The sequence below is a fragment of the Bacillus cereus group sp. BfR-BA-01331 genome (assembly GCF_022663915.1).
GTDB classification, from domain to species: Bacteria; Bacillota; Bacilli; order Bacillales; family Bacillaceae_G; genus Bacillus_A; species Bacillus_A mycoides.
In genome coordinates, this window is the sequence record NZ_JAKUGJ010000009.1 from 57,672 (window position 1) to 173,014 (window position 115,343).

Sequence of the window (115,343 nt, forward strand, 5' to 3'; positions counted from 1 at the left end):
ATTAAAGTCGATCCTTTAAATCGGTTTATTTTAGCTGGATTTGATAATGATGGTGATGAAAATTATCATATTTATGCATTAAAACCAGAGGGTGGAGAATTGCTTGAATTAATTCCAGCAGGAGAGAAAGAAAAGGATTATTATGTACATTTAACAGAGGATGGAGAACGATTATATTATGTTACAAGTAAAGATAATCCAAGATTCTTTAATTCTCGTTGTTATAATTTGCGTACAAAAGAAGATATTCTCCTCTGTACGGGCGTAGAGACACCTACATATTTGAGTGCAGTGAGTCCAAATGAATCAAGCTTTATTGTCTTAAAGTCGTATGGAAATACATATAATGTAGGATATGTGAAAAAGGGGGAGGAACTTATTTGTATGGTACCTTCCAGCGAAAAAGAACATATTATAACTTCTATTTGCTATATCGATGAAAATACGGTGATTTTTGTTACAAATTATGAAGAAGAGTTTTCTTATGTGGCTTCTTTTGATTTGGATAAAAAGGAATTCAAACCAATATGTAAAATAGAGAATGAGGAAGTATCCACTATAAAATGGCATGCAGAAACGAAAACTAGTTACATCGTTACATCGAAAGGTGTTGGAGATAGGTTATACAAATTTGTATGGGATACAAAGGAATTAATTCTATTAGATACTCCAGTAGATACGATAAAACAAATCGATATTTCCAAATCTAAAAAATTATATTTATTAGGTGAAAGTGCAACGAAAACAGCAAATATTTATTGTAAGGAAAATGAAAGTACAGAGTGGGAGATGTTGACAAAAAATTATGTTATTGGTCTATCTGAATCTTCTTTTGTTGAACCAGATATTATAACATATTCTTCATTTGATGGATTAAAGATAGAGGCATTATTATTTCGAGCAAATGAAGAGGTACAAAACGGATATACAATATTTTGGCCCCATGGTGGTCCACAATGGGCTGAGGTAAAGGACTTTACTGCATTGTTTCAATATTTATTAAGACAAGGATATAATATTTTCGCACCAAACTTTAGAGGAAGTACGAGATATGGTTCAACATTTACAAAAATGATCGAGGGTGATTGGGGAGAGGCTCCACGCTTAGATTGTGTGGCAGGAATAGAGTGGTTGTTTGAACAAGGTATTTCAACTGCAGATAAATTATTTGTTATGGGTGGAAGTTATGGTGGGTATATGACTCTATTACTTTATGGGCGCCATTCAGAATGTTTTCGGGCAGCTATTGATCTTTTTGGACCTAGTAGTTTATTTAGCTTTATTGATTCTATGCCAGAAGAATGGAAGCCAATTGCTGTTAGTTTTATTGGTGATGTTGAGAAAGATAAGGATAAGCTTATGAAAGGTTCACCAATCACATATTTGAATCAAATGAAAAAGCCACTTCTTATCGTTCAGGGGGCAAATGACCCTCGAGTTGTAAAGACAGAATCGGATCAAATTTTTCGAGCATTGCAAGAAAAAGAAGTCGATGTAGAATACATTGTACTTGAAGATGAAGGGCATGGATTTTCAAAGAAAGAAAATGAGATATATGTATATCGTCGTATAACAGAATTTTTAGCAAAGCATAAGTGAAATAAATGGCACCCTTAAGGGTGCCATTTATTTGTTTAAGATTCCTTTAAATCATCAACTAATTTTTCCGCTAAACGTCTATACATATTACTCATAGTCACGAAGGATGTTAGTAATAAAAACTTTTCTAGCTTTGGATCTTCTAAGGAAGAAACCTCGTTTACTTCATTAACACGGTTATTCACGTCTTGCTTAAAGCTTTCCACATTGGTATCAGTAAGAGAAAGGTAATCTTTATATAGAGTGTTTAATTCGAATGTATCATCGTTTATTAACGGTGCATTTATATTTTCTAAGGAGCTTTTTATATCATTAATGGAAAGAGCTCCTTTTAATTGATAAATTAAGCTGATTAAAATCATATGTTCTTTTGAATACTTTTTATTTTTGATAGGGATGAATAATTTCCCTTTTGCGTAATTGTTAATCATTGTTTTTGTTAATACTTTTTCATCATTAGTTCTCGTTGTATCCGCATAAGTATTCTCAAATAGTTGGACAACTTGGTCTACATATAAGTCGACATTTGGGATATCCTCAAGTTTAATACTTTTTTCTAAATGTAATGATTCAAGTAATTTATTTATATTTTCCACGTAGAACCCCTCACTTTTATAACTTAGTGGAACTTAATGTTTAGTATATCTTTAAATATGGTATTACGAAACAAATGAATTGTAAATGTTGACCCGCACGGAAAATGTGTATATAATTACATGTAGTTATGAAAACTACATGTAATTATATGAGGGGTGTTTATATGAATGTTTATGTAAGAGAACCAGTTAATGCATTTACTCACTTAGGAGGAGCTGTATTATCATTTATTGCATTATTAGCTATGCTTGTGAAAGTTTCTGTTAAGATGCCATCTGTTGCTGCAATTACAGCTGTTATTTTATTCGGTATCGGGATGATGGTCCTTTATATGGCATCAGCTGTGTATCATAGTGTCGTAGCTAGTGAACGTGTTATTTATTTCTTTAGGAAGCTAGATCATTCTATGATTTTCATATTAATTGCAGGTACATATGCACCCTTTTGTTTAATTACATTAAATTCGGCAAATGGTTTACTATTATTCTGTTTAGTTTATGCAACGGCAATTTGTGGTATTGTTTTTAAAATGTTTTGGTTTAATTGTCCAAGATGGTTATCGACAGCAATTTATCTTCTGATGGGTTGGCTAATTGTTCTATTCTTTGCACCGCTAGCTGATAATCTAAGTACGGGAGGTATTATTTTCTTAGTACTTGGAGGCATTTTTTATACAATTGGTGGGTTTATTTACGGTGCGAAGCCAAAATGGTTGGAGTTTAAATATATGGGACACCATGAAATTTTTCATGTTTTTGTATTGTTAGGTAGTCTTGCACATTTTCTAAGTGTATATTGTTACGTAATTTAATAAAAAAACGCCACGCGATGTCTGTTATGTGGCGTTTTTTTATTACCTGATTTGAATCGTGTATTGTACAAAAAATCATGGGATAAAATGTAAGTTTCTGTGTTCGCATAATAAACATATGATAAGAAATATGTGATATACTTTGAGAAGTTTATAATGAATGAAATATGGAGGACTATAATTATGGCAATACTTGTAACAGGTGGAGCAGGATATATTGGTAGTCATACATGCGTAGAATTACTAAAAAACGGTTACGAAATTATAGTAGTAGATAATCTTTCGAATAGCTCAGTAGAGTCTATAAATCGAGTGACAGAGATAACAGGAAAACAGTTTAAATTTTATAAAGAAGATATTTTAAATCGAGAAGCACTTGATACGATTTTTGAAGAAAATACAATTGAAGCTGTTATTCACTTTGCAGGCTTTAAGGCTGTAGGGGAATCAGTAGAAATTCCGTTAACGTATTATCATAACAACATTACAAGCACATTAGTGCTATGTGAAGTGATGCAGAAGCATGATGTGAAGAAGATGATCTTCAGTTCATCTGCAACAGTGTATGGTATCCCAGAAACATCACCAATTACGGAGGAGTTTCCATTAAGTGCAACGAATCCATATGGTCAAACGAAATTAATGATTGAACAAATTATGCGTGACGTAGCATTTGCGGATGCAGGATGGAGTATTGCATTACTTCGTTACTTCAACCCATTTGGTGCACATGAAAGTGGACGTATTGGAGAAGATCCAAACGGAATTCCAAATAACTTAATGCCATATGTAACACAAGTAGCAGTAGGGAAGTTAAAGGAATTAAGTGTATTTGGAAATGACTATCCAACAAAAGATGGCACGGGTGTCCGTGATTATATTCATGTTGTAGACTTAGCAAATGGCCATGTAAAGGCGCTTGAAAAGGTACTTGGCACTACTGGGATAGATGCATACAATCTCGGTACAGGTACTGGTTATAGTGTATTAGAAATGGTTGAAGCATTTGAAAAAGTTTCAGGCAAGGAAGTTCCTTATAAAATTACGGAACGTCGTCCTGGTGATGTGGCAGTATGTTTTGCAGATGCATCGAAAGCGAAGCGTGAATTAGGATGGGAAGCAAAACGCGGATTAGAAGAGATGTGTGCAGACTCTTGGAGATGGCAATCAAATAACAAAAATGGCTATCTAGAAGTTTAATAAACAGATAAAAAAATGACCTTTTGCGGGAGCAAAAGGTCATTTTTATTCATTTATTTCCATTAAGTTTATTAGCAAATTTAGTAAAGAAAGTTCGCCTTTTTATAGGAGTATTTGACTGACAAAACGTATAGTAATCAATATCTTTAATGTAAGTAAAGAGTCTAGAAATAGCATATAAGAATGTAATAGAAGATCCGAGTGCAAAACTAATACCGTAACCATTAAATCCAAATGGAAGTAGAAGAAGACTTAATAACAGGTTTGCAAAAAAGAACAGGGCTGATGTTCGAAATGCTCCTTTACGATCTTCAAAATATAAGAGTAGTAATGTGATAACAAGGACCATCCCGTTTGCATAAGCACCAATTATAGTCAGCTGCAAAATAGAGTATTCAAGTGTTACGTTCCCAGATTGTGAACTAAACATCCATATTATAAAAATAATAAGTAAAGAAAAAATACCTTGATTACGAAGTATTCGTTCCATTTCTTGCTTTAGGACAAAGTTCATTGATTCTTTTAATTGTAAAATTGTATTTAATGTCGCCCCATTGTTAACTGAACCGAAGAACTTCTTATACCGTTCATAAAACCTTGTTTCAATGGATACTACGAAGAAAATATAAGTTGGGATAATGCTTAAATAGGCCCAGAAAACAGATGTATCATAAATTTGATGATAAATAAACGTGTTTTCAATATTTCCTCGCCCTTCTCCGAACCAAATAACAAAGTTACATACCCAAATGCCAATATTGTAAAGTAAGCTTGACCAAAATAGTTCTGGATATTTATCTAAATAAGAAAGAAAGGTAAATTGTTCAGTAGCATCACTATTTGGAAACATTCGTACAATAACTATACTTAACCACACTAATGTAATGAAAGTCCCGATTGTAAAAGAAATTAAAAGTAATAGGGCCAATCCGTGTTCTATTCCAAGTGTTGGATGCCAGTAAGCAATAAGCGCAATTCCAGATAAGGAGAAAATGGAACCAATTAAAAATGCAAGAGCGATGGATTGATAATCTTTAGCTGCTGTTAAATAAATGGATTGAATCCAAATGATGTTTAAAGCTAAAAATAAAAATAGCATCACGATTTTATAATACAAGGCTAATGGTGTAAAAATTGCAAACAAAATCCATAAGATAATAGCTAAAAAAAGTGTGATTTTCGTCATTCCTAAAAAGGAAGAAAATACTTTATCAGCTTTTTGCTCGTATAAAAGGTCGGCCACATATCTAGTTACGATGAGCTGTAAGGCACCATATATGATTTGAGAAAAAATGAAGCAGTATGAAATTGAAATTGTAAAAAGGCGCTGTTCCTCAATTGAAATAGAATGGAACAAACTTAAAATGTATCGAATAGCTGTTACTGCTAAAATAACGACTAACCAAGGACCAGCTGTAACAAATAATGAAAATCCGTACGCTTTTATTCTGGAAGAATAGTAGTCTTCTTGGAATAATTTTTGTAAACGAAATCCTATCCCTGCCATGTTTTTTTACCTCTTTCTAAGTAAAGCTTACGATAACTATCAACGACACCTGATAATTGATAGTGCGCTTCAATACGATTGCGCCCGTTATCCCCAAATTTTTGAATGGATTCAGGGTGACGATAATACCACTCTAAATGAATGGCAACTTGTTCAGGAGATACAGGTGGTACAACAAATCCACATTGTCCGTAAGGATCTTCATCTTGTCCGTAAATTAATTCCTTACAAGAGCCGACATCTGTAACAACCCATGGTAATCCTGCTGCCATTCCTTCTAACATAGCTAATGGTTGTCCTTCAGATATACTTGTTAATACGAGAATATCTGTTTGTTTTAAGTAATCTTTAATATTTACTTTGCCGGTCATTATTACATGCTCTTCTAATCCTAATTGTTGAATTAAATCACGACATTCCTGAGCATATTCTGCTTCTTCTGTATCAGGACCTAGTAAGTAAAATATAAATGGAATATCTTTTTCTAATAATAATTTAGCTGCATAAATCATTGTTTTTACATCTTTAATTGGCACAACTCGTATAATAGCGGAAATGATGAGTTTATCCGAATTGTATTTTGGCTTACGTAACCCTTTATAGTCAGATAAAGTAACGCCATTTGGAACGATTTTTAGTTTATGGGCCGGAGCATCTAATTCTTTTTGATATGCACTATTTCGGCCGAACAACGTAATTACATCAGCGGCTTGTTCATATGCTTGATGAGACAAGTGATGAAAGAAAGAAACCCATCTTTTTTTATATTCAATTGGTATCCAAGTAGATTGTAGTATTTCTTCTTCACGCTCCCGAGAATAAATACCGTGTTCAGTTAGAATAAATGGTATATCGGACTTGGCACTAATTGCAGCACCAAGCAATCCACCATACCCTGTCGATACAGAATGAATAAGATCTAATTCAGGAAAATCAATTTGTAAAATTTGAATGATTGGTGTGAACATAGATCTCCACATCCAAAAGTAATTTAAGAAGGATCCACTACTTTCTTCATATAAATAGCTTTCTTTAACAATTGCATAAAACTCACGGCTTTCGAAGAAGGAATGGAGTGTTCCTAGCTTTTGTTTATTCCCTAATATTTGTAATGCTGTTGTATCGTTGGCTTGAAATGTAAACCATTTTTGAAGTGTCTGTACTTCTTGTTTAGTTAAATTAGTTTTTATATGTTTTGCTTCATTTTCTGATTGCAAAGGAATCAGAATGATGTTTTTTACATTGCTTGGAATTTCATATTGATATTCATCTTCTGTTTTTACTTGAGGGACTATCGCGAAAATCGTAAATTCATGTTCTTTAAACTGCTGGATAATCATTTGAACCCAGCTTGCTACCCCTCCGCTTACAAAGGGATAGCTGCCTTCAACGACCAAACCTATTCTCATCTGTTATGCTCCTTTAATTGGAATCGTAGCGCTGGCTTTCGTTAACGTAACGCTATAAATTTGGGAATCAAGCTTTTTAACTGTACCGTAAGAGAATGAGCCAGGTTGTATCTTCTTACCTTCTTCTACACGTATAATTGTTGAAGTATGGTTTGGTAACCCTTTATATGCAATGTGAACAGCATCATCTTCATAAGAAACATCTAGGTCACCAGTTTGATAAATTTTCATAGAAGCAGTTGCTTCACTTTGGGTCATACTTTTTATATAAGGATATCTTTCTCGTATTTCTTTAATTGTCTTTTTATAAGCTTTAAATAATTCTTCCCATGTTAAATTACCTGAGCGTTTTTCATCAAGGATATCATCTGGATGGACGAAATGTGAGATAACCCCTAAATTTGCGGTAACATCAGTTAAGATAAATTGCTCTTCATCTGTGATAGCATAGCCGCTTGTAATGCGCGGGAAGTGATAAATGTTTTTATTATGTTCATCTGGTCCAAATTCTTGAATTAAACTACCGTTACTTTTACTTCCCACATATAGAGAAGCAACTGTTTCCATAGTTGGAACTGCGTTGTTTAATGCACTTAATCCAGCTGTATTTATAATATTGGATGGTGGTACATAGGTTTTTAATTTTTCGTTTGGAAAGAAGTTATACACGAGTTTTTGCAGAGCATCTAAGGAGCTCTCCATATCCTCTTTTGAATTCCATGGAACATATTCAAGTGCTTTATCTACTGGATCTGGTGGTAATAATAAAGGTTGATGGTTATAGCCATGAATGCCTATTTCCCCGCCGTGACTTAGTAATTCTCTCCCAAATAATAAATAGGTATTTCTATTTTTACCTGTGAAATCTTCAAAGGGTGGCGTTACTTTATTTTGGTACGTCCCAATGGCAACACCCGTATATTTAATATCAAGATCTTCAGAGATATCCTTCATATTTTTCCACCAATGTTTTTTATAAAATTCTTCAACAGAAATTTTTTCTTTCGTTAAGTTTTTTAGTTCTCCACTTGGAATCGGAGATGGGAAGTCATCGATATACATAATCTCCGCTCCAAGTTGTGCTGAAGCGAAAGTCGGGAAAATAGTACCCAGTGATTGAACGAACATACCTCTACCTAATTTATCGTTCAATGCTGTTGTATTCCAATATAAGACTTTTCCTTCACCGTAGTCATTGGTCCAAAGGATGGGAGTATCTTCCGCTGTAATCCAAGTATTAGTTGTATTCTCATCTAGCGTAATATTCATTGAGCTATGAGTAAACAATGGAGAAGAACTTGAGAGATCTGGATAACCAGGGAATAAAACTTCTTCAAAGGTTAATCCTTTCGCATCTTTGAAACCTTCTTTTTGGGTAATACCAAATAATGTGTTCCAGGAAGGATCTGAATCAAGTCGGTTTGCGATAATAATTCTTCCGCCCATTTGTACAAAATTTTGAATATCAGCTTGTGGAAGTTGCTCCATTATTTCACCTGTAATAATAATCCCTGTATAGGGAGAGGGTGTAAGTCCCTTAATTTCATTAGCTGTAATATCTTTATAGTGTAGGTGTGCGTAATCCATTGCCTTCTTCGTATTAAATTCGACTTGTTGCCCTAATGTATTATCCGTTTTTAAAACGTATAATTGCATTTTTTGTCCATTTTGAGCTACATCTTTTGCTTTGAGTGTTTTAACAGTATCTGTTTCCTTAGTTTTAGGAACAGAAAACTTTTGATAAAAATTTTCTGTTCGATATATAAGGATGGATAAAATTAAGAGAAATAAAATGATACTAATAATCCCGATATATATATTAATCCCCTTTTTCAATGTGTGCGCCTCCAAACTGCCTTACAAATAATTGATATTTACGCGGTAGTATATGAACTCTTTTTGCATCCGTTAGATTATTGATTAAGTTATAGAGCTCGTCCCATAACTGTTGCTCATAATATATTTCAAGTAAACCAACGTAACCGTAATATGATTCAGGATAGAAATGAATAAGCTTTAAAAATTGCTCTTCAGACTTTGCATATTGTTTTGTGTGTAGAAACAGATTTCCAAGATGGAAAGGGTAAAGAGGTTCGTTAGGGAATAGTTCTACACCTTGTGTAATAAAATCCATAAATTTATCGATTATTTTTTCTTTTTGCTGATTAGAAAGAAGACCACTGTTTATATATCTTAAATAGTTAGAAACCAATTCTTTTGCAATTTCATTTTGTGGATTTTGTAGAAATTGCTTATTTAAGTATTCGATTTGTTTTTCGTACCGTTCATTTAGTAAATTAATAGTAGTTGCTGCGTAATGCACAGTTTCAGGATCTTTATGGTGAATGGCTTCTTTCAATAAGCCTCCTTCATTAGCAATAGAGGAGGAGCTTAACTGTACAATGAGTTGTTTATGTAATTCAGGCTTATCTAGTTCTAATCCAGAAGAAAATGAAATTAAGTCCATATCTTGTTTTGCTGATTCCAAAATATCTTCGTAATTATCAACGTGAAAGGCAACATAATCAGAGTATTGTTGTAACCACTCGGTTTTGGAGCGTCTTATATTAAGTAATAACATGATTGCTGATACAATAAGTCCGATAAGTGGGAAAAGAAGAGATAGAATCAAGCAAAATTCAATAATTCCTTTTTTATCTTTAGTAATCAAACTTTTCGTAAATCGAAATAAAAGAAAAACCGAAATAACATAAATAAAATAAAGAAGGAGTAAAATCATTAGACTATCACTCCTTTAGAAGAAAGAGCGTTTTGTATACGAGTTTGAACTTGTATATAAAACTGTTCTTCAGTGCCAGGTAATAAAATCATGATTTTCTGCTCGGTCGTACTATAACCGAATATATCGATATCTCGCAAGTGGTCTTTTAAAATAGAATTTATCATTCCTAAAGAATCTTGTGGAGCATTGAACTCAAAATAGGAATATGGATAAGATAATGTTTCGTACCGTTTCTTTTCTATTTTTAGTAAATGTTCAAATTCATCTTCATAATAAATGCTTGTTTTAGGGAATGTGCGATCCTCTTGACTGGATAGCCAAAGATTAGAAGCGTTTTGTAAACGATCACCCATCCAGCGTAAATACCATGTGAAAAGTTCGAATTGCTCAGAAGTTACTTTTGAAAACTCGATTTCGTCTAATATAATGACGTATTGTACATCATCTTGGAATAGGACGGGACCAACTAAAAGTGGAGCGTCTTGAAAATCCTCATCTGTACGGAAAAAAGGTCGATTATGCGCTAGCGCATTTTTGATGACTAAGGAAGCGTTTTTAACGAAAATAGATTGGGATAATGTATTTTTACCAGTTTCAGCTCTTAATTTAATACGAAGCGATTGTTTATTGTTATCAACGTGATAGATACCAATTTTTTTTGCTCCAAAATACATTTTTAATACATTCATTCCTTCATCGAGTACAATTTCAGGATGTGTATGATTTAAAGCTTTAAACATATGATACATTTTAGATAAGTGGTTATTTGATTCAAGTACACGAGAACGTAGTGTAATACGTGTTTCATCCAATTGTTTCACGACATATTTTAATTCTTTATTTTCAGCTTTCAACTCATTATTTATCATATGTACATCTTCATAACGTTCTTTTTGTGCAGTGCTCATCAGTCCACAGCATAAACTAATAACAAGTAAGAAAATCCAACTTATCCAGTAATCTGATGAATAAAAGTACAGTAATACATCATTTTCTTTATATATACCGCTTATAAAAATATAAATCATTGCTTCCAGAAAGGCGAAAAGGGCAATAGATATGCCATACCGGCTAGAAATAATTAATGTAATAAATAAGAGTAAGAAGTATTCATACGTTGGTGTAAGAAAATCAGTTAGTATTGATAGAAAAAATAGTGCAATAAAGAGAATCGTAGGTTCAATCATCTTTTGGAATATATTAGATTGTCTATAGTGCATAAAAAAATCCCTTCTTTCGTTTGCAAATTTAATTTTGAGGAATAGTACACTGAAATAAAATACATAATTTAAAAGAATTATTTTAAGATATATAATATATAAAGCCCAAATCATTTTATCAACAGAGATGTAGTAAATTCAAGTGAAATAAATTCTAATTTTTGTTAATGTATTGCATTTATTGGAATTTTTATAAAAAATCGAGTTTGAAAAAATGTAGAATGTTATGGTATTACTATATTTGTATTAACATTTAAAACAATAGAAAATTACAGTTGTATAGGGGGTAATATTATTATGGAGTGGAAACGTTCCGTATGTTTTTTAGCTATATTTTCTTTTATTTTTTCCTCAAGTACATCCGCACAAGCAAATGTTGTGGAACCAGTTTTAAAAAATGTACGAAGTTATAAAATTTATTATGGTGAAGCAAATGAGCAAGTAATTGAGAGACTTTCAAAGTATGACATGGTTATTATAGAGCCATATGCATTTACGAAAGAACAGGTTCAGCAATTAAAAAAATCAGGAACGGTAGTTCTTGGCTATGTTAGTGTTTTAGAATTAGAATCGTGGCATAAATCGCAAGTAGTTGAATCAGACTATTATTATAGAGATGGTAAGAAAATGAAGATTGAGCAGTGGGATACATATATTATGAATTTAGCTGATGAGCACTACCGTGGGATTGTTGTGAATAAGGTGAAACAGCAAGTCATTGGAAAAGGAATAGATGGGGTGTTTTTAGATACAGCTGGTGATATTGATGACTATTTTTATGATCAGCCGTCTACACAAGGGAAATTTCGAGAAGCATATGTAAATTTATTAAAAGAAATTAAAAGTGTTGATTCCAACCTGCTTCTTATACAGAATTGGGGATTTGACACAATCAAAAATACATCCTTGAATTTTATACATGGTGTATTGTGGGAAGACTTCAATAAACAAGTTATTGCGAAAGATGAATGGAGTCAAAATTGGATGCGTTATTTTAAACAACAAAGCAATAAAATTGTAACGTTTACCGTGACCCCAGATAATGTATCTAAAAAATATAGTTCTACAAATGGATTTGTTCCTACAATAAATCCGAATGATATTTATGATAAATAGCAAGTGTTCAAAATGAGAAACTATCAAGATTGACTATCACGCTTTAGGTCAGTAATACGATTATCTTATAAAGATAAATGTATTACTGACCAGCCCCTTTCACATAATAGGGGCGATTTAATGAATTCGAACGAGTTGTTTATGGTATACTGTATTACCTTCTTGGCTTGTATATGGCGGGATACTTCGCCCAAAACAATTTGCAACAATATTGGAGTGGCCAGGATAAGAAATACGGATTTCATACAAATCAATAGAGTCATCTAAATCAGCATAAAAAACTGCTAAGTGGTTGCCTTGTAAAATATATGGGAATGCTACTTCCGTATTTTCACCAAGTAGTACAGGTAATTTTACAGGATTAGAATAGTTAGACCAATCCCAAACCTCTATAGTTACATGGTGTGTGTAATATGCATCTAAATTTACAATGTTTACTACTGCTGAAACAGTTGCGGGCTCTCTTGTTAATACACCTGTGGAGTGAAAAACAAAATGATTTGGATAATGAAGAGGCATAAATATCAAACCTTTCTAAATTAATATGAGTGTACGATATTCTATGCAAAAAATTAATAGAATGAGATAGGGAAAATGTATCATTCTACTAATTTTTTATAGAAATTCAAAACGTAGTATTGAAAAGTATTCCAACACTTGTATCATTGTTAGAGTACGTTTATAATCAAGGAATCCTATTTCATGTTTTGATAGGGTTATTTATTATTGAAAGCGTTTTAAATTTGTTGTTTTTTAAGGTAGGAAGTCTAACTTATTCAGATTAAAAATTATGTATGTAGTTTTAAATAGGAAGAAAAATAATAAAGTGAAACTTTAATCAGTGGGTGGGGGTTGTTCATCCCCACTGATTATTAGCTTTCACCAATCGGGCTTTTACGGGCAGCCCGACTCCCGCCTAACTTCTTTGCTCCAGCTGAATTTTGAGGTGGGAGTTTTACTGCTCGTTAATGCGGGATAAAGTATCACTTTATATTGTGGGGAGGTTAAAAGTGTGAAAGGGAAAGATTTTCACACGAATATATATGGGTTACGTAGGATTATTACTTTCAGGTGCAGCTTTATTTTTAAATAGTCTTGTCATATTAGGCAAAGTAGAGATGAAAAGTGCAGGTGTTTTTAATTTATTTGTAGGAGCGTTACAAATTATTATACCGTTTTATTTAATTATGATTTCTGATCAAAGTAATTGGACGGTATATTCATATGCAGCTACTTTTTTATTTGGTTTAACTTATTTATATGTAGGCGTTACTTTTATTAAAGGAATGGATAGTAGTGGACTAGGCTGGTTCTGTATTTGGGTAGCAATTATTGCTTTATTCTATATGGTTGTTTCATTTGTTCAATTCCACGATGTTGTTAATGCGTTAACATGGTTTATGTGGGCATTACTTTGGTATTTATTCTTTGTATTAAATGCACAAAAAAAGAATATCAATCAATATCTTGGCAGAATTGCTTTTGTACAATCGTGGGTAACATTGACGTTGCCTTCACTCTTTTATTTTATGGGAGTATGGGGCGAGGGATTCATATATGAACTATGGGTTTATGTATCAGTAATTTCTATTTTATATTGCTGCTATTGTATTTTTAAATATCGAGTACGTTAATGTATCGTGTGTAGAAAAAACATGGAATCGTTAAACTGATTCCATGTTTTTTTATTTTAGCATTTATAATAATAGAGGGAGTATTTTACAATTTGTAAAAACGGGGATGATGAAGGTGAAAAAAGTATTGGTGCTAGGGGGAACAAGATTTTTTGGTAAACATTTAGTAGAAGTACTGTTGCAAGCTGGACATGATGTAACGATTGCGACGAGGGGAGTTACTGAAGATCCCTTTGGAAGTGCAGTAAAAAGACTGATTGTAGATAGAGCAGATGAGAGGCTACTAGAAGAGCGTTTTGAAGGTAAAAGTTATGATATCGTATACGATAATTTATGCTATAGCTCGAATGCAGCGAAGATAATATGTGAAGTGCTAAAAGGAAAAACGAAGAAATACATTATGACATCTTCAATGGCTGTCTATGAGCCTGCGCTAGGCCTGTTAGAAGAAAACTTCAATCCGTACGAGTATACCATTACGTATGGAGGTAGGAATGATTTCAATTATAGTGAAGGTAAGCGATTAGCTGAAGCAGTTTTATTTCAACATGCAACATTCCCAGTCGTTGCGGTAAGATTTCCCGTCGTTATTGGAGAAAACGATTATACGAAAAGATTACAATTTTACGTTGAACATGTTGTGAAACAAGAGTCTATCGTTGTGGATCATGTAGATGGAGAGTTGTCATTTATACATGAAAAAGAAGCAGGAGAATTTTTAGCTTGGTGCGGGATGAAGGACATAGAAGGGCCAATTAATGCTTGTAGTAACGGGGTGGTTTCTACCAGAGAAGTTATTCGTTTCATAGAAGAGAATACCGGGATAAAAGCGCTCATTCAAGAAGTAGGAGATAATATAGCTCCTTATAATGGAGTGATTAATTGTACGTTACATAATGGAAAGGCTCGTGAATTAGGATTCCCGTTCCGAGAGTTGAAATTAGAGACGGAAAAAGTTTTACTTTATTACATAAATACAATGAAATAATCATAAATCCCCCGGTGGCAATCCGGGGGATTCTGGAGGATTTCGACAATACTAATTTTACATTACCAAATTTACCTTATACGCACGACTAATGTGTTTGTGATTGAATTGCTTGTAAATACTTTTCATTTACCCGGTCCCAGTTCACCGTATGCCACCAGTTGGTAACAAATTCTGGACGCCGATTTTGATACTTTAAATAATAGGCGTGTTCCCATACATCGATGACGAGTAATGGAATTTTACCTTCTTGCAAAGGTGTATCTTGATTGGGTGTACTCATAACGGAAAGTTCCTCACCGTCCAGAACAAGCCATCCATAGCCACTTCCAAAACGACTAATAGCTGCTTTGGAAAGTTGATCTTTTAAGTTGTCAAAGGTATTGAAATAATAATCAATTACTTTTGCAACGTCTCCATTAGGCTCACCGCCACCTCGCGGGCTCATTAATTCCCAAAAAAGACTATGACAATAATGTCCACCACCGTTATTTCTGACAGCTGTAACAATTTCTTTTGGTAAAGTTTTCAAATTACATAGTAACTCTTCTAAAGATTTATTATGTAATTCCGTATAGTTTTCTAAAGCGGCATTCAAGTTATTTACGTATGTCGCATGGTGCTTTCCATGATGAATAGAAAGCGTGTTGCTATCGATATATGGCTCTAGTTCATCATAGTCATATGGAAGCTTTGGCAATTGAAATGAAGACATAACATTCCCTCCTTTCTTATTAAAAAAAGTTGGTCTAGGTAAAAAAAATTTACCTGAGTCAAAAATACACCTATTTTTTATACAAGTCAATAGTAATCTCTTTAATTTTCTGAAAAATATTACAATAAAAGTAACACTTCGACTTTCATTTGTGACTCTTATTCTTTTTGCTTATACTGTAAAGTAGTAACGTTTTGTTGAAATAGAAGGAGATCGTTTATGAGTAAAACGAAACAATTAATAGAGGAAGCGAGTCATTTTATTACGGTTTGCTATAAAGAGCTTAATAAAGAACAATTCATAGAAGAGAGAATAAAAGAAATTCAAATTGAAATAGAGAAGACGGGGACGTATGAGCATACATTTGAAGAACTTGTTCATGGATCACGAATGGCATGGCGCAATAGTAATCGATGTATCGGAAGACTATTTTGGAGTAAGATGCACATATTAGATGCACGTGAAGTAAATGATGAGGAAGGTGTATACAATGCATTAATTCATCATATTAAATATGCAACGAACGATGGGAAAGTTAAACCGACAATTACAATTTTTAAGCAATATCAAGGTGAAGAAAATAATATACGAATTTATAATCACCAATTGATTCGGTATGCAGGATATAAAACAGAAATGGGAGTGATTGGTGACTCTCATTCCACTGAGTTTACGGATTTTTGTCAGGAACTTGGCTGGCAAGGAGAAGGTACGAATTTCGATGTATTGCCACTTGTGTTTTCTATAAACGGGAAGGCACCTATATATAAAGAAATTCCGAGAGAAGAAGTAAAAGAAGTGCCAATTGAACACCCAGAATACCCGATTTCGTCACTTGGAGCAAAATGGTATGGGGTTCCAATGATTTCAGATATGCGCTTAGAAATTGGCGGTATTTCTTATACGGCAGCCCCGTTCAATGGATGGTATATGGGAACGGAGATTGGGGCTCGTAACTTAGCGGATCATGATCGCTATAATTTACTTCCGGCTGTTGCGGAGATGATGAAGCTCGATACATCGAGAAACGGTACGTTATGGAAAGACAAGGCGCTAATTGAATTAAACGTGGCTGTTTTACATTCTTTTAAAAAACAAGGAGTTAGTATTGTGGATCACCATACAGCTGCACAACAATTTCAACAATTTGAGAAGCAGGAAGCGGCATGTGGACGGGTTGTAACAGGTAATTGGGTGTGGCTCATTCCACCGTTGTCGCCAGCTACCACTCATATTTATCATAAACCGTATCCAAATGAAATTTTGAAGCCGAATTTCTTTCATAAATAATAGCTAGTATAGTTTTTTTTTCTGCAAAATATAATTTTTTTTAATTACTGTTACGTAGCAAATGGAAGCCTTTACTATCGGTTATTTTTGGAAAGGGCTTTTTGAACCAAGGAGTTCCTTATGTTATAATCAAATTTCTGTTTCGAAGACCTTATAGAAATATAAGGTCTTTTGTTTTGCTTTTTTATGTAATAGGAATAGAAATTTTCTTTTAAATAAGGGATTTAGCATATTTTTAGGGACAACATAAGCGTGTAGGAAATTGATGAATTATTATTCTTATATAATCATTGTGTTTTGGGTGTAAACAAGAAAACATAATAAAGTTGTTTTTTTAGATTGCTGAGGAAGGAGGAAGTGTAAATGAGGATGAAGAGTCGAAAAACGGATTGGCCTGTATTTCTTATTAGTGGTGGCTCACTTTTATTATTTGTAATTGCAGTTATTTTAAATAAAAGTTACGTAGAGGGAGCCATTAATAGCAGTTTTGCAGCTTCAATTAAATATTTTGGTGCCTTTTGGCAGGTTTTATTAATTGGTACATTTGTTGTTGCAATGTGTATGGCGTTTTCAAAATATGGGAGAGTTAAACTTGGGGGGCTAGAAAAACCTGAGATTAGTACGACAAAATGGCTCGCTATTATTATGTCTACATTACTTGCTGGAGGTGGCGTTTTTTGGGCAGCCGCAGAGCCGATGTACCATTTGATGACGGTGCCACCAATACATGAAGGTATAACTGCTGGAACGCAAGAAGCAGTCATGCCTGCTTTAGCACAAAGTTATATGCACTGGGGTTTCCTGGCTTGGACGATTTTAGGTACAATTAGTGCGGTAGTTATGATGTACGGGCATTATCATAAAGGTATGCCGTTAAAGCCTCGAACGCTTTTATATCCTATTTTTGGAGAGAAATTGCGAAAGAGTTGGCTTGGAACGATGATTGATGTATTTGCCATTATTGCAGTAGCTGCAGGGACGATTGGTCCAATCGGATTTTTAGGCTTGCAAGCAAGTTATGGGTTACAAGCATTGTTTAACATTCCTGATGTGTTTACTACTCAATTAGCCATTATTGTTTGTGTAGTAGCTGTTTCTACTATATCTGCGGTAACAGGAATTGATAAAGGGATTCAAATTATAAGTAATTTAAATGTTAGGTTAGCAGTTCTATTAATGGTATTTGTATTACTATTTGGACCAGGTGGATTTATTATCGATTCATTTGTTTCTTCGTTTGGATTTTATATAAATGAATTTATTCCAATGAGCACATATCGTGGTGATACAGCTTGGTTAGGATCGTGGACAATCTTTTTCTGGGGATGGTTTATTGGATATGGACCGATGATGGCAATTTTAGTGAGCCGAATTTCAAGAGGAAGAACAATCCGAGAAATCATCGTTGCAATTGGAATTATTGCACCTATTATTACAACGTTTTGGTTTACTATACTAGGGGGATCAGGTGTGTTTTATGAGTTAATGAATCCTGGTTCTATCTCGACCGCATTAAGTGAATCTGGTATGCCAGCGGCTATGATTGCAATTACGCAGCAGTTGCCACTATCTAATATTATTGGACCTGCATTTCTTTTATTAACAATTTTATTTGTAGTGACAACAGGAGATTCAATGGCTTATTCGATTTCAATGGCAGTGACTGGAGATGGAGATCCTAGAATTAGTTTGCGAGTTTTTTGGTCGCTTATTATGGGCGCAGTTGCGGCGATTCTTTTATATATGGGTGAGGGAAGTATTAACGCCTTACAATCCTTCATTGTAGTGACGGCTGTTCCGGTATCTATTCTGTTATTCCCAATGCTATGGCTAGCGCCTAAAGTCGCAGGGGAATTAGCGTTAAAACAAGGTATTGTAAAAGAAGAAGATAAAACTAGCTTCTTGTTCCAAAAAGCTAGTAAATCAAAATAAATAATTGTATTTATATAAGAAGAGGAAGCATTTCATTTGAGATGCTTCCTCTTTGCCATTTATCCAAATACTTTTCCTGAGGGGACAGTATTTGGATAAACATTTCGTACAGTTTCAATCTATTCTAATACTTTATCTTTCGTCTCTGGGACACATAATAGCATTGTAACTAAACCGATTGGATAGATAATGAAGATGAGAGATAATGCTCCCATTAAATTACCACCTGCAGCAAGTAAGCCGATAATAACAGGTCCAAATCCAGCTAACCCACGTCCTGTACCGAAAATAAAGTTCTCTGCTGTCGAGCGAGCTTCAGCGGGATAGTTTTCAGCTAAAATTGCTCCGAATCCCCCCATCATGCCATTGGCAAAGAATCCAAGCAATGCACTTCCCCATAACAACGATGTTGAGTCTGTGAATAAGAAGAAGTAAATGAGACAGTATATAGTACCACCGACATAATAGATTGTAAAAGTTTTACGGCGACCAATTTTATCGGCTAGAATACCAAAAGTCGCAATTCCAATTAGCATGCCGATCGTAGAGATGAACATCCAGCCGCTTGCTTTTGCTAATGTGTAGTTATATTTATTCGCTAAAATAGTTGGCATCCATGTGAAAATTCCATAATATCCGAAGTTCTGGATGAATGACATAATAATAAGACCAATTGTTGTTATCGTTACTTTTTTATTGGCAAATAACTTTCGAAGTGGGAACTTTTTCATTTGCTTTAGTTGTTCTGCCTCAGTAGTTGTTAAATTACCTTTAGCTTCTTTTTGTAACAATTCTTTTTTGTATCGTTGTTTTTGTTCCCATATTTTCGGTTCACTTAAACTTTTGCGGACGTAAACAGCTAGTAGAGCGGGAATGAGTCCAAATAAGAAAACAGCTCTCCATCCGAAATGCGGGACGATAAATGCCGGAAGGAGTGAAGCGACTAGTACGCCAAATTGCCATCCAAGTGCAACAACGGATGTCGCCTTAGCGCGCATTTCTTTAGACCATGTTTCAGTTACGATGGCCATCCCAATCCCGAATTCACCACCAACTCCCATTCCAACTAAAAAGCGAAGAATTAATAATTGCCAATAATCTGTTGCGAAATAAATAAGTGCTGTTGCTAGTGAGAATAGTAAGATTGTGAAGGCCATCGTACGGATACGCCCAAATAAATCAGCAATAAATCCAAATAAATAAGACCCGATTAGCATTCCTATTGTGGTAGCTAATGTTAAGTTTCCACCTTCAATAGGGCTTAAATGAAATTCTTTTAAAATGTAGACGAGTACGAAAGATAAGAGCAACATGTCTAAACCTTCTGCTGCATATCCTAGCGCAGAACCAAACAATGTTTTATATCTTTTCTCTTTCGTCTCCTCTGTTGTTGATTGTACATTAGTAGTGACGTTCATCATTACTCCTCCTTATTTTCTTCTACAGTCACTATGGAAGAATAACAAAAGGCCTTCTCACCTGATATGATGAGAAGGCCAAAAAAGCATACGTATCCCTAAAAAAGACCATACGTATAGTATATTCCGACTTCCTTCTCAACCTCACGGGGTTGGGTTAAAGGACTGTATTATATTACTTTATTTTTAGCACTCTTCTGTTAGATTGTCAAATAAAGAGGGGATAGTTATGTGTAAAATATTTCAAAAAACATTTCATTCTCCTTGACGCACGCTTCATTATTTTCCCATAATAAAACTAACTAATATAAAAAGGAATGAATCACAGATGCTAAATTTAGTACTTATGATGATTGAACGCGTCGGACTTATTGTTATTTTAGGATTTTTACTCTCTCATATTAAAACGTTCCGGCGTCTTCTTCATAAGCAAGACGGATATGTAGATAAGTTTAAGCTTATTTGTATTTTTTCAGTGTTTACAATTGTAAGCAATTACACAGGGATTGAAATAGCAGGAAATACTATTATGAATGAAAATTGGTTACAAGGTGTTTCATCATCCAGCACAATTGCGAATACACGAATCATGGGTGTTGGAATTAGTGGATTGCTTGGCGGTCCTATCGTCGGAATTGGAGTAGGTTCTATTGCGGGTATTCATCGTTATATGCTTGGCGGGACGACGGCAGTAAGTTGTGCAATTTCATCAATTTTGGCTGGGATTATAACAGGTTATATTGGATACATTTTCAAAAAATATAACCGTACTATTACTCCTAAATTTTCTGCGATTTTAAGTGTTTTTATCGTTACTTTAGAAATGCTTATGATTCTATTAATTATAGAAGATGGACTTAGTGTTGTGAAAACAATTGCGCTACCGATGATTCTTGTAAATAGTTTTGGCAGTTTCATTTTACTTTCGATGATACTAGCTATTTTACGACAAGAAGAAAACGCAAAAGCTTTGCAAACGCATAAAGTATTACGAATTGCTGATAAGACGTTACCATATTTCCGCCAAGGGTTAACAGAAGAGTCTTGTAAACATGTGGCACAAATTATTCACCGCTTTACGGGAACAGATGCGGTATCCTTAACAGATACAGAGGAAATCTTAGCTCACGTTGGGTTAGCATCAGATCATCATATTCCTTCACACAGTTTAATAACAGGTTTATCAAAAGAAGTATTAAAAACAGGGAAAATAATGAAGGCAAAATCACGTGAGATTATTAATTGTCAACATGAAGGGTGTCCATTACAAGCGGCAGTTGTTATTCCATTAACTTCACATGGAAATACGATAGGAACATTAAAACTTTATTTTAAAAACCCTAATCAATTAAGTCGTGTTGAAGAAGAGTTAGCGGAAGGGCTAGCGAAAATATTCTCCACACAGCTTGAGTTAGGTGAAGCTGAGTTACAAAGTAAGTTATTGCAAGATGCCGAAATAAAAGCGTTGCAAGCACAAATCAATCCGCATTTTTTATTTAATGCAATTAATACAGTATCAGCTTTATGCCGAACAGATGTAGAGAAAGCGAGAAAATTATTATTGCAGCTTAGCGTTTATTTTCGTTGTAATTTGCAAGGGGCACGACAATTACTTATTCCATTAGAACAAGAGTTGAATCATGTACATGCATATTTATCGTTAGAGCAAGCGAGATTTCCGAATAAGTATGAAGTGAAGATGTACATTGAAGAGGCACTAAAGGTGACTTTAGTTCCACCATTTGTGCTTCAGCTATTAGTTGAAAATGCATTGCGCCATGCTTTTCCGAAAAAGCAGCCAGTGTGCCAAGTCGAGGTACATGTGTTTGAAAAAGAAGGGATGGTTCACTTTGAAGTAAAGGATAATGGACAAGGGATTGAGAGTGAACGTCTAGAGCAATTAGGAAAAATGGTAGTTCCATCAAAGAAAGGGACGGGAACAGCCTTATATAATATTAATGAACGACTTATCGGGTTATTTGGGAAAGAGACAATGCTTCAAATTGAAAGTGAATTAGAGCAAGGGACAAAGATCCTCTTTGTGATTCCGAAAAAAGTAGAGGAGGAAAAACGGAGTGTTAAAAGTATTAGTAGTTGATGATGAAATGTTAGCACGGGATGAATTGAAATATTTATTAGAGAAAACAAAAGAAGTAGAGATAATTGGTGAGGCGGATTGTGTAGAGGATGCATTAGAAGAATTAATGAAAAACAAACCAGATATTGTTTTTCTAGATATTCAGTTATCTGATGATAATGGATTTGAAATCGCAAATATATTAAAGAAAATGAAAAACCCACCTTCAATTGTGTTTGCTACTGCCTATGATCAATATGCATTGCAAGCATTTGAAGTAGATGCGTTAGATTACATTTTAAAGCCATTTGATGAAGAACGTATCGTACAGACATTAAAGAAATATAAAAAACAAAAGCAAATAAAGTTAGAAACAAAGCAAGATGTAAAGAGTGTAGATGTAACGGCCGAGATGCATAAATTAGCATTACCAATTGAGGAATCAATTGTACTTGTTAACATTGAAGATATTATTTATGTAGGGCTTGTAGATGGGAAAGTAACTGTAAAAACAATGAAAGAAACATATGTAACACATGATACGCTTGTCATTTTGGAAAAGAAATTACCACACACAATTTTTATGCGTGTTCATCGTAGTTTCGTTGCTAATATTAATCATATTTCTGAGATACAGCCGTGGTTTAATTCGACTTATAACTTAATTATGAAAGAGGGATCCCAAGTCCCGGTTAGCCGTACATATGCAAAAGAACTTAAAAAGCTGCTTCGTATTTAAGAAGCAGCTTTTTGTATTTCGTCTGCCCATTTTTGTAACTAATTTTGTATATTTGACGTTCTGTTATGTAAACGCTTACAGTTTTGTTTTTATCTTATACAATAAAGGTACCAAATCGAAAGAGGTGGCCAAAATGAGTACGAAAAAAGTATATAGTTTCTTATCACAAGCATTCATATTTTCAGCTATTATGTTAGTTTCTAATATTATTGCAACGCATTTACCAATTCCGATGCCTTCATCGGTGATCGGATTAGTTATTTTATTTAGCCTATTATGTTTAAAAGTTATTAAATTGGAACAAGTTGAATCACTCGGAACGGCTTTAACAGGTATTATCGGATTCCTTTTCGTTCCATCAGGTATTTCGGTTATTAATTCTCTCGGTGTAATGGGACAATATTTTGTACAAATTTTAACTGTAATTGTTGTCGCAACGATTATTTTACTCGCTGTAACAGGATTATTTGCACAATTTATTTTAGGAAAAGACGATAAAGAAATAGAAGATACGAAAGAATTGAAAGTAGTAAATAAAGGACGCAAGCACGGAAAAGTTGCGTAACCAATTTAGTATATATTGTTAGGAGGGAATGAACATGGCAAGCACAATGACTCCATATTTCGGGATCGTCGTTTCATTAATCGCATACGGAATCGGAACATTATTATTTAAGCATTCAAAAGGATTCTTCTTATTCACACCATTATTCGTAGCGATGGTATTAGGGATTGTCTTTCTAAAAGTAGGTAACTTTACTTTTGAAGAATATAATACTGGCGGAAAAATGATTAGCTTCTTCTTAGAACCAGCAACAATCGCGTTTGCAATTCCATTATATAAACAAGTTGATAAGTTAAAAAAATATTGGTGGCAAATTTTATCGGCTATCGTGGTTGGATCTATTTGTTCAGTGGTTGTTGTGTTCATTGTCGCAAAAGCAATTGGTCTAGATACAGCTGTAATGAACTCAATGTTACCGCAGGCAGCAACAACAGCAATTGCATTACCAATCTCTGAAAGTATCGGTGGTATTCCAGCAATTACATCATTTGCAGTTATCTTTAATGCAGTTATCGTATACGCATTAGGAGCTTTATTCTTAAAAACATTTAGAGTTAAACATCCGATTGCTAAAGGTTTAGCGCTTGGAACAGCAGGACATGCGTTAGGGGTTGCAGTAGGTATCGAAATGGGTGAAGTAGAAGCAGCTATGGCCAGTATCGCTGTGACAGTGGTTGGTGTCGTAACAGTGGTGGTTATTCCAATGTTCATGCCGTTTATTGGATGATAAAACTTACTAAAAAAATATAAAAGCAAGTTATTTGTAGGACGGATTTCTACTGATAGCTTGCTTTTTATGTTACAGTAGTGGTAAGACCTATTGAAGGATAAAAGTTTCCTTAAATCTTCATTAATACTACGTATAATGCGTTCTGAAATAGGTCATTGTATTGTAAAATAAGAAATAACATAATATATAGCACAATTAACGGGTGGTTAGGGTTGAATATAAATTGCTCGCAATGGCTTTAATATTAAAGGATAATTATAAGTAGAAAATAGAGAGAGATCTACTTGTTAACGTTTTACTTTATAGGACAGGAGAGAGTACTCGTCGATTATGCAAATAAAAAACCTGTTTCAAAGCAAAGGATTTCAGAGGTTAATCGTATTAGTATTACTTGCTCTCATATTGTATGGGATGCAAAGTATGTTAAATTTAATTTTAATTACGTTTATGTTGACGTATTTAATGGATCGATTCCAAAAGTTTATTTCTCGTAAATTAGATCATTTCATGCCAATTAATCGAAAAATTATTATAGCGCTTTTATATGTAATGTTAGTGGCGGGAATTGCCATTACGCTATTTAAATATTTACCGGTATTAACAATACAAATTTCACAATTGATTTATCAATTTAATGTATTTTTAAGAAATCCACCTGATAGTGAATTAATTAAGTATGCAGTTAATGCTGTTAATCATATGGAGCTTTCTAAATATGTGGGGCAAGGCGTAGACATTTTGTATAAATCTATTACGAATGTTGGGAAATTTGGCCTTCAAGTTTTACTTTCTGTAATTTTAAGTTTATTTTTCTTACTTGAAAAAGCACGTATCGTTGCTTTTACTTCGAAATTTAAAGAAAGCCGACTTGCAATTTTCTATAACGAAATAGAGTATTTCGGAAAGAAATTTGCACGTTCATTTGGAAAAGTAATCGAAGCACAATTTTTAATTGCAATTGTTAACTGTGTTTTATCTGTTATTGCATTATGGATATTAGGATTCCCGCAATTACTAGGTTTAGCGTTAATGATTTTCTTGCTTGGTTTAATTCCAGTGGCGGGTGTTATTATCTCGTTATTCCCACTCTGTATGATTGCTTACAATATTGGCGGTATTATGTATGTCGTTTATATTGTAGTTATCGTAACAGTAATTCATGCACTTGAGAGCTATGTATTAAATCCGAAGTTTATGTCTCAAAAAACAAACTTACCAATCTTCTACACATTTATGGTATTAATTTTCTCTGAGCATTTCTTAGGTGTGTGGGGACTTATTATCGGTATTCCAATCTTCATTTTCTTATTAGATGTCTTAGATGTGACAAGTGATGAAATGGAGAAGGACGTTGAAAAAAATAAATTGAAGTAAAGAAAAAGCATCGATGTTCGATGCTTTTTCTTTTATAACATGACGTTCCTTATGCCATACTGTAAGGAGAAGATAGAATAGGGGTGAAATAATGGCTGTAAATGAAAAGATAGAGTTAGCTACGTTTGCCGGAGGGTGTTTCTGGTGTATGGTTTCGCCATTTGAAGAGATGGAAGGGATTATACAGGTTGTTTCAGGCTATACAGGTGGCCATAAAGAGGATCCAACGTATAAAGAAGTGTGCTCGGAAACAACTGGGCATTATGAAGCAGTACAAATTACATTTGATGCAAATAAAATGCCATATGAAGAGTTGTTAAATATATATTGGAGACAAATTGACCCGACTGATATAGGGGGACAATTCCACGACCGCGGGCAGTCTTATGAAACGGTAATTTTTTATCATAATGAAGAACAACATAAAAAAGCAGAGGCTTCAAAAGAAATGCTTGCAAAGAGTGGGCGCTTTTCAAAGCCAATTGCGACAAAACTATTACCAGCTTCTACATTTTATTCAGCTGAAGAATATCATCAAGGGTATCATAAGAAAAATACATTCCGCTACGAGTTATACCGTAAGGGCTCAGGACGAGATGCGTTTATTAAACAACATTGGCCAAAAGATAATACTCATTTAAAAGAAAAACTCAATGAGATGCAGTTTTATGTAACACAGGAAAATGGTACAGAACCACCATTTCGAAATGAGTATTGGAATCATAATGAAGAAGGTCTTTATGTAGATATCGTTTCAGGAGAACCGTTATTTACTTCTTTAGATAAGTTTGATAGTGGGTGTGGATGGCCGAGTTTTACGAAACCAGTTATGTCAGCTAGTGTGAAAGAAAAAATGGATGTTAGCCATAATATGACGCGTACGGAAGTGAGAAGTAAAGAAGGAGATTCACATCTTGGGCATGTATTTCCAGACGGCCCAGGACAAAACGGCCTTCGTTATTGTATTAATTCGGCAGCGCTACGCTTTATTCAAAAAGAAGATTTAGAAAAAGAAGGATATGGTGATTTCCTAATCTTGTTTGGGAATAAAAAATAACCTCGCAGTCAGCGAGGTTATTTTTTATTTTACTTTTTTCTTTTTAAATTTGCTTAATGCTTCATAAACGATTGGAACAATAAGAAGTGTTAATAACGTTGAACTTGTTAATCCACCAATTACTGTTACGCCAAGTCCTTTAGAAATTAAGCCGCTACCTTCAAATCCTAATGCAAGCGGGATAAGAGCCCCGATTGTTGCAATTGCAGTCATTAAGATAGGACGTAAGCGAGTTGCACCAGCTTCTAATAATGCGTCACGTGTTGATAGGCCGTCGTTTTCTTTATGAATAACGCGGTCAATAAGCACGATTGCATTCGTTACAACGATACCAATTAACATAAGCGCACCAATCATTGCAGATACACTTAATGTTTCGTCAGAGATTAATAAGGCAACGAGTGCACCAATGATTGTGAATGGTAGCGAGAATAAAATTGCGAATGGTGCAAGGGCACCGCCAAATGTAACGACAAGAACGAAGTATACAATGGCAATTGCAGCTAGCATCGCTAAGCCAAGTTGCTTAAATGATTCTTGAATATCTTTTGTAACACCGCCCATAGAAACATCTACACCAGAAGGGAGATCCATTTTATCTACTTCTTTTTGAACAGCGGCAGATGCTTTTGAAACGTCATCAGATGCTAATTTTGCACTAACTTCCGCATAAACGCGGCCATCTCGGTGCGTTACTGTATTAGAAGTTTCACCTTCTTTTACAGTCATAACATCTTTTACAGCAACCTCATTACCAAGTGGTGTTGTAATTTTACGATTTGTTAAATCATCGATTGTTTCATAATTTTGTTTTTCAGCTTCGACATATACATTGATATCTTTACCGTCTTTTTTAATTGTTGTTAGAACAGGGCGATCATGTTGATTAGAAAGGCCCATTCCAATTTGAGCAGCAGTTAGCCCCATTTTACTTAACTTTTCTTGATCTGCGACTAAAGTATATTCTGCATATGTTTTTGCAACACTAGAGTCTATATCTTTTAAATCTTTATTTTTCTTCATGATATTTTGAATATCTTTCACGACAGGCTTAATTTCTTCAGAGCTATCTCCGTAAACGTATAGCTTAATTTCATTACTACCGCCACTTGCTCCGAAATCTTGGTTTTTCCATTCGCCTTTTCCAGACATTTTTTGTAAATCTTTAACGACTTGTTCTTTCTCTTTTTCAAAGTTTTTCGTATCGTTATCATATTGAACGAAGAACATCGCTTGATTTGTTTGACCAGGGCTCATTGGGTTTTCGCCGCCTAATGAGAATTGGATCGTTTTGACGTCTTTTTTATCTTGGAAATGCTTTTCAGCCTTCGTTGCAATTTTTTCAACGTCTTCTAACGTTTGACCTGGCTCAGGTTTGTACGTTGCAATGATCATTTTTTCTTCTTCAGATGGTAAGAAGCTTACACCGATAATTGGCACAAGTGCAAGACTACCAACTAATAGAAGGACAGCGATACTTGATGTAATAATTTTATGATTTAAAGCCCATTCAAGTATACGTTTATAGCCGTTTGCTAATTTACTTGGCTTTTCTTCATGATGTACCTCTTTTTCTCTCATGCTCTCTTTCTTGAATAAGGAGTGAGCTAGCATTGGTACGATTGTAACAGCCACTAGTAACGATGCTAATAAAGCAAAGACGATAGTTAAGGCGAATGGTAAGAACATTTCACCAATCATACCTTTTACAAGTCCAAGCGGTAAGAATACAGCAATTGTTACAATGGTAGAAGACATGATCGGGATAAACATTTCTTTCGTAGCTTCACGAATTAAATCTTTCCCGCGTAGTTTTTCTTCTGATAACGACATACGTCGGTAAATATTTTCAATAACAACAATGGAGTCATCGACGACACGTCCGATAGCGACTGTCATTGCTCCAAGTGTCATAATGTTAAGCGTAATATCCATTTGTTTTATGACTAAAACTGCAATTAATAGAGAAAGTGGTATAGAAACGACAGAGATTAGCGTTGTTCGAATGTTTCGCAGGAACAACATAATAATAACAATCGCAAAGATAGCACCGAAAATAGCTTTGCTAAGCATTGTCTCAACTGATTTCTCAATCGGTGCACCTTGGTCGAATGTTGAGATGATCTCTAAGTCTTTATATTTTTTCTCAAGGTCTTTTACTTTATCTTTAACTGCATTTACAACATCAACTGTGTTTGCATCAGCAGCCTTCACAACTTGAATTCCGATTGCTTCTTTTCCATTTGTTCGAGAAATAGATTCTGCTTTTCCGACTTCTTTAATATCGGCAATTTCTTCTAATGCAACCGTTGGTATGCCGTTCATAGCGGCTGAATTCATTGGTGGTGTTTGTGTTCCAGCGCCAGCATTTTGATTACCTTGACCATTCGGTGATGAAGGGATAGCTGGAATTTTTAATTCTTTTAATGCTTTAATTGTTGTAATGTTACCATCTACAACCACTGATTTTTCCGTATCTTTAAATGTATATAAACCAAGAGGTAACGATACGTCCGAACCTTTAATCATATTTTTTACAGTATCTTCACTTAAACCTAATTCTTTCATCTTGTCTTTTTTGAAGACGAGCTGTACTTCGTCTACTTGTTGACCTGCGATTTGAACAGATGCGACACCATCAAGTCCTTTTAATCCAGGAACAACATTTTTTTCTACATTTTCTGTTAAGGCAGCTAAAGATTCATTTTTACTCGCTACGCTTAATGAAATAACAGGAAAGGCATTAAAGTTTACCCGTGAGACTTTCGGGTCTTTCACACCTTCGGGCAGTTTCACGTTTGCGAGGGCTTCTTTAATTTCCGTTTCGGCTTTTTCCATATTTTTATCAAAATTATATTCTACTTGAATAGAAGATGCATTTTGAAAAGATGATGAACTAACAACGTTTACACCGCTTAAATTTTGCAGTTGCTCTTCCATCGGTTTTGAAATTTTGTCAGCTACTTCTTCTGGCGTAGCACCAGGATAAACCGTCGTTACCGTTACAATAGGCGTTGTAATATCAGGAATTGTTTCTAATTTCATATTCATCCCAGAATAAATGCCTGCAATGGTAACAATAATCGTTAGTAGCCAAACCGCGAACTTATTTTTTAACGAGAAATTGATGAGTTTGTTCATGTTTGCGCTCCCTTTTTATTGTATTGACCAACTGGTCAGTCTAATACATAATATAACTGACTGGTCGGTCAGTCGTCAATGAAAAGAGATGGTATAATAAATTGAAACTGTAAGGGGAGAGATTTTTTACTCTTCCTTACTGAATCATTAGCTTTTATTAATTGAGCTTCTATATAGATAATAGGCTTACCCAAAAATTTTTTGTCCCGTTAAATTTTGGGATAAGGGTCTTGCTACTTGCTAATATAAGATTAAATTGAATTGAATTTAAATTTACATAAGATGCGAAATTAAGTTTAGGAGAGAAGATATGAAAGAAAAAGAGCGCTTAATTATAGAGATGGCTATGAAGTTATTTGCGACTAAGGGTGTAAATGCAACGTCAGTACAAGAAATTGTCACAGCTTGTGGTATATCAAAAGGGGCTTTTTATTTATATTTTAAATCGAAAGATGAGCTTTTATTAGCGACACTTCGATATTATTATGACAAGATCCAAAAGAAAATGCTGGATATTGAAAAAGAGTCTTTATTACCACGTGAAAAATTTGAAAAACAATTATATTTTCAGTTTACTGATGTACAAAAACATAAAGAATTTATTATTATGCATGCAAGAGAAAATGCCATTCCATTTAATAAAGAAGTAGAAGAGTTTATGATGCGGATGAAGTTAGAATCTCATGCATTTTATCGGAATAGCCTACGGTCTATTTATGGTGAAAAGATTAGTCCATATTTATTAGATTTGGTAATTATGGTGGAAGGGATATGCCACGGTTATTTACAATTAATTATTTTAAATGCGCCAGAAATTGATTTGTCCTATGTTTCAGCTTTTATTTTAAAAAGGATAGACAATTTAGTAGAGGGGCTTCTAGAATCTTCGGAGGAACCTGTTCTACATGAAGAGAGACTTGGAAAATTTCTTTGCAGTTCCGAGCTTATTAAGGAACAGGTGAAGGAACATTTTTTAAGTGAAATTATTGTATTTAAACGAACATTAGCCGATCAACTGGAAAATGATGAGGTTTTAGTCACTTTAGATGTTTTAGAATCTGAAATGAGAGTTCAAAATCCGAGGATTCCAGTTATTCGAGGGATGTTAGCGAATTTGGAAGCGTATAATGATTTGAATGATTTTAGATTGAGGTTAGCCCGATATTACTATATAAATTGAGACTGTAATCAGTGGGATTCTAATCCCACTGATTACAGTTGAAAATAAGTTTTTATTTTACGTTTTGAAATTTATACATGTCACCATAAACGTTGGTGTCATTGTATATAAACAATACAATATCTGCATTTTGTTCTTCTAGTTGCTGTTTCACATTTTTTCCTTGCGTGTAACGAGGATCAATAAAAGTTGTTTTAGCAAAATTACGTGCAAATAAAGGATATGTAGCATCAGCATACGAATCCTTTAAGATAACAAGGTGTAAATCGTTGTCTGCCTTTTCATTAATGATGTTTATTTCAGGGAAATCCGTTTGATAAACACTAGCATATCCAGGGGCCGGAATATCTTTTTCTTTTCCGTAAAACTGAGCCATAGATTCCTTAGCAGTATCCTCTTTAATAGCACCATAGTAAACTGTGTAGTCGTCCCAAGATTCACCCGAATTATAATGGAAATATGGAATTTGTACAGATGAAGTATCAATTAAGCGGTACAATTGATTATTCCAGCTGCCAACAAACTTTCCTTTCGGTTTTTCCCAGTTAATGGTGTAGTCATCTTTCTTTATTGGTTGTCCTTTATATTTGTTTGAATGAGAATTAATAAAATTCATCGTATCCTCATATGCATAAAAGGCACCTTCCATATTCCAATGATGGTCTGTAGTTAAATACATTCGTTCTAGTTCTTTGTTGGTAAATCTTTCTTTAAACATTGATAATACATCAATAATAGGGAATTTAGTTTCTGCCAATCTCTCAGCAAGGTGATCCCTAAGTATTTGTTCGTACCCAAGATTTAGGTAAGAGGGAAGCTTATATTGTAACGCTGTTTGCTTACTAGGAACTAAAGAAAAATAAAATTCTGTTTGTGGAAAATCTTTTTTCAAAGTATTTAATTCATGAACCCCAGCATCAACATCATTTAAATGATTTTCCATATTAGGTCTATTAAAAATAAATTGATCGTTTGTAACATGAATGTTGTTTACGAATGTTCGATTCATAGACAGTTGGAACTTTATATAACTTTCAAGAAAGAAATCTCTAGGTCCAATATGATCTGTAAAATGTGTTTCGATACCTTTAAATAATTCTCCAGTTTTTATAGTGGAAGCACTTACAGCAGGTCTAATTGCTAAGTTTCTGTTCTCAAATTCAGAAAATGTCTTTTTATCTATAAGGATAACTTTTGCTGTCCAAATACCCACTCCAAAAATAACTGTAAGAAACCCCATTATTAAAGTGAGGTTTTGAAATTTCTTCATAGTGAACCTCCTTTAAAAACGGAAATAAATAAATGGATTATAAGTTGCATTTGTTAGGAATACTAAAACAATGACTAAAATACTTAAATAATAAATTGGCGATAAAACAGCAAATCTTTTTGTTGATAACACTTTTTGTAACCATGGAAATACGGGCGCTGCAGTAATAATAGCTAATAGGAAAATGCCCCAATAATTCATTATATAGAAATAACTATTAATGTCTGTTAACGGACCGTTAAATCCGAACATGGATTTTAAAAATTCAAGGCAATAACTGAAATTATCTGCGCGGAAAAATACCCATCCAATAATAACTAAAAACATAACGTAAATATGTTGGAGAGGACTCCATAATTTTTGAAGTAGGTTTTCAAGTCCTGCTTTTTCAAGTGCAATTAGAACGCCATAATAAATACCCCAAATCATAAAGGTCCAACTGGCACCATGCCAAAAACCGGTTAATCCCCATACGATGAAGAGGTTACGATAAACTTTCCAAGTTGTAACGCGATTTCCTCCAAGAGGAATATAGACATAATCGCGGAACCAAGAACCGAGCGAAATATGCCAACGACGCCAAAATTCAGAAATGGATTTTGAGATATATGGATAATTAAAGTTTTCTAGAAAATCAAATCCAAACATCTTTCCTAATCCAATTGCCATGTCGCTATACCCAGAAAAATCAAAGTAAATTTGTAGTGTATAGGCAATGGCTCCCATCCAAGCTAATGATACACTCATATCAGAAGGATTCATTGCGAAAATCTCATCGGCTATAGCACCTAATTGGTTAGCAATTAAAACTTTTTTCCCCAAGCCAATAATAAAACGGCGAACTCCTTCAGAGAATTTTTCGGCATCAACAGTTCGCTGGTGTAATTGGTGAGAAATTGTATTGTAACGAACAATTGGTCCTGCTACTAATTGTGGAAATACAGTAAAGTATAAAGCCAAATCAAAGATATTTCGTTGAGCATCGACTTTTTTCTTATAAATGTCGATAATATAACTCATCGCATGGAACGTGAAAAATGAAATACCAATTGGTAAAGGTATTTTTTCAAGAATGATATTGGTATGGAAGATAGAATTAATATTATCCACTAAAAAGTTTGCGTATTTAAAATACCCTAAAATAGCTGTGTTCATTACAATTGCAAATGTTAATAATAGTTTTCTTTGCCCATTTGTGAAGCGACTATTCCCTAACAAGATACCAAACCAATAGTTAACAAAGATAGAGAACAGCATTAGGAAAACATAGACGGGTTCGCCCCAAGCATAAAATACTAAACTAAAAAATAATAAAACTATATTTTGTAGTTCTTTGCGTACAGCATAATAAATTAAGAGTACAGCGGGTAAAAATAAACATAAAAAGACAAGGTTACTAAATACCATTTCAATTAATTCCTTTCCTATTTTATCTAAATAATACCAAAATTTTCTTCTAAATGTAAGAATATAAAATTTAGAAGATTATTTACATTCTTAATTTCTTTATATTGTGAGAAGTTCTCTTAAGTGGTGAGAGAGAAAAGAATCTTTGTTTATAAAAAAAGGCCGTCCCTAAGTACCTTTTAGGAACGACTCTTTTTACTGACATTAAATAATTTAGTTGTTTTTTTCTGCCCACTCTTCAACATTCCAAGTTTTTGTGATCCAGCCTTCATAAAATTCTGGTTCGTGACATACAAGAAGGATTGTCCCTTTATATGCTTTCAGAGCTTTTTGAAGTTCTTCCTTTGCTGTAACATCAAGATGGTTTGTTGGCTCATCGAATAGGATCCAGTTACTTTCTTCACCCATTAGCTTACATAAACGAACTTTTGCTTGTTCGCCACCACTTAATTGATTTAGCGGACGAGAGATATGCTCATTTTTCAATCCACATTTCGCTAACATTGCACGAACCTGATGTTGGTCCATGCTAGGGAATGTGTTCCAAACGTCATCAATTGGTGTTATATTATCAGCTTTTACTTCTTGCTCGAAGTATGCAGGCTCTAAGAAGTCACCAAGACTTGTTTTGCCGCTTAAAGGTTTAATTTTTCCTAAAATCGTTTTTAGTAATGTTGATTTACCAACACCATTACAACCAACGATGGCAATTTTTTCACCACGTTCAATTGTCATTGATAGCTTTGGTAGTAATGGATGTGTATATCCAATTTCTACATCTTCGCCTTCAAAGACGAAACGGCTACTTGCACGACACTCTTTAAATGAGAATTCTGGCTTAATTGCTGTTTCCGGGCGATCAATACGCTCCATGCGATCAAGTTGTTTTTGACGACTTTTTGCACGACCTGTCGTTGAATAACGAGCTTTGTTCTTTGCAATAAAGTCTTCCTGTTTTTTAATAAATTCTTTCTGTTTTTCATAAGCATTTATATGTTGATTTTTATTAATTTCGGCTAACTCTAGGAATTTTTCGTATGTCGCTGTATAGCGCGTCATTTTTGTAAATTCTAGATGGAAAATAACATCAACGCATTTATTCATAAATTCCGTATCATGAGAAATTAATAAGAATGCATGTGGATATTCTTTTAAATAATTCGTTAACCAATGAATATGTTCAACGTCTAAATAGTTAGTAGGCTCATCGAGTAATAACACTTCTGGTTGCTCAAGTAATAGCTTTGCAAGTAATACTTTTGTACGTTGTCCACCACTTAGTGCTGAAACATCACGATCTAAACCGATTGCATCAATTCCAAGACCTCTTGCTGCCTCTTCGATTTTCATATCTAGTAAATAGAAACCACCTGCTTCGAGAGCATCTTGGATTTCTGCCATCTGCTCAAGAAGGTCCTCTAATTCTTCCGGTGTTGCCGTTCCCATTTTTTCTGCAACTTCATTTAAAGCTTTTTCTTTTTCAAATAAAGGTAAAAACGCGTCAGCTAATACATCACGAATTGTGCGACCAGGTGTTAAAATTGTATGCTGGTCTAAGTAACTGTAATTTGTACCAGGTGTCCATTCTACACGGCCTTCATCATGGATAAGTTGACCAGTAATAATATTCATAAATGTTGATTTACCAACACCGTTTGCACCGACTAATCCGACATGTTCTCCTGCTAGTAAACGCATGGATACATCTTTAAATAATGTGCGATCGCCAAATGTATGGCCTAGTTTTTCTACTGTTAATAAGCTCATAGTATCCTCCGTCCAACTTGAAATAGTACCTTGAATCATGATACTAAATTATTGAGTATAATGCTATCCTTTCAAAATGTATCTTTTTTCAAGAATTATTTTGCGTTAATTTTTTTTGGAAATATAATAGTAAAAAAGTTACTTCTATTTACAGAAGTAACTTTTTTACTAAGCTTTTTGTTTTACTTTACTAACTTTTTTTTCTGCTACAATGAAATGTGGTCTACGCTTTGTTTCATAATAAATACGACCGATGTATTCACCGATAACCCCTAGGAAAATGAGTTGAATACCACCGATAAATAATATGGCAGAAATTAATGTAAAGTATCCTGGTACATCGACGCCGCTAACGGTAATTTGAATAAATGTAGTGATTACATATAAAACAGCTAAAAGCGTTGTTAATAATCCAAGGTATATAGATAATCGCAATGGTTTATTGTTAAACGAAATTACACCATCTATCCCGTAATTTAATAACTTAGAGAAAGTCCATTTACTTTCTCCGTCAGAACGTAATACATTTTCGTATTCAATAATTTGTTCTTTGAAACCAATCCAAGAAAATAAACCTTTTGAAAAACGATTGTATTCAGTTAGAGATAGTAGTGAATCGACTGCACTTCTACTTAAAAGTCTAAAATCACCGATGCCATCTACTAGCTCAATATCAACGAATTTATTCATGACTTTATAATATAAGCTAGAAACGAAAGAACGTACTGGTGAATCACCCGTTCTAGTTCGCTTTGCAATTACTTGATCATAGCCGTTATTATAGCCGTCTAACATATCTTTTATTAGTTCGGGTGGATGTTGTAAATCAGCATCCATAATAACCACAGCGTCGCCTGTAGCGTACTTTAGACCGGCAAGCATAGCAGCTTCTTTTCCAAAATTCCTACTAAATGATATATAATGCACACTTGAGTCTGAATCGGCTAGGTCACGTAGAATTTCTAGTGTATTATCTTTACTTCCATCATTGACGAAAACAAATTCATAATCAGTAGTTAGCTTATGAATTTCAAGAGAAGTCTCTGAATAGAAAGCTCTGAGTACCTTCTCCTCATTATAACAAGGTACTACTATTGAAAGGGTCATGTTAGGACCTCCTTAGGTGTAATTTTAAACTGGGCATGAAGTAAAAATTGAAGTAATTATCTTCAACTTTTACTTCAATTTATTTTAATAACTTTTTTTAAAGCGACTTTTAAATTTTTTATATCGATCCTTATCTCCAAGAACTAGAAGCGAGATACAAATGATAAATGAAATGATAGAAATAACGAGACCCATTTTGAAATAAGGTGTGACGTATTTCATTTCAACTACATGCTGCCCTTTTGAAATAGGAACACCAATAAAGGAAGAATTAGCCTTCGTAAACTCAGTTTCTTTACCGTCAACCTGTATTGACCATCCTTTACTATACGGTACAGATAAATATAGTAATCCATCTTTAGTAGAATTAATATTACCTTTTAAGTAGTTACCTTTATAGTAAATATTTTGTAGGCTATTTTCTTTTAAAGTATTCACTTTTTTCGGGACAGTTTTATAGTTGGTACTGTTGACTTGTAAGTCTTTCAACTCATATTGACCAGGAGTAGGGATCGAAATGATTAGCTCAGTTGGCTTCGCATCTTTTCCTAAATTGTAAACAAATCTTTCTAACGGGTAAGCATAAGCGCCATCTTCATTACCTTTTATCATAGATTTGTCATTCACAGTAACCCCAAATGATTCCTTATTTATATTTCTAATTTTAATTTCAACAAGGAGATCACCTAACATATCGGTATTATCAACAGGTACTATTATACGCCCATTTTCATGAACAGTGAGTATATCTTTCTCTTTATCTATATTTTCCCACTTAATTTTATTTGGATTAATCTTAATTTGTTTTGAATCTAGCTGTTTTGTATTAAATTGTTTTAACGGAAGACTTCCAACATTATCTACAACTACAGCATCTAATAAAAGTTGATCTCTCTCAGCAAAATTAAGTTTTGAAAATTCTTCATCACTTATTCCAGCTTCGTATACATAGCCTAATGGCAGTGCAAATTCGTTTTTATAAATGTTGTAAGGACCTACTTGTTGTAAATATTTATAACCATACGGAATATCAGTTTTATTAGCACCTTCACTTAATACATAATATTTTACCCCTAGCATGTTCTCAAGGAATAGTCGTTTATCTAACTGGAAGAACATAGATGGACTATCATATCCTTGGAAAACATTGTACTTATTTTTCATAAAGTCATGAACATCACGATTGACTAAGCTTTGATAAGTACTTGTACCATGATAACCTTGCAGCATCGGCGTATTCTTATAATTATTGTTTGGATTGATAATTCGATAAAAATCTTTATCTTGATTTTGTATATAATGAATTGCGTCAATTTCATCCTTATTATCGAGACCTGGACCATGTAATGATTCTTTTGTTGCGCCTGCTTGATTAAAGTGTTTACTAAGAGCTGTATCTGAATAGATGTAATTAATACATATTACATTGACCAGTACATTCAATATAATGAAAGATTGTAAGACTGCTTTTGATAAATAGCGCCATAGTAATATTGTAATAATAGATAAAACAGTAGTACCGATTAAAATTTTATCAATCGTTTCTAGTGGTTGTCCGTTTATATTTACTTTTCTATAGAATGCGTAAATAAATAGTGCTGTTGCTAGCAAAGGACCTATTAAAGAGTTGACCTTCTTTTTGTTAAGTAGCATCCAATCTAAAATGTAGGCGGCAGTTTGCGCAACTACAAATGCAAATAAGTAAAACCATCTGTATTGCATAGCGGAAAAGCCATTAAATACGGAATACGTATATGGAAGCATATATAGAACTAACATAAACCCAGTAAAGAGTAACTTATTTGTGACAAGTTTATTGCGTATTAGAAGCGCACTTGTAATAAGGAAGAGGATGAAAACTGGGAATGCGAGCTGATAATCCTCTGTATTATTAATGAAAAAGATACTTTCCATTAAGTTTTTATAAAACGTATCTTCAAAAAATAATGGAATAGTAAATTTTGTAGCTAGTCGATCTGAACTAAATACTCCATTTACAGATGGTATAAAGCAAACAGCGGCTAAACCTAGTGATAAAGAATATAGGAAAGCAATTCTAATATAATAAGTTATAAATGTTTTAATTGTTTTATTCTGCTGTGTAGCAAAATATTGGAAAAAGGCATAAATATAGATGAAAATACTAGTAATGAAAGCGAAATAGAAATTTGATGCAAGCATAAGTGCTGTTGCAAACAGGAATAATCCCTTTTTTCGCTCTAAAATATATTTATCTAATCCCCATATTACTAAAGGTAAAAACACTATAGCATCTGCCATGAAATCCCATAATAAAGAATGGCGAATAAAAGTCACACATCCTCCATATATAATGGCAGAAATGAAAGAAGAAAAAATAGTTTTATTATGATAACGTAAAGAACCATACATGAATAACATCGCTAATGTACTTTTTAAAATACTCATATATAGCTTCATCTCAAAGATTTGGTCAAAATTTAGTTTAGGAAGTAGAAGCGTAAGCCAGAAAAATGGTGCTGTACTATAGTAATAACTAAATTCCCCGAATAAATCTCCACCTAAGCCATAATCCCAAGACCAAAATAAATTCCCATCTTTAAATGCATGTTGTAAAAGGAATGTAAAGAAGCTGAATTGTGATAATGCATCTCCCGTACTAGAAAATACATTGTCTGATTTTAAGAAAAAGTAATGAAAAGCAAATGCACATATTATTAATAATGGAATGATAATAAGTGTGCTTTTAGTAAAAAATGTTCTTTTATTTACCTCTGAAGTCATTAAATGAATAAGCCTCCCCAATACAATTATTAAGATTTAATCCATATTCTCCATATTTAGATATTGTCTTATAATGAAGAAAAACTATGGATGAATCGACGATTTTTAACGGTAGTAATAAAGTTTTCTGTTGTGTAATTTATGGTGTAACGAGTTAATGTTTGTATAAAAGATTAACTGCGAATTGCTTTAATACTAGGTGTTGTACATCTAGGGCTGTTCGTTTCCAAGTATAATCATTCCAGAAAGGCAAGTCAATTTAAGATATAGATTGAAAACAGGGCTCATTCTAAGTGAAGAAGATAAAATAAAAACTTCAAATTAAATTTGAAGTTTTTATTTTTATTTATTTTCGAGCCAGCTTTTTATTTATAAATCCTAAAATCAATCCACGTATTTGTGGGTCAATGGCAAGACCGATAATACCGTACAATATACCAGTAAGTGTTAAAGCTATTAGTGGTGGTAAGTTAATTAATGCTGTGCGGTATATTGCGTAACTGATTATAAACGCTAGGCTATTAAATATTATTCCTTTGAATAGTAATGAAAAACCTTTACGAACGAATAAAGTAAATCCGATTAATAATGTAATCTCGGTAATGATCGCAGCTGCTGCAGCTCCCATCATTCCAAATTGGCTGCCTAATGCGATGTAACTTACGATAGCGACAGCTAATCCAATTCCCATCGTTGTCGCACGCTTCCACTGTTGACCAATAGTTGTTAAATTATCAGCAAGTGGATAGTTGATAGATTGTAAAATAACCATAAAGGCTAAGATTGCAAGAGCATCACTAGCTGGTGCGTATTCTCCCCCTAATAAAGTAACAATCCAAAAGCTTGGATCAGCGATAAATGGAATGGAGATCCCCATTCCTAAGAAGGACATCAGTTTTAATTCGAATTCAGACAGTTTTTTATGTTCATCGATATTCTTTTCATTTCCAAACGCAAACAATTTTGGATAGAAGGCTGCTGCAATGACACCAGGTATTTGATAAAGTACGGCAGGTATTTTATAGGAAGTTCCAAAGAATCCAACTTGCTCATGCGTTGAAACTTTTTCTAATATAATAGGACCTAACTGCGGTAAAAGCATAATGATAATGCCATTGATTGTGAAAATAAGCAGTTGATCTAAAATACCTTTGTCCCAACCCTTATGAATTGTTGTATAGCGGATGGTCATTATAAAGGCAATGACTCCTGTTACAAGGCTAGATATTCCGTACATGGCAGCGACCATCATAAGTGACCATTCAAATGCCATTCCTAGTAGAAGCGCAGCTGCTGCTGTTACACCTTGTAGTACAGAAATAATTGCTGTAAATTGCATACGTTCTGTTACTTGGAAATAAGCCATTCCAACCCCTTGTAAAGTTGCTCCAAACATGGTTGGCAGTACAACCCAATATACCATGGCACGTAAGTACGCATCGGTATAGAAGAACTGAGCGAAAATAGCGAAGAGCACAGAAATTACGATAGCTAATACTAAACGAATACGTAAATAACTACTTATTAATACGCTAATGTTAGCGCTGTCTCTTGTTCCTTCACGCATAAACGTATGTGTCAAACCTGCATCTGTGAAATAACAAATAACAGCGGAAACTGCTAATGCAATCGTAAACATCCCATAGTCACTTGGTGAAACATATCTTGCAAAGAGAATCGTTGCGATAGCTAGTACAAATCGAACGGTGATATTTCCTACAAAGAGGTAGGAGGCGTTTTTAAGAATTTTATTATTTTTCATGGAACAAAACCTTTCTATTCCTTAGGACGCACGTTGTCCTATTTGTAAATTTGATTTGTTTACGGAAAGAATGTTTAGAAGCTTATTTTTATTTAAGAAAACAGAAATTTGATTCGTACAAACCAAAGCATTGCGTATAATTTCTTGCTTCGTTTTCCATTTTTCGAATAAATTTTGCGACAATATTTATTTATATCGCTTTTGATTAGTTGAACTTGTGATTTATCTAATTTAGAGTTGCCCTTAATGTATATACAAGCGTTATTAATGACCGTATATGGGAATAGATAAGTTTCAAGAATTTCAAGAAGTTCTGTAGAATCATTCACGATTAAGTCTTTTGACTTATTATGAACCCAATCCTTCATTCGATTAAATACTTCTAATTCTTTTGCTGTCTTTAATTCATAATCTTTATACTTTGAAGAAAGATTTCCTTCTGATAAAATTCGATAATATGTCAAATATTCATCTACATAGCATACGTTTGTTACGCTCATTAATTTAAATAAAAACTCCAAGTCTTCTCCCCAGCTACATCCTGGTGTAAAACGGATATTATGATTCATTGCGATAGAGCGTTTGAAAACCCAAGTACTTGTTTGAGCAACAACTTGGTGTGTTAAGAATGCTTTTGCCATATCACCTTTAATAAAGTTTGTTGTATGATCAACCTTTTCACCTGTTTCTTCGTAGAAATTCATATAACCACAATAGCACGCGTCCATGTTGTTTTTATGCATACTCTCGATTTGTTTCTCAATTTTAGTTGGATGCCATAAGTCGTCACTATCAAGGAAAGCGATGTATTCTCCGCTAGCATTTTCAATCCCTGTATTACGAGCTACTGAAACACCTTGGTTTTTTTGGTGAACGTATTTTACTTGACCCGGATATTTTTCTGCAAGATTTTTTACGATAGAAGGTGATTGATCTTTACTTCCATCATCTACAATTACAATTTCAATGTTTTTATATGTTTGATCCAGTATTGACTGCATCGTTTCTTCAATATATTTTTCTGTGTTATACAGGGGTATGACAACAGAAACAAGTTGTTTTTGTTCCATCATAGAATTTTTATCTCCTCAAATTTTTTATGTCTTGCACCATATATACAAGCCTTTTGAAAGGAAGAAGATTACAAGAACATCTGTATCAGTTTAACGCATATAAACTTTGTAAATCAACTTTCTATTATTGTACTTTGTATAAAAAGTATTTATTATAGAATATATTGTCTTGTAAAAATATAGAAATATAATTTGAAAATTATGTATTTGAAGGGAGAAGATGAGATGTTAAGGCGATTTACTCGCAAATCTAATGTAATTCTTTTAGGGATTATTATGATAGTCGGTTTTGCGCTTCGTTTTGCAACTTTACAAACACATGGTGCAGATTTGACTATAGCTAGCGATGATATAGGTTATCAAAAAACGGCAACCATTTTATTGGAAACAGGAATGTTAACATATCATGAGCCGGATAAACCAACTATTCATATTATGCCAGGTTTTCCAGCATTTTTAGCTACTGTATTTTACTTTTTTGGAAATGGTAATGAAGGCCTTTTTGTGGCTAAATTAATTATTATCCTATTAGGGGTACTTAGTATTTTACTAACTTATAAGATTGGTACTTATTTATTGAATCCCGCTGCAGGATTAATAGGTGCTTTCTTATTAGCTGTGTATCCTCCAGAGATTGTTATGGAAAATTTAACTTTAACAGAAGGACCGTTTTTATTCTTTTCATTGGGATTATTATATTTTAGTTTAAAATTAGCTGATACTCATAAAACGAAACATTTTCTAATTGTATTAATTTTCTACTTTTTAGCATTGTACTTACGCGTACAAGTTGCTTTATATCCAATACCATTATTTATATATCTCTTAATGAAGCGCTATCCATTCCGCGTTATGATGAAGCAAGCGATTATAAGTATAGGAATAGGACTTATCGTACTTGGACCATGGTGGGCCCGCAATTACATTCAATTTGATAAATTTATTCCACTAACTGCTGGGGCAGGGAATCCGTTATTACTTGGAACGTATCAAGGGAAAGGCTACCCAGAAGGTAAGGATATGGCAACACTTGAAATAGAATTACACGCAAAGTACCCTAACCTGGAAGCACATGAATTTATGGAATTAGAAGAAAAAATAGCGAAAGATAAAATGAAAGAATGGTGGAAAACAGATAAGACCTCCATGATAGAGAGTTATTTAATCTTGAAGCCAGAAATTATGTGGAAAAAACCGTATTATTCTATAGAGCATAATATTGAAGTATTCAATGTTTCTGCAAAGGATATGAATGAAATACATAATTTTATTAAGACGATGTTCTTAATATGTACAATACTTTCATTTATCTTCCTTTTAAAAAGGTGGAGAGAGACTACATTTTTATGGTCAATCCTTTTACTGCAAACAGCCTTAACATGCTTTTATGCTGCATATGAAAGATATGCATTACCATTAATCCCATTCTTATTTATTATAATTGGAGTAGGGACCGTGGCAACGGTTATGAAAATTAGTAAACTATTAATTAGAAACAAATAGTTTGAAATGAAAAGCCCCTTGATTCTTAGAAGAATTAAGGGGTTTTTTGTATATATTAGTATTTAAATAGAAAAAATTATTCGTTATCTGTTTCAGTTTGCGTTACGTTTAATTTTTGCTTTAATAATGCATAATCTTGCGTTAATGTTACAAGTTGATGGTGTAGCTTAGAAATTTTTCTTGTTAGGTCAAAAATTAAGATGAAACAGAATAATAATCCAAATAAGAATAAAATGGATGGTGGATATTCTACTTTTAATAGTTTTCCAATCCAATTTATAATTTTATCAGTAGAACTTAAAATAGCCATTGCAACACAAACAAAAATCCACAAAATAGCATATTTTGTTTCTAAAGTCCCGCGACGAATAGAATTAATAATTAAGAAGAATAATAACAAAATAAAGATGAATGAAAAGGTAATTATATGCATTCACTATCAACCTTTCACGATTTTTTGCATCAATATAGCAAGGCTTACTTTAACCATGTAATATGCAGATTTAAGAGGTGTGATGGAAGATTGTCCACCTTGTCGCTCTTGCATATTTACAGATATCTCATTAATGCGAAGTTTTTTCTTTTTTAAATGAATAAGGACTTCTGGCTCTGGATAATCTTTTGGATAATTGTGTGCAAAAATCTTAATTACTTCTCGATTGATAGCACGATATCCAGAAGTTGGATCCATAAATGTTTGTTTCGTTAACACTTTCAATAGGGCGGTAAAATAAAAAATACCGATTCTTCTTGAAATACTACCTTTATAAGCTGTTTTTTCTGTAAAGCGTGAACCTAGCACCATATCGCATTGGCCTTCAGCAATAGGCTGTATAATTTTGTATAAATCATCCGGATTATGTTGTCCATCAGCATCGAACTGAATTGCAATATCATATCCATTCTCATATGCGTATTTATAGCCAGTTTGTACAGCTGAACCGATGCCCAGATTATATGGTAAATTAATAAGATGAACAGGGAAACTTTTTACGATTTGAGCTGTTTTATCTTGTGAACCATCATTAATAACGCAAATGCTTAATCTTGTAAAATGTTGTTTTAGTTCTAATAATCTTGTTAATGTATCTGCAATTGCTTCTTCCTCATTATATGCTGGAATAATAATTAACGTTTTTGGTATTGAAATTGGTACCTCGATAGACATTATCGCACCACTCCTTACATATTTAACCACATTATGGTTATTTTCAAACAACTTTACTTAATATACCATTAATAGTATAAGGAAATAAAGGAAAAACTAATGGGTGACTTTAGGAGGGGGCCACTGAATATAAAGGCAAGAAATAGTATTTTTTATAATAAAAAATACATGCAAGGAAGAGCCCGTGCATGTATGATGAGAAGATTATGTTAAATATTCCAAGGCTTACTTAAAGTTAAAACTTCAGCCATCTCTTTACTTTTTAAACGTCCCTTTTTTCGATTTTCCGCGCGTTCTAAACCGGTTGTGTGTAACCAATGTTCTTCCTTAGTTTCAGGGAGTACTTGTGGTACGGACGAAGGCTTTCCATCTTTTATTGCCACAAATGTAATGAAGCAAGTAGCAGCAATTCTACGTTCGCCTGCTAATAAATTCTCTGCAATTACTTTTACGAAAACTTCCATTGAAGATTTCCCTGTATAACATACAAATGCTTCATAACAAACAGAATCTGCTTGGTGAATTGGAGTTAAAAAATCAACGGAATCGATAGATGCTGTTACGCAATGTTTGCGGCTATGTCTCGCAGCTGCAATTGAAGCAATACTATCAATTTCTGCTAATAATTTTCCCCCGAAAAGTGTTTGGTGATTATTTAAATCGTTCGGAAAAACACGTGTTGTTTTAATTGCTTTTGATTCTCGCATGAATTTCTTTTCCATATATTCAGCCCCTATAGTCTGTTTTCAATCAGAATGAAATGTGTAAGTGGAATACTCATATTAGATACTTAATGAAGTAAAGTGTATTCTAAAAGATGATTAGTTAAACTTCTGTATTTGTATTCATGTAACTGAAAGAAAATTTATTTTATCTAAAATGTAGTGTAAAAGAGGATTCGCTTACATTGCAAGTGAAAAAGTAATGACCATGTATTTGTCATAGAAATTCCCTGTTAACCTTGTGCCTATTCATGATAGAATCGTTTTGTTATGAATGGAAATAGAGGTGCAATGGACATATGAATCATATAAGAACAAATTTTTCTTCTTTCTTTAGTAAAATAATGATTGGTACGATACTCGCATTTTTTGTTTATAGTTGTTGGTCGGCTTTTGAAACAAGTAAGCAATTTTTTGGAGGAAGTACAACAAGTATTACAATCGTATTAGTGATTTTTATTATTCTTATTTTGTTAATAGCATCGATTTTGCAATATCGTTTTACAGATAAGCAATTTCTTATTTTTCTTATAAGCATATCTATAGTTGCAAGACTGATTACAGTTCTATTTGTAGACAGTCCGATGATAGGTGATATGAAAGCTATGTATGAGTCTGCAAAGCAGATTGCAATTGGCAATAATATAGAAAATATAGCACAGTTACCTTTTATTATTTATGAATCGATCATCATTCGTATATTTGGTGATACGGTATTCGCTTTACAATTATTTAATATTTTATTTTGTACAGGAACTGCATTTTTCATTTATCGCATTGCGTCAATGGTCTTTGGAGAAGAGTGTGGTCGTATTGCATCAATGTTTTACGCTTTATATATTCCAAATATATTTATGAGTTCTGTATTAACGGCGGAATCACTCGCAATATTTTTATTTTATTGTGCTTGTTACATATTTTTATATAAGGGATTAGACCATCCTTATATGTGGGTAATTTCAGCCATTTTATTTGCGCTTAGCAATATGATTTTCCCGATGGGGTTATTTTTACCTATTTTTATAGCTGCATATGTGCTGTTAATTGAAGTGTTTCAATCAGGGGCGAAACAAAAATTACTATTAAAAATGATAGGACTCCTTATTGTATTTTATAGTACTCATTTTGGTGTGAGTTATGGTATCAAGATGATGGGAATGTCACAGTATACAATTTCTAATGAGACTTATGTTCAAACTGTTTTAATTGGAAAAAGTCAAAGTGAAGAAAAAATATTCAAAAATCAAAGTGTAAAAGAGCATATTGATCAAGAGTTGAAAGAAATTGAAGAAGAAAGATTTAAACCCTTAAAACCGGTTATTAACAAATTTTCAGATGAGGGAACAAGTTCTATTCTATTTAAAAGTGAAAAGCTTATATATATAGTGGTGACATTGTTTATGGCCATAGCTTTATTACATTTTCTAATTAAGAAACAACAAAATGAAGGATATATGTTGTTTGTATTATTAATTACCGGATATGTGTCGTTAAGGCTCTTCCGAGTAGATATGGCATATTATAATATTAGTATGCCAGCTTTGTTTATTTTACAAAGCTTTGGCGTTTATATGAGTTATTTTTATTGCCAAAAAATATTTTTCAGAAAATAAAAGAATCCATTTTGGATTCTTTTTTTGTAGATGGATGATAAGGATGAATGCAAAGTGGAGATTCGTCTTATCGGTTTAGTTCTAGTTGTAAATTATCCGCTGTTAAGGCCATTGTTGAGGAATCGTCTTGAATACTCTTCATTACTTGTGAGATAGTCTCTAATTCATTTTCAATTTTTTTATTTTGTTCTTTAGAGTTAGACATATCTTTTACGATTTCTTGGAAATATTGATCTGTCGCATGCATACTATCTGTCCCTTCAGATACGAGAGAGCTTATTTGTTCCACGGAAGAAGAGACGTGTATAATTTGTTCATTAGTTTTTTCAACGAGTTTTGTAACGTTGGAAATTGATTCTTTCGTTTGCTCTGATAACTTTCGGATTTCTCCCGCTACGACTGAAAAACCTTTACCAAATTCGCCAGCACGTGCAGATTCAATAGCAGCATTTAATGCTAGTAAATTTGTCTGCTCGGCGATTGATTTTACAATATCAATGATTTCGTTAATTTTGTTAGAAATATCAAGAAGCTCATGAGTATCAGTAATGATAGTTTCCATATTCGTTTGGATGCTTTCCATTCGTTTGTTTTGCAGATTTAATTGTTCTTTTCCTTTATTGGCCTTTTCTTCTGATGTCGTAGCTAATGATGTACCTGTTTTTGCAATTCCTACGATACTTTCTGATTTAGATGTTAACTGTTGAATAGAAGAGCTTGTTTTTTCAGATACTGCTGCTAGTTCTGTTGCAATATGTGTAATCGTCATAGCTGTCAGTTCTTTTTCTTTTTCATGTTCCTTTTGGATTCTTTCATATTCGGATTCATAAGCTGCAATAACGAGTTCTTGTTCTAATGTTAGTAATTTATTTATTACGTTTATAGAATAAGAAAAATCGTCTATCGTTGAAATTTTCGTTTGCAAAATCTTTATGACGGAGCGGAATAATTCTTGATAAGCAGCGGTATACCATTTTCTATGTAAACCAATTTGTACGTGCCTTTTTGCAATTCTAACACGTTGTTCAATAAAATCTTCATTCATATTCCCGCTGAACAATTCTTTAATATGTGTCTTTAAAGTTTGTTTTAATTTTGGAATAGAGCTGTAGCGTTCAATAACAGCAATTAAATTAGGTTGTTTTGTGATGTTGGTGTAGAATTTTTCTGTTATCCAATCTATTTCCTCATAAATAAATGGCTGTAATACTTTAACAATTTGTAAATCTTCCTTTGAAATATGTAGCATATCCATTTGAGTTTTTAGTTCAGAATTAGCAGGCACGTTAAATATGATTTGTTGGCCTTTGCTTAATTCAATTATACTGGTGTTTGTTTTATTTTTTTTAAAAACCCCAAGCATCATTCTTCCCCCTGTTTATAAAACGTTTTCATTTTTTTATTCTAATGTAATTATATATTTTTATATACAATTACTCTATAGTATATGGAATTGTATATAAATTAAGAGAATTCTATGCAGAATTCTCTTAATGGCCTTTATTAATTTTTGCATGTGTTTTAAAGAAAACTGGGAAATGTACATTATATATTACGGTGACTACACGAATAACGAATGTTATTAATAAACAAACATAGAAAGCTAAGACGTGTGCCCCCATTGCATGTGTAATTAGGAAACTAACTGCTCCTAAAATAGAAGCAATTGCATATATTTCTTTTCGGAATACATACGGGATATCTTGAGCGCAAATGTCGCGTAAAATACCGCCCCCAATACCTGTAATAACTCCCATTGAAACGACTAAAAACGAGGCGTCAACGTGATGTGACATTGCTGCATTTGCACCAATAGCTGTAAATACACCTAAACCAACAGCATCAGAAAGCATAATAACGACTTGAAGTTTATTAATGCGCTCAAAAAACATACATGTGAATAATGCTGATAGTACACTTACGAAAAAGTAAATGGGTTTTACAAATGCGACAGGAGGCAGGTTACCAATCATAATATCACGAATAATACCGCCGCCGAGCGCAGTAGCTACAGCTAAACAAAGGACACCAAATAAATCTAGATCTTTTTTCAAACCAACTAATGTACCAGAAATGGCAGCGGCGATAATGCCAAGAAACGTAAATATATCGATTAATAACATGGCTTTAATTCCTTCCTCTTAAAGATGTTCCAGAGAAAAAATATACACTAAAGTTTTGGAAATAACAATTACTTTTCGCTACATGTAGAAAAATGGATGAAATAGCTAAAGAAAGCGTTTGAAAATGCTTGATAAGTAGCGATAAAGTAAAGTGAAAAAGTGTGGGAAGATTCATTGCATAGTTTTTTTGATGTAGCTTAGTTAGAGGGGTGGTACAATAGGAGAAGTCCGTTTTGTACATTTGTATAAAATGATAAAAAAATATTTATGTACGGTCGAAAATAAGTGTATATGTGTTAGATAGTTTTTATAGGGATAGGGAAGGATAGCTAAAAGACAATGTTTTCGGTTACTAATAATGCTGGATTTGACTAGTTTCGGCATGAAAAATAGTTCTCAATTTAAATATGAGTTATGTTATAATTGCTAGGTATGTTTAAACAGTAGAAAACTATGATTAAAAGATAATGTGAAGATTTTGTATGGAGGTCTTGGAATGTTAGCAAATCAAGCTAGGGTTAGATTTGAGCATTTTTTGCTCATTTTTATTATTTTACAGCCTGTTTTAGATTTATTAACGTCTCTTAGCATTGAGTTATTAAAAGTAAATGCGACAGTTGGAATTATGGTAAGATTCCTCATTATGGCAATGGGTGGTATTTATATTTTAATTCAGGCAAAAGAAAGAGAAAATAGGAAGTTTTTGATTTATCTTGTATTACTAGGAGCTATATTAGGAATAGGATTTATTAATAATAAGTTAATCAAGAGTCCTATTGTAATCGCAGAAGAGGTTAAATTCATTGGAAAAGCATTGTATATATATATTATGCTTGTTTCATACATTTTAGCTTTAAAATCACTGAAGAAGACAGTAAATATTAGCGATAAAGTTAGAAATAGCATTGTGTATTCAACATTAATTATTAATGCTATTATGGTTATTTCTATTACAACTTCTACAGACTTTGGAAGTTATGAGTGGATGAAGGTTGGTTCCCGAGGATGGTTCTATGCAGGTAATGAACTAGGGTCAATCTTAGCTATTATTTTCCCTATTGTGGTATTATATTCTATTCAAAAAACAAAGAGCGTGAAGCACGTTTTATATTGGATTCCATCGCTTCTAATGATTTACTCTTTAATTCAAGTTGGTACGAAAGTAGGAATGGGCTCAATTGGTGCTACATTAGCGGCAGCAATCGGGATTATTGTACTACAATTATTATTTGATAGAAGAAATCCGAACAAAAAATCTCTTACACTTAATGCATTAATTGCGATTGTCCTATTAGCTGGTGTAGTTGGAACATTTAAAATGACGCCATTAGCACAAAATATGGGCATTCATAATAACTATTTAGCAGAACAAAATGTAGCACAGCACGGTCAAAAAGAACAAGAAATTAAAGATAAACTGAAAAAAGAACAAGAAATTAAAGAAAAAGAAGAAAAACAACATAAAGTTGAGAAACCAGAAGAAAAGGCGAAGGTAGAAGCTGAAGTTAAGAAAGAGCTTGAGAAAGAGCAAAAGAAAGAAAATCAAGAGAATCTTATTTTCAGTGGACGTCAAGTATATGAAGAGAGACATAAGCAGTTCTTTAAAGAAGCGCCAACGTCACAAAAGTTATTAGGAATGGGTTATGCAGGTAACTATAAATATAATGAACAAAAGCAGCCAGATCCGAAGCTAATCGAAATGGACTTCCATGATTGGTTTTATGATTTCGGAATTATTGGTTTTGCGTTAATGATGATTCCATTTATTTATTACGGCGTAAGAATCCTACTAGCATTTGTTACAAGATTTAAGGAAATATTTAATGTGAAATATGGAATGATTACAGCAAGCTTAGTATTAGCATTAGGTATTGCATATATTGCAGGACATATTTTGACAGCACCAGGAGTAGGGATTTACTTTGTAGTGGTGTTAGCTTATCTAATCGTAGATTTAGAAATTGAATGATAAAAATAAAAGCTAACTTTTGTTAGCTTTTATTTTTTAGTACAGTAAAATAAAGATAGATGGAAATGTAGCGAGGATTTAAAGGAGGAAAAAATATGAGGATATTGCATATGAATGCAGGAGCAGAAGATGGTGGAGGAAAAACACATATTATTTCACTGCTCGATCAATTTCCGAATGGTGAAGTAGAATTAGCAGTATTTGAAGATGGAATTGTTGCGAAAGAAGCAAGAGAGCTAGGGATAAAAGTTCATGTATTTTCACAAAAATCTCGCTATGATTTATCCATTTTAAAAAACATAAGTGAATTCATTAATAAAGAAAAATTTGATGTAGTTCATACACACGGTCCTAGGGCAAATTTCTTTGTTTCTTTAATGAAAAAGAAATTCGCGGCAAAATGGGTAACGACAATTCATAGTGATCCATTTCAAGACTTTACTAAACAAGGCTTAAAAGGCTGGATTTTTACTAAATTAAATTTGAAAGCTTTAAAAAATATAGATTTATTTTTTGTTGTAACGAATAGGTTGAAAAAAAGCTTAGCCGCATTAGGTATTTCAAATGAAAAGATGCATGTTATCTATAACGGGATTGAATATGATCAGGAAAAAGCAGATGGCTATAATAAAAAGGAAATGTTTAATATTGATGAAGATGTGTTTACGGCAATCCAAGTAGCGCGTTTGCATCCTGTTAAAGGACATGAAGTTTTATTCGATGCGTTACAACAAACAAAATTGGAGAAAATTAAAGTGTTATTAGTTGGTGACGGGCCGTTAGAAAGAGAACTAAAGGCGTTAGCTACTGAAAAAGGGATTAATGATAAAGTTGAATTTTTAGGGCATCGTCAAGATGTGAAACAATTATTTGCTTCATCACATGTCAATTTGTTAACTTCCCATAGCGAAGGATTTCCATTAGTTTTATTAGAAGCGGCAAATCAACGTGTACCATCAATTGTGACTAGAGCTGGAGAAATCGAACCATTAATTGCAGATGAAACTTATGGGTGGATTGTACCAACTGGTGATGGAAAAGCATTGGCATCGGCATTAGAAGAGGCGTATGATAAGTGGAAAACTGGAGAGTTATCAGTAATGGGCAAGCATATTTATGAGCATGCTACTATGAACTTCTCACTTCAAAAATTATATGAAGATACGAAAGAAACATATAAGCAATTAATAGCAAAAAACCTTTAATGATAGAGAGGATAGTTAAATATGGCAGTACAAACGGTTGATATTCTAGGTGTTCCTTTCTCAACAATGACAATGGATGAAACGGTCCAATATTTAAAGGAACAACTAGAATTGGAGCAAACTCATACTTTTCAGGTAGTAACAGCAAACCCTGAAATTGTTATGTGTGCAAAAAAGGATGAAAAATTCCATAAAACATTACTAAATACCGATTTAATTACACCTGATGGTATTGGGGTTGTAAAAGCAAGTGGTATGCTTGGTACACCTGTAAAAGAACGTGTAGCAGGTTTTGATTTAATGTGTAATTTATTTGCGAAGTTATCAGAAGAGAATAAACCAGTATCTGTTTTCTTATTAGGTGCAAAACCACATGTTGTACAAGCCGCGGCTGATCATTTAACGAAGACATATTCGGCTGCATCTATCGTCGGGATACAAGATGGATATTTTAAACAAGAAGAAGAAGAGAATATTGTTTCACGTATTCAAGAGGCAAAACCAGATCTATTACTTGTTGCACTTGGCTTTCCAAGACAAGAAAACTTTATCCAAAACAATAAGCATCGTTTAGAAACGAAAATGGCTGTTGGAGTAGGCGGTAGTTTAGATGTGTGGGCTGGAGAGGTAAAGCGTGCGCCAAAATGGATTCAATCTATTCATTTAGAGTGGTTTTACAGATTATGTAGTAATCCAACACGTTGGCGTCGTCAGTTAGTATTAGCTGAATTTTTAAAAGAAGTAATGCGTTCAAAAAAGTAGCGGAATATCGCTACTTTTTTTTATTTGTTTATTTTTGATAAACATTTTACTTTTGGGAATGATGAAGGAGAATTTTTTATAAGAAATTATTTTACTTATGCAATACACACATGTAAAATGATGTGTAAAGACACCTATGTAAGGAGGACTTCTTGTGAGCAAGGTAAAAGAAATTTCGAAGCGAAAGCTACTGGGTATAGCAGGGCTTGGCTGGCTATTTGATGCAATGGATGTTGGAATGCTTTCATTTGTAATCGTAGCACTCCAAAAAGATTGGGGATTAAGTACTCAAGAAATGGGTTGGATAGGTAGCGTTAATTCAATTGGTATGGCAGTAGGAGCGCTCCTTTTTGGGATACTATCAGATAAAATAGGACGGAAATCAGTCTTTATTATTACATTATTACTATTTTCTATCGGTAGTGGTTTAACTGCTTTAACGACGACATTCGCGATGTTCCTCGTTTTACGCTTTTTAATTGGTATGGGACTTGGCGGGGAACTTCCAGTTGCATCTACTCTTGTATCAGAAAGTGTTGAAGCGCACGAACGTGGAAAAATAGTTGTACTATTAGAAAGCTTTTGGGCTGGTGGTTGGTTAATCGCAGCTCTTATCTCATATTTTGTTATTCCTAAATACGGTTGGGAAGTTGCTATGGTAATAAGTGCAGTTCCAGCGTTATATGCTTTATATTTAAGATGGAATTTACCCGATTCTCCAAGGTTTCAAAAGGTTGCAAAAAGGCCATCTGTTATTGAAAATATAAAATCGGTTTGGTCTGGAGAATATCGTAAAGCAACAATTATGTTATGGATTCTATGGTTTTGTGTGGTCTTTTCCTATTATGGAATGTTCCTTTGGTTACCTAGTGTAATGGTACTGAAAGGCTTTAGTTTAATAAAAAGTTTTCAGTACGTACTCATTATGACTTTAGCTCAACTTCCAGGATATTTCACAGCTGCATGGTTTATTGAACGTCTTGGTCGTAAATTTGTATTGGTTACGTATTTAATTGGTACAGCATGTAGTGCTTATGTGTTCGGAATTGCGGATTCATTAACAGCATTAATAGTGGCGGGTATGTTACTATCCTTCTTTAATTTAGGTGCTTGGGGTGCATTATACGCTTATACACCGGAACAGTATCCAACAACTATTCGCGGTACAGGTGCAGGAATGGCAGCTGCATTTGGGCGTATTGGTGGTATTCTTGGACCACTATTAGTAGGGTATTTAGTTGCTTCACAAGCTTCACTATCGCTAATATTTACGATTTTCTGTGGATCAATTTTAATTGGGGCACTTGCTGTAGTTATACTTGGTCAAGAAACGAAACAGAGGGAATTAGTATAAAGAGAAACCTTAATCAGTGGTGTTTTGTCCATCAACCACTGATTATTAGCCCGCACCAATCGGGATAAAAGAAAAGGGGAACCAAAGTGGTTTCCTTTTTTCTGTTTTTTTAGATAAATAATGGTATAGTAAGAAAAAGGGAATGTTTCTTATTAAAGCGAATGTATACAACAAGACATATGGACAAAGGAATTAGGTGGCTGGATAAATGAAAATCTTACTTATCATGGAAGAAACAGAAGAGCGAAGAAAATTAGTTGAGAACTTTACTGAAAACATTCGAAATGTAGAATGTTTTGAAGCGAAAACTGGAACAGAATCTTTGCTAATAATGAAAAAACATACACCTGATTTTGTTTTTTTAAATTCGCAATTAATGGATGGTACTGGTTTTGAATATTCGAGTTTGTTACGAGAAGTGAATTGTTATACGAAATTTATTTTTATTGGTGAGGATATAGAAGAGGCAATTACAGCTTTTCGTTTCCAAGCGTTTTATTATTTATTACGACCATTTCGTGAAGAAGATTTACAATTCATTTTATATAAAATGGGAAAAGAACAAGGTGAGAAAGCAAAGAGTCATCTGCGTAAACTGCCGATAGAAGGCCATGAGGGGATTAGATATATTCTCCCGGAGGATATTGTATATATTAGTAAAAATAAGGAAAACAAAACAGTTTCAATTTATACAACGAATAATCAGTATATTTCAACATACACACTCCAGGAATTAGAAAATAAACTAAATGCATATGATTTTTTACGTGTACATAAAAGCTATTTAATTAATATGTCATATGTACAAGAACTTAAACCTTATTATAATGGCACGTATAATTTGCATTTAGACAGGTACGATGAGCAACCGATTCCAGTAAGCCGTAATTATGTAAAACGGCTTCGAAATAAAATTGAGCTATGACAAGTAATGAGAGAATTTTAACATAATAGCCTAGAAATCCTTCATGATAAGGAGGATTCAAATTAAATATTCAGAAAATTTAGTACAATCTCCTCTAAGAAGTAGTAATGGGGGGATTGTACGTGAAAACATTGAAATCAATTTTACTTTGGGGAGTTATTGCAGCAGTAGGAGCATCTGCTTTTGGTGTAATAGCTTTATCACAAGGTGAGACAATTAATGCTGTATGGCTATTAGTTGCTGCTGTATCAGTGTATGCGATTGCTTATCGTTTTTATAGTAGATTTATAGCAAAGAAAGTTTTTGGCCTAGATAATAATAGGCAAACGCCTGCTCATACGTTAAATGATGGGAAGGATTATGTTCCAACAAATAAATGGGTTTTATTCGGACATCACTTCGCTGCGATTGCAGGGGCAGGTCCTTTAGTAGGACCAATTTTGGCGGCGCAGATGGGGTATTTACCTGGGACTATTTGGATTATTGTTGGGGTAGTTATTGCCGGAGCTGTACAAGATTTTGTAATTTTATTTGCTTCAATGAGACGTAATGGTAAATCATTAGGAGAAATGATTAAAGATGAAATTGGTCCTGTTACAGGATTAATTGCGATGATTGGTATTTTAGGTATTATGATAATTTTATTAGCAGTATTAGCTTTAGTAGTTGTGAAGGCACTTGTTGGAAGCCCATGGGGAATGTTTACAATCGCAGCAACAATTCCAATTGCTATTTTAATGGGAGTTTACATGCGTTACATTAGACCAGGGCGAGTAGGGGAAGGATCAGTAATCGGTATTGTTCTACTAGTCCTATCGCTTATTGGTGGACAGTATGTAGCAGAAAATCCAACGCTTGCAAGTATGTTTACTTTTAGTGGTGAAACAATTGCTATTATGCTTATCGTATATGGATTCATTGCATCGGCATTACCAGTTTGGATGCTCCTTGCACCACGTGATTATTTAAGTACATTTTTAAAAATAGGAACGATACTTGGGTTAGCAATTGGTATTTTAATTGTAGCTCCAGATTTGAAGATGCCGGCAGTATCTAAGTTTATTGATGGAACAGGCCCCGTCTTCTCCGGGAATTTATTTCCGTTCTTATTTATTACAATAGCTTGCGGTGCTGTCTCTGGATTCCACGCTCTCGTTTCATCAGGTACGACGCCGAAAATGATTGAGCAAGAAGGTCATGCACAGCCAATTGGTTATGGGGCAATGTTAATGGAATCATTTGTAGCAGCGATGGCTATGATTGCAGCTTGTGTATTAACACCAGGAACTTATTTTGCAATTAATAGTCCAGCAGCACTGATCGGAACAGATGTATCACAAGCGGCTCAAGTTATTTCTTCGTGGGGATTTGCTATTACACCGAATGAATTAAAAGAACTTGCTGTTAACGTTGGAGAACAGACCATTTTATCACGTACAGGTGGCGCACCAACATTAGCAATTGGTATGGCACATATATTTTCACAAGTAATAGGTGGAACGGCGATGATGGCATTTTGGTACCATTTTGCCATTCTTTTTGAAGCACTATTTATTTTAACAACGATTGATGCTGGAACACGTGTAGGACGATTTATGATTCAAGATATTTTAGGGCATGTGTACAAGCCGTTTGCGAAAACAGATTCCACAATAGCGAATGTGGTTGCTACAACGTTATGTGTATTAGGCTGGGGGTACTTCTTATATCAAGGGGTGGTTGACCCTCTCGGTGGAATTAATACGCTATGGCCACTTTTCGGTATTGCAAATCAAATGTTAGCGGGGATTGCACTATTACTTGGAACGACAATTTTATTCAAAATGGGGAAAAAGGCATACGTTTGGGTAACGCTTATTCCGACTATAGGATTACTTATTGTAACGATGACAGCTGGTTATCAAAAGTTATTTCATGAAAATCCTAAAATAGGATTTCTATCACATGCGAAAGTGTTTCAGGGAGCATTAGATGATGGTAAGATATTAGCTCCAGCTAAAAATGTTGCGCAAATGAAACAAATTATTTTTAATGACTATATTGATGCGGCACTTTGTGGAATTTTTATGATAGTTGTAATTGCTGTATTAATTTCTGCAATTCGAATTTGGATTCAAGTATTAAGAAATAAGCCAATGCCGTTAAAGGAGGCACCATATATTCCAAAAGATGAAAGTGAGTCGAGGAACTATGCTTAAAAATTTACGGAACGTATGGGGAAAGAGAAAGCAATTTATTAGTTTACTTGTCGGAGTTCCAAGTTATGAAACGTATGTAAATCACATGAAAATAAATCATCCAGAAGAGAAAATTTTATGTCAAAAGCAATTTTTTGCTGAGGCACAAGAAGCTAGATTTAATGCAAAAGGCGGAAAAATATCACGATGTTGTTAATGGAAGGGGCGAAATTTCGTCCCTTTTTATTTTGTTGTTCCACGTGGAACAACAAAATAAAAAAGTTTGGGAATTATAGGGATTTCGTAATACAATAACATATGGAAAGGGATAGATGGAAAAGAAAAAGTAGGGAGATTATTTTATGTTCAGAGATCTATTTGTAAATATGACAATTATTCTTTCCTTTATCTTTGTAGGTGGTCAGCTTTTAAGAGATAAGCCGTTAAAAGAGGGATTCGCTGTTTGGCAAAAATGTGTAGTAGGTATTTTTACTGGGATATTAGGTGTATTATTAATGCATTTTGGTGTACATATTGAAGATAGTCTGTTGGATTTACGTTACTTGGCAGTTATTTTGGCAGTTATAATTGGGGGGCCGATAGCCAGTAGTATAACAGTTGCTATCATTTTAATAACTCGGCTACTTTTTACTGATTACTCTTTAGCCTCTGAGTTGGCTTGCTATACCATCATAGTAACCGGAATTGGTATTGTCTTCATTTGGCGGATGAAAATTTCTATATTTACAAAGTGGATATGGCTTAATGTGTATAGCTTGTCTATTTTAATATTACCACTGTCTATTTTATTTAAGGATGTATCTGTAGTGGTATTATATTTAATTTGTTGTATTGTAGCAGCATACATCACATTTGTAAGTGCAAGTTACGTATTGCAATCCAATGAATTATTTCAAACGATGAAGCATTATGCAACGATAGATGCATTAACGAATCTAGGAAATGTAAGACAGTTTGATTTCGAGATGAATCGTCATATTGGTAGCAAGCATATGAAAAATGATTCACTTTGTTTATTACTTATAGATATTGATCACTTTAAGTATGTAAATGATACGTACGGTCATCCTGCTGGAGATGAAGTGTTAAAACAACTAGGGCGTATTTTGTTAGAAAATGCACCATTCCCAAATTTAGTCTTTCGAAAGGGTGGCGAAGAGTTTGCTCTGTTGTTACCGAAAAAAATGATAGCATTTGGAACTCGTATAGGGGAACAAATTCGACTAGCAGTTGAAAAGCATTCATTTCAACTGCAAAATGGGGAAAAAATTAAAATTACAGTTTCTGTTGGGCTTTCAGAATATAAAAAATCACCTGAGCAATTTATTCAATCAGCGGATGATGCGTTATATTATTCAAAAAGAAATGGTAGAAACAAGGTTAGTTCAGCATCATAGGAATTTGGGGAGTACTTTAAAACATTTCTGTAAAGTAATTAAAACCCACAGAACAATAAATGTTCTGTGGGTTTTAATCTATTTTTAAATTTATTAATAAAAAGCTTTATGTTAGACAAGTTCTTTCGGTGCAACGAATTTGCGGTATGCACCGTGATGTGTTGGTCCTACATATTCGTTAATCTTAAATGAATGACGAATTGCAGCTGTGATGAATTCTTTCGCAGTTTTTACTGCTTCTTTCACCGTTTTTCCTTTTGCAAGTTCTGCTGTAATTGCAGCAGAATATGTACAACCTGCACCGTGTGTATTTGTCGTATCAATCTTTTCTGATTCTAGAAGATCGAATGTTTCGCCGTCATATAACACATCAATAGCAGTTTCTGTACCTAGTTTGCTACCACCTTTAATCAGTACGTATTTAGCGCCTAAAGCATGGATTTTTTTTGCAGCTTCTTTCATGTCCTCAAGAGAATTAATTTTCACACCACTTAATTGATATGCTTCAAATAAGTTAGGCGTTACGACTAATGCCTTTGGAACAAGAACGTCACGTAAGCAGTCATTTGTTTCAGGATGTAACGCTTCATCCGCTCCTTTACATACCATAACAGGATCAACTACTACATTTTCGAAATTGTGCTTTTCAATTGTTTCCGCAACCATTTCGATAATTTCTACTGATCCAAGCATACCCGTTTTTAAAGCATCTACGCCAACGCCTTCAATTGTCGTTTCTAATTGTGGTTTTAATGTAGAAGCTGGGATTGGGAATACGTTATGTGCCCAGCCGTTATGTGGATCCATCGTTACGATTGTCGTAAGGGATGTCATTCCGTATACACCAAGTTCTTGGAATGTTTTTAAATCTGCTTGTATACCAGCACCGCCACTTGTGTCAGAACCAGCGATAGTAAGTGCCTTATTTAATGTCATTATGAAAGCCCCCTCAAGTGATATAATGAAAACTATGTTTTCACCATTATATCAATGTTACGAATAAGTACAAAGTGAAAAGTAGATGATTTATGTTAAGTACTATTTAAAATCTTGTATGTAGGAGACGAATTATGTTTCAAGAGAATCGTACAAATGAATTAGTTATATTAAAAGAGATTGCAGAAACGTTGAATACCTCAAATGATACATATCACGTACTTCAAGCTGTGCTGGAAAAGCTGTTGAATGTAACTGGTTTAACGACAGGATGGATTTTCCTTGCGGATGAAAATGGTAGATATACAAAATTAATTGATTACCAATTACCAGAGGGATTGAAATTCGAAAATAAACGACCGATGTGTGAGGGGAATTGCTGGTGCTTACACCGCTTTGTGGAAGGAAAACTAGAGCGAGCAGTTAATATTATTGAATGTAAGAGAATTAATAATGCGATTGAATACAACTGGGGAGATACAGAAGGGATTGTACATCATGCGACAGTACCGCTAAAAGCGGGAGAAGATGAATTTGGCGTGTTAAATGTAGCTAGCCCAGGTAAAACGCATTTTTCGGAAGAAGAATTAGTACTATTACAATCAGTTGCCTTTCAAATTGGAACGGCATTAAAGCGTACAAAACTGTATGAAAATGAAAAGAGAAGAGCTCATTATTATGTAAAGTTAGAACGCTTTATTCAAGCTTTAAGGACAATTCATAAATTTAATGCATTACCAGAAGAGATTGTAATGCAAATAGGGAGCTTATTTCTATGGGAGCAAGTTGTATTCTTTATTAGAGAAGAAAATGAACTAGCTGTGAGAGCTTCTTATAAGAAAGGTGAACTACAAGATGATTTGAGGGCAGCAGCACAGGAAGCGTTGGAAAAAGAAGAATCTGTTTTGTTGAAGCGTCAGGTTGGTAATATAGAACATCCCAATAGGGCAGTTATCGCTATTCCGATACATATTCAAGATCATATATTTGGAGTATTAAGTGTAAGTTCTAATAATGGAGAATTTGATATAAATACGATAGATGTAGTACAAGCGTTAGCAAATCATATTTCATTAATGATAGAGAACTTAAGATTAAATGAAAAACGTCGCGAACTTGTACGAATGGAAGAGCGTAATCGTTTAGCTAGAGATTTACATGATTCTGTTTCACAAAAGTTGTTTTCATTAACGTTTATGACGAAAGGCGCTGAAGCTGTCTTAAAGGGTCAAAATGAAAAGGTAGATCAGTCTTTGTATGAGATGCGTGAATTAGCACAAGGTGCCTTAAAGGAAATGAGGACATTAATTTGGCAGCTCCGTCCAGCTGGATTAGAGAAAGGGTTATTACCAGCTTTAAAGCAATATGGTGAAAGTTTAGGATTGAAAATTCGGGAGCAAGTTACAGGTGTACGTGATTTGCCGCGTGTAGTAGAAGAAGCGCTATGGCGAATTGGACAAGAAGCTTTAAATAACGTAAGTAAGCATGCGAATGTAAGAGAAGCGACGATTTATTTCAAAGTGACGGAGAAAAATGTATCATTAGAAATAGTCGATCAAGGAAATGGGTTTGTAGAAAAGGATATAAAAGAGAAGAAATCACTCGGTATGACTACGATGCGTGAAAGAGTAGAATTAGTTGGTGGAACAATTAAAATTGTAAGTAGTAAGAAACGAACGAGTATAAAAGTAAATGTACCATTATGATGTGAAAATGAGGGAAGTTTGTGAAAATAAAAGTATTGTTAGTTGATGATCATACAGTTGTTTTAAAAGGATTAGCATTTTTTCTAAGCACACAGGAAGATTTTGAATTAGTTGGTGAAGCAAACAATGGGAAAGAGGCGCTAGTGAAAGTAGGCGAAACGAGTCCAGATGTCGTATTAATGGATTTATATATGCCTGAGATGGATGGAATTGAGGCAACAGCTTGTATTAAAAAAGAATATCCAAACGTGAAAGTAATTGTATTGACTAGTTTTTCTGATCAAGCTCATGTATTGCCGGCACTAAAAGCTGGGGCGAGCGGTTATATTTTAAAAGATATTGAACCAGATCAGCTTGTTGAAGCTATTCGAAGCGCGTATAAAGGTAATATTCAATTACATCCAGATATAGCAAATGCTCTTCTTTCTCAAACATTACCACAGGAAGAGAAAGAAGAAGAACCTTCCGTTCAAGTGGATGTATTAACGGCGAGAGAAAATGAAGTATTGCAGTTATTGGCGAAAGGGATGAGTAATAAAGAAATTGCTTCTGTTTTAGTTATTACAGAAAAAACGGTAAAAGCTCATATGAGTAGTATTTTGAGTAAGTTACATTTATCCGATCGCACACAAGCAGCATTATATGCAGTGAAAAATGGAATCGTATAAGACAAAAGTCGTAAGACCTAGTTCGCCTTTAGAAGGTGGACTTTTTTTATGGAAAAATACGTCTATGTGAGGACGTAATTGTCTTGATATAAAGATAAAATGTATTTGTAAGCAACAATAATTATAAGGGAGTACCCTTTTTCGTAAGTAATATATAACAACATAAGAGTGAGTAGTAGGAGGAAAAACAATGGCAACAGTTTTATTTGTAAAAGCAAACAACCGCCCAGCGGAACAAGCAGTTAGTGTGAAATTATACGAGGCATTTTTAGAAAACTATAAAGAAGCGCATCCGAATGATACAGTGGTAGAACTTGATTTATATAAAGAAGAATTACCATATGTAGGCGTAGATATGATTAATGGTACATTCAAAGCAGGTAGAGGATTTGATTTAACAGAAGAAGAAGCAAAAGTGGTAGCAGTTGCTGATAAGTATTTAAATCAATTCTTAGAAGCTGATAAAGTAGTTTTCGGTTTCCCATTATGGAACTTAACGATTCCGGCCGTATTACACACGTATATTGATTATTTAAACCGTGCTGGTAAAACGTTTAAATATACACCAGAAGGTCCAGTTGGGCTTATTGGAGATAAGAAGATTGCATTATTAAATGCACGCGGCGGCGTATATTCTGAAGGACCAGCAGCTGAAATGGAAATGGCTGTAAAATATGTAGCGAGCATGATGGGCTTCTTCGGTGCAACAAACATGGAAACGGTAGTTATTGAAGGACATAACCAATTCCCAGATAAAGCAGAAGAGATCATTGCAGCAGGTCTTGAAGAAGCGGCTAAAGTAGCAAGTAAATTTTAATTTAAATTATAATCGCCACTCAAAAAACAGCATTAACTTTTATGTTAATGCTGTTTTTTATATTTTTAGCTCGTCAGCAAGTTTTTCTAATTGATTTCGATCTTGTATATAATATGTTCGTCCTTCCTTTTTTAAGTAGTTTTGCTGGCAAAACTGGTTTAATACATATAAAAGGTGACGGTAGCTGACATTTAAGTATTCCGAAGCCTCAGTATGTTTTTCTGTATAACTGTTATTTTGTTCTGTTAATAGAATAAAAGCCGCTAATTGATTTTCGAACGGATAACTATTGTTTTTGGCATAACTTTCTGTTCGGGTAATTGTTTTTTCTCCAATAAATTTGCATAGTTTCTGTAGAAAGGTAGCATCTTGCAATAAAAGATGCTGACAATCTTTAAGAGGAAGCGCTAAGCAAATACAATCTTCAATCACCTCAACCGCTTTTGTAACAGATTCTACGCCAATTAATCCTAATTCTCCAATGAATGAAGGTGCTTGAATAAAATTAATTAAAGAGACTTTCCCATTTTTATGGCTCATATATATTTTTGCTTTCCCGGAAATTAAGTAATAGAGATAAGGGAGGTCGACTCCCTCCTTACATATCATCTCTTTCTTTTGAAAAGAATGTAGTTCTACATATGGTAAGACATGAAAGGAAAAAAGAGTATGGAATTGATGAATTTGCATGTGTTGATAAATTTCTTTCTCATTTTTACTGATTTTCATATTTTCACCCCTGTTTGTAGTATGAGATATCTCCTATTATTTTTACAAGGAAGAATGATACGATTTATGTAAATTTGTTTTTGTAGAAAAGAGAGTGTGAGGGGTTTATGAAAAAATATAAAACATTGCTATTTGATGTAGATGATACATTGTTAGATTTTCAGAAGGCAGAGAAAGTGGCGTTACGTATGCTCTTTGAAGAGAAGGGGATTCCTTTAACTAGCGAGGTTGAAGCGCAGTATAAAAAAATTAATAAAAGCCTTTGGGATGCTTTTGAAGAAGGTGAAATAAATCGTGATGAAGTCGTAAATACACGATTTTCGATTTTGTTTAAAGAGTACGAGGAAGAAGTAGATGGGATATTATTCGAAAATAATTATCGCAGCTACTTAGAAGAAGGAAACCAACTAATCCAAGGTGCGTTTGAATTTATAAATCAAATTCAAAGTGAGTATGATTTATATATAGTGACAAACGGTATTTCTAAGACGCAAGATAAACGTTTGCGTAATGCAGGATTACATTCATTGTTTAAAGATATTTTTGTTTCTGAAGATACGGGATTCCAAAAGCCGATGAAAGAGTATTTTGAATATGTTTTTGAACGTATTCCTAACTTCGCTTCTGAAGAAGGACTCATTATTGGGGATTCGTTAAGTGCCGATATTAAAGGTGGATATGTAGCAGGAATTGATACTTGTTGGTTTAATCCAGAAAAGAAATCAAATGATAGCGAGATTGTGCCAACATATGAAGTGCATAGTTTTGAAGAGTTACACGCGCTATTAAAGCAGCACGTATAATAAGAATAGGCAGTGGAACTTTTGTCCCCACTGCCTATTTTTATTAATTTGTAGTTTCGTTATGTTTAGGAAGCGGAAATGCATTCCCAATCGCGGCTGCCCCGAGCATCGGTAATAATAAATTGAGCGGGAAAAACATGAGTAATAGTAATGTTATAGCTATTGGTTTTCTTAATGCATAGCTTGAAATAGCTGTCGTGACGATGGCTACAGAAGCTATTGGATCTATAGGGATAATAGAAGCTATAGCATATCCGATACTTGATCCAGCAAATATAATTGGGAAAATATGTCCGCCGCGCCAACCCGTATTTAAACAAACGGCAGTAATACATAATTTTAAAATTCCTGAAAGAAGTAGTACCCAGAAGGATAAATGGCTCCATTCAACGACTAAATCTTTTAATTGATGTTCCCCTGAGAATAACGTGTAAGGAAGAAAAGTTCCTGTAATTCCTAATAAAATACCGCCTATAATTCCAAGTGATACCTTGTATTCTTTGAAGGGGTGGATTAATTTCTCTAATGTGAATTCTAATTTGAAATAAAAGAAACCAACTATAGCACCAATGCTAGCAAGTGGTAGAAAGGCGATCCATTCATTAAGAGCAAGAGACCCTTCCCCAAAATCAACGATAAAGGATCCGCGATTATCGAGTTTACTAAGCAATAAATAAACGGAAAAACCAGCAAAAGTGGTAGCTAAATATACGATTGCTTTTTTTCCTTTCGAAAATTCATTAATTTGCTCACCCTCATTTTCATTCGGAGCTAAATAACCGAATAATGGTGCATTAAAAATAACACTTAAAGTGGCACCAATTCCAACCTCTGTTAGTTCATTCATTCCCTTTAAAGCAAATTTAAAGCGATCTCCTACCCATGTACAAAGTCCACCGATAATTCCAACAAGTGCAGCTTCTGGTCCTAAACTAGCTCCAAATATTAAAACGATAATCGCAGTTAAAGTAGCTTTATGTACAAAACGGTATTCAATTCTACCTGTTTTTTTATATTCAGCCATCACTTCCGGCATAAGACGTGGATATGTACCGAAGTATTTTTGTGTTAAACCAACGAGGATACCACCGATGATTGTTACACAAATGGTGTAATAAGGGGGAGAAGAGAAAACCGTAGGTAAGTATCCCCAAATAAAATGAATTCCGATATTTATCGTAACTAAAAATAACCAAACTGTAGCTCCTACTATAGAGCCTAGAAGAATGCCATATAGGACTAGTATATAGTTCATGTCCTTTTTATTTGTCATGTTATACCTCCGTTATGTGAGTTTTGATCTAGAGAAGATTAGATATGCTAGTATGAAATGAATTGAATATATATAGTATCTTTTTGAGAGGTGGGCTTATTCAATATATTGAGGTCTCGTGAGAATCTTGAACCTATACGCTTAAACTACTTATTTAATTCTATATATTGATCGAAGTTTTTAAAAGGTCTTTTTCAAATGAATATGGAATATATTTCTTTTATTGTTTGTATTAAATTCCTTACATTTAATTTAGAACATTCAGAAAAACTATTTGACATCAGGAAATTATTGCTATAAAATCAACGGTAATTGCATAGTCTTATCAAGAAAAGGTGGAGGGACAGGCCCGATGAAACCTTGGCAACAGCCGTATAACGGAATTGTGCCAAATCCTGCAGGTAATAATCCTGAGAGATAAGAAAGATCCTTTAGAGCGTGTTTTCAAACTGCTCCTTTCTTGTTTTCAGGAAAGGGGCAGTTTTTTATTTTGCATAAAGTGAAACTTTAATCAGTGGGGGTTTTGTCCCTCCCCCGCGGATTATTAGCCCACACCAATCAGGTAGTTATCTCCCGCCTAACTTCCTCGCATTCGCCGAATTTTGAGGTGGGAGTCTTACTGACCGCAAATAGCGGGATAAAAGAAAGGAGAATGAGAGATGGGAGAATCATGGGGGAAAGGAACGATTTGTGTGCAAGGCGGCTATACGCCAAAAAATGGTGAGCCGCGTGTTTTGCCGCTTTATCAAAGTACAACGTATAAATACGATACTTCAGATGATTTAGCAGCACTATTTAATTTAGAGGCAGAAGGATATATATATACGCGTATTGGAAATCCTACTCTAGCTGCATTTGAGCAGAAGTTATCAGATTTAGAAGGCGGTGTAGGGGCTGTTGCAACAGCTTCTGGGCAGGCAGCCATTATGCTTGCGGTTTTAAATATTTGCAGTAGTGGAGACCATTTACTTTGTTCTTCAACTGTTTACGGAGGAACGTTTAATTTATTTGGAGTGAGTTTGCGAAAGCTGGGCATAGATGTTACGTTCTTTAATCCTAATTTAACGGCAGATGAAATTGCGGCACTTGCTAATGATAAGACAAAACTCGTTTATGCAGAGTCGTTAGGAAATCCAGCAATGAACGTTTTGAATTTCAAAGAACTTTCAGCGGCAGCAAAAGAATTAGAAGTACCTTTTATCGTTGATAATACATTGGCGACGCCTTATTTATGCCAGGCGTTTGAACATGGGGCAAATATCATTGTCCATTCTACAACGAAATATATTGATGGCCATGCAAGTTCTCTAGGTGGGATTGTAATAGACGGAGGGAACTTCGATTGGACAAATGGAAAATACCCTGAGCTTGTCGAACCTGACCCGAGTTATCATGGCGTAAGCTATGTTCAAAATTTTGGAGCAGCAGCGTATATTGTGAAAGCACGCGTTCAGTTATTAAGAGACTACGGAAACTGTATGAGCCCATTCAATGCATATATTAGCAACATTGGCCTTGAAACATTGCATTTACGAATGGAGCGTCATAGTGAAAATGCTCTCGAAGTTGCTAAGTGGCTTGCTAATCATGATCGCATTGAATGGGTGAATTATCCTGGATTAGATAGTAATGAAAATTATTCGTTAGCACAAAAGTATTTGAAAAAAGGTGCTAGTGGAGTTTTAACATTTGGTATTAAGGGCGGATTAGAAGCAGCGAAAGAATTTATCGCAAATGTAAAGCTTGCAACTCTTGTAACGCATGTAGCTGATGCAAGAACTTGTGTAATACATCCTGCTAGTACGACGCACAGACAATTAAGCGCAGAAAATCAGCGTTTAGCTGGCGTTACATCTGATTTAATCCGTTTATCGGTCGGTATAGAAGATGTTTCTGATATTATTGCAGATTTAGAAGCGGCGCTAGTCGGAGGCAAACAACATGCCGATCATAATTGATAAAGATTTACCAGCTCGCAAAGTATTGCAGAAGGAAAATATTTTTGTAATGACGAAGGAGCGAGCAGTAACACAAGATATACGTGCTTTGAAAATTGCTATATTAAATTTAATGCCTACAAAACAAGAAACAGAGGCGCAATTACTTCGTTTAATTGGAAATACGCCGTTGCAATTAGATGTTCATTTACTTCATATGGAATCGCATCTGTCTCGCAATGTAGCGCAGGACCATTTAACGAGCTTCTATAAAACATTTCGTGATATTGAGGATGAAAAATTTGATGGACTCATTATTACAGGAGCACCAGTTGAAACTCTTTCTTTTGAAGAGGTAGATTATTGGGAAGAGCTTGGACGTATTATGGAGTATTCAAAAACGAATGTAACATCTACGCTTCATATTTGCTGGGGGGCACAAGCAGGTTTGTATTATCACTATGGTGTGCCGAAGTATCCTCTTGCGGAAAAAATGTTTGGTGTATTTGAACATGAGGTTCGCGAGCAACATGTGAAATTGTTACAAGGGTTTGATGAAGTGTTTTTTGCTCCGCATTCTCGTCATACAGAAGTAAGAGAGAGTGATATTGAAAAGGTGAAAGAATTAACGTTATTAGCCAATTCTGAAGAAGCAGGTGTTCATCTTGCTATTGGGCAAGATGGAAGGCAAGTTTTCGCACTCGGACATAGTGAATACAGTTGTGATACGTTAAAGCAAGAATACGAACGGGACTGCCAAAAAGGGTTAAATATTGATGTGCCAAAAAATTATTTTAAACATAATAATCCAAATGAGAGGCCACTTGTTAGGTGGAGGGGTCACGGGAATTTATTATTCTCTAATTGGTTGAATTATTACGTGTATCAAGAAACCCCTTATGTATTGTAAATGATTGTGTAACACGTGGTAGCGTTTTCCTTGTAAAGATGAACCTTTATTTTTCCGAATGTTCTAAATTCATTGTTTTTCAGATTTTTCGTCTATATAATTCATCTAAACACAATTTTTGAGGGGTGGACAGTATTATGAAAGAAATTCAAGTGGGGTTATTAGGTCTTGGGACAGTTGGTAGTGGTGTAGTTCGTATTATTACAGATCATCAAGAACGACTTATACACCAAGTAGGTTGTCCAGTGAAAGTAACGAAAGTATTGGTGCAAAACATTGAGAAAGAGAGAGAGGTCGACGTGCCTTCTACTCTATTAACACAAAATGTGAATGAAATTCTAGATAATCCAAATATTGATGTTGTCATCGAAGTGATGGGTGGCATTGATGATGCGAAAGCATATATTTTACAAGCTTTACAAAGTGGGAAGCACGTTGTGACTGCAAATAAAGATTTAATGGCGTTACACGGAGCGGAATTATTAGCGGTAGCAAAGGATAATAAGGCTGATCTATTTTATGAAGCAAGTGTAGCGGGAGGAATTCCGATTTTACGAAGCATCGTAGAAGGACTTTCTTCAGATCTTATTACGAAAGTAATGGGAATTGTAAATGGAACGACAAATTTTATTTTGACGAAAATGTCAGACGAAGGGAGAGCATATAACGACGTGTTAAAAGAAGCTCAGCAGCTTGGATTTGCAGAAGCAGATCCAACATCAGACGTAGAAGGTTTGGATGCAGCAAGAAAAATGACGATTTTGGCTACTCTCGGTTTCTCTACAAATGTAGAGCTTGGAGATGTGAAGGTAAAAGGGATTACTTCTATTACAGCAGAAGATATTGAATATAGTAAGAGCTTAGGCTATACAATTAAATTAATTGGCCTTGCAAAGCGAGATGGCGAGAAATTAGAGGTTACAGTTGAGCCAACTTTACTTCCAAATGCACACCCTCTTGCGGCAGTGCAAAATGAATATAATGCTGTGTATGTGTATGGTGAAGCGGTAGGAGAAACGATGTTTTATGGCCCGGGAGCAGGAAGCTTACCGACAGCGACAGCTGTTGTTTCTGATCTAGTTGCTGTAATGCAAAATATTAGGTTAGGTGTAACAGGAAATAGTGCTGTAGTTCCGCAATATCAAAAGGTACTAAAAGAGCCAGATGAAATTATTGTGAAAAAGTTTTTAAGACTTCATGTGAAAGACGAAATTGGTGTATTTGCAAAAATTACATCATTGTTCTCTGAGCGCGGTGTTAGTTTTGAAAAGATCATTCAAATGCCACTTGAAGAGAAAGGGAAAGCAGAAATAGTAATTGTAACGCATCGTGCTTCTCTTGCGGATTATGAGTACATTCTACATACATTGCAATCGTATGAAGAAATAGATTGTGTGAAAGCAAATTATCGAATTGAAGGAGATGCTAAGTAGTATCTCTTCTAATAAAACGAAAAAACCTATTAAGCGGCTTGCTTAATAGGTTTTTTTCTATTTAAAATCTGCGTACCAACTTGAATAAAAGCTTGAATAATCCAACCTGTTGTAAAGGATAAGATAATTGTTCCAAAATAGATTGGCCCATCTAATAAGAAGCTTAATGTCAAAAATAAAAAAGCTAATGAAATTTCTGTTCTTCTAAATGTCCATTTCTTTTTCTCAGCAACAGTTAAAACGAAAGCCTCTTGAGGTGCTGCGCAAAGGTTAGTAGAGACGTAAAGACCAATTCCGGCTCCGACGAATAGATTTCCGCAAACAAGTGTTATATATTTTGGAAGAGAGCGGATAGCATCCATAATAGTCGTAATAGAACCAACCCAATCAACAAAAAGAGAAATAAGAATCATTGTGACAATTGTGCCGATTGTAATTTGTTTTTTGTCCCAAAAGAGTACGATCAGGGTAAAAACAAAGTTAATCATGAAAATCCAAAAACCAATACTTATCCCAAAATTTTGATATAGTGCAATAAAGAAGGAATCATAAGGGCTAAGTCCAAAGGAAGTAATTGTCGTCATCATATTAATACCGATGGCGAGAATGAGTAAACCGCCAATGAAAAATATATATTCTAGTTTGAATCGAAGCATAGTTGTATATCCTTTCAAAATGTATTTGCTAAGAAAGGATATACTGTGGAAAGCTTACCAGGTCAAGCGAGAATTTTTGAGGGGAAGGGGAGAATGAGATGACTAATATAAGAAAGATTGCTGAACTTGCTGGGGTATCTGTTTCAACTGTTTCACGTGTACTCAATAATCATCCGTATGTGAATGAACAGAAACGAAAAGAGATTTTAGCGATTATTGAAGAATTAAATTATACGCAAAATGTGAATGCGATTCATTTAGTGAAAGGAAAAACGAATGTAATTGGCGTTTTATTGCCGCACGTAAATGATCAATATTACAGTGCCATTATTGGGGGGATATCAAAGGAAACCGCAAAGAACAATTATAATATGATGCTTTGCCAGACAAATTATAGCGAAGAAAAAGAGCTTGAAATTTTACATATGTTAAAAATGAAAAAGCTTGATGGAGTAATTATATGTTCACGGACAAATAGTAAGGAAAAGCTTGAAGAGTATACGAAGTTTGGTCCAATTGTGATGTGTGAAGAAATAGATTCGAAATTCATTTCGAGTGTACATATTGATTACTACAAAGTATTTTTGCGCGGGATGAAAAGCTTAATAGATGCTGGTCATACACGTATCGGATATTGCATTGGAAGAAGTAATAGTATTAATAGCCAGAGGCGAAAAAAAGCGTATGAGGATTCACTTCAACAGATTGTTGTAACACCGTTAGATGCCTGGAAGTTTAAGGGCTGTTTTACGGTGGAAGATGGGCGCAATGTAGTCAGGGAATGGGCTCGTATGTCTGTAAAACCGACGGCTTTTCTTGTATCTTGCAATCATATTGCTGCAGGAATGGTAACGGAGGCGAAAAAACAAGGAATTCGTATCCCAGAGGATATTACGATTATCGGATGTGATGATCAAGAGGTGGCAAATATATTAGGTATTACGACGATTTCGCATTCTAGTAAAAATGTTGGTGTAAAGGCATTTGAATTATTATATGAAAAGATTAATGATGAGGAAATAGATGTGAAACATGTAGAGTTATTACCAGATTTGGTAGATAGGGAAACGACATAATAGAGAAGGTGTGAAAATCGCTTTTCGAAAATTCGTTTGGTATAATTATGGACAATCTATAGGGGCTAAAAGGGGTTTTGATATGAGATCAAAATTAGTAAAAGTAATTCTACTCATTACAATTGCGTCTTTCTGTTTATTTGCATATGGTTTTGTTTCGGGTGTAAATGATGTATTAAATCCGAAAGCTTCAAAATTAATTACGAAGACTGACGTAGTGGAAAAAGAGAAAAAGAAAACAGGAACGTTACAAGTAGTTAGTTTAGGTGATTCGTTAACGCGCGGCGTTGGTGATAAAGAAGGAATTGGCTATATTGGACGAATGAAAGAGAATTTACAAAAAGATTATAAACAAAAAGTTGCACTAAGCAATTTGGCAGTTAGTGGTGCGAAAATGCCCGATTTGTTAAAACAAATCGAAAGCAGCGGAGCTCAATATTCAATTAAGCAAGCAGATGTAATTGTTTTAACAATTGGAGGAAATGATTTGTTCCCAGGATGGGAATCGCTCGGAAAGATAGATTTAGAGACGTATCGTCCTGATACGGAAACGTTTCAAAATGAAGCGAAGAAAATTATAGAAGAAATTCGTAAATTAAACACAGATAGCCCTATTTTTTGGTTAGGATTATACAATCCTTTTGAAGATGTAGAAGATTTGAGAGGTTCATCAAATATTGTTGTTGATTGGAACGCTTCTTTAGAGAAGTTAGCATTAAATGATAAAAACGTATATATTACACCGACATTTGATTTATTCCAAAATCGTGGGAAAGATTTATTATACTCAGATCATTTTCATCCGAATGAAGTAGGTTACACATATATGGCGGAGCGTTTAGTCCAAAATGTTGTAAGTAAATTAAAACTAGAGCAAGGAGGGGTAAAATGACGACGATACTTTCTGTACGAGACTTGAAGAAGGTAATTGGAAAGAAGACGCTTGTAGAGGACATTTCATTTGATGTAAAACAAGGAGAAGTGTTTGGCTTTTTAGGACCGAACGGAGCCGGGAAAACGACAACAATTCGAATGTTAGTCGGACTGATTAAAGCGACAGAAGGTACTATTTCTATCGGTGGTTATTCTATTAAGGAAAATTTCAGAGAAGCGATGCGTCAAATTGGAAGTATCGTTGAAAACCCAGAGCTTTATACATATTTAACGGGATGGGAAAACTTAAAGCAATTTGCGCGCATGCTTGGTGATATATCAGATGAACGTATTATTGAAATTGCAAAAATGGTTCATTTAGATGAGCGTATTCACGATAAGGTAAAAACATATTCCCTTGGTATGAAGCAGCGCCTTGGAATTGCACAGGCGCTACTTGGAAACCCGAAATTGCTCATATTAGATGAACCGACGAATGGTTTAGATCCAGCTGGGATTAGAGAGCTTAGGGAATTTATACATAAGCTTGTAAAAGAAGAAAATATGAGTGTATTTATTTCGAGTCACTTGCTAAGTGAAGTGCAACTGATATGCGACCGTGTTGCTATTATTCATAAAGGAAAAATGATAACAGTTGCACCTATTGAAGAGTTGATCAAAACAGCGAGTGATCGTGTGGAATGGGTCGTTACACCGATTTCCAAAGCGAAAGACATGTTAGACGCTGCTGAAGAGATAGAGGAAGTTAGTGTAGAAGATGAGCGTTTATTATGTCGTATGGATGTTGCGTCTATTAATGTTTGGAATAAGCACTTTGTAGAAAACGGGATAGATGTACATAGCGTCAAAGAGCTTGTATTTACGCTAGAAGATTTATTTATTGAACTCACAAGGGGTGAGCAACATGCGTGAATTTGCGAATCTAGTTTTAAATGAATCAGAAAAGATTTATCGTAAGAAACGAATTGTTGTTGTCATGCTTATTTTAGCAATCTTGATTCCACTTTTTGTGTATGCTCAGTATCGTGAAATAGAAACGACGCAAAAAAGGCTTGGTACGACCGATTGGAAAGTATCATTACAGCAACAAATTGTTGATTCACAAAACCGCTTGAACAATTCTAGATTGCCAGAAGAATGGCGGGATTGGTTAAAAGTAAGAGTGGAACAACAACAATATTATTTAGATCATAATATTAATCCGACTGCGCCAGGAGCACCGACATTTGTGAGGGCGTTTATTGAACAAGGAATAACGTTATTTATTCCATTGCTCGTTATGATTGTCGCCATTGATATTGTTTCAGGAGAACGAAGCGATGGTACGATGAAAATGCTTCTGACGAGGCCAATTCGGCGCTGGAAAATACTCCTTAGTAAATATGTGACGATGTTATTTTTCATTTCGCTCATATTGCTTCTTGTCGGTTTGTTTGCTTATGCATTATCAGGGCTTGTATTTGGATACTCTGGATGGAATTTACCTGTGTTAACAGGATTCGTCATTGATAAGGAAACGTTAAATACAAACTTTGTACACCTTATTCCGCAGTGGCAATACATTTTAATGGCGTACGGACTAGCTTGGTTTGTTGCTATTGTGGTTGGAACTATATCATTTATGGTTTCTGCTTTAATTCGGAATACACCAGCTGGAATGGGCGTTATGTTAGCTGCGTTAATCGCAGGCGGCATTTTAAGTTCATTCGCAACGTCTTGGGAAGGGGCGAAATACATTTTTAGTGTCAACTTATCGCTAACGGATTATTTATCAGGAAAACTGCCTGCATTACAAGGATTATCGATGGGATTCTCTTTAATGAATTTAACGGTTTGGGCAGTAGTTTCCCTTATCATTTCATTTGTAGTATTTACAAGGCAGGATATGGTGAATTAATTGGATAGGAAGTGAAGGCATGGAAAACATTTTGCAGAATGATTGGGGACCATTACTTGGGCCAGAATTTGAGAAAGAATACTATCAAAATTTAGCTAACTTTTTAAAAGAAGAGTATGAGGAGCATGTGATTTATCCAAAGAAAGAAGATATTTTTAACGCTCTAGAGTATACAAGTTATGAAAATACAAAGGTTGTTATTTTAGGACAAGACCCATATCATGGACCGAATCAAGCACATGGTTTAAGCTTTTCGGTACAACCTGGTATTAAAACGCCGCCATCATTGCTAAATATGTACAAAGAACTTCGAGATGAATACGGTTATGAAATTCCGAATAATGGTTATTTAGTAAAATGGGCGGAGCAAGGGGTTTTACTATTAAATACTGTGTTAACGGTTCGTCAAGGTGAGGCGAATTCTCATAAAGGAAAAGGATGGGAGCATTTCACAGATCGCGTAATTGAGCTATTAAATGAACGTGAAAAGCCAGTTGTTTTCATATTATGGGGACGCCATGCTCAGGCGAAGAAAAAGTTAATTACGAATACGAATCATTATATTGTTGAGTCCGTACATCCAAGTCCATTATCAGCAAGACGTGGTTTCTTTGGAAGTAAGCCGTACTCTAAAGTAAATGAGATTTTATCTAACATGGATGAAAAAGAAATCGATTGGCAAATTCCGAATATATAAACGCAAAAAAGGTAGCTAACGATTGTTAACTACCTTTTTACTATTACTGTTCATTTTTTAGTTTTGCATCTAGTACAAAAGTACCAAATGGGATAACTGATGCAACAAGTGCACCAAGTGCCCATAAAATTGTTTTACGGTGTACGATTGTTACTTGAATTACCGCAAAGATGAATAGAATAAATAAAACGCCATGAGCCATGCCTGTAATTTTAACAGCTGTTGCAAACCCTGCAAAATATTTTAATGGCATTGCTACAAATAATAGTAATAGGAAAGAAATCCCCTCAATTAAGCCGATTGCTCTTAATCTTCCGATTGGTGTAGATAACATGAAGTAGCCTCCTTTAATGTATGCTTGTATATAGTAAATTTGTATTCTTTTTCAAAATGAAATAGTCTATTTTGTTTCATTATATACAAAAAGAAAGTTTACACTACGAGAATAGTGCAAAGTTCAAAATATAGTCACAAAAGCGTTGTAATTTAAATAAAAACCTATTTGAAGTGTTTGACTTCAAATAGGTTTTATGAATGAAAATACTAAACAAGTACTTCCGTTTTTAAAACGAATTTCTCTACAACTTTTGCAACGCCATCGTTCATATTTGTATCTGTTACATAGTTTGCAATTTCTTTAATATCATCTGGTGCATTGCCCATCGCAACGCCAAGACCAGCAAATTCAATCATCGCTTGATCGTTATAGCTATCGCCCATTGCGATAACTTCTTCGCGCTTAATACCAAGTTTTTGGATTAATTGGTTTAAGCTCGTTCCTTTCGTAACACCATGTTCAGTAAATTCTAAGAAGAATGGTTTAGAGCGCATAACGCTTAATTGACCTTCTAGTTGTTTCTGTAGTTTCTTTTCTACTTCAACAAGACGTTCAGCTTCTTTGTTCATTAATACTTTTACTACAGGCTCTGTTACAGCGGCTTTAAAACCATCTACTACAACGATTGGCATACCAGTAATGTCGCCCTCAATTTCAGTATACGGATTATTTTCTTCCGTTACGATATCATCGCCAATATAAGTATGAATCCATACGTCTTCAGTTTTACTAATTTCAAATAGGTTGTGAACGATTTCAGGAGATAGCGTACTACTGAAGATTTCTTCATTTGTTTTACAGTTAATAATTTTTGCGCCGTTAAAAGATAGAATGAAGCTACCGTATTCCTCTAAACGAAGTTCTTTTGCAACATTGCGCATACCAAACGTTGGGCGCCCAGAAGCAAGTACAACTTTAACTCCTTGCTCTTGTGCTGTCATTAAAGCCTCTTTCGTACGAGGTGAAATTGTATGGTCGTCGCGTAATAAAGTATCATCTAAATCTAAAACAATCATTTTATAAGTCATATAGAAAATTCCTTTCTTTGTTGAAATAGAAATAAATTTTTATGAAGATAGTGGGGAATATATAGTAAGACATCGAACTTCTTTGCATGAAACTAGGAGAAGTTCTGCATTGTTAGTATAAATTATCATGAGCGTGTTGCCCATGATAATTTATCCCGCTATTTGCGGGCAGTAAGACTCCCAACTCAAAATTTAGCTGGAGCAACGAAGTTAGATGGGAGATCCACTGCCCGCAAATGCCCGATTGGTGCGGGCTAATAATCAGTGGGGATGAACACCCCCCCACTGATTAAAGTTTCACTGTATCATTATCGTAACAACTCTAAAGATAGAGTGCAATAATGGAAGTTTTCCAATTTACGATGGTTGTTTTTCGTGCGAACGAGAAAATAATATTTCCAGCAAGATAGCCATTACAGATCCAAGAACAAGACCGTTACTTAAAAATGATGCTAAAAATGGTGGTAGCGTAGAAAACGCTCCTGCTGGAACGAACATAACGCCGACTCCTGTAAAGATTGAAAGACCTGCTACTTTAAATAATTGTTCTTTATTTTGTACAGTGTCATATTCGCGGAAAGCTAGACCAATCATGCTTGCAAATACAGGATAAATTGCAGCATACCCAACTGCAATGGGGATGGCTGCAAAGAATGAAGTAATCTTTGGGAATATACTAACAAGAATGATAAAGCTTGATCCTAACATAAATGGAAGGCGCTTATAAATATTTGTTGTTGCAATAAACCCTGCGGATCCAGAAATGGCAACAGGGCCAATGGCTGAAAATAGACCGCCTAGCAATTGATTTATTCCTGTTATAATGCCAGCTTGTTTGAAGCGATCTGGAGCATTTTCTTCATACTTAGAAACAACCTTTTGTACAACGCGAATACTTGCTAACATATTTGTTAGAAGTAGTAGTGTGACGAAAACTACCGTAATTGCCATGTTCCATTCAATGCGAGGCATCCCGAAAACAAACAGAGATGGAAGACGAATTATATCTGTCACAGGTGTTACTGGATTAGATAATCCGAAGCACGCAAATAATATCCAGCCGCAGACGATACTGAAAAGAACGGAATATTGTCCAATAATAGATAGCTTCATAATGAAAAAAGATAGTAAAATAACAATGAGTGAAAGAATAAATACCTTTGGCTGTACCTCTGTATGTTGTCCATCAAGGCCAAACATGCCTTTTAAGAAGGAGCCACTAAGTTGTGCGACCAAAAGGAATAAATACGTTCCAATTACTGTTGGTGTAAAGTAGCGAACTAGTTTATCGATAAGTCCAAAAACACTAAGAATAATACAAATAATTCCGCTTAGTAGGAAAGCGTACTGAAGGACCTTAAGTGTTTCATTGCTTGATCCAAATAATACGACGCCTAAACTTGCATATAGGGAGAAAATTCCCCACCAAAGGCCTGCAGGACCTTCTTGGATAGGAAGTTTATGACCGAATATAGCTTGCAGTAGGCCGGCAAAACCGAGAACAAATAATGTTCTTTGTACAAACGCGATAGCTTCAGCGCCATCAAGGCCGTAACTAGTTGCGACACTAATTGGTACAATAAGACTTCCAGCTAAAATAAATAGTGCCCATTGTAAGGCAGAAAGAAATAGCTTCATTATATCAACCTCTTTCATAGATTCCGTTTCTAGTATATACGTATTTCATTTCCTCTGGCAAAGATTGTAGATAGAGAAAAGAGTTAAAACATAATATGAATGCACGTAAGCAATTATGGATAGCAGTTATATGTATGACCTTTGTTGTAATTCTAGGAACGCTAGGATTTATGACAATTGAAGAGATTAGCCTGTTTCAAGCATTTTGGATGACGATGATTACTGTATTAACGGTTGGATATGGTGATGTAGTGCCTGTAACACAGGCAGGGAAATTTTTTGCGCTCCTTATTATACCTGTTGGCGTCGGTATCGTTACGTATGCAATGGGTGTAGTAGCAGCTATGATCATTGAGGGGAATTTATTTCATGCAGTGCGGAGGAAGAAGATGGATAAACAAATAGCACAGTTACAAAATCATATTATAGTATGTGGTTGCGGTAGAGTAGGGCTTCAAGTTGTACATGAATTACAGGAAAAGAAAATTCCATTTGTAGTTGTGGATAAAGATGAAAGTATATTGGAGCAGGAAAAACTTTTATATGTACATGGAGATGCAACTGAAGACCAAGTATTACATAATGCTGGAATTTCGAAGGCAGCGGGTCTAGTGGCTATAGTAGCAAACGATGCTGAAAATGTATTTATTACGTTAACCGCACGAGGACTGAACGATGCAATTAAAATTTTAGCAAGAGCTGAAAAGCCAGAAACAGAAGAGAAATTACGCCGCGCTGGTGCAAATAAGGTTGTTAATCCATCTAGTATGGCGGGAATTCATATAGCGAAAGGTATTGCGAATCCGTTGACAGTTCATTATATTGATACAGTGTTGTATGGAATAGAGCAATCATTTGTAATTGAAGAGATTCAAGTTGGAAAAGGTTCTATCTTAGCCAGTAAATCGTTAATAGAGAGTAATGTGAGAAATCAATTTGATGTAACGATTTTGGCGATTTTAAGAGATGGGGATATTATCCATAATCCAACGGGGCAGGAAAAACTGCAAGAACATGATATGATAATAGTATTTGGTTCAGTGGAGAAACTGGGGCAATTTGAGAAAGAACTACAAAGTAAGAGGTGACAAGGAATGCAAGTATCTAGTGATAAGATTTTAAATAAAATGGCGAATGAAATTGCAAAGGCAAAAAGTAGTGAAGGACAACAATCAAAAGAACACTTATTAGTTGTACGTGCTTTATGTGATTTATTATTGGATGAACAAGTGGAGCCTTCTACGTATAGAGAACCACAAGTTCAAACACAAGTAATCGGGTCTCAGCCTATGACGACAGTTCAACCAGTTATGCCGGTTTCTGGAGAAAAAGTATATATAAAAGAAAAGGATGCAAACGGTAAATCTTTATTTGACTTTTAAAAGTAAAATCGTTTGGATTATATGTGAAAATTGCTTATGATAAAAATAAAAAGGGGAATTAAGATGAAAATTTTCTTTTTACTAGGTTGTATTGCAGCGGGGCTATCTGTTGCATTAGGGGCTTTTGGAGCACATGGTTTAGAAAATAAAATTTCTGCAAAAATGTTAGAAGTGTGGAAGACGGGCGTTACATATCAAATGTTTCATGCAGGTGGCTTATTCGTAGTTGCTCTATTAATGGACAAAATGCAATCATCACTTTTAAACACTGCAGGTTGGCTTATGGTAGCTGGGATTATTATGTTCTCAGGCAGTCTTTATGCATTAAGTACAACAGGTATTAAATTCTTTGGCCCAATTACACCCCTTGGTGGTGTAGCGTTTATTGTGGCGTGGATTTTAGTCGGAACTGCAGTTGTAAAAGGGTTATAAAAAACAAAAGCTGGCATTCGCCAGCTTTTTTTATGGTCTTGGAGCATAAGTTGCTTGTTGACCAGGTAAATACGCAATTTCTCCTGGGAATTCTACATAATCTAAATAAATCATTAGTAGTAAAAAGCGTTTTCCAGATTTCGGCTCACTAATAACGATATGATCACGGCCGGCTGCCTCGATAATCCCTGTATAAGATTGTGTGCCAAGTGAGCTACCACGTTCATAAGTCATTACAACTGTAGCCTGCTTACCTTTGTTTAAACGAAGGATATTTTCAATATAAGATTGCTCTAGTGGTAACATACCTTGAGAAACTGCAAGTTGAGCCTGAGCAGCTTGTTGTTGCATCGCTTGCTGTTGTTGCTGTTGCTGCGCGGTCATTTGTTGCGGTTGCACATAAGTTCCAGATGGTTGATAAAAACCTGTTCCGTAGTACGGGTTTTGTTGCTGTGTCATTCAAAAATCCCTCCTCATTTTCATTCCTTAATATACGCTTGGACAATCCTCCCCGGATGGTTGGAAGAAGCAGTGCTTTTTAAAACGTCCAGAGTTTTGCTGGTTATACCAAGTTGGTGGGCAAGGACCTTCAGGTCTAAAAAACCATAAAGCGAAATTTGCAGGCCAAAAACGTTGCCCTTGAATTGTTCGACGGGCTAAGGCAATATCTTGTTCTCTTGCTCGTTGATAAAAATACCCTTTTTGAGTAGCTTCAAAACCACCAGGATTTTGATAAACCATCTGACGTAAGTTCCGTACTTTTTTAAAATCTAAACAATTTCCGCGGACACGATTTACACCGACATTGCCAACCATTAGCATGCCTTGTTGTCCTTCTCCTTCAGCTTCAGCACGCATGAGTCTAGCTAATAACTTTACATCTTCTTCTGTATGTGCGATAACACCCATTATGTGTCACCTCTCTTTTTGGAATACCCTTTGGAAAGAGGTTTTTCTTAGATGAAGTGTGGAACAATTACTAGTTCATACGTATGAGAAAAAGGACGCAGATATGACAACCAAACGAAGTTTTACATCTAGAGGGGAAAATAAAAAAAGCTAGCGTGAGCTAGCTTTTCATCATTAAAATACTTTAGACCATAAATTTGAGAAGAAATCGCCAATTGAACGCATTGTTAATACGAACCAATTTGCTTTTTCTACTTCTGCAGTCGTTTTTGCAGTAACTTTTATACTTTTATTTCCGTCTAAGAAACCATATTTATCAGATGGTTCTAAGACGATTGAACCTACCTTTGCATCTTTCTTAATAGGAGCAACTAAATGCCCATCTTCAGCAAGTGATTTATCTGCTTCAGTAGAAATTTTGTAAGGTGATTTGCTACCTTTTGCAGTAACTACTGTCACTTCTTTTTCTGGTGCAACTGTTACGTAGTCTTCTTTTCCTTTTACTACAGAAATTTTGTTGTTTTTATCTATTTTTAATTTCTGTTTTTCGAAGTTATTAAATCCATACTCAATTAATGCGCGAGATTCTGTGAAACGTTCGTCCATTGATTTCGTTTTAATAATAACAGAAATAAGACGTAAATCACCGCGTTTTGCTGTAATGGTAAAACCATACCCAGCGGTATCAGAGCTTCCTGTTTTTAAACCATCTGCTCCTTCATAAGAGAAAGCAGCACCTGGTAACATCCAGTTCCAATTTTCCATACGAATTGGTTTTGGATGATTATCTGGGAAGTTTCTAAATCTTTGTTTTGTATCCTCTAGCATTTCTGGATACTTTGTAATAATTGTTTTTGAAAGAATACCCATATCGCGAGCTGACATGGAGTTTTCTCCATTCGGATCAGTTCCTTCAGGATGTTTTCCTTTTAAATCAGCGTTATTTAACCCAGTAGCGTTTACAAATTTATATTTCTTTAACCCTAGTTTTTTCGCATGTTCATTTGCGAGATTTAAGAAGTTCTTTTCACTGCCTGCAAGTAATTCTGCTAAAGCAATACTAGATCCATTTGCAGAGAAGATAACGATAGAATGGTATAATTCTCTTACAGTATATTGACGTCCTTTTTCGAACGGCACGTTAGAGAATTCATTATTACGTGAAACTTCATAAGCGTAATCAGAAATAGTTACTTTCGTATCCCAAGTGATTTTTCCTTCTTTAATTGCTTCTAATACGGCATAAATAACAATTAATTTTGACATACTAGCGATAGCTAGCAATTCATCTGGATTTTGTTCATGCAGTATTTTTCCTGTATCCGCATCAAATAGAAGTGCAGCAGCTGCCTCTATATGTATTTTTTCTTCCGCATGGGATGTTGTTACTCCTAAGGAAGAAAATGACAATAGAGACATTAGTAAAATAGACAAGATTTTCTTCATATACATTATCACCTTCGCATCGTTATTAGCATATAGCTCGTACCATTTTAGCATAAATTTGGATATAGAAAGGTTACAATTTTGTAAGGAAATTGAAAAGAATTTGTCGATTTTTGTTCAAATTTGCAGAGAAAAGAAGTTTTTTGAGGAGAAATATAGAGGGTAATAAAAAAAGGAACGAAATTCGTTCCTTTTTTACGATTTATATGTGTAAAAATTTCTCTACCTTTTCGTCTGGTAAAATGTTTCCAACGAAAAATGTTCCGAATTCACCATAACGAGCACTTACTTCATCAAAGCGCATTTCATATATAAGTTTCTTAAATTGAAGAACATCGTCAGCAAATAATGTTACGCCCCACTCAAAATCGTCAAATCCAACTGATCCTGAAATAACTTGGCGCACTTTACCTGCGTACTGGCGACCGATTTTGCTATGGCTGTACATAAGTTTCTTACGTTCATCCATAGGAAGCATATACCAGTTATCATTACCTTGGCGACGCTTATCCATTGGATAGAAGCAAATGTGATTTGCTTTCGGTAACTCAGGATATAAGCGAGCTAAGATTTGTGGGTTTTGGTATGGGTCTTCATCAGCTGGAAGATAGTTGCTTAGTTCAACAACAGATACGTAAGAATATGCAGGAACTAAATATTCAGCTAATGTTGTTTTATTTAATTCTGTTTCGATTTCATTTAACTCTTCCATTGTTGGACGTAAGATCATAAGCATAATATCTGCTTTTTGACCAACAACTGTATACATTGCATGACTGCCTTTTTTTGCAGTAGCTACTTCGTTCCATTTTTCAACGACATTTAAAAATTCAGACACTGCTTGTCCGCGTTCGTCACTAGATAATGTTTTCCATGCTGCCCAATCAATAGAACGTAAATCATGTAAACAATACCAGCCATCTAACGTTGTTGTTGCTTCACTCATTCTATTCACCTCAGTTAATGATATTTTACACGTTAACTATAGCATATATAGGATTAAAAACATCTACATAAAGTTTCGGCGCATAAAACTGTCACATTTATATTTACTGGAAAACGGGAGAAAATAAGGCTTAAGTAGGCATTATTTCTAGGCTGAATTTTATGAAAATATAATCATTTTTATTTTATCTATTTTTTGGGAGCTATAAGTTTAAAATATAGAGGAAAAGCAGTATTCTTAAAGATAGAGTTTTTTAACATATGTAGGAGGGTTTATTCGTGAGCAACTTATTTACAACAGTAAAAGAACAAGTTCAAGGAAAAGGCATTTCTATCGTACTTCCTGAAGGAACTGATGAAAGAATTTTAGGCGCTGCAGAGCGTTTAGCAAAAGAAGAGTTAGTAAAACCAATTTTAGTTGGTAATAAAGAAGAAATTAGCGCAAAAGCTGCTAGCATGAATTTAACATTAGCAGGCGTTGATATTTATGACCCAGCTACATACGAAGAAATGGATGCAATGGTAGCATCTTTCGTTGAACGCCGTAAAGGTAAAGCAACAGAAGAAGATGCTCGTAAAATTCTTAAAGACGAAAACTACTTCGGTACAATGCTTGTATACATGGGCAAAGCACAAGGTTTAGTAAGTGGTGCAGCTCACTCTACAGCTGATACAGTTCGTCCAGCACTTCAAATTATTAAAACAAAACCAGGCGTTACAAAAACTTCAGGCGTATTCATCATGGTACGTGAAGAAGAGAAGTATGTATTCGCTGATTGCGCAATTAACATTGCACCAAACAGCCAAGATTTAGCTGAAATTGGTATCGAAAGTGCGAAAACTGCTGAACTATTCGGCATTGACCCACGCGTTGCTATGTTAAGCTTCTCTACAAAAGGTTCTGCGAAATCTCCAGAAACAGAAAAAGTTGTAGAAGCAACTCGCATTGCAAAAGAAATGGCTCCTGAATTAACTTTAGATGGAGAATTCCAATTCGATGCTGCATTCGTACCATCTGTAGCTGAGAAGAAAGCTCCAGGTTCTACAATTAAAGGTGATGCTAACGTATTCGTATTCCCAAGCTTAGAAGCTGGTAATATCGGCTACAAAATCGCTCAACGCTTAGGTAACTTCGAAGCAGTAGGACCAATCTTACAAGGTTTAAATATGCCTGTAAATGATCTATCTCGTGGATGTAACGAAGAAGAAGTGTACAAGTTAGCTTTAATTACAGCAGCTCAAGCACTTTAATTCTATAACGAATTAATATGAAAAAAGACCATCCTATTTCTTTTGAAATGAGGGTGGTCTTTTTGGTTTCTATTTTTCTAAACCAAGTGCCTTATTATTACGGTCAATAATACGTTGTAAATTCGTCTCATATAAAGGAACTTCATCTACTGTCAGCTGAGATGGTGTTAACTTTGGAGTGAATTGTTGCAACGTTTTTAAAAGGCGCATCATTAAATCTCGCACTGTAATTGTTTCGCCAAGTAATTCAGATAGTGAAGCCATCGTACTCGGTACAATTTCAGGATACGTAAATCTTGTTTCTTCGCCTTGAATTGCTACGTTGTAAAAATCACGAACGAGTGCGGCACGCTCAGATCCGCTTCCTGTCGCACATAAGTAAATTTGTACAGCAACGCCTCCGCGAATACGACGCTGAGAAATACCAGCAAATTTTTGATCGCGAATGCTCAAATCGTAGCTACCAGGACAATAAGAACCAACAATTTCTTTTGCCTCGATAGTAACATCGTAATCTTTTAACATTTCCTTAATTAAATGCCACATCGTATCGTATCCAAGGTCGATATCGATACCCTTTTCTGTTTCTTGGAATAAAAGTGATACGTTTAAAACACCTTCATCAAGTACAACAGCAAGTCCACCAGAATTACGAACGATAACATTGAAGTCGTTTTCTTTTAAAAAGGAAATACCTTCTTCTAAATGTGGTAGACGTGAATCTTGAATGCCAAGAACAATTGTATTGTGATGAACCCAAGAACGCATTGTTGCAACGGATTGGCCTTTTCCGATACTTGTGCATAACGTGTCATCCATTGCGAATGACTGAAGTGCATGAAATGTTGGTCCTAAACTAGACTGATCCACAATACGCCACTCTGGCTGAGATAAAATCGAACGGGAATTGCTCATATAACTAACCCCTTATTTTTAAAATGACAATCTCTATTATAGCAAAAAATGTAGAAAGGGGTTTTCCCATATATAAAGGGAAAGTTTAGAGGTGAAAGAATAAAAAGGATGCATTGCATGCATCCTTCTTATTCTGCAATTTTTTCTAAATTACCGTTTCGATCCATGCGGAAAGATGTTTGCGAGCGTTCCTCATCATCCATTACTGCTAATTTACGAGCACGGTTCATAATATTCATAAGCGTTTCGTAATCCTCTTGTACAGTATGAGATTGTTGTTCTAATTTTTCTAGTTTCTTTTCTAGCTCTTCATTTCGCAGAATTTGCGTTTTAATTTCTTGTTTCAATCTCGTATTCTCGTTTTCAAGAGCTGTTACTTTTATATTTGAAGATCCAACTGTTTGTAAAAAGTAAATAACATCTTGCATTGTTATTGAGCTTTTTGGAGCAGGGACAGTCGGCTCTTGATATGGAGTAGCTTCTGTATATTGAACAGCTGTTTCATACGGTACGTATTCTTCATAATCAGTTATCGCCGCCGCTGAAGCTGGTGGTGTGTAAAGCAAACGTTTTTTTGTCTGTTCACCGCCCGCAGCACGCATTTTATCTTTACGATGTTTTTTTGCTAGTTGAAGAGCTTGTTCATAGCTATAGCGAACAACAGCATTCCAGCGGAAACCACAAGCAGCAGATGTGCGATTTAACTGATCTCCTACTTCTTCAAAAGCATTTAATTGAGTACTTCCTTCTCGAACATGGCGAAGCACCGTTTCAGCAAGTAATAAATCGTCCTCGTCTGTCCAAGCATCTTGTCTTACTTTCATAGATTCAACTCCCTTTCTTTTTATGAACTTCCTATTTTTATAATGGGCAAAAAAATGAGCTTTTATACAAAGCTTTTAAAAATATGGTAGATTTCAATGAAGAGAAGAAATGTGGCTATGAATGATGAAAGCTTTTGAAGGAGAAAATATAAAAAATAGGTAGCTTTATATAGGAATAGAGCTACGCCCAGAGACTTGCAACAAGCTTCAAAGAGCGGTAAAATACCATTTAGTGTTTATTTTTAAATGTACTTGTGAAAAGTTTAAAATAGAGGAAGTGTTATATATAATGGGAAACGAATTTCGTGTGTGTGATGATTGTCAGGCAACGAACGTTAAAACGTTGATTCCGAAGTTAAAAAAAGTAGATTCATGTGCAACGATCGAGGTTGCATGTCAGTCTTACTGTGGCCCTGGTCGTAAAAAATCATTCGCGTTTGTAAATAATCGTCCAGTTGCGGCTCCAACAGAAGACGAATTAATTATAAAAATTGAAGCAAAGTTAAATAAGTAAGAAAAAGAAGAGTGAACAGATTACTCTTCTTTTTTTATGTCCATAAGATAGCGTTTTGTATGAATTCGTATTTCAAAATAATGGTTGACAGTCTTTTGACGTGGTAGGTAGAATAGAAAGTGTCTGATTCTGAGAATCATTATCAAGAAAAATCAATTCATCTAATTTTTTTATTACTATTTGAGAATAAATTTCATTTTATTAAATATATGTTGTTGGTTAGGATGGTTGAGGGATGGAAGCGAGCGCAAGGAGTATAGAACAGCAAGATGTGAATGTTAAAGAGATTAAGAGCAGACCGCTCGTTGCCTCTATTATTTTAATAGCAGGCACAATTTTGTTAGCTTTAAGCATGGCAGTTTCTATTTCGTTTGGTGCTGCAGATATTAGTTTAGAGACCGTTTGGCAAGCTGTATTTCAGTTTGATGGGTCTATAACGCATCATAACGTAATTCAAGAACTTCGCATGCCTAGAGCAATAGGGGGCGTAGTTGCAGGTGCCTTTTTAGCAGTGTCAGGAGCAATTATGCAAGGGATGACACGGAATCCACTTGCATCACCATCATTAATGGGGATTACAGATGGTGCTGTATTCGGGATTGCAATTATGTATGCATTCTTCCCTAATTCACCTTATTTAATGTTTGTTATCGCATCTTTTATTGGAGCTGCGTTTGGAGCGAGCATTGTATATGGTATTGGGACTTCTTCACCAGGTGGATTAACGCCTGTGAAATTAGCTTTAGCTGGAGCTGCAATTAGTGCTTTATTAGGAGCAATTTCATCTGGAATCGCATTGTACTTCAATCTTGCCCAAGAGGTGAGTATGTGGAATGCAGGCGGCGTTGCCGGAGTGAAATGGCAAAGTATTAATATGTTAGTACCGATTGGTCTTGTTTGTCTCATTATAGCAATTATGATGTCGAGATATATTACCATTTTAAGCTTTGGTGAAGAGATCGCGATTGGGCTAGGTCAAAATACGACATTAATTAAATTCATTGGAACAGTACTTGTTCTTGTATTAACGGGTTCTGCGGTTTCTATGGCAGGATCAGTTGGATTTGTTGGTCTTGTAATTCCACATATGACTCGTTTCCTTGTAGGCTCAGATTATAGATGGGTTATTCCATGTTCTGCGGTCTTAGGTGGATTGTTAATTGAATGTGCAGATATGTTATCTCGCGTTATTAATCCGCCATTTGAAACGCCAATTGGAGCAATTACAGCGCTAATTGGAGTTCCATTCTTCCTCTACTTAGCACGTAACGAAGGGAGAGGAAAAATGTGAGGACGAGCGTCTTAACAAAAAAGAACGTTTCTATTTTAACGATTTTAGTAGGATTAATCGTTGCTGTATTTTTAGTAAGCTTAAATACAGGAACATTTAAAATACCTCCAATGGATGTATTAAAGTCATTGGTTGGATTAGGTGCAGAAGATCAATCTGTTATTTTATTTGAATTTCGTATGCCACGTATGGTTATTGCTATATTAGTCGGTTCTGCATTAGCTATGTCAGGTGCAATTTTGCAAGGGCTGTCACGAAATCCACTTGCTGATCCAGGTATTATCGGTATTAACGCCGGAGCGGGATTAACAGTTGTAGTATTCGTCTACTTTTTCTTTGGAAAAGTTGGAACTGGTACATTTTTATCTGTATTTATCCTTCCATTCTTCGCGCTAGTTGGTGCGATATTAGCAGCGGTTATTATTTATTTACTAGCATGGAAAGACGGTGTTTCATCCACTCGATTAATTCTTGTTGGTATCGCTGTTGCAGCCGGATTTGGTGCTGTTAGTTTAATTTTTTCTATGAAGATGACATCGAACGACTTCCGTTTTGCAACGATTTGGTTGGCAGGAAGTTTATGGGGAACAGATTGGAAGTTCGTACTAAGTGTACTCCCATGGATGGTTATTTTCTTACCACTGGCCATTAGTAAAGCGCACATATTAAATGTAATGAATTTAGGCGACTCTACAGCAGTTGGTCTTGGTGTAAACGTAGAAAAGGAAAGACGTAAATTATTATTTATTGCAGTTTGTTTAGCTGGTGCATCTGTCGCTGTTGCGGGCGGTATTGGTTTTATCGGTTTAATGGCTCCGCATTTAGCGAGAAGCCTCGTTGGTGGTAAACATCAAATTATGTTACCAACGGCTGCATTAATAGGAACGTTTTTACTTTTATTTGCAGATGTAATTTCAAGAAGTGTGTTACCAACTTCAGAAATACCGGTCGGTCTTGTTATTTCTGTAATTGGCGCACCATATTTCATATATTTACTTATGAGGACAAAATAAAGGGAGGCTTTTTGTATGGCAACTTTAGCAGTTGATGCGGTATCTGTTGGGTATAATGAAGGGTTAATTATAGATGGATTAACGGTTGAAATTCCGGAAGGACAAATTACAACGATTATTGGACCAAATGGTTGTGGGAAATCCACATTATTAAAAACGGCTTCTCGTATTTTGAAAGCAAAACGAGGTACTGTTTATCTTGATGGAAAAGCAATTGAGAAACAGCCAACGAAAGAAATCGCAAAGAAAATGGCGATTTTACCACAAACTGCAGAAGTGCCAACAGGCCTTACTGTGTTTGAACTTGTTTCATATGGACGTTTTCCTCATCAAAAAGGATTTGGAACATTGAAAGAAGAGGATTATCGCTACATTCATTGGGCACTTGAAGTGACGGGGATGACAGAATTTGCAAATCGTCCAGCAGAAGCTTTATCAGGTGGTCAACGTCAACGTGTATGGATTGCGATGGCTCTTGCACAAGGAACAGATTTACTCGTGTTAGATGAACCAACAACATACTTAGATATGGCTCATCAACTTGAGGTATTAAACTTACTGAAGAAGTTAAACAAAGAAGAAGGCAGAACGATTGTTATGGTTATTCACGATTTAAATCATGCTTCTCGTTTCTCTGATCATATGATTGCATTAAAAGCTGGGAAGTTAATGAAACAAGGAACGCCAGATGAAGTTATGACAAGTGAAACGCTTCGTGACGTATTTGAAATCGAAGCTCAAATCGTTCCATGTCCAGTAAACTGTAAACCAATTTGTTTAACATACGATTTAGCGATGATTAATAATCAATTGCGTAAAAAAGCATAATTAATAGAATTTCCCCCTCTTAAAGAGGTGAGAGGGGGAGTTCTAATGGACGTTGAGCTTCTTACCCACGGATGGGAAGTTGAACGCCCGTTAGAACGGGTTATAAACAACAATTAATAAAAATATATTAATTAAATGTTGTTTTCGTTTCTTATAGTTACATGCAAATTATAAGAGAAATACAGCTAGAAGGAGTCGGAATATGAAGAATTTTAAAATGGCACTATTAGCAATGGTACTAGTTGTTACTTCTGTACTATTTGCAGCTTGTTCTAACAAAGAAGAAGAAAAGAAAGCAGATGCGAAGACTGAAGAGCGCACTGTACAACACGCAAAAGGGGAAATTAAAATTCCTGCAAATCCAAAGAAAATTGCTGACCTTAGTGGTTCAACAGAAGAATTATTAATCTTTGGTATGAAACCAATTATTACTGCTAATACATCTCAAGAAAAAATTGATGCACATATTGCAAATAAATTAAAAGACGTTAAACCAGTTGGTTCTGCTTGGGGCGATAAAATTAACATCGAAGCAGTGGCTGCTGCAAAACCAGACTTAATTATTGTAAACAATCGTCAAGAAAAAATTTATGATCAATTATCTAAAATTGCACCAACAGTTATGTTAAAGACTCCATTAGACCAATGGCGTCCAAAATTCGAAGAAGTAGGTCAAATCTTAGGTAAAGAGAAAGAAACAAAAGAATGGTTCAAACAGTATGATGAAAAAGCAAGCAAATTACATGACAAAATCATCGCTAAAACTGGTGATGCAACATTCATGAAAATGGCTGCATATCCAAACGCATTCCGCGTATACGGTGACTACGGTTACGGTAGCGTAATCTTTAATGACTTAAAATTACCAGCAGTTAAAGGTACACCAACTGATAAACCGCTAGTACAAGTACAAAAAGAAGCTTTAATTGATTACAACCCAGATTACTTATTCGTATTTACAACGGGTGATGGTTCTCAGCGCTTAAAAGAATTCCAAGAAGAATCAATTTGGAAAAACATGAACGCTGTTAAAAACAACCACGTATTTACAATTAGCAATGAAGACCTAAATAAAGGATACTTCCCACTAGGTAAAGAAATGATCTTAGACGAAGTTGCTGAGTTTGTTTTAGGAAAATAATATATAAAGAAAAATCACTTTTACTTCGGTAAAAGTGATTTTTCTTTATATACAAGGAATTAATACAGTCTTTCATTTCTTTCTGTTTCCTATATCGTTTATAATATATAGTAAGAATGCAGTAAAGAAAGGGGGATGTCGGAAGGTGGTATATTTAAACGACAAACTCAGCGAAACAAAAGTGTTTAAAGACCCAGTACATAAATATGTGCACGTGCGTGATCGTGTTATTTGGGATTTAATCGGAACGAAAGAATTTCAACGCTTGCGCCGTATTAAGCAGCTTGGAACGACATTTTTTACATTTCACGGTGCAGAGCATAGTCGCTTTACTCATTCGTTAGGTGTATATGAAATTATTCGTCGTATGATTGATGATGTGTTTGATGGCAGACCAAATTGGAATGCTGAAGATAGATTATTATGTTTATGTGCGGCATTACTTCATGATGTCGGTCACGGCCCGTTTTCTCACTCGTTTGAAAAAGTATTTTCGTTAGATCATGAGAAATTTACGCAAAAGATTATCGTTGGCAATACGGAAATTAACGATGTGTTAAACCGTGTTGATAAGGAGTTTCCGCAAAAGGTAGCAGATGTAATTGCGAAAACATCTACTAATAAATTAGCGATTAGTATGATTTCAAGCCAAATTGATGCTGATCGTATGGATTATTTATTAAGAGATGCATATTTTACTGGCGTAAAGTATGGGAATTTTGATATGGAACGTATACTGCGTGTCATGCGCCCGTACGGTAATCAAGTTGTCATTAAAAATAGTGGTATGCATGCTGTAGAGCATTATATTATGAGCCGTTATCAAATGTATTGGCAAGTATATTTTCATCCGGTAACACGTAGTGCAGAAGTTATTTTAACGAAGATTTTACACCGAGCTAAATCATTGCATGAGAAGTATTATGCGTTTAAATATCATCCTGTTCATTTCTATTCTTTGTTTGAAGAAGAAGTGACAGTAGAGGATTATTTAAAGTTAGACGAGAACGTAATGTATTATTACTTCCAAGTATGGCAAGAGGAAGAAGATCCAATTTTAAGTGACTTATGCCGTCGTTTTATGAATCGAAATCTATTTAAATATGTAGAGTTTACAGATAAGCACGGTTTAGATAATTGGATGGAATTAAGTAGCTTATTTAAGAAGATTGGACTAGATCCAGAGTATTATTTAGTTGTTGATTCAACATCAGACTTACCGTATGACTTTTACCGTGCAGGAGAAGAAGAAGAGCGTCTTCCAATCTTACTCCTTATGCCGAATGGGGAACTTAGAGAGCTTTCGCGTGAATCGGATATTGTTGAGGCGATTACGGGTAAGAAGAGAACGGATCAAAAGTTATTCTATCCGCATGATTTAATCTATGAAGATGGAAGAAAAGGAAAATATAAAGAGAGAATTATCGAGTTGTTAGAAGGAAAGAAATAAGAAGCAGCTAAGAGCTGCTTCTTATGAAAAAACTTGAAATTATTTGTCGTTTAAGCGTTTTCCGCCAACTGCATAATGGTTTTTAGACATTTCTTCGATGAAAACAACGATGTTTTCTTCAGGAGCACCAGTTGTTTCGCTTACTGCTGCGGTTACTTTCTCAGCAAGAGCTTTCTTTTGTTCTTCTGTGCGTCCTTCTAGCATTTTCACTGTTACGTATGGCATGTACAATCGCTCCTTTTATGTAAGTTACACTCTTATTATAGCGGATTATGAAGAAGAACAATCGGAAAAACAAATAATTTCTTTTTTTGACATATTGAAGAGGAGATGAGTTATGGATCAGTTATTTAGATACCCGTTGCAACAAATTCCATTGGTAGCAATGGCGATTATTATTGCGCTATCTGTGCATGAATTTGCACATGCGTATGTTGCATATAAATTTGGAGACGATACAGCGAAAAAACAAGGACGGTTAACGTTATCACCGATGGCTCATTTAGATCCTATCGGGATGATTGCTGTATTAATTCTTGGATTCGGTTGGGCAAGACCCGTGCCTGTTAACCCATATAACTTTAAAAGACCGCGTCTTGCAGGAATATTAGTTTCTATTGCGGGACCGATAAGTAATCTTATTTTAAGTGCAATTGGTTTAATTATTTGGTATAGCTTAATAACATTTGGTGTGTTAGATGCGATGCCACTTGCAGTAGCAGATACGCTGGATCAATTTTTCCAAATTTTTATTATGCTTAATATTGTTTTACTTGTATTTAACTTATTACCAATCCCGCCACTTGATGGGTATCGCGTTGTGGAAGATTTAGCACCAGCAAATATTCGTGCGAAAATGACACAGTATGAAAAGTATGGATCAATTGCGTTATTAATTCTTGTTATTACACCGCTTAGCAATTACACAATTCAACCTATTTTCAATGTTGTTATTCCATATGTATTAGTATTTTTACAAAATATCATTGCGCCTATTTTCAGGCTTTTTTAATCATTAAGTGAGGAGGAGTTTACATATGACAGAGAAAAAGAAAAAAATCGGTTTTAATATCGTGAAAAATGATTCAACAGATGGACATGGTGGTTTTGGCGTTGGGGCATTAAGTTTAGAAAATATTTCTCCTGTATTTGTTGATGTATTAGAGAAAACTGCGTTCGTTGATATCGGTGCGATGCATGCGCGTAGTACAGTAGAAAAAGGAATTAAGTTTTTAACAAATAAAGATGAAGTTCCAAACGGAAAACCGTTTTGGCTCGTTTGGGTAACAATTGAAAGAACACCAAACGGTGCTTATTACGCAGGTGCAACAGCCTGTGAAATGACAGTTGATCGTGAAATTCGCCGCGGATATAAATCACTTCCAGAGCATGTAAACAAAATGGATAAATCACTAAAGCGTCACATCATGATTGATCATATGGATGAATCATCTAAAAAAGTACTTGGTACATTCTTAAAAGAGCATAATGAAGCAATTTGGAACGAATCTAGTGAAGAATTGCGCCACGCATTATTAGGCGAATAAAAATAGCTGACGGATTTCCGTCAGCTATTTTTTTACCACGGGAGATATTTTTTCCACCAACCCGCCTTTTTCTTCTCTTCACTAACCTTTTCGAACTCTTCCTTATCATCAACGTGATCCATACAATACTCTGTTGGCTCTGTACCTTTTGCGAAATACATTTTCACAGAAATGGGACAGTTTTTTGTAGCAATCTTACCGTTTTCAGGATTAACATCGACTGCAACAACATCTGCTGGTTGTTTGAATTCTTGTTTAGGCTGTCCATCTAATCCTTTTTCCATTGTATCGGTCCATATTTTTTTTGCGTATCCTTGTTCTGCTACGTTTGAAATGGATTTAGGTTGATCGTATCCAATCCAAACCCCTGTTACGAGCTGCGGGGTAAATCCAATCATCCAACTATCAGTTTCTGTAGAACCAGACTTTCCAGCATATGTTCTTGATAATTTTGATAACATCGATTGACCGGTCACAGCGGCATAACTGCTTAGTTTTTTATTAAACATACCTGCCATCATTTCTTCCATCACAAAGGCTTTGCTTTTATCTAGAACTTGTTTACTTTCTAAATGAGCGTCGTATAGCATATTTCCTTCGTGATCAACGATGCGCCTTATAAAGATTGGTTTTACTTCTTTCCCGCCGTTTGCAAACATGCTATAAGCATTGACCATTTCAATTGGTTTTACAGGAGATGTGCCGAGAGCAAGAGACGGAACATCTTTTAATGCGCTAGTAATACCGAATTGCTTCGCTGTTTTTGTAAGAATGTCTTCGCCTAAAAATAGATTTGTCTTCACAGCATATACGTTATCAGAAACAGCGAGTGCTTGTGCCATTGTCACAAAGTCGTCTGCATAATAGTTTTTATAATTTTTCGGTTTATATTTGGAAACACCGTCACCTAAAGTGAATACAGTGTATTCGCTTTTTAAGCGCGTAGCAGGGGTGAATCCTCGTTCTAAGGCTGCGTAATATAGGAATGGCTTAAATGTAGAGCCGGGCTGACGAGCGGCTTGTGTAGCTCTGTTAAATTGACTCGTATTATAATCAGTTCCACCAACAAGGGCAGCTACTTCACCCGTTTTTGGATTCATAGAGACGAGGGCAGTTTGGATGTTTGTTGTTTCAGGTATATGATTTTTTACAGCTTGCTCTGCTACAGATTGTAATTTAGGGTCTAGCGTTGTATAAATACGTAAGCCACCTCGCTGTAAGGCTTGCTCATCTAATCCGATATCACGAAGAAGAGAAGCTTGTACAGCATCTTGGAAATAAGGTGCAATTTCTGCAACTTTTTTCGTATCTAATGAGGCGAAAGTTAGCGGTTCCTTTTTTGCCGAGGTAGCTTGCTGTTTTGTAATATAACCTTGTTCTACCATTTCATCTAATATGAGAGATTGACGCCCTTTAGCACGCTTTTCTTTTAAAAAGGGAGAGTAGAAGCTAGGTCCTTTCGGAATGCCTGCGAGCATACTAGCTTCTGCTAATGTTAATTCTTTTGCAGTTTTATCGAAATAAAGGCGAGAAGCAGCTTCGATTCCGTAAGCACCATGCCCGTAATAAATTGTATTTAAATATCCTTCTAAAATATGATTTTTATTATAGTTCACTTCAAGGCGAACGGTATACATTGCCTCTAATAGTTTACGCTTCCACGTTTTATCATGATCTAAGTATAGGTTACGAGCATACTGTTGTGTAATAGTACTAGCACCTTGTACTTTTGCCATTGCTTTTAAATCGGCAACAATGGCACCAACAATGCGCTTTATATCAAATCCATGATGTTTGTAGAATCGTTGATCTTCAATAGATAGTGTTGCCTCTTTTACATAAGGAGAAATTTCATCAAGAGATACATTATAGCGCTTTTGTGTTTCGTTACTTTGTCCTATAACAGTGTCATCATTAGCGTAAAAGACACTCGTTTGCGGCACTGCAACAGGGGGAGGCCCCATAATTTTTGCAGCTATAATGATAATAAAAAAGGAAAAAACGAAAAAAAGAACACAAGAAAACATTACGGTGAAGAAAAGACGTTTATATTTTTTAAGTTTTGGATTCATAGTTTGATCCATCTTTTTCAGCCCCTCATTAATACAAGCATTATTGTATTAGTATTGAGGGTTTTCGTTTATTTTAAACAATGAAATTTTGAAAACAAAAAAGCCCCTTCAATTAAGAAAGGAGCTCAAAGGCACGTGCTGGCCAATCGGTAATGATGACATCTACACCATAGTCAATCATAGTTTGTAAATCTTTATATTCATTAATGGTGTAAGGACGAAAAACGTATCCTTGCCCCTGTGCTAATTGGACAAACTCTTTCGTTAATAATTGAAAGTTTGGATGTAATCCAGTCGCCTCGCGCCTTTTTGCTTCAGCAATAGGATCTGCAAGTGGTGTATCGTACAAAATCGCTCTTGGAATTTCTGGAGCAATTTCTGCTAATAATGAAACGGAATCGTGGTTAAATGATGAAAATGCAATTTGATTGGATAGATGATATTCACGAACAAGAGCAACAACTTTTTCTTCAATATTTGGATAATGAAGAACATCTGTTTTTAATTCAATGTTAAGTTGTAAATTTGTTGTAGAGAGCCAAATAAATACTTCTCGTAATGTTGGGATTTTCGCCTCATGGAAAGAAGGATCTTTATGGCTACCAGCATCTAAAGCTTGTAATTCCTCTACAGTTTTTTCAGAAACAAGTCCTATGCCATTTGTTGTACGATCGACGGTTTCGTCGTGAATTACGACAAGTTCACCATCTTTTGATAAATGGACATCAAGTTCAATTCCATGAGCACCAATGCGTTCGGCTTCTTGAAAGGCAATCATCGTATTCTCTGGATGTGTCCCTTTTACCCCGCGGTGAGCGAAAATAAGTGGTTTATTCATGTGAAAATCTCCTTATCATCTCTTTTTCTTCATTATGAAACTGCCTTGGAAAAAATACAATTGAATAGGACAAACATTTACAAAAGTCTAACAGTTGCATAAAAGTTAACGTTAACGTAAAATGTAACAATAAAGTGAAGGGAGGAATAAACATGTATAAAATCGATGAAGTAACAAAGCAAGTTGGTTTAACAAAGCGTACACTTCGTTATTATGAGGAAATTGGTTTAATTCATCCCCCAGAACGAAGTGAGGGGAACATTCGCCTGTATACAGACGAGGACATTGCGAGAATTAAAAGGATTGTGGAAGCGAAAGAAGTACTAGGAATTACGCTTCAAGAAATGCAACATTTCTTATCGTTAAAAGAAAGAATGGAACAAAGAAGAAATAGTGAGAATCCGCGTGACCGTGAAGTGATTCAAGAAATTAAAGAGATGCTTGAAAAACAAGTGCAAACGTTAGACGAAAAAATGGAGCAAATGCAGCGTGTTAAGGCAGAGCTAGAGGATAGTTTAAGCCGTGCAGTTACATTTTTAGAGAATACAAAAGGAGAGTAATCAAAATGGAGAGCAAACAAAAATTAGGGAGATTGATTACAGTGGTGGCTACCTTCCTTGCCTTTTCAGGTATAGGAGTAGTCGACCCAATTTTACCAAGTATTGCTGAACAAATTGGTGCTTCGCATTGGCAAGTCGAGATGTTATTTACAGCTTATATTTTAACGATGGCAATTATGATGTTACCAGCTGGAATATTTGCATCAAGATTTGGTGATAAACGAATGATGACAATCGGTCTTGCGATTGTAACTGTATTTGCATTTATATGTGGTATATCGCAAACGATTGCTCAATTATCTCTTTTCCGCGCGGGGTGGGGATTAGGAAATGCGATGTTCTTCGCAACGGCGATGACATTATTAATTGCATTAAGTAAAGAAGTTCATGAAGCAGTAGGATTATATGAAGCAGCTATCGGTTTAGGGATGGCAGGTGGCCCATTGTTAGGTGGTATATTAGGTGGACATTCTTGGCGTTACCCATTTTTTGCGACGAGTATTTTAATTTCTTTAGCATTTATTTTAGTTTTCTTTTTTGTAAAAGAACCGGAGCGAAAAGTGAAGCGTAAAGCAGCAGGCGTAGGTGAATTACTTAACCTGGTGAAGTATAAACCGTTTATGCAAGGTGCCATTTCTGGGATGTTATATTACTACGGATTTTTCGTCGTGTTAGCATATTCACCACTTATTATGCATTTATCTGCTATTCAATTAGGATTTGTATTTTGCGGATGGGGATTAGCATTAGCTTACGGATCAGCAATTTTAGCGCATAAGCTAGAAGGTAAATATGAACCGAAAACATTGTTAAAAGGTAGTTTACTCGTATTTGCGATTTTCTTAATTGCACTATTCTTCGTTAAAATTATGTGGTTACAAATCGTATTAATCGTTCTATCAGGATTAGCATCAGGCCTAAATAACGCGTTATTTACAAGTTATGTAATGGATATTTCACCTTATGAAAGATCTGTTACATCAGGTGTTTATAACTTCGTTCGTTGGTTAGGGGGCGCGATTGCTCCAATTTTATCAGGAGTCATCGGTCATACAGTTTCACCACAAAGTCCGTTTTTAGTCGGTGGAATTGTTGTGTTAGTTGGTTGCGTAATGATCTTAATTCCGATTCGTAAACCGGTAGAAATAGAGACAGAAGCCCTTTCTTAAGAAAGGGTTTTCTTTCCTATTACAGAGCAAACCCTTTTTACATATATGTTAGAACCCTCTGACTAAAATATATTTTCGGTATTTTTTTACTTTTAACTATACTTTTTGGATGTTTTGTTTTATTTTTGGTAGGGGACATTAATGATGTCCCCATTATAAATTTGCAGCGAAAGGCGTGATTGTACGATGGAACTATGGTTCACTGAAAAACAAACAAAGCATTTTGGAATTACGGCGCGTATTAACCGCACATTACATACGGAGCAAACAGAATTCCAAAAGCTTGATATGGTTGAAACGGAAGAGTTCGGAAACATGCTTATTTTAGACGGCATGGTTATGACGACAGAAAAGGACGAGTTCGTTTATCATGAAATGGTAGCGCACGTACCTTTATTTACACATCCAAACCCTGAGAACGTATTAGTTGTTGGTGGTGGCGATGGTGGTGTTATTCGTGAAGTGTTAAAACACCCAAGCGTGAAGAAAGCAACTCTTGTTGAAATCGATGGAAAAGTAATTGAGTACTCTAAGCAGTACTTACCATCAATTGCAGGTGCATTAGATGATGAGCGTGTAGAAGTAAAAGTAGGAGACGGTTTCCTACACATCGCAGAAAGCGAAAACGAATATGACGTAATTATGGTAGATTCTACTGAGCCAGTAGGTCCAGCAGTAAACTTATTTACAAAAGGCTTCTACGCTGGAATTTCAAAAGCGTTAAAAGAAGATGGTATTTTCGTTGCCCAAACGGACAACCCTTGGTTTACACCAGAACTAATTACAACTGTGTTTAAAGACGTAAAAGAGATTTTCCCAATTACTCGTCTATACACAGCAAACATTCCGACGTATCCAAGTGGACTTTGGACGTTCACAATCGGATCTAAAAAACATGATCCATTAGAAGTAAGTGAAGAGCGTTTCCATGAAATCGAAACGAAATATTACACAAAAGAATTACACAATGCAGCATTCGCATTACCGAAATTTGTTGGCGATTTAATTAAGTAAGAGCGTTAAATTGAAATAAATAAAGTGTAAGTAACTCATTTAAGGTGTTTGTCTAGAAGGCTTGAACATGCTAGTTACTTACACTGCTACAAATGAAGTAGTCTTCTTGTGATAACAAGAAGGCCCAGGTAAATCGAGAAAGAGGAGCAATACGCTCCAAATTTGAGAAATAGTGAAAGGTTGGGATACCTTAAGTTCCACATAAGGAGGAAAAGAATATGCGTTTTGATGAAGCTTATTCAGGTAAAGTATTTATTAAAAGTCATCCAAGTTTTGAAGAGTCAGAGGCAGTTATTTACGGGATGCCTATGGATTGGACAGTAAGTTTCCGTCCAGGATCTCGCTTTGGCCCTGCACGTATTCGTGAAGTATCAATCGGTCTTGAGGAATATAGTCCGTATTTAGATCGTGAACTAGAAGAGGTAAAATATTTTGATGCGGGTGATATCCCATTACCATTTGGGAATCCACAGCGCAGCATAGACATGATTGAAGAATATGTAACAAAACTATTAGGTGCCGGTAAGTTTCCACTAGGTCTCGGCGGAGAGCACTTAGTGTCTTGGCCAATTTTTAAGGCAATGGCAAAAAAATATCCGGATTTAGCAATCATCCATATGGATGCTCATACTGACTTACGTGAGTCATATGAGGGAGAGCCTTTATCCCACTCTACACCAATTCGTAAAGTGTGCGATTTAATTGGTCCGGAAAACGTATATTCTTTCGGTATTCGTTCTGGAATGAAGGAAGAATTCGAATGGGCAAAAGAAGTAGGTATGAATTTATATAAATTTGACGTATTAGAACCGTTAAAGGAAGTATTACCGAAACTTGCAGGACGCCCAGTCTATGTCACAATTGACATCGACGTATTAGACCCAGCTCACGCTCCTGGAACAGGAACATTAGAAGCTGGAGGTATCACATCTAAAGAACTATTAGAGTCCATCGTAGCAATTGCAAATTCAAATATAAAAGTAGTCGGAGCAGACTTAGTAGAAGTAGCTCCAGTCTACGATCATAGTGATCAAACACCAATCGCAGCAAGCAAATTCGTGCGGGAAATGCTGCTCGGTTGGGTGAAGTAAAAGCGGAGGCAGCTTGTTCAGAATTGCAGGTCATTGGAACGCTCGACCGAGAAGCGCTTTTGGCTTCGAACGAGAGTGTGAAATGGCCGGAGATTCTAGCTGCTGTAGCTGGATAAAATAAAAGCGGAAGCGGCTCGCTCAGAATGTGAGGGGGATGGAGCTTCAGACGTAGAGGCGTTTTTTGCCTCGAAGGAAGAAGTGAAGCCACCGAACATTTTAGCCGCTGTAGCTAGATAAAGTAAAAGTGAAGCCGACTCAAAAAGTGTTTTGAGCCGGCTTCTTTTATTAATAGGTAGGTTATTATTGTCTTATTTAGTAGTTAAGTCGATATCCTTTGTCGAAACGTCGATATATGCGGAGTTGTGTTCAATATAATTTCACTTACCGTCATGCGACATAAAAAAGAGCTATTCTCAAACGATGAGAATAGCTCCCTTTCTTTACGCAACTTTCTCTTCCGAAGTAATTCCGCGAATTTCATCAGCAGAACGGATTGGATATTTGCGGAACACAATGGAACCGACGTATCCAACAATAGTGGTAACGATTCCACATAATACGGCAGCAATCGTTACTTTTATTACATCATTAAATCCGAACAGTACGAGAAGTCCTGGAATTGGTGATGCTGTCCCTGGTGCATTATTAACGAGCTGGAATAGCGACGTAATAATACCGGCAAGCGCACCGCCAACAAAGTTTGTCATATAGATAGGAATTGGATTTGCTGAGACAACATCGGCCTGTGTTAACGGCTCGATTGCCACGGCGATTGTATCTTTCTTTGAACAGATTTTTAGTCGTTTAAAGAAAATGAAGTTCATTGGGGCAGAAGCTGCTACGGCAAGACTACCAATTGCCATTGGTAAACCAGTTAATCCAAGCATTGCAGTTAGTGCCATAGAACTTAATGGAGATGTAGAAATAACTGTTATTAATCCACCAAGCATAATACCCATAATGATAGGACTTTCTGTAGTTGCAACTGAAATCATAGAACCGATTTTACCGAGTGTTGCGTTAACGAGTGGATCCATAAGCATGGCCATTCCACGTGAAATTGGTGCGGCAATACATAGGATTGCTAAAAATTCTACACCAGCTGGTAATTTCTTTTCGAGAAATTTCACGACGAAAGCACAAACGTATCCAGCGAAAAATCCTGGTAAAATACCGAATCCGCTAGTAGCGATACCGATTAAAACAGCGTATACGGGTGAGACACCGATTGCCAATGCGACTAAAATTGCCGCTGCGACACCGCTCATACTACCAGAAGCTTCTCCTACTGATTGTAAAAAGTCATTATGAAACATTTCTCCACCAATATAACGGTGAAATGCTTCAATAAGAAAACTTGCGATTGCTGCATTAGCTAAAGCGCCCATTGCTTTCATTCCGTAAGGCGCACGGTAACTGAAAAGTGTAAATAGACAAAGTACAACAAGTAATAGTGCTAAACCTTGCAAGATAGCCATTTGAAAACTGTCTCCTTTGATTTTTGTAATAAAAATTTGTATCATTCAATAATAATATAAAAGTTTGTTAAACGGAAAAAATTTTTATTGGGAAATTGCTGTAAGGTGAAAAACTCTTACAATAATGTAAGGAAAGTGTAAGGCATTTCGATAGAGTATAGTATGCCTTTTTTCGTATAATACAGGTATAGACAGACAGTTAGTGAGAAAGAAGTGCAAACAGGAGGCGCATTTATGAAATTGGTAATTAAAGTTTTAGCTGTGTTCGCCATTATTTTAGGAGGAACAGCATATTATTTAAACACGAAAACAGAAGGTGTGCATGCTTTTGTAGACAACTTCTTTTCAAATAAAGAAATACAAGATTATTATGCTGTTATAGATAAAAGTGAAAAAAAAGACGATGAATATTTGTATACATTTAAAGGGTATACAGAAGATGGAAAGCTACAAGTTATTAAAAGAATGGTGAACCGTGAATTGCATACGGGTGCTTTTATAAAAATTTATGCAAAAGGTATGCAGGGAAAAGGATGGGCTGAAATCTCGAAAGAATCAATCCCGCAAAAAGCGTTGCAAAAAATAGAAAAACCATAAAAGGAGCGAATCGTTCGCTCCTTTTTTAGTGAGTTAAAATGGTGATAGCTGAACTTTCTTTATTAGAAATGATTTTTGCCCTTCCGCCAATTGGGAAAGTAAAAATAGGAGTTGTATGTCCGAAACTTGTATTTGCAATGATAGGTATATGTGTAAGTTCAGGCTTTGAAGCAATCATTTCTTGAATGTCTTCTATCGTACATTCTGCTCCTTTTTGCATTCGTCCTATAACAATGCCTTTTACATGTTCAAAGTCAGGTTGCTGCATAAGAGAATGTAAATATCGATCAAAAGTTTTTAGGGTAGATTTTCCTGTTAAACTATCCTCTTCAAGAAATAAAATTTTGCCCTGTAAGCTTGGCATATATGGTGTACCTTGCAGTAAATTAAATGTGCTCATATTGCCGCCGATAATATCCCCTGTAGCTTCTCCTTCTTGAATCGAAACATATCCTTCATTTTTAATAAATTCTCGATTTTCTTGATCCATATACCAAGAGTCATCGCTCCAAGTTTCAGCTGGTAGTATTTCAATAGGTTCATGAGAAGTTAAGCACTTTAAAAAGTAATCGGTCGTATAATCGAGCCCTTTCTCCATTCCAAATGAAGAGAAGTGAGGACCTGAATATGTAACTAAGCCTGTTTTAGCATAAATCGCGTTAGTTAAAGCGGTAATATCAGAATAACCGCAGAAAATTTTCGGATTTTCTCGAATTAAATCATAATCGAGATGTTTCAATAAACCGTTAGAGTTGTATCCGCCAAGTGTCGTCAAAATGGCTTTTACATTAGGATCTCTAAATGCTTCGTGGAGGTCTTGAACTCGTGAAGAAATAGAAGAGGAAGCGAATCGATCTATCTCATCAGCATATTTTGAGAATGTAACTTGAAAGCCTATGTCGGTTAATCTTTTTATAGCAAGGTCTCTGTTTTCATTTGAGACAATACTTAAACTACAAGATGGTGAAATAACCCTTATTTCATCACCTTTTTTAAATTTTGTTGGTAGCACCAAATTCACCCCTTAAAATGAAAGAATATTTAGATTTAAAAAATATTTTAACATATGAAATAAAGTGAAGGTGAATTATTTTTTGAAAAGGAGTTTTCCTGATTTTTCAGCAGACAGACAGAGTCTTTTTTTGATATGATAGGAAAAGTGATTTATTATAAGTAGTATTTAATATCTATAACATTTGAAGGGTGTGCAAGACGTGAAGAAACAACTTGCAGGCTTGCCGGTACACGTTCATTTCGTAACAGAAATCCGTGAAGGGGCGAGGAAGGAAACCGTTGCTTTTGAAGCAAATGGTCAATACTATGTAAAAGGTCAAGGTACATATATAACATTCCAAGAGCCGAACGAACAAGGCGAAGTGAAAACAATTATTAAAATTCAAGATGAACAAGTTCTCATTATGCGTTCAGGTGCTATTTCTATGCGTCAGACGCATGTGAAAGGTGAATGGACAACTGGTACGTATACGAGTGAACTTGGTACGTTTGCATTGCAAACGAAAACTGATAACGTTCTTTTTAAATGGTCGGATGAAAAGAAAAAAGGACAACTCTTCTTAACGTACGCATTGCTTCTAAGTGAACAAGAAGCTGGCAGATATACAATTACACTTAATTTGAAGGAGGCAAAATAATGAATTCTTTAGAACAAGTAAAAGGATTGATTAAAGAAGAAATTCAAGCTGCTGTATTAAAGGCAGAACTAGCGACAGAAGAACAAATTCCAAACGTTGTATTAGAATCTCCAAAAGATAAAACAAATGGTGACTTCTCTACAAATATGGCAATGCAACTTGCACGCGTTGCGAAAAAAGCACCTCGTATGATTGCAGAAGAATTAGTTGCAAACTTCGATAAAGCAAAAGCTTCTATTGAAAAAATTGAAATCGCTGGTCCTGGTTTCATTAACTTCTACATGGATAATAGCTACTTAACAGACTTAATCCCAACAATCGTCAACGCTGGTGAAGCATACGGTGAAACGAATACTGGTAAAGGTGAAAAAGTACAAATTGAGTTCGTATCTGCGAATCCAACAGGCGATCTTCACTTAGGACATGCACGTGGTGCGGCAGTAGGTGACACTTTATGTAACGTATTAGCAAAAGCAGGATATGATGTATCTCGTGAGTACTACATTAATGATGCTGGTAATCAAATTCATAACTTAGCTCTTTCTGTTGAAGCTCGTTACATGCAAGCTTTAGGTTTAGAGAAAGAAATGCCAGAAGACGGTTACCATGGTGCGGACATCATTGGAATCGGTAAACGTTTAGCTGAAGAGTTTGGCAATCGTTATGCAAAAGCTGATGCAGAAGAAAGCTATGAATTCTATCGTTCATACGGTTTAAAATATGAGTTAGCAAAACTTCAAAAAGACTTAGCAAGCTTCCGTGTTAACTTCGATGTGTGGTTCTCAGAAACATCATTATACAAAAACGGAAAAATTGATCAGGCTCTTGCTGTATTAAAAGAGCGTGACGAAATCTTTGAAGAAGGCGGAGCAACTTGGTTCCGTTCGATGACTTACGGTGACGACAAAAACCGTGTATTAATTAAAAATGACGGTTCTTACACATACTTAACGCCAGATATCGCTTATCACCGTGATAAATTAGAGCGTGGTTTCGATAAGCTAATCAACATTTGGGGTGCTGACCACCACGGTTACATTCCTCGTATGAAAGCTGCTATTCAAGCACTAGGTTACGATAAAGAAACACTTGAAGTAGAAATCATCCAAATGGTACAACTGTACCAAAATGGTGAAAAAATGAAAATGAGTAAGCGTACAGGTAAAGCAGTTACACTTCGTGAGCTTATGGAAGAAGTAGGCGTGGACGCAATGCGTTACTTCTTCGCAATGCGTAGCGGTGATTCTCATTTAGACTTCGATATGGACTTAGCTGTATCAAAATCTAATGAAAACCCAGTATACTATGCACAATATGCACATGCTCGTGTATGCAGTATCCTTCGTCAAGGTGAAGAGTTAGGATTAGCTACAGGCGGAGACGTGAATTACAAACTTGTTACTTCTGAGAAAGAAGTAGAGTTACTGAAAAAACTGGGTGAATTCCCAGCTGTAGTTGCGGATGCAGCGCAAAAGCGCCTGCCACACCGCATTACAAGCTATGCATTTGAATTAGCAGCAGCATTACACAGCTTCTACAATGCAGAAAAAGTATTAAACCAAGATAACTTAGAATTAAGTAAAGCTCGTTACGAATTAATGAAAGCAGTACGCACGACACTTCAAAATGCATTAGCAATCGTAGGAGTATCTGCACCAGAAAAAATGTAATAAAGAAAAGCAGAAGTTTATAAAAAGGCAATCACAATAACATGTGGTTGCCTTTTTTGATCTGTATTAAGCTGCTTTTTGACCTGTTTGAGTAACAGGTTTTTGAAGAGTGTTATAAACACCAGTTCCGATAACTTCTAATGCCATTTTCATACGTTCAGGCGAAATGTTTTCTAATACATTATCTTGAGGCGTGTGATATACCTTTTCGATATGATAGATTAATGGATTCCAACTATCGACGCCCATCCAAATAAATAGTGCAGAAGGAATACCCACTTCAGCAAATGGTACGTGATCACTAGAGCCAAATTTTCCTTGGAGAACGAGATCATTATTTAATTGTTTACCTGCTTGTAAGGCAGCATCTGTTACAAGGTTTGTTGAGCCATCAGGAGTCATTGCATATAAATTTTTTGCTTTATCATAATTTGTTGCAACCATGTCTGCGTTAAAGACACCTAAAATTCGATCACGTTCCTTTTGGGACAGACTATTAACATAATAATCAGAGCCAAGTAAGCCAGTTTCCTCAGAACCAAAAGCAATAAAACGAATTTCTTTATCAGTTTCTACATTTTGAAAAGCACGAGCCAGTTCTAATACTAATCCTGTACCAGAAGCATTATCATTTGCCCCAGGTGCTCCAACGACACTATCGTAGTGTGAACTTACAACGACGGCCTTTTCATTACCTGTACTATTTTTTGGTTTCTTTTTAGCGATGACATTTAAGGATGTTAAATTAGATTCATGTCTCGCTTTTAGGGAAAGAATTGTTGTCTCTTTTTTAGCGATTTCTTCTTTAAATGCATTTCCTTGAGCATAAGCAAGACCGAAGACAGGGATAGCCTGTTTTTTAGTTAAGCGAGGATTGAAAGTTTGTCCATAGTTCCCGCGTCCGCCAATTAAGCTGTATAACAGAACACCTTTTGCCCCTTTACTAACAGCATTTTCAACCTGTTTATTATAATCTGCTACTGTTGCACCTCTTTCGAATAAAACAATTTTTCCGTTTACCTCATTTGGAATATCGTCTAATTTTGTACCACCTTGAACAAAGATAAGCGGAGCTGTAACAGCTTCTGTAGAAATTAGTGCATTTGGAGCAGCACCAGCTTGCCAATTACGCTTTGTCCCTAATGGTGATTCGATAAACCCAACGTATTGATCCGGCACTTGAAAGGGCTGATACTCTACTTCATATCCCATTGATTTAAGCTTCATACCAACATAGCGAGAAGCCCATTCTTCTGATTTTGTACCACCTGGACGGGGACCGATTGTTTCGGATAAGAAACGGATATGCTCGATGGCGCGGTTTGCATCAAATTGTTTTGTAATAGGTGGAGTCTGTGTAATTTCTGACGTGGAATCAGCTTTTGCTTGCCCGATTGGAGCTAAGCTAACGGCGAGTGATACAGCAAGCAAGGAGCTTACTATTTTTTGTTTCAGTGATTTTCTCATTTTTTCCTCTCCCATTCTTCTATTCTCTCTGACTGACAAAAGAAGACGGATAACGACTATATCCCGCTATTTTTGGGCAGTAAAACCCCCATCTCAAAATTCAGCTGTAAAGCAAAGAAGTTAGATGGGAGTCGGGCTGCCCGTAAAAGCCCGATTGGTGTGGGCTAATAATCAATGAGGGATGGACAAAACCCTCACTGATTAAAGTTTCACTTTATCTTACCTTTATATATCTGAATTTTCAATAAATATATGTTGAGAAATAAAAAACGCTATATGCACATTTGCATATTTTCAACGGATATATGTATGCTATCATTTTAAATGAAGGTTCGCTTTCTGTTCTGAAGGCTCCTACATTGCATGAATCTAGTGTACCCAAACTTTAGATTATGTAGGGAAAAGGGATCCGTTATGGGGTTCCTTTTCTTTTGTTTTGTTTCAATCACGTGATGGTAACTATGTTTCCGCATTTCATAATTGTCATCAGTGATATATGTAAGGCATCCATATGAAAATACGAGGCTGTTCAAGAGTTTTCCGTACTTTTGGACAGCCTCACCCCGTTAAAACGACGATACTTTGTGTATCGTCTTTTTTGCACAAAAAAAACAGCCAATCAACTAATAAATTGATTGGCTGTAAAACATATTATTTATAATGTTTTTTACGTTTTGTGGCTAAAATACTTAACAATCCAGCTAGTAGAAGAACGATACCTGCTGCTTGTGTATGATCTTCTTTATGACCTGTATTTGGAAGTTTTTTATCTATATTTCGATCATCTTGCTGTTTGTTTGTCTGTGTTTCAGGATTTCCTTTTTCTAGTTCCTCGGAAGTTTCTTTTCCGTGAGTCTCAGGATTTTCCTTTTCTAGTTCTTCGGAAGTTTCTTTTCCATGAGTCTCAGGATTTTCTTTTTCTATCTCTTCGGAAGTTTCTTTTCCTGGTTTTTCCTCTTTATTTGGAGGAGTGATTGGTTTATCATCTCCACCTGGTGAAGATTCGATTTTCTTATTTGAAACTGTAATTTGTAGTGGGGTAGCTTGAGCTTTTTCAATTGTAAAGCTTATCGGTGAAGCATCTAATTGATAGCCTTCAGGAGCCTTTGTTTCCACTAATTGATAATTACCAGGTTTCAAATCATTTACGATTAATTTACCGTGTTGGTCTGTTTTTAGGCCTTCTCGGATTATTTTTCCATCGTGGTCTAAGATATTGAAAATGGCACCTTCAAGTGTTCCACGGTGATCAATATCAACTTTAGTTAACTCAATTGAACCTGTTGTTAAGCTATTTAAAGCTTTAACAGAGGTAACCCCAGATTGTCCCTTCGTAATTGTGAAAGGAATTGGCTTAGCACTTAAATCATAGCCAGTAGGAGCTTTCGTTTCAACGAACTGATAGTCTCCTGGACGTAAATCAGAAACAGAAATTTCCCCATCTTTATTAGTAGTTAAATCAGTACGAACATCATTGCCGCTTTGATCAACGATTTTAAAGATAGCACCTTCAAGAGTAGAGCTGTCGATGTCGTCAAGCTTAGTTAATTCAACTGATCCCTTCGTTAAGCTATTAGTAGCAGTAACAGAAGCGTTAGCAGTTTGACTCTTTTCAACAGTAAACTTGATAGGGTTTTGATTTAAGTCGTAATGTTTCGGAGCTTTCGTTTCAATAAATTGATAGTCTCCTGGACGTAAATCAGAAACGCTAATTTTCCCATCTTTATTAGTAGTTAAATCAGTACGAACATCATTGCCGCTTTGATCAACGATTTTAAAGATAGCACCTTCAAGAGTAGAGTTGTCAACGTCGTCGACTTTAGTTAATTCAACAGCGCCCTTCGTTAAGCTATTCGTAGCGGTAACAGAAGCTTTAGCCGTTTGACTCTTTTCAACAGTAAACTTGATAGGGTTTTGATTTAAGTCGTAATGCAGAGGAGCTTTCGTTTCAACGAATTGATAGTCTCCTGGACGTAAATCAGAAACTGAGATTTTTCCATCTTTATCAGTAGTTAAATCAGAACGAACATCATTGCCGCTTTGATCAACGACTTTAAAGATAGCACCTTCAAGAGTAGAGCTGTCAACGTCGTCAAGCTTAATTAGTTCGACTGAACCTTTAGTTAAGCTATTAGTAGCAGTAACAGAAGCGTTAGCAGCTTGACTCTTTTCAACAGTAAACTTGATAGGATTTTGATTTAAGTCGTAATGCAGAGGAGCTTTCGTTTCAACGAATTGATAGTCTCCTGGACGTAAATCAGAAACTGAGATTTTTCCATCTTTATCAGTAGTTAAATCAGAACGAACATCATTGCCGCTTTGATCAACGACTTTAAAGATAGCACCTTCAAGAGTAGAGCTGTCAACGTCGTCAAGCTTAATTAGTTCGACTGAACCTTTAGTTAAGCTATTAGTAGCAGTAACAGAAGCGTTAGCAGCTTGACTCTTTTCAACAGTAAACCTGATAGGATTTTGATTTAAGTCGTAATGCAGAGGAGCTTTCGTTTCAACGAACTGATAGTCTCCCGGACGTAAATCAGAAACAGAGATTTTTCCATTTTTATCAGTAGTTAAATCAGAACGGACGTCTTTTCCGTTCATATCAACGATTTTAAATACTGCACCTTTAAGAACAGAACCGTCAACGTCATCCACTTTGGAAAGTTCCACAGCGCCTTTTGTTAAGCTATTTGTAGCAGTAACGGAAGCGATTTTTTCTTGTCCTTTTTTAACTGTGAACTTAATAGGTGTTTCGTTTAAGTCATAGTGATTAGGAGCTTTTGTTTCGATAAACTCATAGTCTCCTGGTGGTAATTCATCCACAACTAAACGGCCGTTTTTATCAGTAGTTAAATCAGTACGGACGTCGTGTCCATCCTTATTAACAATTTTAAATACCGCACCTTCAAGTGTTGTGTTTTCTTCAACATCGTCAACTTTAATTAACTCCACACTACCTTTCGTTAAGCTGTTCGTAGCTGTAACGTAGACATGTTTTGTTTGACTTCTTTCAATTGTGAACTTAATCGGTTCTTCATTTAAGTCATAATGTTTCGGAGCTTTCGTTTCAATAAATTGATAGTCTCCAGGTTGTAAGTCTTTAGCGATGATTTTTCCATCTTTATTGGTAACTAAATTCGTACGAATGTCGTTACCGTTCATATCAGTAATTTTAAATACCGCACCTTCCAGCGTTTCTTTCGCATCTAAAGAGTCAACTTTCGTTAATTCCACGCCACCCTTTGTTAAGCCATTTTTAGCAGTAACAGAAACTTGAGTTGATTGGCTTTTCTCGATAGTGAAAGGAATCGGTGTTTTATTTAAATCATAATGTTTAGGAGCTGTCGTTTCTACGAATTGATAATCTCCCGGTCGTAAATTGGAAGCAGAAACTTTCCCGTGTTCATCAGTAGTTAAATTCGTGCGAACAACTTTACCTTTCGCATCAATGATGTTAAATACCGCATCAGAAAGTTTTGTATCTGGATTTATATCATCAACTTTAATTAACTCTACCGCACCTTCAGTTAAGCTGTTAGTAGCAGTAACTTGCAGCTGTTCTTTTTGGCTTTTCTTAACTGTAAATTTAATTGGTGTATCATTTAATTTATAGTGTTCAGGAGCTTTCGTTTCAATAAACTGGTAGTCTCCCGGACGTAAATCAGGAACAGCAACTTTACCATATGCATCTGTCGTAAGATCAGTGCGAACATCATTACCGTTCATATCAACAATTTTAAATACAGCACCTTTAAGGACAGTACCATCAATATCATCCACTTTAGAAAGCTCTACCGCACCTTTCGTTAAACTATTTTTAGCAGTAACAGAAATAGGTTCAGCTTGTCCTTTTTCGATAGTGAAAGGAATCGGTTCTTTATTTAAATCGTAGTGTTTCGGAGCCGTTGTCTCGATGAATTGATAATCACCAGGACGCAGGTCAGAAACGCTAATTTTACCTTGTGAATTTGTAGTAAGATTCTCGTGAATTACAGTACCATTCATATCAACAATGTTAAATACTGCGCCTTCAAGAGTAGAGCCATCGATGTCATCCACTTTAGTAAGTTCAACGCCGCCTTTTGTTAAACTATTTTTCATAGTAACAGTAGCAATATCTTTCTGGCTTTTCTCAACTGTAACTACAATAGGCTTTTTGTCTAAATCATAATGTTTAGGAGCCGTTGTTTCGACAAATTGATACGTACCAGGACGTAAGTTTTCAACAACGATTTTTCCTTCACCGTTTGTTTTTAAATCTGTTTTAAGTACTTTGCCATTTTGATCTAGTAAATTAAATACAGCATCGGCAAGTTTTGTTTGATCGTTTAAATCATCAACTTTAATTAATTCGATACTACCTTGTTTTAAACTATTTTTAGCAGTTAAAGAAATAGCTTTTTTCTGTCCTTTTTCAATAGTGAAACCAATAGGCGTTTCATCTAAAACGTAATGCTTAGGAGCTTCTATTTCGATGAATTGGTAATCACCAGGACGTAGGTCGTTAATTTCGATCTTCCCTTTACCATTTGTAACAAGGTCTTTATGAATTACAGTACCATTCATATCAACAATGTTAAATACTGCACCTTCAAGGGTAGTGTCATCGATGTTATCCACTTTAGAAAGTTCCACTGCACCTTTTGTTAGAGCATTTTTAGCTGTAACATGAAGAATTTCAGTTTGGCTTTTCTTAATTGTAAATTCGATAGGTTTTTTATTTAAATCGTAATGTTCAGGAGCTATTGTTTCCACGAATTGATACGTACCAGGACGTAGATTTTCAACAACAATTTTTCCTTCATCATTTGTTTTTAAGCCTTCTTCAACTAGTTCTCCGTCTGCATCTAATAAATTAAATACAGCGTTAGCAAGTTTTGTATCGATATCAATATCGTCAATTTTAGTTAATTCAACGCTACCTTTTGTTAAAGTGTTTTTACCTGTAACAGTAATCTTTTTCGTTTGACTTCTTTCAATTGTAAATGGAATCGGTGTTTCGTCTAATACATAGTGCTCAGGAGCCTTTGTTTCAATAAATTGATAGTCTCCCGGACGTAAATCAGAAACAGAAATTTCGCCATTGTCATCTGTAACAAGGTTTGTATGAACTTCCTTACCGTCCATGTCAACGATTTTAAAGATTGCGCCTTTCAGCATCGTACGATCGATGTCATCGATTTTTGTTAAGGTGACAGCACCTTTCGTTAAGCTGTTTTTAGCAGTAACGGTAATATTTTCTTTTTGACTTTTTCCGATAGTGAACGGAATAGGGTCTTTGCTTAAGTCATAGTCTTTTGGAGCTTTTACTTCAATAAATTGATAATCTCCCGGACGTAAATCAGAAGCGGTAACTATACCGTTCTCATCAGTCGTTAAGCCTTTGCGAATTACCTTTTTAGTATCATGAGCATCAACAATTATAAATTCCGCACCTTCAAGTGTAGTGCCATCAACGTCATCTACTTTTGTTAAAGTGACGCCACCTGTAAGTAAACTGTTTTTTACAGTAACAGGGATAGGAAGATCTTCCTTGCTACCTTTTTTAATCGTGAACTTAATAGGTGTTTGATCTAATTTATAATGTGCAGGGGCTTCTGTTTCAATAAATTGATAATCCCCTGGTGCTAAATCAGGAATAACTAGTACTCCATAATCATCTGTTTTTAAATCTTTTGCAATTTCTGTACCGTTTGCGTCTTGTAATTTGAATACCGCACCGGCAAGAGCTATTTTGCTGTCCACATCATCTTCTTTAATTAGTTTAACTTTTCCTTTCGTTAAACTATTTTTAAATGTAAGTGGAAGAAGTTTTTGTTGTCCTTTTTCGATTGTAAATTCAATTGGTTCTACATTTACATCGTAATAAGTTGGAGCCTTTGTTTCGATAAGTTTATAGTTACCAGGACGTAAGTCATCTACAACTAGCATTCCTTTACTATTCGTAACAAGGTCCGCACGAACATCTTCATTAGTATCCATATTCACAATTTTAAATACTGCACCTTCAAGTGTTTCCTTTTCATCTGCAGCATTTACTTTTGTTAATTCAATACCGCCTTTTGTTAAGCTGTTAGTAGCTGTAACGTTAATAGCAGTTGCTTGGCTCTCCTTAATTGTAAATTCAATCGGTGTTTTATTTAAGTCATAATGCTCGGGAGCTTTCGTTTCGATAAATTTATAGTTACCTGGACGTAAACCAGTGGCAATAATTTTACCTTCTTGATTCGTAACTAATTCTGTATGGACATCTTCATTTTTGTCATTCACAATTTTGAATACGGCACCTGTAAGTGCAGTTCCATCAACATCATCGACTTTTGTTAGTTCAACATCACCTGGCAGTAGACCATTTTCAGCTGTAATAACAATCGGTGTTTTTTGGCCTTTCTCAATTGTAAATTCAATTGGTGTTGATCGCAGTTCATAATGTTCAGGAGCTTTCGTTTCAATAAATTTATATTTGCCTGGACGTAAGTCAGAAGCTTTGATAGTTCCTTTTGTATCGGTAGTTAAGTCTGTACGAACATCTTCGTTCTTTTCGTTCACGATTTTGAACATAGCTCCAGCAAGAGGAGTCTTTTTATCAAATTCGTCGACTTTTAATAACTCAACAGTACCTGTTGTTAAACTGTTTTTTGCAGTAATTGGAATAATACTTGTTTGACTTTTCTCGATTGTAAACGGAATTGGTTCTTTATTTAAGTCATAGGATTTAGGTGATGTTGTTTCAATAAATTGATACTCACCAGGCTCTAAATCTTTAACGGTTAAAGTTCCATCTTTTTCTGTTTTTAAGTTTGTACGCACGTCTTCATTTTTGTTGTTTACAATTTTGAATACCGCACCTTCAAGAGTAGTGCCATCAACATCATCAACTTTTGTTAAAGTAACGTGACCTTTAATTAAAGTGTTTTTTGCTGTAACAGAAGCAGCTGTAGTTTGGCTTTTTTCTATTTCGAATAGGATAGGTGTTTTGTCTAATTCAAAGTGCTCAGGGGCTTTTGTTTCGACAAATTGGTATTTACCAGGACGTAAATCTTTTGCTTCGATTTGTCCATGTTCATTAGTTGTTAATTTCTCATATCCAGGAATATTTTTTCCATTGCGATCCTGAACAGTAAATTCTGCCCCTGCTAAAGTTTTATTATGTTTATCAACTTTTGTTAAAAGAGCAGATCCCTTAGTTAAACTATTTGTCGCAGTTCGGTTTACTACTGTTGTTTGATCTTCAGAGATAGTAAAGCGAATAATTCTGCTATCTAGTTGATAATGCTCAGGA

The 115,343-nt window shown here is 35.2% G+C and carries 98 protein-coding genes, 1 pseudogene and 1 riboswitch (2 of these 100 cut by a window edge); of the genes and pseudogenes, 56 read left to right on the plus strand and 43 right to left on the minus strand.

Features of this window, described 5'->3' with window-relative positions; genetic code table 11:
* On the plus strand, positions 1 to 1,599 hold the 3' portion of the coding sequence (locus tag MR155_RS17615; protein ID WP_242310723.1) for a S9 family peptidase. Its footprint begins 192 nt before the window's first position; the window shows 1,599 of its 1,791 coding nt (coding positions 193-1,791); its start codon lies off the left edge, out of view; the stop codon is at positions 1,597 to 1,599.
* Positions 1,600 to 1,634: 35 nt separating this feature from the next.
* On the opposite strand, the gene MR155_RS17620 is transcribed toward MR155_RS17615, so the two are convergent.
* Entirely contained in the window at positions 1,635 to 2,195 is a 561-nt protein-coding gene (locus tag MR155_RS17620) for a DUF1836 domain-containing protein (RefSeq protein ID WP_242310725.1), read from the minus strand.
* A 164-nt stretch (positions 2,196 to 2,359) separates the two neighbouring features.
* Here MR155_RS17620 and trhA point away from each other — a divergent pair, with 164 nt between their 5' ends.
* Positions 2,360 to 3,007, plus strand: coding sequence for a PAQR family membrane homeostasis protein TrhA (trhA, locus tag MR155_RS17625; RefSeq protein ID WP_088033913.1), 648 nt, complete (start codon positions 2,360 to 2,362; stop codon positions 3,005 to 3,007).
* A 183-nt stretch (positions 3,008 to 3,190) separates the two neighbouring features.
* Positions 3,191 to 4,207 (plus strand): UDP-glucose 4-epimerase GalE, encoded by a 1,017-nt coding sequence (gene galE / locus MR155_RS17630; protein ID WP_201032226.1) that lies wholly within the window; start codon positions 3,191 to 3,193, stop codon positions 4,205 to 4,207.
* A gap of 49 nt (positions 4,208 to 4,256) precedes the next feature.
* Here the strand turns inward: galE and pelG are convergent, their stop codons facing one another.
* The 5 genes from pelG to MR155_RS17655 are packed head-to-tail and all read right to left on the minus strand — an operon-like array spanning position 4,257 to position 11,086.
* On the minus strand, positions 4,257 to 5,714 hold the full coding sequence (gene pelG, locus MR155_RS17635) for an exopolysaccharide Pel transporter PelG (protein WP_113936118.1): 1,458 nt from the start codon (positions 5,712 to 5,714) through the stop codon (positions 4,257 to 4,259).
* The gene (gene pelF, locus MR155_RS17640; RefSeq protein WP_242310726.1) at positions 5,702 to 7,123 is read right to left on the minus strand and encodes a GT4 family glycosyltransferase PelF; all 1,422 of its coding nucleotides are present in this window, start codon (positions 7,121 to 7,123) and stop codon (positions 5,702 to 5,704) included. Before pelF ends, pelG begins: the two co-directional genes overlap by 13 nt.
* 3 nt (positions 7,124 to 7,126) lie before the next feature.
* Positions 7,127 to 8,959, minus strand: a complete 1,833-nt coding sequence (locus MR155_RS17645) for a DUF2194 domain-containing protein (RefSeq protein WP_242310728.1) — start codon at positions 8,957 to 8,959, stop codon at positions 7,127 to 7,129.
* On the minus strand, positions 8,943 to 9,863 hold the full coding sequence (locus MR155_RS17650) for a tetratricopeptide repeat protein (protein WP_242310731.1): 921 nt from the start codon (positions 9,861 to 9,863) through the stop codon (positions 8,943 to 8,945). The genes MR155_RS17645 and MR155_RS17650 overlap by 17 nt, the downstream gene beginning before the upstream one ends.
* A complete protein-coding gene (locus MR155_RS17655; protein WP_242310733.1) occupies positions 9,863 to 11,086 on the minus strand; it encodes a GAF domain-containing protein in 1,224 nt (407 codons plus the stop codon). The genes MR155_RS17650 and MR155_RS17655 overlap by 1 nt, the downstream gene beginning before the upstream one ends.
* Before the next feature lie 297 nt (positions 11,087 to 11,383).
* Between MR155_RS17655 and MR155_RS17660 the strand changes: the two genes are divergently transcribed.
* A complete protein-coding gene (locus tag MR155_RS17660; protein WP_016096433.1) occupies positions 11,384 to 12,202 on the plus strand; it encodes a glycoside hydrolase family 191 protein in 819 nt (272 codons plus the stop codon).
* A gap of 117 nt (positions 12,203 to 12,319) precedes the next feature.
* Here the strand turns inward: MR155_RS17660 and MR155_RS17665 are convergent, their stop codons facing one another.
* The gene (locus MR155_RS17665; protein WP_002143948.1) at positions 12,320 to 12,721 is read right to left on the minus strand and encodes a hypothetical protein; all 402 of its coding nucleotides are present in this window, start codon (positions 12,719 to 12,721) and stop codon (positions 12,320 to 12,322) included.
* Between the two features lie 524 nt (positions 12,722 to 13,245).
* Here MR155_RS17665 and MR155_RS17670 point away from each other — a divergent pair.
* Positions 13,246 to 13,836 (plus strand): AmiS/UreI family transporter, encoded by a 591-nt coding sequence (locus MR155_RS17670; RefSeq protein WP_061673851.1) that lies wholly within the window; start codon positions 13,246 to 13,248, stop codon positions 13,834 to 13,836.
* Between the two features lie 43 nt (positions 13,837 to 13,879).
* Positions 13,880 to 14,824, plus strand: coding sequence for an NAD-dependent epimerase/dehydratase family protein (locus MR155_RS17675; protein WP_242310735.1), 945 nt, complete (start codon positions 13,880 to 13,882; stop codon positions 14,822 to 14,824).
* Positions 14,825 to 14,912: 88 nt separating this feature from the next.
* Here the strand turns inward: MR155_RS17675 and sodA are convergent, their stop codons facing one another.
* Entirely contained in the window at positions 14,913 to 15,539 is a 627-nt protein-coding gene (gene sodA / locus MR155_RS17680) for a superoxide dismutase [Mn] (RefSeq protein WP_061673849.1), read from the minus strand.
* Positions 15,540 to 15,758: 219 nt separating this feature from the next.
* On the opposite strand from sodA, the gene MR155_RS17685 reads away from it, so the two are divergent.
* Positions 15,759 to 16,829, plus strand: coding sequence for a nitric oxide synthase oxygenase (locus tag MR155_RS17685; RefSeq protein ID WP_215588653.1), 1,071 nt, complete (start codon positions 15,759 to 15,761; stop codon positions 16,827 to 16,829).
* A 363-nt stretch (positions 16,830 to 17,192) separates the two neighbouring features.
* Positions 17,193 to 18,761: a BCCT family transporter gene (locus MR155_RS17690; protein ID WP_002143945.1), complete on the plus strand. Its 1,569-nt coding sequence runs from the start codon at positions 17,193 to 17,195 to the stop codon at positions 18,759 to 18,761.
* 119 nt (positions 18,762 to 18,880) lie between these two features.
* Here MR155_RS17690 and MR155_RS17695 read toward each other — a convergent pair whose 3' ends face one another.
* Entirely contained in the window at positions 18,881 to 20,179 is a 1,299-nt protein-coding gene (locus MR155_RS17695; RefSeq protein WP_242310737.1) for an MFS transporter, read from the minus strand.
* Positions 20,180 to 20,507: 328 nt separating this feature from the next.
* On the opposite strand from MR155_RS17695, the gene lytS reads away from it, so the two are divergent.
* The 6 genes from lytS (at position 20,508) to msrB (ending at position 26,721) form a co-directional block, all read left to right on the plus strand.
* Positions 20,508 to 22,277 (plus strand): two-component system sensor histidine kinase LytS, encoded by a 1,770-nt coding sequence (gene lytS, locus MR155_RS17700; protein WP_002089899.1) that lies wholly within the window; start codon positions 20,508 to 20,510, stop codon positions 22,275 to 22,277.
* On the plus strand, positions 22,255 to 22,995 hold the full coding sequence (locus MR155_RS17705) for a LytR/AlgR family response regulator transcription factor (RefSeq protein ID WP_242310739.1): 741 nt from the start codon (positions 22,255 to 22,257) through the stop codon (positions 22,993 to 22,995). The genes lytS and MR155_RS17705 overlap by 23 nt, the downstream gene beginning before the upstream one ends.
* A gap of 133 nt (positions 22,996 to 23,128) precedes the next feature.
* Entirely contained in the window at positions 23,129 to 23,560 is a 432-nt protein-coding gene (gene lrgA, locus MR155_RS17710; RefSeq protein WP_000104908.1) for an antiholin-like murein hydrolase modulator LrgA, read from the plus strand.
* A 34-nt stretch (positions 23,561 to 23,594) separates the two neighbouring features.
* Positions 23,595 to 24,287 (plus strand): antiholin-like protein LrgB, encoded by a 693-nt coding sequence (gene lrgB, locus MR155_RS17715; RefSeq protein ID WP_000168872.1) that lies wholly within the window; start codon positions 23,595 to 23,597, stop codon positions 24,285 to 24,287.
* Positions 24,288 to 24,620: 333 nt separating this feature from the next.
* Complete coding sequence (locus tag MR155_RS17720) at positions 24,621 to 25,664, plus strand: AI-2E family transporter (RefSeq protein WP_113936131.1); 1,044 nt, start codon at positions 24,621 to 24,623, stop codon at positions 25,662 to 25,664.
* 91 nt (positions 25,665 to 25,755) lie between these two features.
* Positions 25,756 to 26,721 (plus strand): peptide-methionine (R)-S-oxide reductase MsrB, encoded by a 966-nt coding sequence (msrB, locus tag MR155_RS17725; protein WP_242310741.1) that lies wholly within the window; start codon positions 25,756 to 25,758, stop codon positions 26,719 to 26,721.
* 24 nt (positions 26,722 to 26,745) lie between these two features.
* Here msrB and MR155_RS17730 read toward each other — a convergent pair whose 3' ends face one another.
* Complete coding sequence (locus MR155_RS17730) at positions 26,746 to 29,862, minus strand: efflux RND transporter permease subunit (protein ID WP_242310743.1); 3,117 nt, start codon at positions 29,860 to 29,862, stop codon at positions 26,746 to 26,748.
* Positions 29,863 to 30,172: 310 nt separating this feature from the next.
* Here MR155_RS17730 and MR155_RS17735 point away from each other — a divergent pair, with 310 nt between their 5' ends.
* Positions 30,173 to 31,042: a TetR/AcrR family transcriptional regulator gene (locus tag MR155_RS17735; protein WP_242310745.1), complete on the plus strand. Its 870-nt coding sequence runs from the start codon at positions 30,173 to 30,175 to the stop codon at positions 31,040 to 31,042.
* 52 nt (positions 31,043 to 31,094) lie between these two features.
* On the opposite strand, the gene MR155_RS17740 is transcribed toward MR155_RS17735, so the two are convergent.
* The 7 genes from MR155_RS17740 to MR155_RS17770 form a co-directional block, all read right to left on the minus strand.
* Positions 31,095 to 32,312, minus strand: coding sequence for an alginate O-acetyltransferase AlgX-related protein (locus MR155_RS17740; RefSeq protein WP_242310747.1), 1,218 nt, complete (start codon positions 32,310 to 32,312; stop codon positions 31,095 to 31,097).
* 12 nt (positions 32,313 to 32,324) lie between these two features.
* Positions 32,325 to 33,719: an MBOAT family O-acyltransferase gene (locus tag MR155_RS17745; RefSeq protein WP_242310749.1), complete on the minus strand. Its 1,395-nt coding sequence runs from the start codon at positions 33,717 to 33,719 to the stop codon at positions 32,325 to 32,327.
* A 213-nt stretch (positions 33,720 to 33,932) separates the two neighbouring features.
* Entirely contained in the window at positions 33,933 to 35,486 is a 1,554-nt protein-coding gene (locus MR155_RS17750; protein ID WP_113936136.1) for an ABC-F family ATP-binding cassette domain-containing protein, read from the minus strand.
* 168 nt (positions 35,487 to 35,654) lie between these two features.
* Positions 35,655 to 36,593, minus strand: a complete 939-nt coding sequence (locus MR155_RS17755; RefSeq protein ID WP_000175832.1) for a glycosyltransferase family 2 protein — start codon at positions 36,591 to 36,593, stop codon at positions 35,655 to 35,657.
* An 84-nt stretch (positions 36,594 to 36,677) separates the two neighbouring features.
* Positions 36,678 to 39,356 (minus strand): YfhO family protein, encoded by a 2,679-nt coding sequence (locus tag MR155_RS17760; protein WP_219300749.1) that lies wholly within the window; start codon positions 39,354 to 39,356, stop codon positions 36,678 to 36,680.
* Between the two features lie 346 nt (positions 39,357 to 39,702).
* Positions 39,703 to 41,118, minus strand: a complete 1,416-nt coding sequence (locus tag MR155_RS17765) for an oligosaccharide flippase family protein (protein ID WP_242310751.1) — start codon at positions 41,116 to 41,118, stop codon at positions 39,703 to 39,705.
* A gap of 92 nt (positions 41,119 to 41,210) precedes the next feature.
* On the minus strand, positions 41,211 to 42,191 hold the full coding sequence (locus tag MR155_RS17770) for a glycosyltransferase family 2 protein (RefSeq protein WP_242310753.1): 981 nt from the start codon (positions 42,189 to 42,191) through the stop codon (positions 41,211 to 41,213).
* Positions 42,192 to 42,416: 225 nt separating this feature from the next.
* On the opposite strand from MR155_RS17770, the gene MR155_RS17775 reads away from it, so the two are divergent.
* Complete coding sequence (locus tag MR155_RS17775; protein ID WP_113936140.1) at positions 42,417 to 43,694, plus strand: glycosyltransferase family 39 protein; 1,278 nt, start codon at positions 42,417 to 42,419, stop codon at positions 43,692 to 43,694.
* Between the two features lie 76 nt (positions 43,695 to 43,770).
* On the opposite strand, the gene MR155_RS17780 is transcribed toward MR155_RS17775, so the two are convergent.
* From MR155_RS17780 to MR155_RS17790, 3 genes are all read right to left on the minus strand, one after another.
* Positions 43,771 to 44,127, minus strand: a complete 357-nt coding sequence (locus MR155_RS17780) for a DUF2304 domain-containing protein (RefSeq protein WP_070145695.1) — start codon at positions 44,125 to 44,127, stop codon at positions 43,771 to 43,773.
* Between the two features lie 6 nt (positions 44,128 to 44,133).
* Positions 44,134 to 44,862 carry a glycosyltransferase family 2 protein gene (locus tag MR155_RS17785; protein ID WP_219300757.1) on the minus strand — a complete coding sequence of 243 codons (729 nt, stop codon included), beginning with the start codon at positions 44,860 to 44,862 and terminating at the stop codon, positions 44,134 to 44,136.
* Positions 44,863 to 45,071: 209 nt separating this feature from the next.
* A complete protein-coding gene (locus MR155_RS17790) occupies positions 45,072 to 45,584 on the minus strand; it encodes an acyl-CoA thioesterase (RefSeq protein ID WP_002144630.1) in 513 nt (170 codons plus the stop codon).
* 299 nt (positions 45,585 to 45,883) lie between these two features.
* On the opposite strand from MR155_RS17790, the gene MR155_RS17795 reads away from it, so the two are divergent.
* A complete protein-coding gene (locus tag MR155_RS17795) occupies positions 45,884 to 47,197 on the plus strand; it encodes an ArnT family glycosyltransferase (RefSeq protein ID WP_242310755.1) in 1,314 nt (437 codons plus the stop codon).
* A 67-nt stretch (positions 47,198 to 47,264) separates the two neighbouring features.
* Here MR155_RS17795 and MR155_RS32250 read toward each other — a convergent pair whose 3' ends face one another.
* The 3 genes and pseudogenes from MR155_RS32250 to MR155_RS17805 form a co-directional block, all read right to left on the minus strand.
* On the minus strand, positions 47,265 to 47,966 hold the full coding sequence (locus MR155_RS32250; RefSeq protein ID WP_002184479.1) for a methyl-accepting chemotaxis protein: 702 nt from the start codon (positions 47,964 to 47,966) through the stop codon (positions 47,265 to 47,267).
* 99 nt (positions 47,967 to 48,065) lie between these two features.
* Positions 48,066 to 48,563, minus strand: a pseudogene (locus MR155_RS32255) (protoglobin family protein); the annotation flags it as partial.
* Positions 48,564 to 48,687: 124 nt separating this feature from the next.
* On the minus strand, positions 48,688 to 49,320 hold the full coding sequence (locus tag MR155_RS17805; RefSeq protein ID WP_000924380.1) for a trimeric intracellular cation channel family protein: 633 nt from the start codon (positions 49,318 to 49,320) through the stop codon (positions 48,688 to 48,690).
* A 496-nt stretch (positions 49,321 to 49,816) separates the two neighbouring features.
* Between MR155_RS17805 and MR155_RS17810 the strand changes: the two genes are divergently transcribed.
* The 8 genes from MR155_RS17810 (at position 49,817) to MR155_RS17845 (ending at position 59,130) form a co-directional block, all read left to right on the plus strand.
* Positions 49,817 to 51,289: an O-antigen ligase family protein gene (locus tag MR155_RS17810; RefSeq protein ID WP_242310756.1), complete on the plus strand. Its 1,473-nt coding sequence runs from the start codon at positions 49,817 to 49,819 to the stop codon at positions 51,287 to 51,289.
* 95 nt (positions 51,290 to 51,384) lie between these two features.
* The gene (locus MR155_RS17815; RefSeq protein WP_088033868.1) at positions 51,385 to 52,494 is read left to right on the plus strand and encodes a glycosyltransferase family 4 protein; all 1,110 of its coding nucleotides are present in this window, start codon (positions 51,385 to 51,387) and stop codon (positions 52,492 to 52,494) included.
* 21 nt (positions 52,495 to 52,515) lie between these two features.
* Positions 52,516 to 53,256, plus strand: a complete 741-nt coding sequence (locus MR155_RS17820; protein WP_088033866.1) for a WecB/TagA/CpsF family glycosyltransferase — start codon at positions 52,516 to 52,518, stop codon at positions 53,254 to 53,256.
* Positions 53,257 to 53,410: 154 nt separating this feature from the next.
* The gene (locus MR155_RS17825) at positions 53,411 to 54,610 is read left to right on the plus strand and encodes an MFS transporter (protein WP_002138953.1); all 1,200 of its coding nucleotides are present in this window, start codon (positions 53,411 to 53,413) and stop codon (positions 54,608 to 54,610) included.
* Between the two features lie 208 nt (positions 54,611 to 54,818).
* Positions 54,819 to 55,535: a LytR/AlgR family response regulator transcription factor gene (locus tag MR155_RS17830; RefSeq protein WP_002089871.1), complete on the plus strand. Its 717-nt coding sequence runs from the start codon at positions 54,819 to 54,821 to the stop codon at positions 55,533 to 55,535.
* A 122-nt stretch (positions 55,536 to 55,657) separates the two neighbouring features.
* A complete protein-coding gene (cstA, locus tag MR155_RS17835) occupies positions 55,658 to 57,733 on the plus strand; it encodes a carbon starvation CstA family protein (RefSeq protein ID WP_242310758.1) in 2,076 nt (691 codons plus the stop codon).
* Positions 57,726 to 57,929: a YbdD/YjiX family protein gene (locus MR155_RS17840; protein ID WP_002130134.1), complete on the plus strand. Its 204-nt coding sequence runs from the start codon at positions 57,726 to 57,728 to the stop codon at positions 57,927 to 57,929. Before cstA ends, MR155_RS17840 begins: the two co-directional genes overlap by 8 nt.
* 145 nt (positions 57,930 to 58,074) lie before the next feature.
* On the plus strand, positions 58,075 to 59,130 hold the full coding sequence (locus tag MR155_RS17845; RefSeq protein ID WP_219300771.1) for a diguanylate cyclase: 1,056 nt from the start codon (positions 58,075 to 58,077) through the stop codon (positions 59,128 to 59,130).
* Between the two features lie 111 nt (positions 59,131 to 59,241).
* Here MR155_RS17845 and pdxK read toward each other — a convergent pair whose 3' ends face one another.
* A complete protein-coding gene (pdxK, locus tag MR155_RS17850; protein WP_002016397.1) occupies positions 59,242 to 60,066 on the minus strand; it encodes a pyridoxine/pyridoxal/pyridoxamine kinase in 825 nt (274 codons plus the stop codon).
* Positions 60,067 to 60,200: 134 nt separating this feature from the next.
* Between pdxK and MR155_RS17855 the strand changes: the two genes are divergently transcribed.
* The 3 genes from MR155_RS17855 to MR155_RS17865 all read left to right on the plus strand — a co-directional run bounded on the left by MR155_RS17855 (position 60,201) and on the right by MR155_RS17865 (position 63,257).
* Positions 60,201 to 61,772 carry a GAF domain-containing sensor histidine kinase gene (locus MR155_RS17855; RefSeq protein WP_113936147.1) on the plus strand — a complete coding sequence of 524 codons (1,572 nt, stop codon included), beginning with the start codon at positions 60,201 to 60,203 and terminating at the stop codon, positions 61,770 to 61,772.
* Between the two features lie 20 nt (positions 61,773 to 61,792).
* Positions 61,793 to 62,440: a response regulator gene (locus MR155_RS17860; protein ID WP_002016393.1), complete on the plus strand. Its 648-nt coding sequence runs from the start codon at positions 61,793 to 61,795 to the stop codon at positions 62,438 to 62,440.
* 190 nt (positions 62,441 to 62,630) lie between these two features.
* The gene (locus MR155_RS17865) at positions 62,631 to 63,257 is read left to right on the plus strand and encodes an FMN-dependent NADH-azoreductase (RefSeq protein WP_113936148.1); all 627 of its coding nucleotides are present in this window, start codon (positions 62,631 to 62,633) and stop codon (positions 63,255 to 63,257) included.
* 57 nt (positions 63,258 to 63,314) lie between these two features.
* Here the strand turns inward: MR155_RS17865 and MR155_RS17870 are convergent, their stop codons facing one another.
* Entirely contained in the window at positions 63,315 to 63,986 is a 672-nt protein-coding gene (locus MR155_RS17870) for a transcriptional regulator YeiL (protein ID WP_242310760.1), read from the minus strand.
* Between the two features lie 107 nt (positions 63,987 to 64,093).
* Between MR155_RS17870 and MR155_RS17875 the strand changes: the two genes are divergently transcribed.
* Positions 64,094 to 64,789 carry a YjjG family noncanonical pyrimidine nucleotidase gene (locus MR155_RS17875; protein WP_113936150.1) on the plus strand — a complete coding sequence of 232 codons (696 nt, stop codon included), beginning with the start codon at positions 64,094 to 64,096 and terminating at the stop codon, positions 64,787 to 64,789.
* Positions 64,790 to 64,832: 43 nt separating this feature from the next.
* On the opposite strand, the gene MR155_RS17880 is transcribed toward MR155_RS17875, so the two are convergent.
* On the minus strand, positions 64,833 to 66,062 hold the full coding sequence (locus MR155_RS17880; protein WP_219300777.1) for a chloride channel protein: 1,230 nt from the start codon (positions 66,060 to 66,062) through the stop codon (positions 64,833 to 64,835).
* Between the two features lie 319 nt (positions 66,063 to 66,381).
* A riboswitch (SAM riboswitch) is annotated at positions 66,382 to 66,486 on the plus strand.
* A gap of 235 nt (positions 66,487 to 66,721) precedes the next feature.
* On the opposite strand from MR155_RS17880, the gene MR155_RS17885 reads away from it, so the two are divergent.
* The 3 genes from MR155_RS17885 to MR155_RS17895 all read left to right on the plus strand — a co-directional run bounded on the left by MR155_RS17885 (position 66,722) and on the right by MR155_RS17895 (position 70,342).
* Complete coding sequence (locus MR155_RS17885; protein WP_002068601.1) at positions 66,722 to 68,020, plus strand: bifunctional O-acetylhomoserine aminocarboxypropyltransferase/cysteine synthase; 1,299 nt, start codon at positions 66,722 to 66,724, stop codon at positions 68,018 to 68,020.
* Positions 68,004 to 68,909, plus strand: a complete 906-nt coding sequence (gene metA, locus MR155_RS17890) for a homoserine O-acetyltransferase MetA (protein ID WP_242310761.1) — start codon at positions 68,004 to 68,006, stop codon at positions 68,907 to 68,909. The genes MR155_RS17885 and metA overlap by 17 nt, the downstream gene beginning before the upstream one ends.
* Before the next feature lie 137 nt (positions 68,910 to 69,046).
* A complete protein-coding gene (locus MR155_RS17895; RefSeq protein ID WP_219300780.1) occupies positions 69,047 to 70,342 on the plus strand; it encodes a homoserine dehydrogenase in 1,296 nt (431 codons plus the stop codon).
* A gap of 29 nt (positions 70,343 to 70,371) precedes the next feature.
* On the opposite strand, the gene MR155_RS17900 is transcribed toward MR155_RS17895, so the two are convergent.
* Positions 70,372 to 70,998, minus strand: a complete 627-nt coding sequence (locus MR155_RS17900) for a YczE/YyaS/YitT family protein (RefSeq protein WP_219300782.1) — start codon at positions 70,996 to 70,998, stop codon at positions 70,372 to 70,374.
* Between the two features lie 98 nt (positions 70,999 to 71,096).
* Between MR155_RS17900 and MR155_RS17905 the strand changes: the two genes are divergently transcribed.
* Genes MR155_RS17905 through MR155_RS17925 form a run of 5 tightly spaced genes read left to right on the plus strand, consistent with a single transcriptional unit; the run spans position 71,097 to position 75,562 of the window.
* Positions 71,097 to 72,074, plus strand: a complete 978-nt coding sequence (locus tag MR155_RS17905; RefSeq protein WP_088293204.1) for a LacI family DNA-binding transcriptional regulator — start codon at positions 71,097 to 71,099, stop codon at positions 72,072 to 72,074.
* Between the two features lie 10 nt (positions 72,075 to 72,084).
* Positions 72,085 to 72,966, plus strand: a complete 882-nt coding sequence (locus MR155_RS17910; protein WP_113936155.1) for an SGNH/GDSL hydrolase family protein — start codon at positions 72,085 to 72,087, stop codon at positions 72,964 to 72,966.
* Entirely contained in the window at positions 72,963 to 73,880 is a 918-nt protein-coding gene (locus tag MR155_RS17915) for an ABC transporter ATP-binding protein (protein ID WP_002089840.1), read from the plus strand. The genes MR155_RS17910 and MR155_RS17915 overlap by 4 nt, the downstream gene beginning before the upstream one ends.
* Positions 73,873 to 74,865, plus strand: coding sequence for an ABC transporter permease (locus tag MR155_RS17920; RefSeq protein ID WP_242310763.1), 993 nt, complete (start codon positions 73,873 to 73,875; stop codon positions 74,863 to 74,865). Before MR155_RS17915 ends, MR155_RS17920 begins: the two co-directional genes overlap by 8 nt.
* Before the next feature lie 19 nt (positions 74,866 to 74,884).
* A complete protein-coding gene (locus MR155_RS17925; protein ID WP_219300786.1) occupies positions 74,885 to 75,562 on the plus strand; it encodes a uracil-DNA glycosylase in 678 nt (225 codons plus the stop codon).
* A 43-nt stretch (positions 75,563 to 75,605) separates the two neighbouring features.
* On the opposite strand, the gene MR155_RS17930 is transcribed toward MR155_RS17925, so the two are convergent.
* The 3 genes from MR155_RS17930 to MR155_RS17940 all read right to left on the minus strand — a co-directional run bounded on the left by MR155_RS17930 (position 75,606) and on the right by MR155_RS17940 (position 78,565).
* Complete coding sequence (locus MR155_RS17930; RefSeq protein WP_002144657.1) at positions 75,606 to 75,896, minus strand: DUF3817 domain-containing protein; 291 nt, start codon at positions 75,894 to 75,896, stop codon at positions 75,606 to 75,608.
* 209 nt (positions 75,897 to 76,105) lie between these two features.
* On the minus strand, positions 76,106 to 76,927 hold the full coding sequence (locus MR155_RS17935) for a Cof-type HAD-IIB family hydrolase (protein WP_242310765.1): 822 nt from the start codon (positions 76,925 to 76,927) through the stop codon (positions 76,106 to 76,108).
* A 357-nt stretch (positions 76,928 to 77,284) separates the two neighbouring features.
* On the minus strand, positions 77,285 to 78,565 hold the full coding sequence (locus MR155_RS17940; RefSeq protein WP_242310767.1) for a purine/pyrimidine permease: 1,281 nt from the start codon (positions 78,563 to 78,565) through the stop codon (positions 77,285 to 77,287).
* A gap of 95 nt (positions 78,566 to 78,660) precedes the next feature.
* Here MR155_RS17940 and MR155_RS17945 point away from each other — a divergent pair, with 95 nt between their 5' ends.
* The 3 genes from MR155_RS17945 to MR155_RS17955 all read left to right on the plus strand — a co-directional run bounded on the left by MR155_RS17945 (position 78,661) and on the right by MR155_RS17955 (position 80,379).
* A complete protein-coding gene (locus MR155_RS17945) occupies positions 78,661 to 79,653 on the plus strand; it encodes a potassium channel family protein (protein ID WP_002089831.1) in 993 nt (330 codons plus the stop codon).
* A 6-nt stretch (positions 79,654 to 79,659) separates the two neighbouring features.
* Positions 79,660 to 79,947, plus strand: a complete 288-nt coding sequence (locus MR155_RS17950; protein ID WP_002089830.1) for a YwdI family protein — start codon at positions 79,660 to 79,662, stop codon at positions 79,945 to 79,947.
* A 63-nt stretch (positions 79,948 to 80,010) separates the two neighbouring features.
* The gene (locus tag MR155_RS17955) at positions 80,011 to 80,379 is read left to right on the plus strand and encodes a DUF423 domain-containing protein (protein ID WP_002089827.1); all 369 of its coding nucleotides are present in this window, start codon (positions 80,011 to 80,013) and stop codon (positions 80,377 to 80,379) included.
* A 30-nt stretch (positions 80,380 to 80,409) separates the two neighbouring features.
* Here the strand turns inward: MR155_RS17955 and gerQ are convergent, their stop codons facing one another.
* From gerQ to hemQ, 4 genes are all read right to left on the minus strand, one after another.
* Positions 80,410 to 80,838 carry a spore coat protein GerQ gene (gene gerQ / locus MR155_RS17960; RefSeq protein WP_002089825.1) on the minus strand — a complete coding sequence of 143 codons (429 nt, stop codon included), beginning with the start codon at positions 80,836 to 80,838 and terminating at the stop codon, positions 80,410 to 80,412.
* 27 nt (positions 80,839 to 80,865) lie between these two features.
* Complete coding sequence (cwlJ, locus tag MR155_RS17965) at positions 80,866 to 81,288, minus strand: cell wall hydrolase CwlJ (RefSeq protein WP_002089824.1); 423 nt, start codon at positions 81,286 to 81,288, stop codon at positions 80,866 to 80,868.
* 174 nt (positions 81,289 to 81,462) lie between these two features.
* Positions 81,463 to 82,740: a serine hydrolase gene (locus MR155_RS17970; protein WP_242310803.1), complete on the minus strand. Its 1,278-nt coding sequence runs from the start codon at positions 82,738 to 82,740 to the stop codon at positions 81,463 to 81,465.
* A 196-nt stretch (positions 82,741 to 82,936) separates the two neighbouring features.
* Complete coding sequence (gene hemQ, locus MR155_RS17975) at positions 82,937 to 83,680, minus strand: hydrogen peroxide-dependent heme synthase (protein WP_002089820.1); 744 nt, start codon at positions 83,678 to 83,680, stop codon at positions 82,937 to 82,939.
* Positions 83,681 to 83,958: 278 nt separating this feature from the next.
* Here hemQ and pta point away from each other — a divergent pair, with 278 nt between their 5' ends.
* Positions 83,959 to 84,930 carry a phosphate acetyltransferase gene (gene pta, locus MR155_RS17980; RefSeq protein ID WP_219300788.1) on the plus strand — a complete coding sequence of 324 codons (972 nt, stop codon included), beginning with the start codon at positions 83,959 to 83,961 and terminating at the stop codon, positions 84,928 to 84,930.
* Between the two features lie 69 nt (positions 84,931 to 84,999).
* On the opposite strand, the gene lipL is transcribed toward pta, so the two are convergent.
* Both lipL and MR155_RS17990 read right to left on the minus strand, forming a co-directional pair.
* Positions 85,000 to 85,845, minus strand: coding sequence for an octanoyl-[GcvH]:protein N-octanoyltransferase (gene lipL / locus MR155_RS17985; protein WP_242310769.1), 846 nt, complete (start codon positions 85,843 to 85,845; stop codon positions 85,000 to 85,002).
* Positions 85,846 to 85,973: 128 nt separating this feature from the next.
* Positions 85,974 to 86,669, minus strand: coding sequence for an RsfA family transcriptional regulator (locus MR155_RS17990; RefSeq protein WP_002089813.1), 696 nt, complete (start codon positions 86,667 to 86,669; stop codon positions 85,974 to 85,976).
* A 289-nt stretch (positions 86,670 to 86,958) separates the two neighbouring features.
* On the opposite strand from MR155_RS17990, the gene MR155_RS17995 reads away from it, so the two are divergent.
* From MR155_RS17995 to MR155_RS18020, 6 genes are all read left to right on the plus strand, one after another.
* Positions 86,959 to 87,183 (plus strand): YuzB family protein, encoded by a 225-nt coding sequence (locus MR155_RS17995; protein WP_002089811.1) that lies wholly within the window; start codon positions 86,959 to 86,961, stop codon positions 87,181 to 87,183.
* 235 nt (positions 87,184 to 87,418) lie between these two features.
* The gene (locus MR155_RS18000) at positions 87,419 to 88,474 is read left to right on the plus strand and encodes a FecCD family ABC transporter permease (protein ID WP_242310771.1); all 1,056 of its coding nucleotides are present in this window, start codon (positions 87,419 to 87,421) and stop codon (positions 88,472 to 88,474) included.
* The gene (locus tag MR155_RS18005) at positions 88,471 to 89,487 is read left to right on the plus strand and encodes a FecCD family ABC transporter permease (RefSeq protein WP_002089808.1); all 1,017 of its coding nucleotides are present in this window, start codon (positions 88,471 to 88,473) and stop codon (positions 89,485 to 89,487) included. The genes MR155_RS18000 and MR155_RS18005 overlap by 4 nt, the downstream gene beginning before the upstream one ends.
* A gap of 15 nt (positions 89,488 to 89,502) precedes the next feature.
* Entirely contained in the window at positions 89,503 to 90,315 is an 813-nt protein-coding gene (locus MR155_RS18010) for an ABC transporter ATP-binding protein (protein WP_113936166.1), read from the plus strand.
* 202 nt (positions 90,316 to 90,517) lie between these two features.
* Positions 90,518 to 91,456, plus strand: coding sequence for an ABC transporter substrate-binding protein (locus tag MR155_RS18015; protein ID WP_113936167.1), 939 nt, complete (start codon positions 90,518 to 90,520; stop codon positions 91,454 to 91,456).
* Between the two features lie 145 nt (positions 91,457 to 91,601).
* On the plus strand, positions 91,602 to 92,906 hold the full coding sequence (locus tag MR155_RS18020; protein WP_242310772.1) for an HD domain-containing protein: 1,305 nt from the start codon (positions 91,602 to 91,604) through the stop codon (positions 92,904 to 92,906).
* Between the two features lie 39 nt (positions 92,907 to 92,945).
* Here the strand turns inward: MR155_RS18020 and MR155_RS18025 are convergent, their stop codons facing one another.
* Entirely contained in the window at positions 92,946 to 93,131 is a 186-nt protein-coding gene (locus MR155_RS18025; protein WP_242310774.1) for a 2-hydroxymuconate tautomerase, read from the minus strand.
* 112 nt (positions 93,132 to 93,243) lie between these two features.
* Here MR155_RS18025 and MR155_RS18030 point away from each other — a divergent pair, with 112 nt between their 5' ends.
* On the plus strand, positions 93,244 to 93,918 hold the full coding sequence (locus MR155_RS18030) for a site-2 protease family protein (RefSeq protein ID WP_002016358.1): 675 nt from the start codon (positions 93,244 to 93,246) through the stop codon (positions 93,916 to 93,918).
* Positions 93,919 to 93,943: 25 nt separating this feature from the next.
* Entirely contained in the window at positions 93,944 to 94,453 is a 510-nt protein-coding gene (locus MR155_RS18035) for a YwhD family protein (protein ID WP_002016357.1), read from the plus strand.
* 32 nt (positions 94,454 to 94,485) lie between these two features.
* Here MR155_RS18035 and MR155_RS18040 read toward each other — a convergent pair whose 3' ends face one another.
* Together MR155_RS18040 and MR155_RS18045 are read right to left on the minus strand one after the other, a co-directional pair.
* Positions 94,486 to 96,537 carry a transglycosylase domain-containing protein gene (locus MR155_RS18040; protein ID WP_242310776.1) on the minus strand — a complete coding sequence of 684 codons (2,052 nt, stop codon included), beginning with the start codon at positions 96,535 to 96,537 and terminating at the stop codon, positions 94,486 to 94,488.
* Positions 96,538 to 96,637: 100 nt separating this feature from the next.
* The gene (locus MR155_RS18045) at positions 96,638 to 97,363 is read right to left on the minus strand and encodes a glycerophosphodiester phosphodiesterase (RefSeq protein WP_219300794.1); all 726 of its coding nucleotides are present in this window, start codon (positions 97,361 to 97,363) and stop codon (positions 96,638 to 96,640) included.
* A 152-nt stretch (positions 97,364 to 97,515) separates the two neighbouring features.
* Here MR155_RS18045 and MR155_RS18050 point away from each other — a divergent pair, with 152 nt between their 5' ends.
* The 4 genes from MR155_RS18050 to speB all read left to right on the plus strand — a co-directional run bounded on the left by MR155_RS18050 (position 97,516) and on the right by speB (position 101,197).
* Positions 97,516 to 97,923 (plus strand): MerR family transcriptional regulator, encoded by a 408-nt coding sequence (locus tag MR155_RS18050; protein WP_002016353.1) that lies wholly within the window; start codon positions 97,516 to 97,518, stop codon positions 97,921 to 97,923.
* A 5-nt stretch (positions 97,924 to 97,928) separates the two neighbouring features.
* Positions 97,929 to 99,092 (plus strand): MFS transporter, encoded by a 1,164-nt coding sequence (locus MR155_RS18055; RefSeq protein ID WP_002089799.1) that lies wholly within the window; start codon positions 97,929 to 97,931, stop codon positions 99,090 to 99,092.
* A 186-nt stretch (positions 99,093 to 99,278) separates the two neighbouring features.
* A complete protein-coding gene (gene speE / locus MR155_RS18060) occupies positions 99,279 to 100,106 on the plus strand; it encodes a polyamine aminopropyltransferase (protein ID WP_000424693.1) in 828 nt (275 codons plus the stop codon).
* Between the two features lie 218 nt (positions 100,107 to 100,324).
* Positions 100,325 to 101,197 carry an agmatinase gene (speB, locus tag MR155_RS18065; RefSeq protein ID WP_113936173.1) on the plus strand — a complete coding sequence of 291 codons (873 nt, stop codon included), beginning with the start codon at positions 100,325 to 100,327 and terminating at the stop codon, positions 101,195 to 101,197.
* A gap of 440 nt (positions 101,198 to 101,637) precedes the next feature.
* Here speB and MR155_RS18070 read toward each other — a convergent pair whose 3' ends face one another.
* Positions 101,638 to 102,675 (minus strand): PTS sugar transporter subunit IIC, encoded by a 1,038-nt coding sequence (locus tag MR155_RS18070; protein ID WP_002068536.1) that lies wholly within the window; start codon positions 102,673 to 102,675, stop codon positions 101,638 to 101,640.
* Positions 102,676 to 102,909: 234 nt separating this feature from the next.
* Between MR155_RS18070 and MR155_RS18075 the strand changes: the two genes are divergently transcribed.
* Complete coding sequence (locus MR155_RS18075) at positions 102,910 to 103,272, plus strand: YxeA family protein (protein WP_002130097.1); 363 nt, start codon at positions 102,910 to 102,912, stop codon at positions 103,270 to 103,272.
* 25 nt (positions 103,273 to 103,297) lie between these two features.
* Here MR155_RS18075 and MR155_RS18080 read toward each other — a convergent pair whose 3' ends face one another.
* Entirely contained in the window at positions 103,298 to 104,284 is a 987-nt protein-coding gene (locus tag MR155_RS18080; RefSeq protein WP_219300798.1) for a S66 family peptidase, read from the minus strand.
* Positions 104,285 to 104,486: 202 nt separating this feature from the next.
* Between MR155_RS18080 and MR155_RS18085 the strand changes: the two genes are divergently transcribed.
* Positions 104,487 to 104,924 (plus strand): YwiB family protein, encoded by a 438-nt coding sequence (locus MR155_RS18085; protein WP_002089794.1) that lies wholly within the window; start codon positions 104,487 to 104,489, stop codon positions 104,922 to 104,924.
* Entirely contained in the window at positions 104,924 to 106,594 is a 1,671-nt protein-coding gene (gene argS, locus MR155_RS18090; RefSeq protein ID WP_242310778.1) for an arginine--tRNA ligase, read from the plus strand. Before MR155_RS18085 ends, argS begins: the two co-directional genes overlap by 1 nt.
* A 66-nt stretch (positions 106,595 to 106,660) precedes the next feature.
* On the opposite strand, the gene MR155_RS18095 is transcribed toward argS, so the two are convergent.
* Positions 106,661 to 108,061 (minus strand): M28 family metallopeptidase, encoded by a 1,401-nt coding sequence (locus MR155_RS18095; protein ID WP_242310780.1) that lies wholly within the window; start codon positions 108,059 to 108,061, stop codon positions 106,661 to 106,663.
* A gap of 651 nt (positions 108,062 to 108,712) precedes the next feature.
* Positions 108,713 to 115,343 carry the 3' portion of a SpaA isopeptide-forming pilin-related protein gene (locus MR155_RS18100; RefSeq protein WP_242310782.1) on the minus strand. The gene runs 3,947 nt beyond the window's last position, so 6,631 of the gene's 10,578 nt are visible here — the last part of the coding sequence; its start codon lies beyond the right edge, outside the window; it ends in the stop codon at positions 108,713 to 108,715.

Coding starts and splice junctions, on each gene's coding strand:
- trhA (WP_088033913.1), top strand. CDS start 2,360: ATGAATGTTTATGTAAGAGAACCAGTTAATGCATTTACTCACTTAGGA.
- galE (WP_201032226.1), top strand. CDS start 3,191: ATGGCAATACTTGTAACAGGTGGAGCAGGATATATTGGTAGTCATACA.
- pelG (WP_113936118.1), bottom strand. CDS start 5,714: ATGGCAGGGATAGGATTTCGTTTACAAAAATTATTCCAAGAAGACTAC.
- pelF (WP_242310726.1), bottom strand. CDS start 7,123: ATGAGAATAGGTTTGGTCGTTGAAGGCAGCTATCCCTTTGTAAGCGGA.
- MR155_RS17650 (WP_242310731.1), bottom strand. CDS start 9,863: ATGATTTTACTCCTTCTTTATTTTATTTATGTTATTTCGGTTTTTCTT.
- MR155_RS17655 (WP_242310733.1), bottom strand. CDS start 11,086: ATGCACTATAGACAATCTAATATATTCCAAAAGATGATTGAACCTACG.
- MR155_RS17660 (WP_016096433.1), top strand. CDS start 11,384: ATGGAGTGGAAACGTTCCGTATGTTTTTTAGCTATATTTTCTTTTATT.
- MR155_RS17665 (WP_002143948.1), bottom strand. CDS start 12,721: ATGCCTCTTCATTATCCAAATCATTTTGTTTTTCACTCCACAGGTGTA.
- MR155_RS17670 (WP_061673851.1), top strand. CDS start 13,246: ATGGGTTACGTAGGATTATTACTTTCAGGTGCAGCTTTATTTTTAAAT.
- MR155_RS17675 (WP_242310735.1), top strand. CDS start 13,880: ATGTTTTTTTATTTTAGCATTTATAATAATAGAGGGAGTATTTTACAA.
- sodA (WP_061673849.1), bottom strand. CDS start 15,539: ATGTCTTCATTTCAATTGCCAAAGCTTCCATATGACTATGATGAACTA.
- MR155_RS17685 (WP_215588653.1), top strand. CDS start 15,759: ATGAGTAAAACGAAACAATTAATAGAGGAAGCGAGTCATTTTATTACG.
- MR155_RS17690 (WP_002143945.1), top strand. CDS start 17,193: ATGAGGATGAAGAGTCGAAAAACGGATTGGCCTGTATTTCTTATTAGT.
- MR155_RS17695 (WP_242310737.1), bottom strand. CDS start 20,179: ATGAACGTCACTACTAATGTACAATCAACAACAGAGGAGACGAAAGAG.
- lytS (WP_002089899.1), top strand. CDS start 20,508: ATGCTAAATTTAGTACTTATGATGATTGAACGCGTCGGACTTATTGTT.
- lrgA (WP_000104908.1), top strand. CDS start 23,129: ATGAGTACGAAAAAAGTATATAGTTTCTTATCACAAGCATTCATATTT.
- lrgB (WP_000168872.1), top strand. CDS start 23,595: ATGGCAAGCACAATGACTCCATATTTCGGGATCGTCGTTTCATTAATC.
- MR155_RS17720 (WP_113936131.1), top strand. CDS start 24,621: ATGCAAATAAAAAACCTGTTTCAAAGCAAAGGATTTCAGAGGTTAATC.
- msrB (WP_242310741.1), top strand. CDS start 25,756: ATGGCTGTAAATGAAAAGATAGAGTTAGCTACGTTTGCCGGAGGGTGT.
- MR155_RS17730 (WP_242310743.1), bottom strand. CDS start 29,862: ATGAACAAACTCATCAATTTCTCGTTAAAAAATAAGTTCGCGGTTTGG.
- MR155_RS17735 (WP_242310745.1), top strand. CDS start 30,173: ATGAAAGAAAAAGAGCGCTTAATTATAGAGATGGCTATGAAGTTATTT.
- MR155_RS17740 (WP_242310747.1), bottom strand. CDS start 32,312: ATGAAGAAATTTCAAAACCTCACTTTAATAATGGGGTTTCTTACAGTT.
- MR155_RS17745 (WP_242310749.1), bottom strand. CDS start 33,719: ATGGTATTTAGTAACCTTGTCTTTTTATGTTTATTTTTACCCGCTGTA.
- MR155_RS17750 (WP_113936136.1), bottom strand. CDS start 35,486: ATGAGCTTATTAACAGTAGAAAAACTAGGCCATACATTTGGCGATCGC.
- MR155_RS17755 (WP_000175832.1), bottom strand. CDS start 36,593: ATGACCCTTTCAATAGTAGTACCTTGTTATAATGAGGAGAAGGTACTC.
- MR155_RS17760 (WP_219300749.1), bottom strand. CDS start 39,356: ATGACTTCAGAGGTAAATAAAAGAACATTTTTTACTAAAAGCACACTT.
- MR155_RS17765 (WP_242310751.1), bottom strand. CDS start 41,118: ATGAAAAATAATAAAATTCTTAAAAACGCCTCCTACCTCTTTGTAGGA.
- MR155_RS17770 (WP_242310753.1), bottom strand. CDS start 42,191: ATGATGGAACAAAAACAACTTGTTTCTGTTGTCATACCCCTGTATAAC.
- MR155_RS17775 (WP_113936140.1), top strand. CDS start 42,417: ATGTTAAGGCGATTTACTCGCAAATCTAATGTAATTCTTTTAGGGATT.
- MR155_RS17780 (WP_070145695.1), bottom strand. CDS start 44,127: ATGCATATAATTACCTTTTCATTCATCTTTATTTTGTTATTATTCTTC.
- MR155_RS17785 (WP_219300757.1), bottom strand. CDS start 44,862: ATGTCTATCGAGGTACCAATTTCAATACCAAAAACGTTAATTATTATT.
- MR155_RS17790 (WP_002144630.1), bottom strand. CDS start 45,584: ATGGAAAAGAAATTCATGCGAGAATCAAAAGCAATTAAAACAACACGT.
- MR155_RS17795 (WP_242310755.1), top strand. CDS start 45,884: ATGAATCATATAAGAACAAATTTTTCTTCTTTCTTTAGTAAAATAATG.
- MR155_RS32250 (WP_002184479.1), bottom strand. CDS start 47,966: ATGACGATTACACATATTGCAACAGAACTAGCAGCAGTATCTGAAAAA.
- MR155_RS17805 (WP_000924380.1), bottom strand. CDS start 49,320: ATGTTATTAATCGATATATTTACGTTTCTTGGCATTATCGCCGCTGCC.
- MR155_RS17810 (WP_242310756.1), top strand. CDS start 49,817: ATGTTAGCAAATCAAGCTAGGGTTAGATTTGAGCATTTTTTGCTCATT.
- MR155_RS17815 (WP_088033868.1), top strand. CDS start 51,385: ATGAGGATATTGCATATGAATGCAGGAGCAGAAGATGGTGGAGGAAAA.
- MR155_RS17820 (WP_088033866.1), top strand. CDS start 52,516: ATGGCAGTACAAACGGTTGATATTCTAGGTGTTCCTTTCTCAACAATG.
- MR155_RS17830 (WP_002089871.1), top strand. CDS start 54,819: ATGAAAATCTTACTTATCATGGAAGAAACAGAAGAGCGAAGAAAATTA.
- MR155_RS17840 (WP_002130134.1), top strand. CDS start 57,726: ATGCTTAAAAATTTACGGAACGTATGGGGAAAGAGAAAGCAATTTATT.
- MR155_RS17845 (WP_219300771.1), top strand. CDS start 58,075: ATGTTCAGAGATCTATTTGTAAATATGACAATTATTCTTTCCTTTATC.
- pdxK (WP_002016397.1), bottom strand. CDS start 60,066: ATGACATTAAATAAGGCACTTACTATCGCTGGTTCTGACACAAGTGGC.
- MR155_RS17855 (WP_113936147.1), top strand. CDS start 60,201: ATGTTTCAAGAGAATCGTACAAATGAATTAGTTATATTAAAAGAGATT.
- MR155_RS17865 (WP_113936148.1), top strand. CDS start 62,631: ATGGCAACAGTTTTATTTGTAAAAGCAAACAACCGCCCAGCGGAACAA.
- MR155_RS17870 (WP_242310760.1), bottom strand. CDS start 63,986: ATGAAAATCAGTAAAAATGAGAAAGAAATTTATCAACACATGCAAATT.
- MR155_RS17875 (WP_113936150.1), top strand. CDS start 64,094: ATGAAAAAATATAAAACATTGCTATTTGATGTAGATGATACATTGTTA.
- MR155_RS17880 (WP_219300777.1), bottom strand. CDS start 66,062: ATGACAAATAAAAAGGACATGAACTATATACTAGTCCTATATGGCATT.
- MR155_RS17885 (WP_002068601.1), top strand. CDS start 66,722: ATGGGAGAATCATGGGGGAAAGGAACGATTTGTGTGCAAGGCGGCTAT.
- metA (WP_242310761.1), top strand. CDS start 68,004: ATGCCGATCATAATTGATAAAGATTTACCAGCTCGCAAAGTATTGCAG.
- MR155_RS17895 (WP_219300780.1), top strand. CDS start 69,047: ATGAAAGAAATTCAAGTGGGGTTATTAGGTCTTGGGACAGTTGGTAGT.
- MR155_RS17900 (WP_219300782.1), bottom strand. CDS start 70,998: ATGCTTCGATTCAAACTAGAATATATATTTTTCATTGGCGGTTTACTC.
- MR155_RS17905 (WP_088293204.1), top strand. CDS start 71,097: ATGACTAATATAAGAAAGATTGCTGAACTTGCTGGGGTATCTGTTTCA.
- MR155_RS17915 (WP_002089840.1), top strand. CDS start 72,963: ATGACGACGATACTTTCTGTACGAGACTTGAAGAAGGTAATTGGAAAG.
- MR155_RS17920 (WP_242310763.1), top strand. CDS start 73,873: ATGCGTGAATTTGCGAATCTAGTTTTAAATGAATCAGAAAAGATTTAT.
- MR155_RS17925 (WP_219300786.1), top strand. CDS start 74,885: ATGGAAAACATTTTGCAGAATGATTGGGGACCATTACTTGGGCCAGAA.
- MR155_RS17930 (WP_002144657.1), bottom strand. CDS start 75,896: ATGTTATCTACACCAATCGGAAGATTAAGAGCAATCGGCTTAATTGAG.
- MR155_RS17935 (WP_242310765.1), bottom strand. CDS start 76,927: ATGACTTATAAAATGATTGTTTTAGATTTAGATGATACTTTATTACGC.
- MR155_RS17940 (WP_242310767.1), bottom strand. CDS start 78,565: ATGAAGCTATTTCTTTCTGCCTTACAATGGGCACTATTTATTTTAGCT.
- MR155_RS17945 (WP_002089831.1), top strand. CDS start 78,661: ATGAATGCACGTAAGCAATTATGGATAGCAGTTATATGTATGACCTTT.
- MR155_RS17950 (WP_002089830.1), top strand. CDS start 79,660: ATGCAAGTATCTAGTGATAAGATTTTAAATAAAATGGCGAATGAAATT.
- MR155_RS17955 (WP_002089827.1), top strand. CDS start 80,011: ATGAAAATTTTCTTTTTACTAGGTTGTATTGCAGCGGGGCTATCTGTT.
- gerQ (WP_002089825.1), bottom strand. CDS start 80,838: ATGACACAGCAACAAAACCCGTACTACGGAACAGGTTTTTATCAACCA.
- cwlJ (WP_002089824.1), bottom strand. CDS start 81,288: ATGGGTGTTATCGCACATACAGAAGAAGATGTAAAGTTATTAGCTAGA.
- MR155_RS17970 (WP_242310803.1), bottom strand. CDS start 82,740: ATGTATATGAAGAAAATCTTGTCTATTTTACTAATGTCTCTATTGTCA.
- hemQ (WP_002089820.1), bottom strand. CDS start 83,680: ATGAGTGAAGCAACAACAACGTTAGATGGCTGGTATTGTTTACATGAT.
- lipL (WP_242310769.1), bottom strand. CDS start 85,845: ATGAGCAATTCCCGTTCGATTTTATCTCAGCCAGAGTGGCGTATTGTG.
- MR155_RS17990 (WP_002089813.1), bottom strand. CDS start 86,669: ATGAAAGTAAGACAAGATGCTTGGACAGACGAGGACGATTTATTACTT.
- MR155_RS17995 (WP_002089811.1), top strand. CDS start 86,959: ATGGGAAACGAATTTCGTGTGTGTGATGATTGTCAGGCAACGAACGTT.
- MR155_RS18000 (WP_242310771.1), top strand. CDS start 87,419: ATGGAAGCGAGCGCAAGGAGTATAGAACAGCAAGATGTGAATGTTAAA.
- MR155_RS18010 (WP_113936166.1), top strand. CDS start 89,503: ATGGCAACTTTAGCAGTTGATGCGGTATCTGTTGGGTATAATGAAGGG.
- MR155_RS18015 (WP_113936167.1), top strand. CDS start 90,518: ATGAAGAATTTTAAAATGGCACTATTAGCAATGGTACTAGTTGTTACT.
- MR155_RS18025 (WP_242310774.1), bottom strand. CDS start 93,131: ATGCCATACGTAACAGTGAAAATGCTAGAAGGACGCACAGAAGAACAA.
- MR155_RS18030 (WP_002016358.1), top strand. CDS start 93,244: ATGGATCAGTTATTTAGATACCCGTTGCAACAAATTCCATTGGTAGCA.
- MR155_RS18035 (WP_002016357.1), top strand. CDS start 93,944: ATGACAGAGAAAAAGAAAAAAATCGGTTTTAATATCGTGAAAAATGAT.
- MR155_RS18040 (WP_242310776.1), bottom strand. CDS start 96,537: ATGGATCAAACTATGAATCCAAAACTTAAAAAATATAAACGTCTTTTC.
- MR155_RS18045 (WP_219300794.1), bottom strand. CDS start 97,363: ATGAATAAACCACTTATTTTCGCTCACCGCGGGGTAAAAGGGACACAT.
- MR155_RS18050 (WP_002016353.1), top strand. CDS start 97,516: ATGTATAAAATCGATGAAGTAACAAAGCAAGTTGGTTTAACAAAGCGT.
- MR155_RS18055 (WP_002089799.1), top strand. CDS start 97,929: ATGGAGAGCAAACAAAAATTAGGGAGATTGATTACAGTGGTGGCTACC.
- speE (WP_000424693.1), top strand. CDS start 99,279: ATGGAACTATGGTTCACTGAAAAACAAACAAAGCATTTTGGAATTACG.
- speB (WP_113936173.1), top strand. CDS start 100,325: ATGCGTTTTGATGAAGCTTATTCAGGTAAAGTATTTATTAAAAGTCAT.
- MR155_RS18070 (WP_002068536.1), bottom strand. CDS start 102,675: ATGGCTATCTTGCAAGGTTTAGCACTATTACTTGTTGTACTTTGTCTA.
- MR155_RS18075 (WP_002130097.1), top strand. CDS start 102,910: ATGAAATTGGTAATTAAAGTTTTAGCTGTGTTCGCCATTATTTTAGGA.
- argS (WP_242310778.1), top strand. CDS start 104,924: ATGAATTCTTTAGAACAAGTAAAAGGATTGATTAAAGAAGAAATTCAA.
- MR155_RS18095 (WP_242310780.1), bottom strand. CDS start 108,061: ATGAGAAAATCACTGAAACAAAAAATAGTAAGCTCCTTGCTTGCTGTA.